General features: G+C 44.4%; 96 protein-coding genes (2 of these 96 running past the window's edge). 33 read left to right on the forward strand and 63 right to left on the reverse strand.

The window, feature by feature from the left end:
• The 6 genes from BK026_RS09570 to BK026_RS09595 all read right to left on the reverse strand — a co-directional run.
• Nucleotides 1-106, reverse strand: the 5' end (the start) of a protein-coding gene (locus tag BK026_RS09570) for a YdiY family protein (RefSeq protein WP_071815658.1). Its footprint begins 653 nt before the window's first position; only the first 106 of its 759 coding nucleotides appear in the window; the start codon lies at nt 104-106; the stop codon falls past the left edge of the window.
• A gap of 278 nt (nt 107-384) precedes the next feature.
• Nucleotides 385-1188 carry a YdiY family protein gene (locus tag BK026_RS09575; protein ID WP_071815659.1) on the reverse strand — a complete coding sequence of 268 codons (804 nt, stop codon included), beginning with the start codon at nt 1186-1188 and terminating at the stop codon, nt 385-387.
• 130 nt (nt 1189-1318) lie between these two features.
• Nucleotides 1319-2143, reverse strand: a complete 825-nt coding sequence (locus BK026_RS09580; protein ID WP_071815660.1) for an HDOD domain-containing protein — start codon at nt 2141-2143, stop codon at nt 1319-1321.
• Between the two features lie 40 nt (nt 2144-2183).
• Complete coding sequence (locus BK026_RS09585; RefSeq protein WP_071815661.1) at nt 2184-2462, reverse strand: DUF1289 domain-containing protein; 279 nt, start codon at nt 2460-2462, stop codon at nt 2184-2186.
• Nucleotides 2463-2726: 264 nt separating this feature from the next.
• Nucleotides 2727-5849, reverse strand: a complete 3123-nt coding sequence (locus BK026_RS09590) for an efflux RND transporter permease subunit (protein ID WP_071815662.1) — start codon at nt 5847-5849, stop codon at nt 2727-2729.
• Complete coding sequence (locus BK026_RS09595) at nt 5849-7126, reverse strand: efflux RND transporter periplasmic adaptor subunit (protein WP_071815663.1); 1278 nt, start codon at nt 7124-7126, stop codon at nt 5849-5851. Before BK026_RS09595 ends, BK026_RS09590 begins: the two co-directional genes overlap by 1 nt.
• Nucleotides 7127-7510: 384 nt before the next feature.
• Here BK026_RS09595 and BK026_RS09600 point away from each other — a divergent pair, with 384 nt between their 5' ends.
• The gene (locus tag BK026_RS09600) at nt 7511-8581 is read left to right on the forward strand and encodes a LysR family transcriptional regulator (RefSeq protein WP_071815664.1); all 1071 of its coding nucleotides are present in this window, start codon (nt 7511-7513) and stop codon (nt 8579-8581) included.
• 7 nt (nt 8582-8588) lie between these two features.
• Here the strand turns inward: BK026_RS09600 and BK026_RS19805 are convergent, their stop codons facing one another.
• The 7 genes from BK026_RS19805 to ampD all read right to left on the reverse strand — a co-directional run bounded on the left by BK026_RS19805 (nt 8589) and on the right by ampD (nt 18261).
• A complete protein-coding gene (locus tag BK026_RS19805; RefSeq protein ID WP_256253750.1) occupies nt 8589-9026 on the reverse strand; it encodes a hypothetical protein in 438 nt (145 codons plus the stop codon).
• Between the two features lie 143 nt (nt 9027-9169).
• Complete coding sequence (gene lpdA / locus BK026_RS09615; protein WP_039218578.1) at nt 9170-10591, reverse strand: dihydrolipoyl dehydrogenase; 1422 nt, start codon at nt 10589-10591, stop codon at nt 9170-9172.
• Nucleotides 10592-10723: 132 nt separating this feature from the next.
• On the reverse strand, nt 10724-12757 hold the full coding sequence (aceF, locus tag BK026_RS09620; RefSeq protein ID WP_071815666.1) for a pyruvate dehydrogenase complex dihydrolipoyllysine-residue acetyltransferase: 2034 nt from the start codon (nt 12755-12757) through the stop codon (nt 10724-10726).
• Nucleotides 12758-12778: 21 nt separating this feature from the next.
• Nucleotides 12779-15454: a pyruvate dehydrogenase (acetyl-transferring), homodimeric type gene (gene aceE, locus BK026_RS09625; protein ID WP_071815667.1), complete on the reverse strand. Its 2676-nt coding sequence runs from the start codon at nt 15452-15454 to the stop codon at nt 12779-12781.
• Between the two features lie 211 nt (nt 15455-15665).
• Nucleotides 15666-16412, reverse strand: a complete 747-nt coding sequence (gene pdhR, locus BK026_RS09630; RefSeq protein WP_071815668.1) for a pyruvate dehydrogenase complex transcriptional repressor PdhR — start codon at nt 16410-16412, stop codon at nt 15666-15668.
• Between the two features lie 365 nt (nt 16413-16777).
• A complete protein-coding gene (gene ampE / locus BK026_RS09635) occupies nt 16778-17680 on the reverse strand; it encodes a beta-lactamase regulator AmpE (protein WP_071815669.1) in 903 nt (300 codons plus the stop codon).
• A 47-nt stretch (nt 17681-17727) separates the two neighbouring features.
• Nucleotides 17728-18261 (reverse strand): 1,6-anhydro-N-acetylmuramyl-L-alanine amidase AmpD, encoded by a 534-nt coding sequence (gene ampD, locus BK026_RS09640; RefSeq protein WP_071815670.1) that lies wholly within the window; start codon nt 18259-18261, stop codon nt 17728-17730.
• Nucleotides 18262-18455: 194 nt separating this feature from the next.
• On the opposite strand from ampD, the gene BK026_RS09645 reads away from it, so the two are divergent.
• The 11 genes from BK026_RS09645 to BK026_RS09695 all read left to right on the forward strand — a co-directional run bounded on the left by BK026_RS09645 (nt 18456) and on the right by BK026_RS09695 (nt 28915).
• Nucleotides 18456-18974 (forward strand): TIGR02281 family clan AA aspartic protease, encoded by a 519-nt coding sequence (locus BK026_RS09645; protein ID WP_071815671.1) that lies wholly within the window; start codon nt 18456-18458, stop codon nt 18972-18974.
• A 26-nt stretch (nt 18975-19000) separates the two neighbouring features.
• Nucleotides 19001-19861 (forward strand): carboxylating nicotinate-nucleotide diphosphorylase, encoded by an 861-nt coding sequence (nadC, locus tag BK026_RS09650; RefSeq protein ID WP_071815672.1) that lies wholly within the window; start codon nt 19001-19003, stop codon nt 19859-19861.
• A 347-nt stretch (nt 19862-20208) separates the two neighbouring features.
• Complete coding sequence (locus tag BK026_RS09655; RefSeq protein WP_071815673.1) at nt 20209-20628, forward strand: prepilin-type N-terminal cleavage/methylation domain-containing protein; 420 nt, start codon at nt 20209-20211, stop codon at nt 20626-20628.
• A gap of 62 nt (nt 20629-20690) precedes the next feature.
• On the forward strand, nt 20691-21899 hold the full coding sequence (locus tag BK026_RS09660; RefSeq protein ID WP_071815674.1) for a type II secretion system F family protein: 1209 nt from the start codon (nt 20691-20693) through the stop codon (nt 21897-21899).
• A gap of 118 nt (nt 21900-22017) precedes the next feature.
• Complete coding sequence (locus BK026_RS09665) at nt 22018-22941, forward strand: A24 family peptidase (protein ID WP_071815675.1); 924 nt, start codon at nt 22018-22020, stop codon at nt 22939-22941.
• Nucleotides 22942-22981: 40 nt separating this feature from the next.
• Nucleotides 22982-23611 carry a dephospho-CoA kinase gene (gene coaE, locus BK026_RS09670; protein WP_071815676.1) on the forward strand — a complete coding sequence of 210 codons (630 nt, stop codon included), beginning with the start codon at nt 22982-22984 and terminating at the stop codon, nt 23609-23611.
• 176 nt (nt 23612-23787) lie between these two features.
• On the forward strand, nt 23788-24540 hold the full coding sequence (zapD, locus tag BK026_RS09675; RefSeq protein ID WP_071815677.1) for a cell division protein ZapD: 753 nt from the start codon (nt 23788-23790) through the stop codon (nt 24538-24540).
• 35 nt (nt 24541-24575) lie between these two features.
• Complete coding sequence (gene yacG / locus BK026_RS09680) at nt 24576-24803, forward strand: DNA gyrase inhibitor YacG (protein ID WP_071815678.1); 228 nt, start codon at nt 24576-24578, stop codon at nt 24801-24803.
• 424 nt (nt 24804-25227) lie between these two features.
• Nucleotides 25228-26469 carry an NADH:flavin oxidoreductase/NADH oxidase family protein gene (locus BK026_RS09685; protein WP_071815679.1) on the forward strand — a complete coding sequence of 414 codons (1242 nt, stop codon included), beginning with the start codon at nt 25228-25230 and terminating at the stop codon, nt 26467-26469.
• 144 nt (nt 26470-26613) lie between these two features.
• Nucleotides 26614-27486 (forward strand): aspartoacylase, encoded by an 873-nt coding sequence (locus tag BK026_RS09690; protein ID WP_071815680.1) that lies wholly within the window; start codon nt 26614-26616, stop codon nt 27484-27486.
• 277 nt (nt 27487-27763) lie between these two features.
• The gene (locus BK026_RS09695) at nt 27764-28915 is read left to right on the forward strand and encodes a glycosyltransferase family 2 protein (RefSeq protein WP_083575159.1); all 1152 of its coding nucleotides are present in this window, start codon (nt 27764-27766) and stop codon (nt 28913-28915) included.
• A gap of 6 nt (nt 28916-28921) precedes the next feature.
• On the opposite strand, the gene BK026_RS09700 is transcribed toward BK026_RS09695, so the two are convergent.
• The gene (locus tag BK026_RS09700; RefSeq protein WP_071815682.1) at nt 28922-29620 is read right to left on the reverse strand and encodes a class I SAM-dependent methyltransferase; all 699 of its coding nucleotides are present in this window, start codon (nt 29618-29620) and stop codon (nt 28922-28924) included.
• A gap of 615 nt (nt 29621-30235) precedes the next feature.
• Here BK026_RS09700 and BK026_RS09710 point away from each other — a divergent pair.
• The gene (locus BK026_RS09710) at nt 30236-32146 is read left to right on the forward strand and encodes a hypothetical protein (RefSeq protein ID WP_071815684.1); all 1911 of its coding nucleotides are present in this window, start codon (nt 30236-30238) and stop codon (nt 32144-32146) included.
• Between the two features lie 211 nt (nt 32147-32357).
• Here the strand turns inward: BK026_RS09710 and BK026_RS09715 are convergent, their stop codons facing one another.
• The 31 genes from BK026_RS09715 to BK026_RS09865 all read right to left on the reverse strand — a co-directional run bounded on the left by BK026_RS09715 (nt 32358) and on the right by BK026_RS09865 (nt 68424).
• Nucleotides 32358-33647, reverse strand: coding sequence for a methyl-accepting chemotaxis protein (locus BK026_RS09715; protein ID WP_071815685.1), 1290 nt, complete (start codon nt 33645-33647; stop codon nt 32358-32360).
• Nucleotides 33648-33656: 9 nt separating this feature from the next.
• Complete coding sequence (locus tag BK026_RS09720) at nt 33657-34025, reverse strand: response regulator (RefSeq protein ID WP_071815686.1); 369 nt, start codon at nt 34023-34025, stop codon at nt 33657-33659.
• Nucleotides 34022-34777 carry a ParA family protein gene (locus BK026_RS09725; RefSeq protein WP_071815687.1) on the reverse strand — a complete coding sequence of 252 codons (756 nt, stop codon included), beginning with the start codon at nt 34775-34777 and terminating at the stop codon, nt 34022-34024. The genes BK026_RS09720 and BK026_RS09725 overlap by 4 nt, the downstream gene beginning before the upstream one ends.
• The gene (locus BK026_RS09730) at nt 34774-35031 is read right to left on the reverse strand and encodes a hypothetical protein (RefSeq protein ID WP_071815688.1); all 258 of its coding nucleotides are present in this window, start codon (nt 35029-35031) and stop codon (nt 34774-34776) included. The genes BK026_RS09725 and BK026_RS09730 overlap by 4 nt, the downstream gene beginning before the upstream one ends.
• Entirely contained in the window at nt 35022-37565 is a 2544-nt protein-coding gene (locus BK026_RS09735) for a chemotaxis protein CheA (protein ID WP_071815689.1), read from the reverse strand. The genes BK026_RS09730 and BK026_RS09735 overlap by 10 nt, the downstream gene beginning before the upstream one ends.
• Nucleotides 37565-37933: a response regulator gene (locus BK026_RS09740; RefSeq protein WP_071815690.1), complete on the reverse strand. Its 369-nt coding sequence runs from the start codon at nt 37931-37933 to the stop codon at nt 37565-37567. Before BK026_RS09740 ends, BK026_RS09735 begins: the two co-directional genes overlap by 1 nt.
• Nucleotide 37934: 1 nt before the next feature.
• A complete protein-coding gene (locus BK026_RS09745; protein ID WP_071815691.1) occupies nt 37935-38789 on the reverse strand; it encodes a protein-glutamate O-methyltransferase CheR in 855 nt (284 codons plus the stop codon).
• Nucleotides 38789-39424: a HEAT repeat domain-containing protein gene (locus tag BK026_RS09750; protein ID WP_071815692.1), complete on the reverse strand. Its 636-nt coding sequence runs from the start codon at nt 39422-39424 to the stop codon at nt 38789-38791. The genes BK026_RS09745 and BK026_RS09750 overlap by 1 nt, the downstream gene beginning before the upstream one ends.
• A 14-nt stretch (nt 39425-39438) precedes the next feature.
• On the reverse strand, nt 39439-40476 hold the full coding sequence (gene cheB, locus BK026_RS09755; RefSeq protein ID WP_071815693.1) for a chemotaxis-specific protein-glutamate methyltransferase CheB: 1038 nt from the start codon (nt 40474-40476) through the stop codon (nt 39439-39441).
• Nucleotides 40477-40517: 41 nt separating this feature from the next.
• A complete protein-coding gene (locus BK026_RS09760; RefSeq protein WP_071815694.1) occupies nt 40518-42065 on the reverse strand; it encodes a chemotaxis protein CheW in 1548 nt (515 codons plus the stop codon).
• 29 nt (nt 42066-42094) lie between these two features.
• Nucleotides 42095-44002, reverse strand: a complete 1908-nt coding sequence (locus BK026_RS09765) for a methyl-accepting chemotaxis protein (RefSeq protein WP_071815695.1) — start codon at nt 44000-44002, stop codon at nt 42095-42097.
• 368 nt (nt 44003-44370) lie between these two features.
• Nucleotides 44371-44757: an 8-oxo-dGTP diphosphatase MutT gene (gene mutT, locus BK026_RS09770; protein WP_071815696.1), complete on the reverse strand. Its 387-nt coding sequence runs from the start codon at nt 44755-44757 to the stop codon at nt 44371-44373.
• Complete coding sequence (gene secA, locus BK026_RS09775; RefSeq protein ID WP_071815697.1) at nt 44757-47465, reverse strand: preprotein translocase subunit SecA; 2709 nt, start codon at nt 47463-47465, stop codon at nt 44757-44759. Before secA ends, mutT begins: the two co-directional genes overlap by 1 nt.
• Nucleotides 47466-47644: 179 nt before the next feature.
• Nucleotides 47645-48523, reverse strand: coding sequence for a M23 family metallopeptidase (locus BK026_RS09780; protein WP_071815698.1), 879 nt, complete (start codon nt 48521-48523; stop codon nt 47645-47647).
• Nucleotides 48524-48732: 209 nt separating this feature from the next.
• Nucleotides 48733-49644, reverse strand: a complete 912-nt coding sequence (gene lpxC / locus BK026_RS09785; protein ID WP_014950423.1) for a UDP-3-O-acyl-N-acetylglucosamine deacetylase — start codon at nt 49642-49644, stop codon at nt 48733-48735.
• A gap of 213 nt (nt 49645-49857) precedes the next feature.
• A complete protein-coding gene (ftsZ, locus tag BK026_RS09790) occupies nt 49858-51024 on the reverse strand; it encodes a cell division protein FtsZ (RefSeq protein ID WP_014977222.1) in 1167 nt (388 codons plus the stop codon).
• A gap of 109 nt (nt 51025-51133) precedes the next feature.
• Entirely contained in the window at nt 51134-52363 is a 1230-nt protein-coding gene (gene ftsA / locus BK026_RS09795; RefSeq protein WP_071815699.1) for a cell division protein FtsA, read from the reverse strand.
• A 7-nt stretch (nt 52364-52370) separates the two neighbouring features.
• Nucleotides 52371-53141 carry a cell division protein FtsQ/DivIB gene (locus BK026_RS09800; protein ID WP_071815700.1) on the reverse strand — a complete coding sequence of 257 codons (771 nt, stop codon included), beginning with the start codon at nt 53139-53141 and terminating at the stop codon, nt 52371-52373.
• A gap of 2 nt (nt 53142-53143) precedes the next feature.
• The gene (locus BK026_RS09805; RefSeq protein WP_071815701.1) at nt 53144-54127 is read right to left on the reverse strand and encodes a D-alanine--D-alanine ligase; all 984 of its coding nucleotides are present in this window, start codon (nt 54125-54127) and stop codon (nt 53144-53146) included.
• Between the two features lies 1 nt (nt 54128).
• The gene (gene murC, locus BK026_RS09810) at nt 54129-55574 is read right to left on the reverse strand and encodes a UDP-N-acetylmuramate--L-alanine ligase (protein WP_071815702.1); all 1446 of its coding nucleotides are present in this window, start codon (nt 55572-55574) and stop codon (nt 54129-54131) included.
• Nucleotides 55574-56716 carry an undecaprenyldiphospho-muramoylpentapeptide beta-N-acetylglucosaminyltransferase gene (gene murG, locus BK026_RS09815; protein WP_071815703.1) on the reverse strand — a complete coding sequence of 381 codons (1143 nt, stop codon included), beginning with the start codon at nt 56714-56716 and terminating at the stop codon, nt 55574-55576. Before murG ends, murC begins: the two co-directional genes overlap by 1 nt.
• Complete coding sequence (ftsW, locus tag BK026_RS09820) at nt 56709-58133, reverse strand: cell division protein FtsW (RefSeq protein ID WP_083575062.1); 1425 nt, start codon at nt 58131-58133, stop codon at nt 56709-56711. Before ftsW ends, murG begins: the two co-directional genes overlap by 8 nt.
• The gene (murD, locus tag BK026_RS09825; RefSeq protein WP_071815705.1) at nt 58130-59662 is read right to left on the reverse strand and encodes a UDP-N-acetylmuramoyl-L-alanine--D-glutamate ligase; all 1533 of its coding nucleotides are present in this window, start codon (nt 59660-59662) and stop codon (nt 58130-58132) included. The genes ftsW and murD overlap by 4 nt, the downstream gene beginning before the upstream one ends.
• 21 nt (nt 59663-59683) lie before the next feature.
• Nucleotides 59684-60766: a phospho-N-acetylmuramoyl-pentapeptide-transferase gene (mraY, locus tag BK026_RS09830; RefSeq protein WP_071815706.1), complete on the reverse strand. Its 1083-nt coding sequence runs from the start codon at nt 60764-60766 to the stop codon at nt 59684-59686.
• Nucleotides 60760-62163 carry a UDP-N-acetylmuramoyl-tripeptide--D-alanyl-D-alanine ligase gene (gene murF / locus BK026_RS09835; protein ID WP_071815707.1) on the reverse strand — a complete coding sequence of 468 codons (1404 nt, stop codon included), beginning with the start codon at nt 62161-62163 and terminating at the stop codon, nt 60760-60762. Before murF ends, mraY begins: the two co-directional genes overlap by 7 nt.
• Nucleotides 62160-63725, reverse strand: coding sequence for a UDP-N-acetylmuramoyl-L-alanyl-D-glutamate--2,6-diaminopimelate ligase (locus BK026_RS09840; RefSeq protein WP_071815708.1), 1566 nt, complete (start codon nt 63723-63725; stop codon nt 62160-62162). The genes murF and BK026_RS09840 overlap by 4 nt, the downstream gene beginning before the upstream one ends.
• Nucleotides 63715-65511 carry a penicillin-binding protein 2 gene (locus BK026_RS09845; protein ID WP_071815709.1) on the reverse strand — a complete coding sequence of 599 codons (1797 nt, stop codon included), beginning with the start codon at nt 65509-65511 and terminating at the stop codon, nt 63715-63717. The genes BK026_RS09840 and BK026_RS09845 overlap by 11 nt, the downstream gene beginning before the upstream one ends.
• Nucleotides 65508-65843, reverse strand: coding sequence for a cell division protein FtsL (ftsL, locus tag BK026_RS09850; protein WP_071815710.1), 336 nt, complete (start codon nt 65841-65843; stop codon nt 65508-65510). The genes BK026_RS09845 and ftsL overlap by 4 nt, the downstream gene beginning before the upstream one ends.
• Nucleotides 65840-66781, reverse strand: a complete 942-nt coding sequence (rsmH, locus tag BK026_RS09855; protein WP_071815711.1) for a 16S rRNA (cytosine(1402)-N(4))-methyltransferase RsmH — start codon at nt 66779-66781, stop codon at nt 65840-65842. Before rsmH ends, ftsL begins: the two co-directional genes overlap by 4 nt.
• Nucleotides 66778-67236, reverse strand: coding sequence for a division/cell wall cluster transcriptional repressor MraZ (gene mraZ / locus BK026_RS09860; protein ID WP_012519465.1), 459 nt, complete (start codon nt 67234-67236; stop codon nt 66778-66780). Before mraZ ends, rsmH begins: the two co-directional genes overlap by 4 nt.
• A 369-nt stretch (nt 67237-67605) precedes the next feature.
• Entirely contained in the window at nt 67606-68424 is an 819-nt protein-coding gene (locus BK026_RS09865) for a hypothetical protein (protein ID WP_071815712.1), read from the reverse strand.
• A gap of 202 nt (nt 68425-68626) precedes the next feature.
• Here BK026_RS09865 and BK026_RS09870 point away from each other — a divergent pair, with 202 nt between their 5' ends.
• A complete protein-coding gene (locus BK026_RS09870; protein ID WP_071817512.1) occupies nt 68627-69127 on the forward strand; it encodes a transposase in 501 nt (166 codons plus the stop codon).
• Nucleotides 69037-69969 (forward strand): IS3 family transposase, encoded by a 933-nt coding sequence (locus BK026_RS09875; RefSeq protein WP_143142090.1) that lies wholly within the window; start codon nt 69037-69039, stop codon nt 69967-69969. Before BK026_RS09870 ends, BK026_RS09875 begins: the two co-directional genes overlap by 91 nt.
• A gap of 61 nt (nt 69970-70030) precedes the next feature.
• On the opposite strand, the gene BK026_RS09880 is transcribed toward BK026_RS09875, so the two are convergent.
• Nucleotides 70031-70804 carry a SapC family protein gene (locus BK026_RS09880; protein ID WP_071815713.1) on the reverse strand — a complete coding sequence of 258 codons (774 nt, stop codon included), beginning with the start codon at nt 70802-70804 and terminating at the stop codon, nt 70031-70033.
• A 486-nt stretch (nt 70805-71290) separates the two neighbouring features.
• On the opposite strand from BK026_RS09880, the gene BK026_RS09885 reads away from it, so the two are divergent.
• Nucleotides 71291-72514, forward strand: coding sequence for a dipeptidase (locus BK026_RS09885; protein WP_071815714.1), 1224 nt, complete (start codon nt 71291-71293; stop codon nt 72512-72514).
• An 80-nt stretch (nt 72515-72594) separates the two neighbouring features.
• On the opposite strand, the gene BK026_RS09890 is transcribed toward BK026_RS09885, so the two are convergent.
• The 6 genes from BK026_RS09890 to BK026_RS09915 all read right to left on the reverse strand — a co-directional run bounded on the left by BK026_RS09890 (nt 72595) and on the right by BK026_RS09915 (nt 81468).
• The gene (locus BK026_RS09890) at nt 72595-75732 is read right to left on the reverse strand and encodes an efflux RND transporter permease subunit (RefSeq protein ID WP_071815715.1); all 3138 of its coding nucleotides are present in this window, start codon (nt 75730-75732) and stop codon (nt 72595-72597) included.
• Complete coding sequence (locus BK026_RS09895) at nt 75725-77308, reverse strand: efflux RND transporter periplasmic adaptor subunit (RefSeq protein WP_083575063.1); 1584 nt, start codon at nt 77306-77308, stop codon at nt 75725-75727. Before BK026_RS09895 ends, BK026_RS09890 begins: the two co-directional genes overlap by 8 nt.
• Nucleotides 77305-78663: a TolC family protein gene (locus BK026_RS09900; protein ID WP_071815716.1), complete on the reverse strand. Its 1359-nt coding sequence runs from the start codon at nt 78661-78663 to the stop codon at nt 77305-77307. Before BK026_RS09900 ends, BK026_RS09895 begins: the two co-directional genes overlap by 4 nt.
• Before the next feature lie 271 nt (nt 78664-78934).
• The gene (locus tag BK026_RS09905) at nt 78935-79381 is read right to left on the reverse strand and encodes a hypothetical protein (protein ID WP_143142111.1); all 447 of its coding nucleotides are present in this window, start codon (nt 79379-79381) and stop codon (nt 78935-78937) included.
• A gap of 157 nt (nt 79382-79538) precedes the next feature.
• A complete protein-coding gene (locus BK026_RS09910) occupies nt 79539-80633 on the reverse strand; it encodes a carboxylesterase (protein WP_256253753.1) in 1095 nt (364 codons plus the stop codon).
• Between the two features lie 94 nt (nt 80634-80727).
• Nucleotides 80728-81468, reverse strand: a complete 741-nt coding sequence (locus BK026_RS09915; RefSeq protein WP_071817585.1) for a glutathione peroxidase — start codon at nt 81466-81468, stop codon at nt 80728-80730.
• A gap of 283 nt (nt 81469-81751) precedes the next feature.
• Here BK026_RS09915 and BK026_RS09920 point away from each other — a divergent pair, with 283 nt between their 5' ends.
• The 4 genes from BK026_RS09920 (at nt 81752) to BK026_RS19510 (ending at nt 85333) form a co-directional block, all read left to right on the forward strand.
• On the forward strand, nt 81752-82447 hold the full coding sequence (locus BK026_RS09920; RefSeq protein ID WP_071815718.1) for an AAA family ATPase: 696 nt from the start codon (nt 81752-81754) through the stop codon (nt 82445-82447).
• Nucleotides 82407-82733 carry a replication protein RepA gene (locus tag BK026_RS09925; protein ID WP_071815719.1) on the forward strand — a complete coding sequence of 109 codons (327 nt, stop codon included), beginning with the start codon at nt 82407-82409 and terminating at the stop codon, nt 82731-82733. Before BK026_RS09920 ends, BK026_RS09925 begins: the two co-directional genes overlap by 41 nt.
• A gap of 145 nt (nt 82734-82878) precedes the next feature.
• The gene (locus BK026_RS09930; RefSeq protein WP_071815720.1) at nt 82879-85026 is read left to right on the forward strand and encodes a diguanylate cyclase; all 2148 of its coding nucleotides are present in this window, start codon (nt 82879-82881) and stop codon (nt 85024-85026) included.
• On the forward strand, nt 85019-85333 hold the full coding sequence (locus tag BK026_RS19510; protein WP_071815721.1) for a hypothetical protein: 315 nt from the start codon (nt 85019-85021) through the stop codon (nt 85331-85333). The genes BK026_RS09930 and BK026_RS19510 overlap by 8 nt, the downstream gene beginning before the upstream one ends.
• A gap of 48 nt (nt 85334-85381) precedes the next feature.
• Here the strand turns inward: BK026_RS19510 and prsR are convergent, their stop codons facing one another.
• From prsR to BK026_RS09950, 3 genes are all read right to left on the reverse strand, one after another.
• Nucleotides 85382-86743, reverse strand: a complete 1362-nt coding sequence (gene prsR, locus BK026_RS09940) for a PEP-CTERM-box response regulator transcription factor (protein WP_071815722.1) — start codon at nt 86741-86743, stop codon at nt 85382-85384.
• Between the two features lie 74 nt (nt 86744-86817).
• On the reverse strand, nt 86818-88845 hold the full coding sequence (gene prsK, locus BK026_RS09945) for an XrtA/PEP-CTERM system histidine kinase PrsK (protein ID WP_071815723.1): 2028 nt from the start codon (nt 88843-88845) through the stop codon (nt 86818-86820).
• A gap of 40 nt (nt 88846-88885) precedes the next feature.
• Complete coding sequence (locus tag BK026_RS09950; protein ID WP_071815724.1) at nt 88886-90010, reverse strand: beta-ketoacyl-ACP synthase III; 1125 nt, start codon at nt 90008-90010, stop codon at nt 88886-88888.
• Nucleotides 90011-90634: 624 nt separating this feature from the next.
• Here BK026_RS09950 and BK026_RS09955 point away from each other — a divergent pair.
• From BK026_RS09955 to BK026_RS09970, 4 genes are all read left to right on the forward strand, one after another.
• Nucleotides 90635-91513 (forward strand): NAD(P)-dependent oxidoreductase, encoded by an 879-nt coding sequence (locus BK026_RS09955; RefSeq protein ID WP_071815725.1) that lies wholly within the window; start codon nt 90635-90637, stop codon nt 91511-91513.
• A 52-nt stretch (nt 91514-91565) separates the two neighbouring features.
• Nucleotides 91566-92876 carry an MFS transporter gene (locus tag BK026_RS09960; protein WP_071815726.1) on the forward strand — a complete coding sequence of 437 codons (1311 nt, stop codon included), beginning with the start codon at nt 91566-91568 and terminating at the stop codon, nt 92874-92876.
• 296 nt (nt 92877-93172) lie between these two features.
• A complete protein-coding gene (locus BK026_RS09965; RefSeq protein ID WP_071815727.1) occupies nt 93173-95887 on the forward strand; it encodes a poly(beta-D-mannuronate) lyase in 2715 nt (904 codons plus the stop codon).
• 91 nt (nt 95888-95978) lie between these two features.
• Nucleotides 95979-99005 (forward strand): TonB-dependent receptor, encoded by a 3027-nt coding sequence (locus BK026_RS09970; RefSeq protein ID WP_071817586.1) that lies wholly within the window; start codon nt 95979-95981, stop codon nt 99003-99005.
• Between the two features lie 107 nt (nt 99006-99112).
• On the opposite strand, the gene BK026_RS09975 is transcribed toward BK026_RS09970, so the two are convergent.
• On the reverse strand, nt 99113-100897 hold the full coding sequence (locus BK026_RS09975; RefSeq protein WP_071815728.1) for a choice-of-anchor I family protein: 1785 nt from the start codon (nt 100895-100897) through the stop codon (nt 99113-99115).
• Between the two features lie 361 nt (nt 100898-101258).
• Between BK026_RS09975 and BK026_RS09980 the strand changes: the two genes are divergently transcribed.
• Nucleotides 101259-102053, forward strand: coding sequence for a M48 family metallopeptidase (locus BK026_RS09980; protein WP_071815729.1), 795 nt, complete (start codon nt 101259-101261; stop codon nt 102051-102053).
• 59 nt (nt 102054-102112) lie between these two features.
• Here the strand turns inward: BK026_RS09980 and BK026_RS09985 are convergent, their stop codons facing one another.
• The gene (locus BK026_RS09985; RefSeq protein ID WP_071815730.1) at nt 102113-102955 is read right to left on the reverse strand and encodes a mechanosensitive ion channel family protein; all 843 of its coding nucleotides are present in this window, start codon (nt 102953-102955) and stop codon (nt 102113-102115) included.
• A gap of 712 nt (nt 102956-103667) precedes the next feature.
• Between BK026_RS09985 and BK026_RS09990 the strand changes: the two genes are divergently transcribed.
• Complete coding sequence (locus BK026_RS09990) at nt 103668-104396, forward strand: 16S rRNA (uracil(1498)-N(3))-methyltransferase (protein ID WP_071815731.1); 729 nt, start codon at nt 103668-103670, stop codon at nt 104394-104396.
• Between the two features lie 127 nt (nt 104397-104523).
• Nucleotides 104524-105477, forward strand: coding sequence for a glutathione synthase (gshB, locus tag BK026_RS09995; protein WP_071815732.1), 954 nt, complete (start codon nt 104524-104526; stop codon nt 105475-105477).
• Nucleotides 105478-105510: 33 nt separating this feature from the next.
• On the opposite strand, the gene BK026_RS10000 is transcribed toward gshB, so the two are convergent.
• A complete protein-coding gene (locus BK026_RS10000) occupies nt 105511-106527 on the reverse strand; it encodes a GGDEF domain-containing protein (RefSeq protein WP_071815733.1) in 1017 nt (338 codons plus the stop codon).
• A gap of 341 nt (nt 106528-106868) precedes the next feature.
• On the opposite strand from BK026_RS10000, the gene BK026_RS10005 reads away from it, so the two are divergent.
• Both BK026_RS10005 and ruvX read left to right on the forward strand, forming a co-directional pair.
• Nucleotides 106869-107435 (forward strand): YqgE/AlgH family protein, encoded by a 567-nt coding sequence (locus tag BK026_RS10005; RefSeq protein ID WP_071815734.1) that lies wholly within the window; start codon nt 106869-106871, stop codon nt 107433-107435.
• Nucleotides 107428-107859 (forward strand): Holliday junction resolvase RuvX, encoded by a 432-nt coding sequence (ruvX, locus tag BK026_RS10010; RefSeq protein ID WP_071815735.1) that lies wholly within the window; start codon nt 107428-107430, stop codon nt 107857-107859. Before BK026_RS10005 ends, ruvX begins: the two co-directional genes overlap by 8 nt.
• Nucleotides 107860-107861: 2 nt before the next feature.
• On the opposite strand, the gene BK026_RS10015 is transcribed toward ruvX, so the two are convergent.
• Genes BK026_RS10015 through BK026_RS10025 form a run of 3 tightly spaced genes read right to left on the reverse strand, consistent with a single transcriptional unit; the run spans nt 107862 to nt 110393 of the window.
• Nucleotides 107862-108203 carry a DUF2007 domain-containing protein gene (locus BK026_RS10015; RefSeq protein WP_071815736.1) on the reverse strand — a complete coding sequence of 114 codons (342 nt, stop codon included), beginning with the start codon at nt 108201-108203 and terminating at the stop codon, nt 107862-107864.
• 25 nt (nt 108204-108228) lie between these two features.
• A complete protein-coding gene (locus BK026_RS10020; protein ID WP_071815737.1) occupies nt 108229-109341 on the reverse strand; it encodes a PilT/PilU family type 4a pilus ATPase in 1113 nt (370 codons plus the stop codon).
• An 8-nt stretch (nt 109342-109349) separates the two neighbouring features.
• Nucleotides 109350-110393 (reverse strand): type IV pilus twitching motility protein PilT, encoded by a 1044-nt coding sequence (locus tag BK026_RS10025; RefSeq protein ID WP_071815738.1) that lies wholly within the window; start codon nt 110391-110393, stop codon nt 109350-109352.
• 27 nt (nt 110394-110420) lie between these two features.
• Here BK026_RS10025 and BK026_RS10030 point away from each other — a divergent pair, with 27 nt between their 5' ends.
• The 4 genes from BK026_RS10030 (at nt 110421) to BK026_RS10045 (ending at nt 113087) form a co-directional block, all read left to right on the forward strand.
• Nucleotides 110421-111107 (forward strand): YggS family pyridoxal phosphate-dependent enzyme, encoded by a 687-nt coding sequence (locus BK026_RS10030; RefSeq protein WP_071815739.1) that lies wholly within the window; start codon nt 110421-110423, stop codon nt 111105-111107.
• 72 nt (nt 111108-111179) lie between these two features.
• Complete coding sequence (gene proC, locus BK026_RS10035) at nt 111180-112001, forward strand: pyrroline-5-carboxylate reductase (RefSeq protein ID WP_071815740.1); 822 nt, start codon at nt 111180-111182, stop codon at nt 111999-112001.
• A 19-nt stretch (nt 112002-112020) separates the two neighbouring features.
• Nucleotides 112021-112557, forward strand: coding sequence for a YggT family protein (locus tag BK026_RS10040; protein ID WP_071815741.1), 537 nt, complete (start codon nt 112021-112023; stop codon nt 112555-112557).
• A gap of 83 nt (nt 112558-112640) precedes the next feature.
• Nucleotides 112641-113087 carry a DUF4426 domain-containing protein gene (locus BK026_RS10045; protein WP_071815742.1) on the forward strand — a complete coding sequence of 149 codons (447 nt, stop codon included), beginning with the start codon at nt 112641-112643 and terminating at the stop codon, nt 113085-113087.
• 182 nt (nt 113088-113269) lie between these two features.
• On the opposite strand, the gene BK026_RS10050 is transcribed toward BK026_RS10045, so the two are convergent.
• Nucleotides 113270-115138 (reverse strand): CocE/NonD family hydrolase, encoded by a 1869-nt coding sequence (locus BK026_RS10050; protein WP_071815743.1) that lies wholly within the window; start codon nt 115136-115138, stop codon nt 113270-113272.
• 17 nt (nt 115139-115155) lie between these two features.
• A protein-coding gene (locus tag BK026_RS10055) for an FAD-binding and (Fe-S)-binding domain-containing protein (protein ID WP_071815744.1) crosses the window boundary here: on the reverse strand, nt 115156-115343 show its 3' end. Its footprint extends 2878 nt past the window's final position; only the last 188 of its 3066 coding nucleotides appear in the window; its start codon lies off the right edge, out of view; its stop codon occupies nt 115156-115158.

Consider the following 115343-nt stretch of genomic DNA (forward strand, 5'->3'; position numbering starts at 1 on the left):
ATCCTAACTCACCTTCCATAGTAAAAGGTTTTACGTCTTCATCTTGTGCAAAGGCAGCGGGAGAGAGAGATAATGCTACTAGAGACGCGAGCAGTTGCTTTTTCATTAAACAATCCTATTAGTTGTCTTTCCATTTGTTATGCAGAAACCCATAAGAACGACAGGGGCGCACAACGCGAATACTGTAAAATTTGGCTTGCACCGAACTGCTCAGTTCTTGAGCGCCGGCAGTGATGTTGCGCAGTGTACCGATTTCACTCAGTCAGTCAATGAAACCAAGGTGTAATCAGCACTTTTTCGAGACAATTTACACTAATTGCCTAGTGGTGACATGATATGGGCCATGGGATAAAGCGCTTTGAACCTTTATGAACGCATTCATTTTTAAAAAAACTGATAAACCAACGCTACTGAAGTCTCTGTACTCAAAGAATCTACATCTTCTGGTGTATCTGACTCATAATTTAAAATAAACGACAGCTTCATTGCTAGTGAACCAAATACATTCGCCGACAACGAGGTTTCTGAACGTGACTTGGTGTTTTCCTCTCCAGCTTCTGTACTGAGAAATTGGCGTAATTTAGCCCCTGAACTCCAATGGTATTTATATTCTGCAGATGCACGAACGATAATACCGTCGTTAACAAGATTATCGTTGTTTTCCTCTGCTTCAATAAAGCTATATCCTGGTCCAATACTATATCGAAACTCACTGTCTTCATTGCGCCAAAGGCGTTGTGACCATCCCGCAGCTAACGACGCTCGGTGGTCGTAGCCATTAAACTGATCGTCTTCATAGTCACCGTACATAAACAAACGACGCCCTGGACTTAGCAACTTGTAATCAAACTGAGCACTACCGAAAAAGCGCTGCGCACTAACTTCTCGTTGCGACGTGGGGCTACCGCTTTCTTTATACAAAAGCTCAGCGAAATAAATACTACTCCAATTCTCTGTTTCATAGTCAGAGTTAACAGCCGCCTTTACACTCGCTGCTGAGGTGTTTCCGGTGTTAATAAGTACACCTAACTCACCATCGAGTCGAAACCGAGGGATCTCGTCGTCGGTGTCAGGTGTAAAATCAGCGTGGTATAACGTTCTGATGAGATCTTTTGCTTGCAAGGGGGCACATACACCAGCGCAAAGTGTACATATTGCAACTACAGAAAGGAGGAGCTTGTTAAACATAATCTTATTTTTCGTTTAGCTTATTATTTTCAGATTACGTCTTAGTTCGACGTTTGCTTGCGACTACTCCCAATGGGAGCGTGATTTCAGGTAAGAGTCTTACCTTATTTTATGGATGATATGCACGCACCTAGTGAATCAATGAAACAATTTTTGCCGTTTCTTGTTCAGCATAATCAATAGCATTACCAATCATTTCCATATCTAAATCAACTATATTGGCTATATTTGGCGAGAAAAGTTCAATATCGGCATAACGTTCGTCGTCTACTTGGCTCAACGTAATACGATGAGCTAATGCCAACAGCGCTATGTCAATGTCTAAGTGTTGTTTATCGACATCATTCATATGACTGACAGGATAAAACAGCACTAAAGGTAACAACCATCGCTCCAAGATGATACCGCTGCATTGCGCAAACGTAAAACCAAAATAGGCGTGTTGGTTCATGCATGGAAGTTCAGTATTTTCAATAGACGTATATGCTTGATAGCGTTTAGGGTCCCGTTTTGCCACTACCAACTCGCTGAGGTTGTGCAAAATACCCATTACAAAAAAGCGTTCTGCCCCTCTAATATTCAGACGCATGGCTAGACTTTTTGCAACCATCCCGCAAAAAACGGAGCCGTACCAATGTTTGTCTAAATCGATGTGCTGATTGTCAAAACATTTAAAGGCACTGTTTGCTGTTTCGGCTATAACCAAGTTGTATAGCGCTTCACCACCAATCACATTTACTGCTTTTGCCACAGATTCTATTTGTGACGGAAACCGAAAAAGAGAACTGTTTGCCAATCTTAAGACTTTGGCCGTTAGCGAGGGGTCGATGCTAATTAAACTTCCTATATCTTCAGCGCTAGAGCGAGGATCATCCAACGTTTCGCGAATACGCACGCAGACTTCAGGCATGGTAAATGATTTTGTGGCGAACGCTACGTATTTATCTAACGACATCTTATACTCTCATCACTGGCTGTTATGCTAACAGTTCGTTTCATTCACCTTCAAAGAAATCAAATTGCTGACTATCTTGCTTCGGTTGTTGCATGTTCTCTCTTCTCTGCCTTGCTAAAAATGCGCGTTTTCTCTTTACACAGACATTGATTATTTGTCGTTTAGTGGCATCGTCCACCTTGAGCCAATACAAACGCTCGTCACGGCTTCTAAAGCACCCCTTACAAAATCCTTTCGGCCCAGACTCACATACCCCAATACATGGGCTTGGAATTTCGAAAAATTCTAACTGCATCGACGGTGAGCTTTGTTCTGCCATGCTTCTGGCCTAAATAAAGGTTTAAGGCTTACTTCATTATAAAGTTAAACGTAACTTGCTGATTTTAACCACTAGACATTAGCAGCAAATTATACATTTATGCGCGAGGTATACCAATGTTATGCCACTTCATTGCAATCTGCACCCTAGCATTTTTATTTAATACCGGTTTTGATAGGACAGGTTACTGGCATAAAAAAAGGCCACTCAAATGAGTGGCCTAAAGAGCCCCTTAAGAGGGCAACGCTTGGGTAGACGGGAGAGTTAACCTTTACGCTGTATGAGGTAGTAAAATACTGGGGTTAAGATAAGGCCAAATACGGTAACACCAATCATGCCTGAGAATACTGCCACCCCCATGGCTTGACGCATTTCAGAGCCAGCACCGGTTGACACCGCCATTGGCAGCACACCCATGATGAAAGCAATGGATGTCATGAGTATGGGGCGAAGACGTAAGCGGCTTGCTTCTTTTATGGCTGAAAGCGCGTCCATTCCTTTGTCTTGAAGTTCTTTCGCAAACTCAACAATAAGAATGGCATTTTTGGTAGCAAGGCCAACCAAGACAATCAAGCCTATTTGGGTGAAAATATTGTTGTCGCCGCCGTAAACTTGCACACCAATAAGCGCGCTCAGCAAAGTCATGGGAACAATCAATATGATTGCCAGTGGCAAACGCAGGCTTTCGTATTGCGCAGCCAGCACTAAGAACACTAAAAGCACAACTAATGGGAATACAAACGCTGATGCATTGCCCGCTAATATTTGCTGATAAGTAATCTCAGTCCACTCGTAAGTCATGCCAAGGGGTAAGGTTTCAGCCAATATTTCTTCAATAGCCGCCTTCGCTTGGTCAGACGAATAGCCTGGCGCTGCTGCACCGTTTATTTCAGCGGTGACGTATCCGTTATAGTGCATAACACGGTCTGGGCCTGCACTGTGCTCAATGTTCAAGAATGAGCCAAGCGGGATCATCTCACCTTGTGCATTACGCACTTTAAACTGCGTAATGTTCTCAATATCCTGACGGTATTGGGCATCAGCTTGTACATTTACTTGGTAAGTTCTACCGAACAAGTTGAAGTCGTTCACGTATAACGAACCTAAGTAGCCCTGCATGGTGGTAAACAAGGTATCGATGTTTACACCTTGGCTTACCGCTTTTTCACGGTCTACATCTACATCTAGCTGAGGTACAGCAACAGTGAAGCTAGTGAACGCATCGGTAAGCGCTGGGTGTGCCCACGCTTTGCCAATCACTTCTTGCGTTACACGCTCAAGTTCTTCAAAGCCTAGGTTTCCTCTGTCTTCAACCTGCAAACGGAAACCACCAATCGTGCCTAACCCCATTACTGGTGGCGGCGGGAATATCGCCACAAAGGCACCTTTTATAGACCCAAAGTTTTGGTTAAGCTGGGCAGCAATAGCACCACCCGATAGGTCAGGCGTCGTTCTTTTATCAAAGTCAGTCAGGGTTGCAAACAGCACGCCTGAGCTTGGGCTATTAGTGAACCCGTTAATGTTCAAGCCAGGGAATGCAATTGCATCTTCAACACCAGGGTGTTCCATCGCGATACGAGACATTTCACGGATCACTTCTTCAGTTCTGTCTAAGCTTGCTGCATTAGGCAATTGAGCAAAGGCGACCAAATACTGCTTATCCTGCGGCGGAACATAGCCCGTTGGTGTATTGGCAAACTGGAAGTAAGTGAGCCCTAGCAAACCTGCGTAAAGCACCATAATGATACTGCTCTTACGGATAAGTCCACCCACAGCACCAGTGTAGCGCTTTGAGTTACGGTCAAAGAAACGGTTAAACGGTGCAAACACAAAACGGCCAAACACTTTATCCATCAATCGGGTTAGCCAGTCATTCGCTTTACCGTGAGGTTTCAACAGTAATGCAGATAATGCAGGGCTTAGCGTTAACGAGTTAATTGCAGAAATTACTGTAGAAATAGTGATAGTAAGTGCAAACTGCTTATAGAACTGCCCGGTAAGGCCGCTCATGAAAGCGGTAGGTACAAATACCGCAGCGAGCACCAGTGTTGTGGCAATAATAGGACCGGTTACTTCTTTCATTGCTTGTACGGTGGCATCAAAAGGTGCCTTGCCTTCAGAAATATTACGCTCTACGTTTTCGACAACAACGATAGCGTCGTCCACAACAATACCGATTGCTAATACAAGCCCAAACAGGGACAGTGCATTCAGCGAGAAGCCCATCAGCTGCATAAAAGCGAACGTTCCCACAAGTGAAATAGGTACCGCAACGAGTGGAATAATAGACGCACGCCATGTTTGTAAAAACAGTACAACAACCAGTACAACTAACAATACCGCTTCAAGAAGTGTACTAATTACCGCTTCAATCGAACCGCGAACAAATACAGTTGGGTCGTAGGCTATTTCGTATTCAAGGCCTTCAGGGAACGCCTTTGACAGTTCCGACATACGAGCGCGAACGTCGTCTGAAATTTGAATTGCGTTAGAGCCTGGAGCTTGGAAAACCGGCACCGCTGCCGCAGGGTTATTGTTAATAAGTGAACGCAATGCATAAAACTCTGAACCTAGTTCGATACGCGCAACATCTTTAAGACGGGTTATTTCGCCATTCTCACCCGACTTAACGATAATATTCTCAAATTCGGCTTCATCTTTTAAACGGCCGCGTACGTTAATAAGCAACTGAAATTCGCTGGTACCCGTAGGCTGTGCGCCTAGGCTACCTGCCGCCGCTTGCTGGTTTTGGTCGGCGATAGCTGCTGCCACATCGCCAGGGTTTAACTGGAGCGCAGCCAGTTTGTTAGGGTCTAACCACACGCGCATGCTGAACTCACCAGCACCGAACAGGCGCACTTGCCCAACACCATTAATTCGCGCTAGTTCATCTTTAACAAACTGATCAGCATAGTTTGAAAGATAAAGCATGTCATAACGCTTATCAGGCGACGTTAAATGCACCACCATGGTTAAGTCTGGTGACGATTTTTCGGTTACCACACCTAGGCGCTGCACTTCTTGAGGTAAACGCGGTGTCGCGCGGTTTACACGGTTTTGTACCAGCGTTGTAGCTTCATCTGGATCAGTGCCAATGGCAAACGTGATTGTTAACGTCATACGGCCATCACTGGTAGCCTGTGACGACATATATAACATGTTTTCAACACCGTTAATTTCTTGCTCTAGCGGTGTTGCAACGGTTTCGGCAATCACTTCTGGGTTTGCACCGGGATAATTCGCAGTTACCACAACGGTAGGCGGCACGACTTCTGGATATTCAGTGATAGGGAGTTGCCAAACAGCAATTGCACCACCGATAAAAATAAGTAGAGAAAGCACGCCCGCAAAAATCGGGCGGCTAATGAAAAACTGCGAGATATTCATTACTTAAGACCTGCTCTTGCTGTACCTGAGGTAAATGAACCACCAGATAAAACGTCTTCAACCTGCGCCATGTTTTGGGTTAGTTGTGTTGCGTTATCAACGCGTGACTGCCAGCTAGATAAGTTAGCCAGTGCATCTTCATCACCCATAGACACTTCGTTTGCGGCAACTTGGGCACCAGGGCGAACGCGCTGTAAGCCATCAACCACAATGGTGTCGTTTACATTCAAGCCGCTTGTGATAATGCGCATGCTGCCCACTTTGTCACCTAGCTTAACCGCGCGGTATTCCACTTTACTTTCGTCGTTTACAACCAGTACAAACTTGTTATTGAGATCTGTGCCGATAGCTTTTTCTTTAATAAGAATGCCCTGTTCATCGGTATCACCTGCTAACTTTAGGTGTGCAAATAAGCCAGGAATCAAACGCCCTTCTTCGTTATTAAACACAGCGCGAACGCGAAGTGTGCCGGTGCTACCGTTAACCTGGTTGTCAATAAAGTCGATTTGGCCCCAGTGGTTGTAATCAGACTCATTGGCGAGGCGCATAGCCACTGGCTGTTCATTGACTGCGGTAGACGCGTTGTTATCGCTACCTACGTAGTTCAGATACGTCTGCTCATCAATATCGAAATACGCATACAATCGGTCGGTGGAAACGATGCGGGTGAGTTCAGTTTGTCCTGCGGTCACAAAGTTACCCTCTGTGATGTTGGCACGCGATACTCGTCCAGAAATAGGCGCTTCAACACGAGCAAAACCGCGATTTAAGCGCGCGACTTCCAAAGCAGCCTGAGTTTGATTCAGACTTGCTAATGCCTGATTTTTTTCCGCTAGACGGGCATCAAGTACTTCCTCAGATACTGCTTGAGTTTTACGCAATTTAAATGCGCGATTGTAGTTTTGTTCGGCCAGTTGAACTCGGCTTTTTGCTTCTTCAAGCTGAGCGGTAAGGCGGTCAACTTCCGCTTTAAACGTGCGGTTATCAATCAGAAACAACGTTTGCCCTTGCTCAACATATTCGCCCTCGTCAAACGCTACAAAGTCGATATAGCCCGATACGCGGGGGCGAAGCGCAACAATGTGTGGCGACTCTAAGCGACCGGTGAAGTTATCCCATTCGGTTAACCGTTGTGATACTACCGTTGCAACATCCACAGGAACGCCTGCATTTGCGTTAGCGCTCATTGATTGACTTGGATCCTGCTCGTCACCACCGCATGCAGCGACTAGCGCAGTTAGGCTTACAATTGCCAATAAACGGGAAAAAGTTTTCATTGCAAGATTCTCTTAAAAATTAAACTAAAGTTTGATGCCGCGCATTATGCACACCCTCAAACAATAAAAATAATTATCTTTTTATATGCAACACATCACATGATGTTATATATTGAGAATAGCTCCCGAAGGAAAGGGCTTTTTTTTAAATTAAGAAGCGTTTTGCTACAGAGCAAACCAAAAAATCTATAGGAAAAGCCGAAACTTAAGTAAATAGTGGGCTGCGGCGTTGAAATGTATCAGTGTCGCTCGTCTCATTCATATGGAAAGTAAATACTTTTCGCTATAACCTATAACTAAACTATGTCAGTTGAATTACATACAAAATTACTATTGATTGATAAATCAGTAGATGAACGTACCTAATAGACAGTAGAGAAAACAATGCGCCCACATGATTTAAATTTGTTGATGATTTTTGATGCCATCATGACCGAGGGTGCCATTACCCGCGCGGCTGATAGGTTATCAATGACGCAGCCGGCGGTGTCTAACGCACTATCTCGCATGCGAGTCGCTTGGAATGACGAGCTGTTTGTTAAGGACGGACGAGGTATTCAACCAACATCGTTTGCTAAAAACTTGTGGAGCCAAATTCAAGGGCCATTAGGTGAGCTTGAAGTTGCCGTTAACCCCACAGACTTCAACCCTGCGACGGCTAAGCGCACTTTTCGTATAGCCGCAACTGACAGTATTGTTTCCATGGTATGGGGGCCGCTTCGCAAAGTTATTGAAAATGAAGCGCCAGGTATTAATATCCATGCCATTCCTAATTACGACATGGAAACCGATAAAATACTCAAAGATGCCGAAGCCGAATTGACATTTTCTAAATACCAGGAGCCTGGTTCGGTTATTCGCGCTGAGCATGTTCTCGACCCTAGTTGGGTGGTAGTAATGCGCCCCGATCATCCGCTTGCAAAATCACAACTAACGTTAGAAGACTTTGTCGCGGCTGACCATCTTCTGGTTTCCGTTACCGGCGATGTGACTGGCCCTACAGATCAGGTGCTAGCGAATTTAGGCCTTAAGCGCCGCGTGGCGATGTCAGTAAATCAATTTTATAACGCCACCCCGCTATTAAAAGAGAGTAATCTGATTTGTGTTGCCCCTTCTTTGGTAATGGAAAAAGAAATATTTTCCGGCGAACTAGCGGTATTTGAGACACCAGTGGAGATTATAAGCTCGCCACTGTCGGTTATGTGGCATAAACGGCAAGACCAAGATGCTGGATTGCAGTGGCTTAGAGGGTTGGTTGTTAAATTTATTCGCGAGCGTGTACAGCGCCACGAAATGCTGCTTTCTCAATGCTGCAGGAAAGCATACTGTGCAGAGACCGTTAAACGTTTTATGGATCAGCGTAATATGGATTGTGAAGCGTTCACGCCCGCGCACTTACAAACACCAAGTAACGATGAAGAAACAAAAGTCATAGCTGGCAAACAAACCGCTTAAGTCGTTATTACTCTTTATCTAGAGAGCAACCAAGTGCCGCTAGCCATGCAAGCGCATCATTTTCAGAATCGCTAAAATAGCATTCTAGCTTGGCGGCCGCATATACGCGTTCAAACTGACTTTTAACTAGAGCAGGTATATCCGCTTTTTTGGTAACAAAAGCACAAGCTTGCATACCGTATTGCTTTCTAAGACGCACAGATTCAATTAGCGCTTGTTCCGCATCTGGCGTTAAAATTCCGACGCCCTGCACAAAAATTAAAAAGCCCCAGGGTTGTCCGCCTAAGGGCAAAGCGAGTTTTTTGATATCTTCGTGATAGTGTTGAAAAAGCGCTTTTGTTACGACTCCCTTTCCATCTAGGCGAATAATGTTTCCTTGAAGTTCAACACGGTATTCCCCAAACTTCGTCTGTACTTTTAATGGGTCTTTAATCTTTGTTGGCATCTATCACCACTTAATATTTCCTTTGCCTAACATGCTTGTTCACAATGGTATGAGGTTTGAAATACATTTGCTTGAAATAAAAGTGTAGTACAAAAAAACCCGCTTAAAAGCGGGTTTTTAAAGTAGTCTTAAAAGAAGCTAATTTACTTCTTTTTCTTCGCTTTTGGGTTTGGCAGGTCAGTAATGCTTCCTTCGAAGATTTCAGACGCAAGGCCAATTGATTCGTTAAGCGTTGGGTGAGCATGGATAGTTAATGCTACGTCTTCAGCGTCAGCACCCATCTCAATAGCTAGGCCAATTTCGCCAAGCATTTCGCCTGCGTTTGTACCAACCATTGCACCACCGATAACACGGCCCGTGTCTTTATCGAAGATCATCTTGGTCATACCGTTAGTAGCATCAGATGCAATTGCACGGCCTGAAGCTGCCCACGGGAAGGTTGCAGTTTCGTAGCTTACGCCCTGCTCTTTCGCTTCTTTTTCAGTTAGACCAACCCAAGCAACTTCTGGCTCAGTGTACGCTACTGAAGGAATAGCACGTGGGTCGAAGTAGTGCTTCTGTCCAGCAATAACTTCTGCTGCAACGTGACCTTCGTGAACCGCTTTGTGCGCAAGCATTGGCTGACCTACAAGGTCGCCGATTGCGAAGATGTGGTCAACGTTAGTACGCATTTGCTTATCAACATTGATGAAGCCACGCTCGTCAACGTTTACGCCTGCAGCTTCAGCGCCTACTAGCTTGCCATTTGGCTTACGACCAACAGCAACAAGTACTTTGTCGTAGCGCACTGGCTCAGCAGGTGCGTTCTTACCTTCAAATGTTACGTACAAGCCATCGTCTTTTGCTTCAACCGCAGTCACTTTGGTTTCAAGCATAATGTTAAACTTGTCTTTGTAGTCCTTCATGAATACTTTCATGATGTCTTTGTCAGCTGCTGGAATTAGCTGGTCTAAGAATTCAACTACATCGATTTTTGAGCCAAGTGCTTCGTACACAGTACCCATTTCTAGACCGATGATACCACCGCCTAGTACTAGCATTTTTTCTGGAATGTCTTTCATTTCCAAAGCGCCAGTTGAGTCGATTACACGATCATCTTCTGGGATGAACGGTAGACTTACTGGCTCAGAACCCGCAGCGATAATCGCTTTTTCAAAAGTAATAGTAGTAACGTCGTCACCATTTTTTACTTCTAGGGTGTTTGCGCCTGTAAATTTGCCGAAGCCTTGTACATGCTTGGTTTTACGCATTTTAGACATACCGCTAAGACCGTTTGTTAACTGCTTAACAACGCCGTCTTTGTATTCGCGGATTTTGTCTAAATCGATGGTAGGCTCGCCAAACGATACACCGTGGCTAGCAAGGTGTTTCGCTTCTTTCATTACTTTTGCAACGTGAAGAAGGGCTTTTGAAGGGATACAGCCAACGTTTAGACAAACACCACCAAGCGTGTCGCGTGAGTCTACGATAACTGTTTCAATACCTAAGTCAGCCGCACGGAATGCTGCTGAATAACCGCCAGGGCCGCCGCCCAGTACCACCAATTGCGTTTTAATTTCGCTCATTGTGAACCTCAATCCTGTTCTTGTAGGGTCATGCTATTACTTTTGTGTAATAGCATAACCTAAATGCCACCAAATGGGCTTATAAAATCGTCGAAAATGTTACTGATATTGTAAACTTTTTCGAGCTTTTATTTAAAGTATGATTCTGCGTAAGTCAGTTAGGTTTGCAGCAACCTCAGTAGAGAATCTTGCCCCTACCGCACCATCGATTACTCGGTGGTCGTACGACAAGCTTAGCGGCACCATTAAGCGCGGCTCAAACTCTTTACCATTCCACTTAGGCTTCATCTCAGACTTAGACACACCTAATATGGCGACTTCTGGTGCATTTACAATAGGCGTAAACGCCGTGCCACCAATACCACCTAAACTAGAGATGGTGAACGTTCCACCCTGCATGTCAGCCGCTTTAAGCTTGCCTTCACGTGCCTTTTGAGAAGTTTCAATAAGCTCACGAGACAACTGCTCAATACCTTTCTTATTCACGTCACGAATAACAGGTACAACAAGGCCTCCCGGTGTTTCAACCGCAATACCAATGTTGATAAATTTCTTAATGATTAAGCTTTCACCATCGTCAGACAGTGATGAGTTAAATACTTCGTATTTTTCAAGGGCTTTCGCTACCGCTTTCATGACGAATACGAGTGGCGTGATCTTAAGACCAGACTTAATTTTCGCGTGGTAAGCGTTTTGCTCTTTACGGAATTCTTCAACCTCAGTGATATCTGCTTCGTCGAACTGCGTAACGTGAGGAATAGTTGCCCAGTTACGGTGTAGGAACGGACCGGAAATCTTCTGAATACGAGATAACGGCTGCTCTTCAATTTCACCAAACTTGCTGTGATCAACAGGCTTAACCGGCACGATTTGCAGTACGTTGTCGCCCACAGGTGCGCTGCCAGAAGCGGCTGCTGTGCGAGGTTTCGCAAGCTCAGCTTTCACGTAAGCTTGAACGTCTTCTTTCAAGATACGGTTTTTAGGGCCAGAGCCGCTAACTTGAGTCAGGTCTACACCGAACTCGCGAGCAATACGGCGAACCGAAGGTGAAGCATGTGCTTTACCTGTATTCTTAGCTTCTGGCGCTGGCGGCACAGGAGAACGGCCTTGAGAGGCTTCTTGCTGTGACGCTTGTTTAGGTGCTTCTTGCTTAGGCGCTTCAGCAGGCTTTTCTGCTTTAGTTGCAGATGGTGCCTGTTCAGATGAGCCACCGCTAGTTTCTAGCTTAACAACTAATGTGCCTTGCTTAACTTTATCGCCTGTTTTGATAAAGACTTCTTTAATGGTACCTGCGTGCGTTGAAGGTACATCCATGGTGGCTTTATCAGTTTCTAGCGTAATTAGGCCGTCTTCTTTTTCAACGGTATCGCCTACCGATACAAGCACGTCGATAACGTCAACTTCACCGTCTTCACCAATGTCAGGCACGGCTACTTCAATGGTTTCGCTACTTGCAGACGCCGCTGGCGCTGATTCTTGCTTTTCACTCTCTTGTGCAGCCGGAGCAGATGCTTCTGAAGACTCACTTGACGCCGATTCACTTGAAGATGAGCCTGAGCCCGCTACTTCAAGCTTAATAACAACTGTGCCTTCTTTCACTTTATCGCCAGTACTGATGAATACTTCCTTCACCGTACCTGCGTGCGTTGAAGGAACGTCCATGGTTGCTTTATCGGTCTCAAGAGTAATTAGCCCATCTTCTTTTTCAATGGTGTCGCCCACTGAAACCAACACATCAATTACGTCAACTTCGTCGTCAGAACCGATATCCGGTACTGCAACTTCAATCACTTCGCTGCCGCCAGACGTAGCAGGTGCTGCCTCTGACTTGCTTTCTGCTTTTGGTGCTTCTTCTTGCTTAGGTACATCTTTAGAAGATTCATCTGAAGCGTTTTCTTCAGACGCGCCTTCACCGGCACTGTCACCACCTGCAACTTTCATTTCACCAATCACATCGCCTTCTTTGATTTTATCGCCTACTGATACAGACAGGCTTACAATCTCACCTTCAAACGGTGCTGGGATGTCCATTGACGCCTTGTCACTTTCTACAGTAACAACGCCTTCATCCGCCTCAATGTTGTCGCCTACGGCAACACATAGCTCGATAACTTCAACTTCGTCACCGCCTACATCGGGTACGATAATCTTTTGAATATCTGACATATGTAAAATACCTTATTTGGCTTACGCGTAAAGTGGGTTAAGTTTTTCAGCGTTAATTTCAAAACGCTTAATGGCTTCTGCTACCACTTTCTTCTCAACGTCGCCGCGCTGAGCTAGTTCGTAAAGTGATGCCACTACGATATATGACGCATTAACTTCAAAGTGAGTACGCAAGTTTTCGCGGCTATCGCTTCGACCAAAACCGTCTGTACCTAGGCAACGGTACTCTGTATCAATAAACGCGCGAACTTGGTCTGAGTAGTTCTTCACATAGTCGGTGGCTGAAATCGCAGGACCTGCGTCTTTCGTAATTACCTGACCAATGTAAGGTACTTTTTGCTCAGCTTCTGGATTTAACATGTTCCAGCGTGCTACGTCTTGACCTTCACGAGCAAGCTCGTTGAACGAGGTCACTGAGTAAACGTCAGAAGATACGTTGTAGTCTTCGCATAGTATCTGGGCCGCCTTACGTACTTCGTTCAAGATAGTACCTGAGCCCATTAGCTGTACGTTAAGCTTAGACTTGTCGTTTTCAACACGCTCAAGCTTGTAGATACCTTTAATGATCTGCTCAGCAACATCATCACCTTCTGGCATTGCAGGGTGCTGATAGTTCTCATTCATCAATGTTAGGTAATAGAAGATATTTTCATTGTTACCGTACATGCGACGCAGACCGTCTTGAACGATGACTGCTACTTCGTAACCATACGTTGGGTCGTAAGTAATACAGTTAGGAATAAGGTTCGCCTGAACGTGTGAATGACCGTCTTGGTGCTGTAGACCTTCACCGTTAAGCGTAGTTCTACCTGCTGTTGCGCCTAATAGGAATCCACGCGCTTGGCTATCACCCGCCGCCCATGCAAGGTCACCAACTCGTTGGAAACCAAACATTGAGTAGTAGATGTAGAACGGAATAGTGGTAGCGTTACACGTTGAATAAGACGTGCCTGACGCTACCCACGATGCCATTGCACCTAGCTCGTTAATACCTTCTTGCAACACCTGACCTTTCTTATCTTCGCGATAGTAAGCGACTTGGTCGGCATCTTGCGGTACGTATTTCTGGCCTTCGTTGGCGTAAATACCTACCTGACGGAACAAGCCTTCCATACCGAATGTACGGGCCTCATCAGGAATAATTGGCACAATACGCTTACCAATTTTCTTATCTTTCAATAGCGCGTTAAGTACGCGTACAAACGTCATGGTTGACGATACTTGACGATCACCTGAACCTTTTAAGATAGCGTCGAATGCGCTTAGCTCAGGAATTTCAAGCTGCTCTTCAGCCTGTTCACGGCGAGAAGGCAAGTAACCGCCTAGTGCTTCACGACGTGCACGAAGGTACTTCATTTCTTCGCTGTCTTCGTCGAACTTGAAGTAAGGCAGGTCAGCAATTTTCTCGTCTGCTACAGGAATATTGAAACGGTCACGGAACGCTTTGATTGAATCAACGTCCATCTTCTTAACGTTGTGCGCTACGTTTTGCGCTTCACCTGATGCACCAAGACCGAAACCTTTAACCGTTTTAGCAAGGATTACCGTTGGGCGACCTTTTGTATCAATAGCTTTTTGGTAAGCCGCGAATACTTTCACTGGGTCGTGACCACCACGGTTCAAACGCCAAATATCATCATCAGACATGTTAGCTACAAGTGCCGCTGTTTCAGGGTACTTGTTGAAGAAGTTCTCACGAGTGTACTTGCCGCCTTTGGCTTTACAGTTCTGGTATTCACCGTCTACCGTTTCACCCATAAGCTGAATTAGCTTGCCAGATTTATCACGAGCCAGTAGCTCATCCCAGTAGCTACCCCAAATAACTTTCACTACTTCCCAGCCAGCGCCGCGGAACGTACCTTCAAGTTCTTGGATAATTTTGCCGTTACCACGTACCGGGCCGTCTAGGCGCTGAAGGTTACAGTTGATAACAAACGTTAAGTTGTCTAGGCCTTCGCGAGACGCAAGACCAATTGCACCCAAGCTCTCTGGCTCATCACACTCACCATCACCCATGTAGCAATATACGCGCTGACCTGAACAGTCTTTAATACCACGGTTAGTTAGGTACTTTAGGAAGCGTGCTGTATAGATAGCTTGAAGTGGGCCTAGACCCATCGATACCGTTGGGAACTGCCAGTAGTCTTTCATCAAGTGAGGGTGTGGGTAAGACGACAAACCGTCGCCAGCACACTCTTGGCGGAAATTGTTTAACTGCTCTTCAGTTAAGTTGCCTTCCATATATGAACGCGCATAAATACCTGGAGAAATATGGCCCTGAGCGAAAATAAAGTCGCCGCCTTGATTCTCATTAGGCGCTTTGAAGAAGTGGTTAAAGCCCACATCGTAAAGCATAGCCGATGATGCGAAGCTACCAATGTGGCCACCAAGCTCTAGGTCTTTTTTAGATGCACGCAATACAATCATCAATGCGTTCCAACGAATCGCCGCACGAATGCGCGCTTCGATGGTCAAGTCACCAGGCATTTTTGGCTCTTGCGCTGCTGGGATAGTATTGATGTAGGCGGTGGTTGCGTCATACGGTAAATGCGCGCCGCTGCGACGTGCTTTATCAATGAGTTTTTCGAGTAAATAGTGGGCGCGTTCTACGCCTTCCTCTTCTAAAACCGACTCAAGCGCATCAATCCACTCTTTAGTTTCTTGAGGATCTACATCTTGGTGCATCATATCAGACATGGTGCCATCCTATTTTTTGCTTATATAGAAAATCCTCCCTTAGCACTGCCTTTTTCTTTCAGGCGCTAAAAGAAGGAAAACTAAATTACGTTGTACTCACAGTGACCCAATCTGGCTCACCTGCTTTTGCAGTGGCACAGGAAAAACCTGACCAGCCTCTGCGAATGAATAGCTATCTCGCCCTTTTACTAAATAATCCAAGGCGAAAAAACTAAATCTCTAATCGCCGCAATGCGCGCTGTACACGGGTATCGCGTTGATTAATGGTTAATAGCGTTTTTTCAATAAACGCCAAATGCGTGTTACATGCCTGGCGTGCAGCTTCGGGGTCGCGAGAAGCAATAGCGTCTACAATTTCACGACGCTGCTTAGCAATGTCTTCTACTGCTTCTGGATGCGCTGCCAACATGTCAAAGTTTCGTTCGATATTGTCCACCAGCATGCTTTGCATGGTGCTCATCACGTGTAGCAGCACCATATTGTGTGATGCTCTTGCCATAATGATATAAAACTGCCCTAGCGCTTCAGCTTGGGCGCGTTTACTTTCATGCGCTTCGGGAGTAGGAACATCACTTAATGCTTGCTTTAACGCTTCGTAGTCTTCTGGCTGACCGCGAAGTGCCGCGTAATACGCTGCCATTCCCTCAAGAGCATGACGAAACTCAAGCAAATCGAATTGGGTTTCAGGGCGCTGGCTGACTAAATCCATAAGCGGATCTTTCATAGCAGAGTTAAGATTGCGATTAACAAATGTCCCCCCACCTTGTTTCCGCTCAACCAGCCCGCGTGCCTGCAGATTACCAATGGCTTCCCTAAGTGAAGGACGTGACACATCGAACTCAAGCGCAAGTTCTCTTTCTGGCGGTAACTTTTGGCCAGCCAATAGCGTACCGTCGAGTATCATCGACTCGAGTTGCTCGGTAATCACATCAGAGAGTTTTTTTCGCTGCTGACGCATGCGCTAAACGTATCCTATTATTTGTACCATGCTCTATAACAATAACGACGTTATAACAGCTGTGAATGTAAAAAATAATCAAGGGAAATTTAAACACAAACACAATTGGTAATACCATTTTACCTATCTAGTTTAAGGCAGATCGATTTCGAGGTAAATACTCCCAAGCATAGCAAAGCCTATGCAATTTGCTGGGTGTTAAGCTTTATTGTTGAATTTGTTAAGAAAAACCATCCGCCATCAACTGGTCTGATGAGGGAGGATAGATTTGTAAATACGGGGGAAGCGTCTGATCTACATACAATTAATAAATAGACCAAACGCCTTTCTATGTCAGGTAGCATAGTAAATGTTAAAAATAATGGTTATGCCAGCGTGCCAACCAACGTAAGTGCTGACGTTATGACGAGAAGAAAAATAACATTGCGTTTCGCTAACTTTACGAGCACCTTCGGCTCTACTGCTGCATTTTCAGCCTGCAACGTTTGTTCTTCAGGAGTTAGCGCCTCGGCTTTAGATGAAATATGGGTAAGTACATCGTAAGCGGGCACATCGAAGCGAAGCGCATATTTTAACCATTCAGGTAACGCCCGTGAAAAATGTCCCATCATCAGCATGCCAAAAGCGGTTATGCGCACAGGAATGTAATCCAGAGCAAACATCAGTCCTCCGGCAGCCCCTTTTAAAGGATGATTAGCGCTACATAGCGCCTCGGTAGTACTTCGACTGAAGCTGTAAAACAATGCACCCGGTGCGCCAAATGCAATAAACCACAGCATGACAGCAGCATAGTGCTGATAGTTAAGCCAAGTAAGATGCTGGCCAAAACTTTTACCTTCAGAACCCGCACTGCCATCGCTTTCTGTTTGACTTGCACAATGACCCAGCTGATCGGTATACATACTACAAGCTTGAAGGTCACCTCGGTCGGCGGCATTTAAAAAACTTTTGTAGATATTTCTTAATACCGGACAGCCAATGCAAATGAAAAGCACTAGACTTTGCTCTATAAAGGTAAGGAATGTGCCTAGCACCCAGTATTCAATGGCTCCCAGCAGCGCAGCAGGCAGTAAAAGGTAGAAATAAAATGCGATGGATGAGGCTTTTTCACTGTCTTTCCCATCTTCATTTCCCTCTTGAAACTTAAATAACCCGTTCTTTTGAAGAAAAGCGCGGTACTGAGCGGCATACTTTTCAACATGCCAATTAGGTGTTTTTATTATCAACCGCTCAAGGCTGAGAACTAATAGCAAGCTCATTAACATCATAGATATTGTGTTTCCCTTTTCCAGCGACCTAGATTGACCAGAAAACTTCAATCCAGCATGCGCGTTCTGTATCTCGCCCAATCAAAAGCTGCACCAGGATCAGTTTTTCGCCCCGGTGCTATATCATTATGACCTACGATACGCCCTAAAGTGATCCGAGGATAGTATCTCATAATAAATTCAGTGAGTTCGCCAAGGGCTTTGTACTGTGCATCGGTGTAAGGCAAGGTGTCAGTACCTTCAAGTTCAATGCCGATAGCATAGTCGTTACAGCGGCTGCGTCCTTGAAATGAAGACAGGCCCGCGTGCCATGCCCGCTGCTCAAAAGGTACAAATTGTTCTATTTCGCCTGTTCGATAAATTACACAATGAGCAGAGACCCGTAACCCAGCAATTTCCCTATAAAAAGGATGTTCATTAGGATTGAGGGTGCCGGTAAACAATTGGCGTATGCCAGGCGTACCAAACTGTGAAGGAGGAAGTGAAATATTGTGTATCACTAACAGGCTAATGTCTGTGCTGTCAGGACGAGCATCAAAATGCGGACTTGCTGTGTACTTTGCTTCGCTGTAAAGCACCATAGTATTTGCTTCGGTAATTGATTTTCTGCGTTATAGCCTACATTGTATACGGGTATAAGTGTATAGGGCTATTGGTTGTGATCTATTACTTGATTGAGCACTTTAGCCCCGTGCTCAATCAATTATTGAAAGATTACACTGGGTAATAAGCCACACAAAAATTAGTGCACCACTATCATAAGAAAGGTAAAAGCATGAATGAACAACAAGACCCGACAGCGTCAACGGGCAAGTGGATGGTTGCCCTTGCCTGGATTTGCGGTTTTGGTCTTCTGGTTTTTGTTTTCTCAGATCTTCTAGAAAAACAAATTAATCCTAACAGCGAGCCCACATCAGAGCGTATCGGTTCACAAACCGAAGTTCGACTTAAGCAAAATCGTCAAGGGCATTATGTGACCACAGGGTATATCAACGGTGAGGAAGTTGTGTTTCTCGTTGATACGGGGGCCACTGATGTAGCAGTCCCCGCACACTTAGCGAATAGACTTAAACTAAAAGCCGGACGTGAGGGTTTAGCCAGCACTGCCAATGGCGTGGTGAGGGTTGCCGAGTCAACAATTGATACCTTGCGCATTGGTGAAATAGTAGTGCGTAATGTAGACGCAAACTTGAACCCCGGTATGCAAGATGACCATATACTGCTTGGAATGAGTGTTCTTCGCCAATTAGAGTTTACTCAGCGCGGAGATTGGTTAATATTGCGTACCCTCTAGATACATAAAAAGTACAGAAAACAGCGATGAAGACAACATCACCAGACATGCAAGCGATCCGAGAGCAAGTATCAAACGCGCTTGTAGAAGATCTTGGCGGCGAATTAAATGCTGCAAACGATATTACCGCAAACCTGATAGATGAGAGCGTTACTGCAAAAGCGACTATTATTACTCGCGAGCCTTGCGTTGTTTGCGGAATTGCATGGGCGACTCAAGCGTTTGCGCTTATTGACGAGTCGGTATTGCTAACCTGGCACGTAAAAGACGGCGAAAAGGTTGAAGCGGATACCGTGTTGGTAAGTTTAGAAGGTTCTGCTCGCGCTATTTTAACAGCCGAACGAACGGCGCTTAATTTTTTGCAAACCCTTTCTGCAACCGCAACCGTAACGGCTTCCTACGCCAAATATTTAGCTGGCACTTCTACAAAAATTCTAGACACCCGCAAAACCCTGCCTGGTATGCGCTATGCGCAGAAATACGCGGTGCGTTGTGGTGGCGGACAAAATCACCGCGTTGGATTGTTTGATGCATTCTTAATTAAAGAAAACCACATCTTTTCTTGTGGAAATATTGGAAAAGCGATTGGCAGAGCAAAAGCAATGATGCCGGGCAAGCCCGTTGAGGTTGAAGTTGAAAACCTTGACGAGTTGAAACAAGCGCTAAGTGCCAGCGCCGATATTGTCATGCTGGATAATTTTACTAACGAACAGATCCAACAGGCAGTAGCGATGAATAAGGGGCAGTGTAAACTAGAAGTATCAGGAAATATTACCGATGAAAGGCTAGCGAGTTTAAGTCAACTTGGTGTAGATTACATTTCATCAGGCGCGCTTACCAAGCACATACAGGCCGTTGATTTATCCTTGCGAATATCACTTCAGTAGCGGTCGCCTTAACATTGTTGGCGGTTAATTCGATGATGGAAGGTAAACACAGCAACCTTGCTTATTTGTACCTTCCTTTCGATAATTTTCCTGTGTATGATAGCGAATACGTTTATAAGTATTTAACTTTTATACCAAAGTTCAAGCAGCAAGTACTCCTCAGGCCTTTAGGAACGTGGCATACTTGTTAAGTCAAACGTAGGTATACATCTAGATACTTGTCAGCGACAGAGAAAATTCTATACTAATTCTCGAGTACCAGGGGCGTTTTAAGGACGACTCGGGTATAAACGTAAATTTGAATTTGTTTTTAACTTAACGTGATATACACGTCCCGGAGCAAAACCATGATGAACATGAAAAATAAAAACCAAAAGGGCTTCACCCTTATCGAACTAATGATTGTTATTGCAATCATCGGTATTCTTGCTGCAATCGCATTGCCTGCTTACCAGACTTACACTAAGAAATCTAAGTTTACCGAAGTTGTTATGGCGACAACGGCTTTCAAAACCGCATTTGAAGTAGCAGCGCAAACTGGTGATGTTACAGCCTTATCAGGTGCAAACGCTGGTACTAACGGACTTCCAGCTGCGATATCTACGGTATCAGGCGTGGTTCAAAGTGTAACAATTGCAAACGGTGTAATTACAGCTACGGGCACGTCAGACGTTGACGGCGCGACATACACGCTAACACCAAGTGGTGTAACGCCTCCAATCACATGGTCAAAAGGCGGTACATGTACAACCACTGGCTTGTGCTGAAAGAATTAATATGATTAGGAGGTGCATTATGCACCTCCTTTTTTAGTTTAAGGAGCAACACCGTGAAAGCTGCAGCAGTTTTTGAATGGCAGGGAAAAGACAGCCGAGGATCAAGTCGAAAAGGCGAGATTTCTGCGCAGAACCTTTCTGAAGCAAGGACAATGCTTCGCAAACAAGGTATTTCAGTTAAAAAGGTTAAGAAACAGCAGAAGTCGATACTTAGCCGAGGTCAAAAAATTGTACCTGCCGATATATCGGTAGTCTCTCGTCAAATTGCCACCATGCTTGCCGCAGGCGTAACGTTAATACAATCGTTAGAGATGATTGGGCAAGGCCATTCAAAAGCGCCTATGCGTAACTTGCTAATGGAAATAACCAACGAAGTAAAGTCCGGCAACCCCTTATCTTCTGCACTACGTAAACATCCGCAACATTTTGACAGCTTATACTGCGACCTTGTTTATACAGGCGAGCAATCTGGTGCTTTAGAAGTTATTTATGAGCGAATAGCTACATATAAAGAAAAAGCCGAAGCACTAAAATCTAAAATTAAAAAAGCGATGTTTTACCCCATTGCTGTTCTTGTGGTTGCGTTTATCGTTACTACCATTCTGTTAGTTTTCGTTGTACCGCAATTTGAAGAAATTTTTTCTGGATTTGGTGCTGAATTACCTGCATTCACGCAGTTTGTACTCGGCATATCGCGCTTCGTGCAAGACTATGGTGTTTTTATCGCGCTGGGAATGGGCATAGCGGGCTTTTTATTTGCTCGAACATATAAAAGAAGCTTGGCGCTTCGGGACAAATGCGACAAACTTTCGTTAAAAATCCCGGTAATTGGCGACATTCTTAAGAAAGCGAGTATTGCCCGATTCACACGTACTTTATCTACGACCTTTGCTGCAGGCGTTCCGCTTATAGGGGCGCTAGATTCAGCAGCGGGGGCCTCTGGTAATGCCGTATACCGTGACGCTATTTTATTTGTAAAGAAAGAAGTAGCTGGCGGCATACCTATGCACGTTGCCATGCGTGCAACTAACGTTTTCCCAGACATGGTTACCCAAATGATATCAATCGGTGAAGAATCTGGCTCTGTTGACGAGATGCTAAGCAAAGTTGCTGCCATTTACGAGGCCGAAGTAGATGATATGGTAGATGGCCTTACCAGCCTTCTTGAGCCCATGATAATGGTGGTTTTGGGGGTGGTAGTTGGCGGCCTCATTATTGCCATGTATTTACCCATATTCCAGATGGGTAATGTGGTGGGGTAAACCTCACTTCACCCTTCTGCGATTTACCTAAACGCTTTTCAAGCAACGCAATCGGCCTTAACTAACAATAAGCTTTTTGCGTTGCCTGAAAGGTCGCTAACAAGAAGTTCTTTTGTTTATGGACGCTTTAATTACGCTTTGTCACACACACCCTGCACTGTTTTATTGTTTAGTATTTACCGTTAGCTTAATGGTTGGCAGCTTTTTAAACGTGGTGATTTACCGCTTACCCATTATGATGGAGCGAAGTTGGCAGCAGGAATATCAATCTTATTTTGAAGTGGAAAATACTGACGCTGCATCAAATACAGCAAATTCTATTAACGGCGCCGCTTCGTCATCATCTCATGAGCATGCAACGTTTAATTTAATAAAGCCAGACAGCACCTGTCCCTCTTGCGGCCACAAAATTAGGGCATGGGAAAATATTCCTGTAGTCAGCTATATGCTGTTAAAAGGCAAATGTGCTGGTTGCAAAGCGCCAATTTCTATTCGATACCCTATGGTAGAACTATTCACCGCTTTAGTGTGCACTTTTACCGCGTTTCAGTTTGGCCCTACGCCGCAGGCACTCTGGGCGATACTGTTCACTTTTATTCTGGTAGCGCTATTATTCATTGATTTAGACAAAATGCTTTTACCAGACCAATTAACACTGCCTTTAATGTGGGTGGGCTTGTTACTTAGCACGCAGTCAGTATTCGTCAATACCACAGACGCAATACTAGGCGCAGCGTTTGGCTATTTAAGTTTGTGGTCAGTTTATTGGTTATTTAAGCTGGCGACAGGAAAGGAAGGTATGGGTTATGGAGACTTTAAACTGCTTGCTGCACTTGGCGCGTTTACGGGTTGGCAAGGCCTACCTGTTATTATTTTGCTCTCATCTTTCGTTGGTGCCGTTGCAGGTATTGCCATTATGTTTTTGCAAAACAAAGGTAAATCGCTAGCCATTCCCTTTGGACCTTATTTAGCGGTTGCCGGCTGGCTGACTTTGCTTTTTAAAGATCAAATTATTTCTACCTATCTAGATGCGGTGCTGTAGTATTGCTTCAATTGAAATACATAGCGAGGAGTAACGCTTTTTGCAAAACGTAGACGCTTCCCCTAAAAAACGTTTCGTCGTTGGCTTAACTGGGGGCATAGGAAGCGGCAAGTCTGCCGCGACGTGCGAGTTCGAAAGGCTCGGTATCGATATTGTTGATGCCGATGTCGTTGCTCGCGACGTTGTAGATGTAGGCACACAAGGGCTATCAGAAATTGAAATGTATTTTGGTAAGGGCATTTTGTTAGATGACGGCACGCTTAACAGGGCCGCACTACGCGACCGAGTATTTTCAAACAGCGACGCAAAAGAATGGCTGAATAACCTGTTGCATCCGCTGATAAGAGCGCGCATGCAGCACTTGATTGAACTGTCGACGAGTCAATATTGTATTTTGTCTGTGCCTTTGTTGGTTGAGAATAAGTTAACGACACTTTGCGATAAGGTGGTAGTGGTTGACTGTCCAACCTCCACACAGCTAGAGCGAGCAATGCTTCGCGACGGAAGTAGTGAGAAAACAATTAAGAGCATTATGGCGTCGCAAGCGAGCAGAGAAACACGTTTAAACGCAGCCGACTATGTCTTGCACAATAACACGACACTCTCGGCGCTCGCTGACCAAGTAAATACGCTTCATGCCACATTGCTAACCCTAAGTGCTAATGATTGAGCTATTCTTCATTACTGTAAAACGCCGTACATGAATGGATGATGGGATCCCAACCCAATTTACACCTTTTTATGCAAAAAACGTCCATTTGTCTTAATTGATGCAACTGTGCGCTTGGCTTATAGGCATTCATGCATTAGGCTTGTCAGATAAGTCTATGTGTTTAAAGGATATCCATGAGCAACGCTGTTTTCGAATTTCCCTTAAAGGAAAAAGTGCGCAACTACCTGCGTGTAGAGCAGCTACTTGGACAGCTTAAAATCACGGCAAAATCAGAACACACTCATCTACAGCTTGTGTTTTTCGAGCAGCTTTTCGAACTTTTAGATTTGATAGAGCGGCTAGATCTTCGCGCTGATCTAACGAAAGATTTAGAGGCGCATGAAAAGAACCTCGTGTATTGGTCTAAACACCCTCAAATAGATGGTACTGCGTTAGAGCAAGCCCTTAAAACTGTTTTAACCCTTAAACAGAAATTAAAAACCGACAGAAAAATGGGAAGCGCTCTTAAGGAAGATAAATTACTTAGCGCAATACGCCAGCGCTTTGCTATCCCAGGCGGGGCTTGTAGTTTTGATTTACCCAATCTGCATTTTTGGCTGCAACAACCATTAACAACACGATTAGAAGAAATAAACGCTTGGTTAGACACCCTTTCCCTATTAGATGATGCAATTACTGTCATCTTATCGTTCATTCGCGAAAGAGGGCAATTTAGACCGGTAGAGGCCGAAAATGGTTTTTATCAGGGTGTTGCTGAAGATAGAAACGAGCTTATTCGTGTTAAATGTAGAGTAGACGAGGGCTACTACCCGACGTTAAGTGGCAACAAATATCGCTATGCACTGCGTTTTATGACATTTGCTCCTGAGGCGGGTCAGCCTCCTGGGGTAGACAGACATATTCAATTTCAACTTGCAGCCTGCTAAAATTACTCTCCTGTATCCAGCGAGTGGAGAAATGAATGAAAGTACAATGCCCAATATGCGCCAAACAAGTGATATGGTCACCTGAAAGCGCATACCGCCCATTTTGTAGTAAAAAGTGCCAGCTTATCGATTTAGGAGAATGGGCTGCAGAAGACCGAAAAATTGCGGGAAAACCCGCTGAAGACACCACACCAAAACACATTGATATTGAAGAAATAGAGGCAATGATAGCGCAGCAAGAAGACGACTTTTTCAAGCACTAAGCGTGTGTCACTTTACTTTAAAAAATCCATCGAAATAAAAAATATAACGCCCCTTTTGTTAATACCGTTGCACTAAAAAAACGTCACCTACTTATAATTTCCACAATAGTGGCTACGTTAAGTGACCCCCTCTAGCAAGCTATCAAATTCATTAGGGCCCATATTTTCTTAGCCCTTGAAGTGCGATTTGCCATACGAAATACGCCTTTTTGCTCGCAAAAATGAGGAGTATTCGATGGAAAGTTTATTGCTTTTACCGCTTCCCTAACACTCATTAAACCAACCCGCATAGGTATTTGCTCACTGAGTCTGTAATGATCTATGCGGATTAGTATTATGCAGTTCTCTTGATTGAAATTACTTGACCATAAAGTTGGCTTTGCGTTTATAGTGTTCGCAACACATTTTATTAACAGGTGATATTGTGACTACGAGCGTATTTACGCCATTTACATTACCCAATGGCAATGTAATAAAAAATAGATTGGTAAAAGCGGCCATGGAGGAAAATATGGCTATTGCCAATCAGCTGCCTGGTGATGGCCTTTTCAATTTGTACAGCACATGGGCAAATGGAGGTGTAGGGCTTATTATTACAGGGAACGTAATGGTAGATCATCTCGCAATGACCGGTCCGGGCGGACTAGCACTTGAATACGATACACCCATAGCGCCATTTAAAACACTCGCAGAAAAGGGCAAGACGAATAACACTCGACTTTGGATGCAAATAAACCACCCAGGTCGTCAAGTCTTTAAGAAAATGGGAGGAAAAGTACTTTCGCCTTCAAATATTGCCTTGGATATGGGCAAACACTCTTCTTTGTTTACGCAACCCAAAGCAATGCAACAGCATGAGATTGATGATGTTATAGCGCGGTTTGTGATTACCGCCACAAAGGCACAAGAAGCCGGTTTTCACGGCGTTCAAGTGCATGCTGCGCATGGCTATTTGTTAGCACAGTTTTTATCGCCTCTTACGAATAAACGAACTGATGAATGGGGAGGCGCAATTGAAAATAGAGCGCGATTGCTAGTAGAAATAGTGAAGCAGATACGTCTTGCCTGTGGTGCCCATTTTGATATCTCCGTTAAGCTCAACTCTGCAGACTTTCAGCGCGGAGGATTTGACGTTGACGATGCACTCTTGGTGGTCAAAATGCTAGAGCGTTTGCACGTGGACTTAGTCGAATTATCAGGGGGAAGTTACGAGGCGCCTGCGATGCAAGGTAGAACTGCCGACGACAGAACACTTGCTAGAGAAGCCTATTTTTTGACGTTCGCTACGCAAATTGCCAATGAAACCGCCGTGCCAATTATGACAACCGGCGGAATACGTCGGCTCGCTATTGCGGAAAATGTACTTCAAAACAACATTCAAATGGTGGGGGTTGCCTCTGCTCTGGCACTTACGCCTAATTTACCTAACCTTTGGAGCACGTCGCCTTTGTTTGAAGGCGTGACGCCAGTTGTTAACTGGAAGGATAAAACGCTAGCGGGGCTTGCCACAATGGCACAAGTAAAGCGACAGCTGCACAGGTTGGGCAAAAATAAAAAGACGAAGGTTGACGCTAACCCCGTTATATCTCTCATTCTAGATCAGTTAAGAGCAGCAAAGTTAACGAAACGCTACCGTCGTCAATATACCAACGACCTAAACCTCTAGAGCAATAAATATTACTCAATAGTTATTTTCGCATTGTGCTGACTCATGTAGTATCTGTTTTCTTCACAGTCTAGTGCTAGTTTTTACTGACTTGAAGAAAACGGCGCGAAGCCAGTGCAATAACGTAATTTACAAGGAATACTTATGTTTAATTCAATTGCTCTTGTTGGGGGCACTCATGGCAACGAGACCAGCGGTATTCAGCTGATTAACAATTGGAAAAAACAAGGTATTCCTCAGCGATTCAATGCGCTTAATGTTGCACTAACTATTGCCAATGAGGCTGCTCTTGAGGCCAACGTCCGCTTTATTGATGAAGATTTAAATCGTCAGTTTACTATGGATGCGTTGAATACCCCCCGGGCATCTAAAGAAGCGCTACTGGCGCAATCCATTAATAACAAATTTGGCCCTAAGGGCAACGCAAAAACTGATTTTGTTATTGATATCCATAACACAACAAGTGAGATGGGCGCTACGCTAATTATTCTCGAAGCAGATGAGTTTCACATACAGTTGGCACGTTTCGTAAAACAGCAAATGCCTGAAGCCAACATTTTAGTAGAAGACGAAAAGCCCTATCTAGAGCATGGTTACTTGTGTACTACCGGAAAAAAAGGCGTAATGATTGAAGTGGGCGGTCAGCCCCAAGGCGTGTTAAGAGAAGATGTATACCTACTAACGCAAACGATGGCGGAAGCCATTTTAGATTTCTGTATTGCATATAATAATCAGCAAATAGAAACAGATGCCCTGCCCGCATGTGAAGCGTTTCGCCTTGGTAAAAATATCGGCTTTCCTTTAGATGAAAAGGGTAAGCGTATCGCTATGGTCCATCATGCATTGCAAGACAATGACTTTAAGCCATTGCTGCCTGGCTCTCCCATGTTTAGAACTTTCGACGGGAAAGATATTCTTTGGCAGGGTGAGAAAGAAACGTATCCTCACTTCATTAATGAAGCAGCCTATTTCAAACTAGACGTAGCATTTGCCACGTCTGAACGCATCATGCTTTAAGCCTATAACCAGGGTACGCTCATTAGTGGACTGCGCGTTCAAATCTCAAACTAGCAACGTCAGTTTTTCTAGCGACAATAGAAAAATCAGTGATTCAAGCGACTTAGAATAACAAATCGATAATAGTGGATACGTTGCACATAAGATGAAGCGATATTATTCTCTTCAAACACGAAATGAACATATCTAATAAATCGTGTTCGCGAGTTTTTATACTAGGATGTAGCTGTTAATTCTTTAATAAGAGAATTAACACATTACAAGAAAGGTGACACCTTTGGAATTAAGTTTTGTTATTCCATGTTTAAATGAAGAAAAAACGCTGGCCACGTGCATTAGGAAAGCTAAAAAATTTATCGAGCGTGAAGGGATAATCGCTGAAATAATCATTGCTGATAATGGTTCAACAGACGCTTCAAAAGAAATTGCGCTTGCAGAGGGGGCCAAAGTTGTAGACGTTAACCGAAAAGGCTATGGCGCAGCAATCTCTGGCGGTATTAAAGCCGCTCAGGGAAAATATGTAATCATGGGCGATGCTGATGATAGTTATGATTTTGAAAATTTAGATGCATTTTTAAAAGAGCTTCGATCCGGCGCCGAATTAGTTATGGGAAATAGGTTCGCGGGAGGAATAGGACGCAAAGCAATGCCGTTCTTGCATCGCTATCTAGGCAACCCAGTACTGAGTTTTCTTGGTAGATTGTTTTTTTCGTCTTCAATTAGAGATTTTCACTGTGGCCTAAGAGGGTTTAACCGTAATTCAATCATCAAACTCAATTTGACGTGTCCGGGCATGGAGTTTGCGAGTGAAATGGTAGTAAAAGCATCTTTACAAGGGCTAAAAATAAACGAAGTCCCGACAACACTTAAGAAGGATGGAAGGGACAGACCTCCCCATTTGAATACATGGAGAGACGGTTGGCGCCATCTAAAGTTTTTATTGATTTATAGCCCCAAATGGCTGTTTTTTTATCCCGGCGTTTTGTTATTACTCATCGGCATTGCTGGCATTAGTACACTCTCGTTAGGGGGAATTTCGATAGGTAATTTGAATTTAGACTACCATACCATGCTTTATTCTTCGGCATTCGCAGTAAGCGGTGTCCAGATGATCTCGTTTGCTTTTATTAGTAAAACGATGGGAAAAGTGATGAATCTATGGAAGTCGAGTGACGCGATGTTGAAAGCAGTAGACATTTTTATTCGAGAAAAAGCGCTTTTCTTTTTTTTCGCCTTGCTGCTGTCAGGCATATGCTTAGGTATTACGACTATAGGCAAATGGAGCGACATAGACTATGGCCCGATTACCGACTTTAGTATCTTACGTTTATCTATAATATCGATAACCCTCATTATTGTCGCAGGTCAAGGAGTTCTTTCTTGGTTTTTTCTAAATTCTCTTCTTATGTTTCATGAGAAAGAAAAGTGAACCACATCAATCAGATGAATTGAACTTAGGGGCGTAGGCAATGATGTTGCTGGGCCAACCGCAAAGGGAAAGAGTAAGCACATTAGGTTCTGATTGAGTCGATTTCTGCATTATCCGCTTTACGTCCTTAGGAGCAAGTAGGTTGAGGTTTTCTTCTTTAGAAAAGAAAGAATAGGAAGTCCGACTCAAAATAGAACGGAAAACTGGCTTTGGTAGCCAATGCAAGACGGGCAATACGGTATGAAACTCTATTGGAAACCACCGATTTGGAGTAGTGATAAATACCCCCTTTCTGGCAACTCTATATAATTCTTCAATAAACCTGTGCTGGTTGTCTTCACTACCTACATGTTCAAGTACTGCTGAAGAATGAACGTAATCAAATGAATTGTCTTCAAAGGGTAAGTCGAGACCATTTGCTTGAATAAACTTCATACCTTCATACACAGTTTCTAAAAACGAGGCATCATCAAGCCCCACGGCAGTAATCTTACTTTTGTGCGGATACCAGGCTTCCAGATAATTTGATGCCTCATAGGTTTGATCGCCAGTAACCCCTACGTCAAGAATAGACTCAGTACGTGAAACACATGTCAATTCTATGAACAAGTCATACATTTTTCTTCGCTGGTACGCTGCTACTCTTACAGGTAAGCTTTTTGGTGCTGCAACATTGTATTGTTCATTTACTTTTTTTGGAGACACTCCACCAACCTTCTTTAAAAAATATTGTGAGGCCGCAAACTATATCAAAGATGTTGGTTTATTCTAGCGCTTAAAATTAGGGCATCCTATAAGTAAGATTAAGTGATTGAATTCTATTCCTTGATGGCGAACTTAAGTCGGTTTAGTATCCGAGTACTTCAGTTTATTCATATCGAATGATTGTTTATTGTGAATTCCGACTCTTTTTTATCAAAATTTTCTAGGTTTTGCGTTAGCGGAACTGCCATGGCGATGGCCTGTGCCATTTTAGTAGGTATAGCCTCTCAGAGTATTAGCAATAACGTCGTATTTTTTTTTGTTTGTATTCTAATGCACTTCTTTTTAAGTGTTATTAACTACCTTTTACAATCCTGTTGGGTATTTAGGGGCCAGGGAAGCTTTCTTATTTATATTCTTTACAGCATTATCTGTGCTGGAGTCTTCGGCTTGGTGAATACATTGGTTCTATATTTTTTTAATAGTAGAAACCTAACCGTCGTGACTTTTGCTTATATCCTCTCAGTGGGTGTAGTCGTGCCTTTATCGTATTTTTTAAATAGTCGCCTTTTCAAAAATAAAATTGAGGCCAAATCGTAGTTTTTAAAAGGATGTAGTATGTTTTTTTACGGAAAAAACAAAACGAAATTTTTTTTGGCAATTTTGCCAATCATATGTTGCGTGATATGGCAATTTATTGCTGGAAAGGATCTAAATTGGGATGCTAATAATTATCACCTTTATGCAGGGTTTTCAGCAATAAATGATCGTTTCTCACAAGATTTTTTTGCTGCTGGCCCACAAAGCTACCTAAACCCTTATGCGTATACTCTTTTCTATCTTCTCGTTACTTACTCTTCAAATGCATTGTTGGTGGGCTTGTTACTTGCAATCAGCCAAAGTGCTGTAATCTATTTAACATGGGGAATTGCAAAGTCTGTGCTGAAGCAGACCGCTCCTTCAACGAGTTTTTTAATTCTCACTACAATACTGAGCGTGTCAACTACCGTAGTCTGGCACCAAATAGGTTCATCTTTTATTGATATCTATGTAACAATATTTGTGTTGGCGGGTGTTTATTCTCTTTTAAAGTATGATGTTTCTCCTACTGCTACACGTGCGTTTCTATCGGCTTTCGTTTTAGGCTTTGCTGTAGGAATTAAACTTACATCAGGGATGTTCGCATTGGCCGGCGCCTGTTGCGCCCTCTACTTGATGTGTATTAAACACAAAAAGTATAAACACTTTATATGGTTTTCTGTTGCTGGTGTTGTTGGTGCACTTCTTGTAGAAGGTTGGTGGGCTTACAGGGTATTTCAAGAAACCGGAAACCCGTTTTTTCCTTTTTTTAATAGTGTATTCTGCTCACCGTATACTATTTGTGAGTCAATTAAACACCACAGGTTTATTCCATCCTCTTTGTCAGAAGCCCTGGTTTTGCCCTTTGAAATGCTTCTTCCTTCGCCATGGCTTTACATTGAACTATTATCACCTGACGCTCGATTCGCCTTTTTGTTTATCGCTATTCCAATATTTGTATATTTGCAAAGACGTAGCAAGGACGTTGCGACCCCATTTAAAGTAGTAATTGGTTTCTGGTTAATTTGTTACTTTATATGGCTGTACGCAACTGCAAACGGTCGCTATGGTATGCCACTGTTTATTTTGGTAGGAATAATCATAGGCTATATCATCGCTAAATCATTAAACGCAAAACGCGCTCAGATATATATGCTCTTATTAGTCACATTTCAGGCGTTTCTTTTGGTATTTGGCGGAGGTTTGAGGTGGAATTCACAAGAATGGACTTCTCCTTATTTTGAATATCAACTGCCTGAAAAATTAACGAATTCTCCGGCTTTATATATATCCGCAACACGGCAGTCTAATAGTTTCTTGATCCCACAATATCACCCTGATTCATCGTTTATAAACGTGTCAGGTCAGATGCCCTTAGATGGAAAAAGTGCGTTGGGTAAAATTGAACAACTATCAAAACTTCATAACGGTAGAGTTCGTTTCTTTGCCGAAGTAGAAGTTCTGGAAGGCAAGCAAATAGCCGATGTAAATTGGCCCCAAAATTTTAATAGTAAGATTGAGCGGTTTGGTTGGAAAATTGTTAAGGACCAATGTGAATACGTTGAAAACAACGTTAACAAAGGGACAATTGGGCTACGCTATATTGCGGACTGCCCTATTGAAGAAGACGCAGCGTTAGCAACTCGCTTTCAACGTTCTGTCGTAGAGATTGATACAATATTTAGTAATATAGAAAAGCATTGCCCACAACTATTCAGTCCTTCAACAGGGGTAACAGAAAAATTCGGCGGCGCTTGGTCACGCGAATATATTGGTACCGATACGTCCATTTTTATTACAGATATCAGTGTCATTAAAGTAACCAGTAATGAAGTGGAGGCTACGGTATTAGGCACTAGAGAAGAATGGTCGAAAAACCCTGCTTCTGCGGCTAAAGGCTGTTTCACAAACGGTCAGAAACGGTCAAAGTCGATGACATTTGACCTATAAAAAGCATTCCCCATGGTAAAAAAAGGTTAAAAAAAGAGATGTGGCAATGTAATCATTCTCAAAAGAAAAACATGGAAAGTATGCAAACGTGTTTGCTACTACAAATAGTGGTTACTCTCAAAAATGTTTAGCGCACCTCCTTGCTAACCTTGAACACAATGCCAGTGAGTTTTCATCACTGGCATTTATTTGCCCCCGCTAGATATCTACATTAAAAGAGTTCTATCTTAGGCTCTCGTGCCTCTTCAAACTCACTTTTTTCTTCAGGTGATGATTCATTGATATCAAAATGGATTTTACGCTGATCTTCCATTACATATTTTTCAAACATTTCTTTGGTGCTTAAGTTAAACGACTCATCAAAATGCTCGCGGTTATTGATGTAAGACGAAAACTGTCCGAACAAACTAACGATCGCGTCTTGCTCTAGTTTCACATGCTCAGTACGCTGGCGAATAATGTCTTGGAACTGAATTTTCGCGATGGCACCGCTTACTTTTACCGCAACGTCGGTGGCGCTTTGCGAGAAGCACGCCAGCATTTTGGGATTGAGTTCTTCAAGCACGCGATAGTGTGTCGTTATGTTTTCTAACGACTCAGAAAAACCCGTCAACAATTCACATGTGTCATTTGCGCGCGTAGAGCTCAGCATTTTCTCACCTTGCAAATGCGCAGCGTCGAGCGCTGATTTTATGCCCGACTCTATTTTTTCGGCCGCTTCTGAAGACTGTGATGATAGGATACGAACCTGTTCGGCCACTACCGCAAACCCTCGGCCATATTCGCCTGCGCGGGCAGCTTCAATTGCTGCATTAAGCGCTAATAAATTAGTTTGTGAAGCAATATTTTTTACAAGCTCTGTCAGTTCTTTCAGGTTTTCAACTTCACGCATGACCCCTTGAATTGCCTCAGTGTCTGCAATTTGCTGCTCTCTTTGCGTACTGATCATCGCTTTTATACTGGATAAGCGCTCAGCTGCTTTAGTGAACTCGTCAGCACTTTTTTCCTTACAACTAAGAGCATTTTTCTGTCCTAATTCAACGTTGTCTATACTGTCTTGTATGCTGCTTTCAATTTCGTACAGTGCCTTCATCAGCTCCATAGAAGCATCTTCAGTTATTGCACTTATGCCATCCATCTGCCCTTTTAATATGGCGACATAATCATTAACTTGAGAGTGAGTTTCACTTAATTGTGTTGAGGTTTCCCGCAAATAACTTTCTTGCTCGTGTAGTTTGGCTGCATAAATGCGATTTTGTCTACTTGCATACCAAGGCATAAAGCAAAACATGCTAACAATAGTGATTATCACTCCCGCATGCACGCCTATTACCGACGAGGACGTTGTCAACGACCCTCCAATTCCAAGTGATGCCACAATAACTAATCCGCCCCACAGTAAAAGCGAATCCTGCATACTACCTGTCTTGTCCTTAAGCACTTTTAATTTCTCAGCGAGCACTGTCTCGTAATACTGCTTTGCTTTTTCAAGTACTTTCATGTTTTTACCTTATGCAGTTGGTACCAACTGCTTTACTACACCTAATAATTGCTCTGGTTCGACGGGTTTGACGAGCCAGCCTGTAGCACCAGCAGATTTGGCCTCCTCACGACGGCTTTGCTGAGACTCAGTGGTTAACATCAACATGGGGGTAAATCTAAATTTAGACTGCTGTTTTAATGTTTTTATTAGCTCTATACCATTCATACCTGGCATATTTAAGTCAGTAATAATCAACTTGGGCGATATGGATTCAAGCGCAACCATAGCTGCTTCTGCACTTTCTGACTTTGTTACCGTATAGCCTGCCCGCTTTAATAGCATTTCCATGCTCATCAACATCGTTGCTGAATCATCTACTAAGTGTATTGCGCTCATTGCATTACCTCTTGTTTATAGCCGATTAACTGTTTACACAACTCAGTATAGTCTCGAGCTCCTCGACTGTGAGGCGCATAGGCAGTTACCGGCTTATTTTCTGCGAATGCCTCGGCTAAAGTTATGTTTTTATGTATTGGACTAAGCACTTTGTTTCGACCATAGCGGCCGTACCAGTTACTCAATTCTTGGCGATGTAACTTTAAGTTTTGCTCTACCATTACCGGTAAAATGGTTAGGTTTGTCGCTCTAAACTTGCGCTCTGCCATGGCCTTCCGACACGCATTTAACAGCTTTTGAACACCGTCGCTTGCAAGTGGCATGGGCGTAGCAGGTATAATGATATCTGTGGCGGCGGACAGTGCTGCCATTAGCTGTGAGCTTAACGTTGGCGGCGTGTCGATAATAACGATATCGAAATGCGTTGATACTTCGTCGCTATCACACCAAAGGCGAATAGCGTCTAACGCAATGTCGTCGTTAGTGTTTGCGCGTGTAGTGTCAACACTAGTGGCATAAATTTTTTCACTACATTTAACGATTGAGGTGAAAAAGTCTTTGAGTGGCATGGTCTTTATGGTGCTTTGTGGCTCAGTTCCAAGCGCCGTCAAGCCTTGCATAACGTGGCCTTGATTATCCAAATCAAGTACTAAAACACGGTTGCCATGTTGTGCAAAGCCAAAAGCGAGATTGACCACTGTGGTAGTCTTTGCTGTCCCGCCTTTGCGATTTGCAACCGTGATCACTCTCATTCACACCACACTTTATTGTTGTCTGATTGAAGCATCTCTACTATCCAATATAGTTCTGATGATTCAGGCTGTACACTAACCTTTGGTCGTAAGCACAAAAGCACTTGGAAAACCGCGGTATGTGCGGTTTTTAACGTTTTTAGATTAAGCTGCCGTGAGGCGTCCTCTGTCAGCCAACTAAACAAGGTTTCAGCCTCTTCAATTTCACAATGTCCGGCAAGCACTGCTACTTTTTTCTTGAACGTTACAGGCATGTGGATATGACCTCCTGCACATTGATAATGAGTAATACCCTTCCATCTCCAAGTAATGCTGTACCTGAGAAGTGGGAATAGCCAGCAAGGACGCCTTCAAGGGGTTTTTGAATAACGTCAATACCTTCATGAAACTTATCAATAATAAGCCCAAACTCGCCCTGCGGCGTTGACACAACTAATACCGAGTGTTCCTCTTTACTGTCGTCAGGTTCGAACCCCAGCGCATCTCGCAAATTACAAAGCGGTATTAACTTATCCCGTATCACCAACACGTTTTCATTGCGTATTCGCTGAATGTCCTGCGTAGGAACTTTCACGGTTTCTACTACCGCGTCCATACTTACGCCAAACATCTGATCGTTTACTTCAAACATCATGACGCGATTTACTGACATTGTCTGAGGAAGAAGCAGCTTGAACGTAGAGCCCACGCCAACCTCACTCTGCATTTCTATAGTACCGCCTGCCTGACTTACCATGGTTTTTACTGCATCCATGCCCACTCCACGACCGGACAAATCCGACACTTGTTCACTGGTGGAAAACCCTGCGGCGAAAATCAGCTGAAGTGCCTCATTATCGTCTATGCTCTCAAGCTGAGACTCTGTTATTACGCCTTTCTGAAAAGCGAGAAGCTTAATTTTATGGGGGTCAATGCCCTTGCCATCGTCACGTATTTCGATAATGACGCTGTCATCAAGGGGGGTAGCAATCAAGTCAATACGCCCAGTTTCAGGCTTGCCCGCCTCTATTCTGTCTTCGGGCGATTCGATACCATGGTCAATACTATTGCGCAGTAAATGGATGAGGGGCTCTGATAACGATTCAATTAAGTTTTTATCAAACTCGGTGTCTTCACCTTGCATACACAGTTCAATTTTCTTATCGAGCTTTCTCGATAAATCTCTAACCAACCTTGGATAACGCTGAAAAACATGTGAAACCGGCACCATTCGTATCTGCAGTACCGCGCTTTGTAATGACTCGGTTAAACGGTTAACAATTGAAAAGTGCGCTTTTATCTGCTTGCTTAGTTTCTTGCTTCCACCTTCTTCTTCAGCTTGCTTAGCCAAGTAAGGAAGTGAGTTTTTTGCAACCGTTAGTTCGCCAACTATGTCCATTAAATAATCAATTTTAGTTTGGTCAACCTTCAGCATTTTGACCGCTTGTCGCTCAGCTTTAGCCGGTTGAGATGCATCGTCTTCTGCTGTTTGCGTCTCTGATTCGTTTGTTGCGTTGGTGGTTTCAACAACATCCCGTATTTCAGGTATGTCATTTTGCACGTCTTCTAACGCCGCGTTAATTGCACTTATTAGTTCTGCTTCATTGCTGAATGTTTGCTTTAATACATTGCCAACAAGCATGGATATTGAGGGAAACATAAACTCTGCGTTATAGCCCTCAGAGCTTATCAGTGCTAATTGTTGCGTTAATAACTCTTTTTCATGTGGTAACAAACCTTCTTTACTCAGTTCCGCGGCTAAACTGTCTGATTCACCCGCAAGGTCGTCTGACTCGTCAGCTGTTATAACTTCATCCAGAAAAGTAAGATCGTTATCAGATGATAAAAATGACAACACCGCTCTTATTGGCATAGCGTGTGTTTGCGACGCCAGCAAAAGCCCAGCGGTCGACTGCAACATATTGTTATCACCAGCCTCACGAGCGGTTTTTAAAGCGTCATTTAACGCTTCATCATTCAGCTGCGCTACGCTGTCGAGGATCTTGTCTTTACATCGATATTTAAGTGCCTGCTGAGTAAGCTTATGTAGTTTATACTGGCCTTCATAATAGGCCATATGTGTCACGACAGCGTCTTCGCTTGCTTCGCCAAGGGCAGTTATTTTTAAGACGCATTGATAAACATCTGCATCAGCGGCCATCGCGGGCGCGTTGATTTCAAAAGCGCGTAAACCCGGCAGCGCCAGTGCGACATTCACTGGGTCCTCACCGCGAAAAAAGCAACCTTCATCAGGAGTATATTCAATTACATACAGATCCGATGACGCGCTTTTAGACAATAACGCAATATCCGCATTGTCATCGAACGCATCAAGCGCAGTAGCTACTGAATCAACGATTTCGTTGGTGCTGCTATCAGCCTGAGCGGCAGGTGTTTGTTCAGTGGTATTGGCACCAGCTTGAGACGGGTCAATGAAGGCTCGAAGCTGCGCACTTAAATCGGTAGAGATGGGTTGCCATTCAGCGAGACTTTGAGTTCCGTTTTCCAGCTCATCAAACCACATAGATATCTGATCTAATGCTTCAAGAAGCAGGTCACCAATCTCGTCGTTGTAATCAACCTCTTTCGCTCGCACGCTGTCTAATAAATCTTCCGCAGCATGAGCCAAACGCGTCAATGGTTTTATATCGAATAAGTCTGACGAACCTTTGATCGTGTGTAAATCTCTGAAGATTTTGTCCACTTTGTCCGACGATGGGCCTGAAGCTTGAATCTCAATAAGCTCTTGACTTGCAGACTCTAGGTTCTCGCGAGACTCACCGATAAAGACGTCGAGTAGTTCACTCATTAGCTACCTCCCAAAACCGCACTGACCACAGACTTAAGTGCATCTGCGTCAACAGGCTTAGTCATGTAGAAGTTTGCACCACATTGATAGGCCCGCTGCGCGTCCTGGGTTGCAGACTCTGTGCTTATCATGATAATGGGAACAGCGCGCAGTAGCTCGTTTTGCCTGATTTCTTTACAGAGTCGGTAACCGTCCATTTTAGGCATATTTACATCGACCAAAAACAAATCGATAGGAGTGCCGATGGCTTTCTCCAGCGCTTCCACACCATTTTCAGCTTCTTCCACGACACGGTCGTCAGAAGATACCAACATTTTATGAAACATTCTGACTGTAGACGCGTCGTCGACTATCATTACTGTTTTCATGTTACGCCCCTCCTGCAAGTGGCTTTTGGTAGGCAATAACATCACCGAACTTACGCACTTTAAACATAGACGATATCCGGCTCATCGACTCACTATGCCCTAGAAAGATGTATCCACCTGGTTTCATCGCATCAAACAATACATGTGCTGCTTTTTTGCGCGACTCATCGTCAAAATAAATGAGCAAGTTTCGGCAGAATACCAAGTCAAAGTGTCGAAACCCCTTCATGTTTGCACCTGATAGAATGTTGGCTAGTGAAAATGAAACCGACTCTCGTATATCGTCACATAGCTGAAACTGACCGTTGGTCTCTATGAAATACTTTTTCACCAACGCGGTTGGAATGTTCTGCACCGAGCGCTTTGAATAAAGCCCTTTTTTAGCAGACGCTAGAACATTGCTGTCAATATCTGAAGACGCTATCTCTACATCTCGATGCGCTAGCCCTTTCCAGTTTTCGATAAGATGAATAGCAATCGAGTAAGGCTCCTCGCCCGTGCTTGAAGGCACAGACCAAATTCGTAGGTCCTCCCCCGGTGCACGATAGCTATCGAGTTCATCCATGATATAACGTGTCATTGCGTCAAATTGGTATTCTTCGCGGAAGAAGTAGGTTTCATTCACTGTCATCGCGTTGACGAGGTTTTGGAACTCTTCCCCCGACGCTTGGAACCGCATGTATGTGAAATAGCTTTTGAAGTTTGTGTGCCCCGTAGCCTTCATCCGCTCGTGTAATCGTTTATCAACGAAATAACGCTTTGAGTCTTCAAAATGGATCCCCGTTTTTCGGTAGAACATCGACCGAAAGCGCTCGAAATCAGCCGCGGCGATTTTTTCCAACGTTGCTGTAGTCATTATGCGCTCCCTAATTGATTTCGAATTAGGCTTATGACAAAGGCAATGTAGGCATGGTTGGGAAAGCGGCTCTCAACAGTTTGCAAAATGTCATAGGTAGAACTATCTGACACCTCTGCAAGCTTGTCTAAAGCTGTACCAACAACGTTCTCATTGTCATCATTGAGTGCAATGTGATGCAACCAATTCAACGCATCGGGATGTGCCACTGCGCCAATAATGTCAACACAAAAAATACGCGTATCAGGGTCATCGTCTTGCATCAGTTTATGCACGTTGTGTGCGAACAAGTCAGGGTTTTGCTGCATAAGTTCTATTGCACCGTTACGCAACTGCACTTGTTCACTTTTCAACATGCCTATCAGTTGAGATGCATCGGCATCCGTCATATTGTGTTCAAGCGCACTAAATAATGCTTCGATAACTGTTGGGTCGTTTTCCGCTGGGAGTCGCTCTAAAAAAACCTTGTGCGCGTTCTCTTCACCACTTAAGTCACGTACGGCCCAGCGTCTTACACTGCTGTCTGGGGAGGCTAGATCGGCTACTAACTGCTCTGGCGTTCGTTCAGCACTGCGCTTTTCTTCTTGTTGAATTACTGTGTCGTCACTGGCATTTGATTTCTTTTTTAAACCCATAACACTTGCTCCTGTTATCGACAAAGTGCATTCAACTTTGACACTATTTTAGGACTGTCTAATACATGACTGGCGCAGCCGGCCTCAATTAGTTCTTTTGGCATACCAAATACAACAGATGTTGCTTCACTCTCAGCAATCGTTGTAGCACCTCCTTTGTATGCTTTGCTCATTGCAGCTACGCCATCGCTGCCCATTCCAGTTAGCTGTACACACAGCATGGCGAGTGGTTCATAGCAATTCAGTGCACTATCTACCATACGATCGACACTGGGATGCCACAAAAAACTTGGGCTCGCTGGTACAGGTCGAACGTGAATATCAGCACCCGTTTTTGCAAAAGCTAAGTCAGCATCGCCCTTCGCCAAGTAGATTTTGCCCGCTTCAAGAACCATTCTTGAGTCAACTTCGACAACATTTAGTGGGCTTAATCCATCTAATCGCTTAGCCAATGCTTGGGTAAACGAAGCAGGCATATGCTGTGAAATAACGATGGGTGCTGGAAATGTGGGTGAAATATTGGTTACCAAGTGTTCAAGCTTCCGCGGTCCCCCGGTCGAAACCCCTATCATGACAATTTCAAAAGGCGTGCTTTTATTATTTCTCACCACACGCTGCTTCACGACGGGGGGCGGTTTGATAGTGGGCCGCTGTGCCCTTCCCGTCTTTGCTAACGCATTTATTTTGTTGATTAACGGCGTTTCTATATCAGAAATGTCTCGGCTTACAGTGCCCCCTGTTTTCAGTACAAAGTCGCTGGCGCCTAATGCTAATGCTTCAAGAGTAATAGCCGCACCTTTTTGCGTTAGCGAAGAAACCATAATAGTAGGACATGGATACAATTTTCTTAATAAAGCCAAACAGGTCATACCGTCCATCACAGGCATGTTAATATCAAGCGTGATACAGTCGGGTTTAAATTCGACCGCTTTAGAAAGCGCTTCTTCACCGTTTCTTGCAACCTGGACAGTGAACCCCTCTCTTTCAAACAATTGAGTAAAGAGTTTGCGCATTAGCGCAGAGTCATCCACTGCAAGCACTTTTACCGACATAGCATCTCCCATTAATCAACCAAGTAAGCTAGCCTACTTAACTAGAACTGCGTTTGTGCTTGAGCCACCGCGTTGTCATTTAGCAAAACATTGGGCTCTATAATTTGAATAATGCGCTTTTCGTCGTTTAATTTTATTAATCGACTTAAAAATTCAGACTGCATTTCTGACAACGAAGGCGCTGTTTCAATGGTTTGTTTAACCACAGTTTTTACTTCTGCAACGCCATCAACAATAAAGCCTGTGCGCTGCTTATCTTTCGTTAGCACAACAATTCGCTGTCGTTCAGATGATTCACTGCTTGGTATGCCAAGGCGACATCTTAAGTCGATAACGGGCAGCACCGTGCCGCGCAGATTTACAATCCCTTTTAAATAATCAGGGGTACTTGGAATGCTCTCTAACTTTTCTGGTACACGGGTTATTTCTTGGGTGTCATCAATGCTTACCCCATATTCCTGACCATTAATCCAGAAAATGACGTACTGCTCGCAATCATCTTCGTTGATGGCGGCATCGTTATTCTCGTTCATCTGCGACTCCTGCTTTATGTCTTCATCTATTGAACTCAATGCTGTCATGAGCGCTCGACTGTAGACATTAGTTAGATTTATTATCGACACAAGACGCTTTCCACCGTCGCTTCTATATACCGCTTCGAGCAGCCCTGACTCCGCGCCGTCGTTGCAAACCGATGGCACAGCTTCAAGTTCACTTTCAGAGATTGAAACAACGTTACTCACTTTAGCGACCACAAATCCAACGCTGCCGAACTCGCTGTTTTGCGCTATGACAATACGAGAGGCTTCGTTAATATCGGTATGGACCATGCCAATGCAGTTTGCCAAATCGACAATGGGTATAATGCGGCCTCGTAAATTCACTAGTCCTAACACTGATGGTGCACTTTCTGGAAGCTGAGAAATTTCGCTGGGTACACGAACAATTTCTTCCACGTCCTGTAGGTGAAATGCGAACTCTTGATCTTCAAGAGAGAAGCAAACCAGTTGCTGTAGATTATGGTCATCTGATTCAGTAATCTCGTCGTCGCTGTCAATATGATGCATACCCGACAGCTGCATCGTATTACCATCCTGCTTTGTTACGGCTTGTGCTCTGGCTAAAGACGATACATCGAGTATTTGTTCTACGGGTTGGTCATCTTGCTTGATAATGCCCTGCATGTATTCATAGGCGATAGATTCGGTCATCGACTTTTTATCAATTACCGTTTCATTAGGCACTCCAAATACTTTCAGCACCCTGTCAACCATAAAGCCGACGCTACCGAGTTCCGATTCTACAACTACCACGCGAGTCACATCGGTAATTCGTGAGCTGACACCCAGCAAAATCATGCTTAGATCATAGACAGGTAAAACATTGCCTCTTAAGTTGGCTAATCCAATCATTTGAGCAGGTCCGAGTGGCACCGATACCACAGTAGGGACACGTATGATTTCGCCTACAGAATGCATCGGAAATGTGAATCGCTCCTCGTTTACAAGAAAGGAAACGAATTGCTGTTCACCGTCACCCGTGTCGTCCTGAAGATTTTCAGCACTTTCTATATTTGAAACATCAGTCATAAGAAAGACTCCTCTGACAAGGTGGATAATTAACCGTTTTGCATTTCGTCTGCCACTGATGCAATTTCTTCAATCGATTTTGCAAGGATCTCCATGCCTTTGCTCTGTTGCTCAGCAGCATTAAGCGCTTGCTGGCAGTTGCTGCTTGCCTGCTCGTTGGCGGCTGCAATCTGCTCAAGGCCTTTCTGCGCTTGTGTAACACCTGCGGCAATTTCCTCACCCCGGTCTTTCATGGCTTGGTTGTACTCCACCACCTCAGAGATATCGGCTGCTATCTTTTCAACGTCTTTGGTTGTTTGTACCGCCTTCATCACTTCTCGTGATGCGCTCTCGGCTACGTTGGTAAGGTCAGTTTTAACACTCACTGTTTGATCTTGAATGGCTTTGATGAGGTCTTTTATTTGTTCCACATTTTCAGCTGCTTCGTCAGCTAAGCTTTGAATGTCAGCTGAAACAACCGCAAAACCTTTACCATATTCACCCGCTCTTGCCGCTTCGACTGCGCCATTTACCGCAAGCATGCTAGTTTTAACTGAAACGGTTGTAATGGTGTCGATGACCTTGTCGATTTGACGTGTCATGGTTTCCATCTCATTAATGGCACTTACGTTCTCTTTACTCGTTTCAAGTGCCAAGTTAATGCCACTTACCATGCCTTCTATAAGGGCGCGGTTCTCTTTCAAGAGTGCCGTTATTGCACTACCTTTTTCTAGTGCCACATCGCACTGAGATGACGCCTTATCAACGCCCTCTCGCAATAAGTCAATATTACCGACGGCTTGATCTACCGAACTCGCAGCTTGTTGTGACCCATTGTTCACCTGAGTTAGCGCTGTCATAATCTCGCCAGACGAGCGATTAATCTCTTCTAGGGTTGCCGATAATTCCTCAGCCGAAGATGCGACTTCTTCGGCACTTTTATTGATATCAGTGCTATTTTTCAACTCTTCAGTGATAAGCTCTAGCGATTGTGCAGCTTGTTCCGCCTGCGATAAGGCAACGCTCTGTTCAGATACGTTGGAAGATACTTCTTGCGCTGCTGTAGATTGTTCATCTGCTGCGCAAGAGATGGCTTCCGAACCCTGCTGGATCTCTTTAGCGGCGCCATCCATCGATTTAACTTGCGATTGTAATTCATCTGCACCATCTGCAATCGACTTCATATCATCTTTAATAGTGACTAACTGCTCGGTAACGGCCTCACCTTTTGTTACTTCTTCTAGTGCGGCTTCGGAAGACGCTTTAACTGCATCGGATACCTGATTAGATTGCTCCTGAATTTTTTCGATTTGCTTGGCAATATCAGCGGCACTTTTGTCAGACACCTCCGCAAGGGCACGAACCGTGTCAGCCACTACAGCAAAGCCTTTACCATGCTTGCCGGCACGACCGGCTTCGATAGCAGCATTAAGGGCGAGGAGGTTGGTTTGATCAGCAATACGTGTGACTTGTTTGACAGCCTCGCCAATGTTAGATGCCTGTTGTTCTAACTCGCTCATCATCACTACGGAACGTGATTGATGTTCTGAAGCCGTTTTAACGCTGGTCATCATGGTGCCTAGATCTCCGACCACACGTTCTAAGTACGTTTGGAGCTCATTGGTTTTATCCATGGTTGCGCCCGCAAGCTCAAGCTGCGCAACTAAGCCCCCTGATATCTGCGTGACAGCCGCTAAGCTTTCTTGACTGGCGCTACTTGATTCTTCGGCACCCGCTGCAATTTCATTGACAGCCGTAGATAGTTGGTCTGTTGCGCTAGAGGCTTGATTCACACCGCTGACTAGTTCAGTCGTTGCGGATGCCACACGCTCGGCAGCTTGTTGCTGCCTTGCCAGCGTTCGTGCTTTTCGGCGCTGCTCTTCAGCTTCTTTTCTCATTTTCGCATCCACTTGAACGGTGGGTGCAGCGACTGGGTCTGATGTTTTTTTGAGCGCCATAGTTAACCTCGATATGTAGATGGCAGTAAATCACCTGTTAAATATCGGTTAAAATTCAGCCCAAAAGAGTATAAATCCACATACTTTTATATGAAGTTAAATACCCAAAACTCTTGCTAACACACGCAGCCCCTAAAATGTCACTATTGTCACAAATGACACAAATAAATAATTGCCGTATAAAAACAAAAGCTTATATATAAGATAATACACAAGGTGAGAATGACAATTTTGTCAAAGTACAAAAGTCTAACAGCCTAATTAAAGGAATATTTTTTTTATAAAGAAAATATTTGGAAATGAAGAACTTATACTTAGGTATAATAAAAAACGGCCGAGTAGGCCGCTTAGTTGATTTGCTACGTTGGTTACAATGACTGAAGTGCAGTTATGATCGGGACGTTAGCTTCTGGAAAGTCTGCTGCATGAAGTGCCTTCACGTTAACCCACCTAGACTGCTGTCCCTCATTACCATGAGGTTCTCCAGCAAAGTCATAGACGCGATGAACGTCTAGTTTAACTTGCTTGTCGCCGTAATCATGGGTTATCACTATTACCGGCTCGCTGCGGTTTACAATAATCCCCACTTCTTCAGCAAGCTCTCGCTTCAGCGCCTGTAGAACGGTCTCACCTTCTTCTACTTTGCCGCCAGGGAACTCCCATTTTCCGCCCTGATGAACATTGTCAGGGCGAAGAGTAATGAATATTTCATCGCCGCGAGCGATAACGCCCACAGCAACATGTACTACTTTCATTACTTAAGCTTGCCGTGACACTGCTTATACTTTTTACCAGAGCCACATGGACATGGGTCGTTACGGCCTACTTTCGCACCTTCGCGCACTTGCGTACGTACTTTGTCACTTGCCTCTTCTGGCGTCGCGTTCGCTTCTTCGTGCTCGAAGTTCTTAGGCACATCGTCAGCTTGACGACGTTGCTCTTCTACTTTCTGCACGTCTTCTTCAGCTTGTACTTTTACACGCGCAAGAATAGTGATCACTTCAACTTTAAGCGCTTCTAGCATTTGAGAGAACAAGGCAAACGACTCACGCTTGTATTCTTGCTTAGGATTCTTCTGCGCATAGCCACGCAGGTGAATACCTTGGCGTAGGTGATCCATTGCTGCCAAATGCTCTTTCCAATGGCTGTCTAGGTTTTGAAGCATTACCGCTTTTTCAAACTGGCGCAGTACCTGCTCGCCCACTACCGCTTCTTTCTGCTTATAAGCATCCACGACTTCACCTAGAATGCGCTCGCGAAGCTTCTCTTCGTAGAGCTTGTCGTCATTTTCAAGCCAGGTTTTGATTGGCAAGTCTACGGCGAAATCGGCTCGCATGCGCTCTTCAAGTCCGCTCACATCCCACATTTCTTCAAGAGACTGTGGCGGAATGTATTCATCGACAACGCTTGAAATAACATCTTCACGAATAGCTGCGATAGTCTCGCTAATATCACCTTCATCAAGAAGCTCATTACGCTGTTCGTAAATAACTTTACGCTGATCGTTGGCCACATCATCGTATTCAAGCAATTGTTTACGAATGTCAAAGTTGCGGCCTTCAACTTTACGCTGTGCATTTTCAATCGCACGCGTTACCCACGGGTGCTCAATGGCTTCGCCGCGCTCCATGCCTAAACGCTTCATCATGTTGCCCATTTTTTCAGAGGCAAAGATACGCATTAGGGCGTCGTCTAATGAAAGGTAGAAACGGCTTGAACCTGGGTCACCCTGACGGCCCGAACGACCGCGAAGCTGGTTATCAATACGGCGAGACTCGTGACGCTCTGTACCAATGATATGTAAACCACCAGATTCAAGTACTGCGTCGTGGCTCTTCTTCCACTCAGCTTTGATCTTTTCGATTTGCGCTTCAGTTGGATTTTCAATCTTCTCAACTTCCGCTTGCCAGTTACCACCTAACACGATATCGGTACCACGACCTGCCATGTTAGTTGCAATCGTAACCGCGCCTGGCTTACCAGCTTGTGCAACGATATCAGCTTCGTGTTCGTGGAACTTTGCGTTTAGTACCTTATGAGGAATTTTCGACTTTTTAAGAATACGAGAAATCAGCTCTGAGTTCTCGATAGACACCGTACCCACAAGCGTAGGCTGACCGCGTTTAACGCACTCTTTAATGTCTTCAACAATAGCTTCGTATTTTTCTTCTGCCGTTAGGTAGATAAGGTCAGCCATATCTTTACGCTGCATCGGACGGTTTGTCGGGATAACTACCGTTTCTAAGCCGTAAATATGGTTAAATTCGAAGGCTTCTGTATCGGCAGTACCTGTCATACCTGCAAGCTTGTTATACAAGCGGAAGTAATTCTGGAAGGTAATTGAAGCAAGGGTTTGGTTTTCGTTTTGAATACGAACACCTTCTTTCGCTTCTACAGCCTGATGCAAACCTTCAGACCAGCGACGTCCTTCCATAGTACGACCGGTGTGCTCGTCTACAATAACGATTTGGTCTTCTTTAACAATGTAGTCTACGTCTTTCGCGAACAGCTTGTGCGCGCGAAGGGCCGCGTTAATATGGTGCAGTAATGAGATATTACCTGCAGCGAACAGCGACTCACCTTCAGGCAACAAGCCTTCTTCGTGAAGGATCTCTTCAACGTGTAATTGACCGCGCTCGGTAAGGTGTATTTGTTTTGCTTTAAGGTCGATAGTGTAATCACCATCGCCTTCTTGGCCTTCTTCATCTTCTTTTTCTTGCTGAACAAGCTTAGGAATGATGACGTTGATACGGCGATATAACTCTGAGCTATCTTCAGCCTGGCCAGAGATAATAAGTGGCGTACGGGCTTCGTCGATAAGGATTGAGTCAACTTCATCCACTACCGCATAGTTAAGCGGGCGCTGTACACGGTCTTGTGGGCTAAATGCCATATTGTCGCGCAGGTAATCAAAACCAAACTCGTTGTTGGTTCCATAGGTAACATCTGCTTGGTAAGCGTCACGCTTTTGCTCAGGTGACATACCCGGAACGTTGCAACCTACACGCATACCTAAAAACATGAATAATTGATTACTCCACTCAGCATCACGACGTGCAAGGTAGTCATTCACGGTAACAACGTGAACACCTTTGCCGGATAGGGCATTAAGGTAAGTTGGTAAAGTAGCCGTAAGGGTTTTACCTTCACCGGTACGCATTTCCGAAATTTTGCCTTCGTGAAGTACTTGACCGCCTAGCATCTGAACGTCGAAGTGACGCATGCCGTATACGCGTTTACTTGCTTCACGCACAGTAGCGAAGGCTTCTACAAGAATATCGTCAAGGGTTTCACCCTTTTCAATACGCGCTTTAAATTCGTCTGTCTTAGCCTTTAGCGCCTCATCGGAAAGCTTTTCAAATTCTGCTTCCAGTGCATTAATGGCATCTACGTTTTTGCGTAATTTTTTTAATAATCGGTCGTTTCTACTACCGAATACTTTTCGAAGGATGCTTGAAAACATTAGCTTTTATATTCCACTACTTGTCGAGGCGCCGCGCATCGTGCACAGCTAAATTAAACGTATAAAACACAACGTTAACCACATTGTGTTTTGCGATGTTCTTAAATTATGCTTCTTCGCTTCAAATGAACTTAACTAATAAGGCATTATCAACGAGAATTACCTGGCTGCTACCTTGTCTACTTTTTGTAAACGAAAGGCAGAGGATCGATTGGTTTTCCGTTTCTTATTACTTCGTAGTGGACATGAACGCCAGTTGAGCGCCCTGTATTGCCCATTTTCGCAATTGGCTCCCCTTTGGTCACCACATCACCTATTGAAACAGTAAGGGTGTCGTTGTGCCCATAGCGGGTAACAAAGCCATCACCGTGATCAATTTCTACTAGTTGGCCATAGCCGTAGCGCTCACCCGCCCAGGTCACAATACCTGCGGCAGTTGCTACTACGTTTTCCCCTGCTTTACCCGCGAAGTCTAGCCCTTTGTGCATGGTAGGTTCGCCAGTAAACGGGTCGGCCCGCATACCATAATAAGAAGACAACCACCCTGACTCTATCGGACGACCAGATAATTGGCTCTGTTCGTTGATATGGTGACCCCTTACCAAACTTTCAAGCATAGACAACTGTTGAGACTTTAAATCAAGAGATTGCTCTAGTTTGGCTATTTCATGAAGGACGGGGTCGTCTTGGAGGTTTGCCGGTATCGATACCGGTACGAAAGCGTCCAGGTCAGCCGCTGACATACCTAATTCTGTTGCGATTTGCTTGCCCTTCTCGTCAAGTAGCGAGGCCTGTGCAGACAATTCGGCTACATGAGAAAGTAAAGCTTTTAGTTTTATCGTAGTTTGTTGCTTTAGCGCTTCAACGTCTTTTTGTCGTTCATTGACTTCTGTTTGCGCTAAACGAACCCGTGCTACATCTTCCGACACAGATTCAGTAGAACGGCTCGACACTAGCATAAAAATAGACGAGAGCACTGTCGCGCTCACGAGCGTACGGACACTAATGCTGTGCCTGTAGCGTTTGTTTTTACCTGCTAATGTGATTGTTAATTTCATACCACGAAGAAAATTGCTGTTTCACGCCATTCTTTTTCATACTACTTCATAACGCTATGAATGTGTTTTAAGCCAAAGGCGACAATCTAAAACGTATAGTTTTTTTGTCGAATGGGTGAAATTTATATTAATTATTCGGCTACTGTATCATTTATTACAGCAATTGCCATATGAAAAAAAGCCGCCCGTTAGGCGGCTTTTCTAAATTTTTACGCTAACGCCGGTTGAGCGTAACGAATTGGTGCTGTTTCCTGCGAGTCGTAGGTCACAAACTCCCAACACTCTTTTTGTGCTAAAACGGCATTTAAGAGCTTGTTGTTAAGGCCGTGCCCAGTTTTATAAGCACGCAGCTCACCAATTAAACTATGACCGCCAAGGTATAAATCACCGATAGCGTCCAAGATCTTATGCTTCAAGAATTCATCATCGTAGCGCAACCCTTCAGGGTTAAGCACGCGGAACTCATCTAGCGCTACAGCATTTTCCATGCTACCACCTAACGCTAGGTTATTAGCGTTCATATACTCTAAGTCACGCATAAAGCCGAAGGTACGCGCACGACTTACTTCATTCACATACGAGCATGAATCAAAATCCATCACCATATGCTGACGAGTTTGACTGATCACAGGATGATCAAAGTCAATTTGGAAATCAACGCGGAAACCGTCGTAAGGCACTAATTCGGCCCACTTATCGCCATCTTCTACACGAACTGGCTTTTTAATGCGAATAAATTGCTTAGGCGCGTTTAGCTCTTCGATACCGGCAGATTGAAGCAAGAATACGAACGGGCTAGCACTTCCGTCCATAATTGGCAGCTCGTTACTGTCTACTTCAACAATAATATTATCGATACCTAAACCTGCAAGCGCAGACGCTAAGTGCTCTACCGTTTGGATAGTTACACCGTCTTCGTTGTTCAGGCACGTACACAGCATGGTATTACCTACCGCGTTCGCACGCGAAGGTATGTCAACATGTGGTTCAAGGTCAACACGCCTAAACACGATACCCGTGTTTGCTGGCGCAGGTCGGAGAGTCATTGTGACCTTTTCCCCTTTATGAAGCCCAATTCCGGTCTCTTGTACCGATTGCTTGATTGTACGTTGTCTAATCATCTACTTAAGCTTTTACCTATTAAAAAAGCGGGCGCGAATTATAGTGAGTTATTACTCACATGTCAAAAAACACCCGATCTGACGGATTTAACCCTGTCAGATTACGTATTCAATCAACCTATCCACGCGAAATTTTTCACGTTGTGTAAATACACCTTACTAGGTAAGACATCACAAACGTAAAATAATTCCCTTCCGTTTCAGGCAGCTAAATTAGTCTGCCTGCTTACGAAGAAACGCAGGAATATCTAAGTATTCCAAATCGTTGTCTGGCTGCGCACTATCATCTGCTTTTAGCGCCTGGTTGCCCTCTGTACCGCCTACTGCAGAACGTGGCTCGCTTGATTGCGTGCTACCATATTCTTTTGCAGGCTGAGTTAGACGAGAACCTTCTGAGCTAACTAGCGAAATGTCAGGCTTGCGCTCTGCGCCAATACCGGTTGCAACAACCGTAACGCGAAGCTCATCTGTCATTTCCATATCGATAACCGTACCAACAACCACTGTGGCATTTTCTGAAGCAAATGCTTTAACGGCGTTACCTACAGTCTCAAACTCGTCAATAGCGAAATCTGGACCAGCCGTAATATTCACAAGAATACCGCGCGCACCTGACAAATCGATATCTTCAAGAAGCGGGCTAGCAATCGCTGCTTCAGCAGCTTCTTCTGCACGATCAGGACCGCTTGCAGCACCACTACCCATCATGGCTTTACCCATTTCAGACATAACAGTACGTACGTCTGCAAAGTCAACGTTGATTAGACCAGGGCGAGTGATAAGCTCGGCAATACCTTGAACTGCACCGCGTAATACGTCATTTGCTGCGCTAAACGCTTGAAGAAGCGGCGTGCCCGGACCCATTACTTTAAGTAGTTTTTCGTTTGGAATAGTAATTAAAGAGTCAACGTTGTTAGACAGTTCGACAATACCCTGCTCAGCAAACGAAGTACGCTTTTTACCTTCAAATGGGAATGGCTTAGTTACCACAGCTACCGTAAGAATACCCATTTCACGTGCAATCTTCGCCACTTCTGGCGCTGCACCCGTACCTGTACCACCACCCATACCGGCAGTGATGAAAACCATATCTGCACCGTCTAGCGCCTGACGAATGGTTTCTCTGTCTTCTTGTGCTGCTTCACGACCAATGTTCGGATCAGCACCCGCACCTAACCCTTTCGTTACACTTGAACCAATTTGAAGTGTAACGTCTGCACTTGAGCTACGAAGCACCTGTGCATCGGTGTTAACTGCAATAAATTCTACGCCTTCAATGCTTTGAGATACCATGTGCTCAACGGCATTGCCGCCGCCGCCACCGACACCGATGACTTTGATTACGGCTTCTTCGCCGTGACTATCCATTAATTCGAACATACTTACTCTCCGGTTGTACGTCTTTTTAAACACTACGCCAGGTCATTCCCTTAGGCTAATTGCTTCCTGCTAGCCTTAATGCCGTAGCTATAGCGCCCCCAAAATAAAATTAAAATTCACCTTTAAACCAGCTTTGCACTCGATGAAATAAACTTTCACCGGTCTTCTGCGTACTGGACTTCTTATTATCAGATTGTACTTTGCCATATTGCAGCAGTCCTACGACTGTCGCAAAGCCAGCATCATCAACATATTCGGACAAGCCTTTTACGTTGATGGGTTTGCCCACGCGCACGGGCATCTGGAAAAGTTCTTCGGCAAATTCCACAGCACCTTCCATCTTAGCGGTACCGCCAGTAAGTACAAGACCTGCTGCGATTTGCTCTTCCAGACCGCTGGCACGAATTTCATCATGTACCAGCTCAAAAAGCTCTTGATAGCGAGGTTCTATAACCTCAGCTAACGTATGGCGAGACATCACTCTAGCCGGGCGTCCACCCACGCTAGGTACTTCAATGCTGTCTTCCATACTCACCATATCTTTCAATGCACAGGCGTAATTCACCTTAATTTCTTCTGCATTGCTAATAGGCGTTCTAAATATTTTAGCAATGTCGCTGGTAATTTGATTACCCGCAACCGGTATAACTGCCGTGTGGCGAATGGCACCATCTGTGAATATAACCATATCCATAGTACCGCCACCGATATCAACCACACATACGCCAAGCTCGCGCTCGTCGTCAGTCAGTACCGCATAACTCGATGCCAATGCTGAGAAGATCAGCTGATCGGCATTAAGTTCACAACGCTCAACACATTTCACCATGTTTTTCGCCATATCGTCGGCACAGGTAATAATGTGAGCATCCGCTTCCATTCTTACTCCCGACATGCCAATAGGGTTCTTAATCCCTTCCTGCACATCAATAGTAAATTCTTGTGGTAACACGTGTAGTAGACGACGTTCCGCTGCAATTGGCACACTGCGCGCTGCATGAATAACGTTATCTACGTCTTCTTGTGTTACTTCCTGATTGTTAATCGGTACCATGCCATTTTCATTTTGGCACTTAACGTGTCGTCCCGAGATAGACATGAAAACTGAAGACACACGGCAATCTGCCATTAGCTCCATCTCGTTTACTGCACGCTGGACCGATTTCACCACCAGGTTCAAATCGTTAACGCCGCCCTTATCCATGCCTTTCGATGCATGGGTGCCCACGCCAACAATACTGATTTGATCATCTTCTAGTAATTCACCCACCACAGCTTTTACTTGGCTGGTGCCGATATCTAGCCCTACAATCAAATTGCGTTCAGCAGGTTTTGACATGGTTTCCTTAACTCTCTTCATCTGTGGCGCTGTCGTCTTTCCATCCGACTGCTACGCCCGTGTCATAGCGAAGGTCGACGTATTTCACCGCCTTCTCTTGTTGCGCCAGAAGTGGATAAACATCAATAAAGCGTTGTAGCCTATCGATAAACTCCTGACGTCCTAAATTCAATTTAATGCCGTTTTTCAACTGCACTTGCCATGCAAATCGCTCGCTTAAAGATAACTCTTCTAACGTCATATCCGTTGTCGCGATTAGCGCGTGCATGGCGTTGTAGCCCTCAAGGGCCGTTTTTTCACTGCCGCCCGGCCCGTAAAGGCGTGGTAAATCTAATTTCACGCCCTCGTCGTTAAACGTATCGCCATAAGGGTTTAACAACAAATCTTCATTCCATTGCGCAACGGGCTGCTGCTCAACCAAATAAATTTTCAACGTATTTGGCCATTTCTTTCTAACTGACGCGCGATAAACCCAAGGCTGCGCTTCAACAAGCTCAAATACTTCGTTGACATCAAGCGCAAAAAAGCTTCCAGGCTGCGCCTTGCGTATTAATCGCTCTAGCTTGGTAATATCGATGTGCTGATAATCACCAGAAAAATCGATAACCTGTACCGGCATTTGCTGTTCATCCTGCAAATACTGGTTTGCTTTAAGCCCACCAAACACTAATCCTGCAATAACAAACAGTAAGAAAGCGACGCCGCCCCACACTGCCGTTTTACTTTTGCCGCCCTTTTCAGAAGCAGGCTTATTTTGATTAGTATTGGTATCAGCCACGTTTACGCCTTGTTTGCAACGTCATCAAAACTGGTAGAAAGAATACTTAATACCAGTTCGTCAAATGTTAATCCTGCAACTTTGGCTGCCTTAGGCACCAAACTTTTTTCTGTCATGCCAGGCACTGTGTTCGCCTCCAGCAAATAAAATTGCCTTTGGTTGTCCTGCATAACGTCAATTCTACCCCAGCCGCTGCCAGAAATAGCATCAAAAGCACGGGATGCTAGTTTTGCTAGCTGTGCTTCTTGCTCTTCAGACAAGCCGCTCGGGCAATAGTATTCTGTTGTATTATCCTGATATTTCGCAGCATAATCATAGAATGTATGTGGAGTAGACATGCGAATAGACGGCAACGCCTGTCCCTGCAATACAGAAACAGTGAATTCAGGGCCATCTATATACTGTTCTAACAGGACTTGATTATCGTATTTAAAGGCGTCCTGAATGGCAGTTTCGAGCTGTTTAGCGCTTGTCACTCTCGCCATGCCAATACTCGACCCTTCTCTGGCCGGTTTTACCATGACTTCATTCCCCAATTTATCCATTATAGCGCTGCACTTACCAGCTTCAAAGTGCCTTTTATCAGCAATTTCATATTTTGCAGTGGGTAAGCCTAAACTTTGCCACACTTGCTTAGTATGAATTTTGTCCATTGCCAGTGCAGAACCTAAAACTCGACTTCCGGTATAGGGGATTTTCAGTAGCTGAAGCGCTCCTTGCATAGAGCCATCTTCACCACCACGACCGTGCAGCATAATTAGTGCTCTATCAACGTTTAGGTCGAGAAGATCGGTAAGCGGTCGCTCTGCTGGGTCAAACGCAAACGCATCCACCCCTTGTCTCAACAGCGCGTTTAGCACCGCATTCCCAGAATTTAGCGATACTTCGCGCTCAGCAGAATCGCCGCCAAGCAGTACAGCAACTTTTCCATACTCGTTCGGCGAGTGGGTTTTCTGTGAGTGAATACTTACTGAAGGTTTAGACATCTTATTCCCCTTCCTTTGCAAGCGATGTTGCTTCTAATTCGTGACGGGCAAGAAGCTTAGCAATCTGTCCGATATTTCCCGCGCCTTGTGTCATGACAATGTCGCCATCTTGCATGATATTCGCCAAAATAGCTGGTAAGGCGTCTTTGTCACCTACGTATACAGGCTCGATTTGACCACGCTGACGAATGGAACGGCATAGCGCTTTACTGTCAGCGCCTTCAATAGGTTGTTCACTGGCTGCGTAAACATCCAGAAGCAACAAGGCATCAACACTCGACAGTACTTCAACAAAGTCTTCGTAAAGGTCGCGGGTTCGCGTAAAGCGATGTGGTTGATAAACCATAACCAAGCGCTTATCAGGCCAGTTTGCACGAGCCGCAGCGATAGTCGCCCTTACTTCCGTTGGATGGTGACCATAATCATCCACCAAACACACCTCACCTTTGCTGGTATTAAACGTACCTAGCTGCTCGAAACGACGACCTATTCCACCAAAGCTGGCTAGTGCGCGAATGATAGCGTCGTCGTCTACACTTTCGTCGGTTGCGACAGCGATAGCAGCAAGGGCATTTAGCACATTGTGGTTACCGGTGAGGTTCAGCGTAATATCTAACGGTTCGCGTTCTGGGCGAATAACCGTGAAATTCGCTTTACCGAATGACAGAGAAACATTTTCTGCGCGATAGTCGTTATGTGATTCAAAACCATAGGTAAGAATGCTTCGACCTATACGAGGGCGAATTTCTTGGATATTTGCATCGTCACCGCATACGATTGCCTGCCCGTAAAACGGTAGGTTCGACAAGAAATCAACAAAGGTATCTTTCACCTTTGAGAAGTCGCCCCCATAAGTATCCATATGGTCTGCTTCTATATTGGTCACCACAGAAACCATCGGCTGCAAATGAAGGAACGACGCATCGCTCTCATCGGCCTCTGCGATTAGATAACGGCTTTTACCCAAACGCGCATTCGTACCAGCACTGTTAAGCAAACCGCCGATAACAAACGTAGGGTCATACTCCGCTTCTGCGAAAATCGTTGAAATTAAACTGGTTGTGGTAGTTTTGCCGTGGGTACCCGCCACCGCAATACCGTGGCGGAATCGCATCAATTCTGCCAGCATTTCTGCACGGCGAATGATCGGAATGCGCTTTTCACGAGCAACGATAATCTCTGGATTTTGCTCATTGATAGCGCTAGACACCACAATAACGTCCATGCCTTCAACATTTTCCGCACGGTGGCCTATTTTCACATCAGCACCTAATTCGCTTAAGCGCTGTGTCATTGGCCCTTCTTGAATGTCAGAGCCAGCAATAGCATAACCTTCGTTTAGTAATACTTCGGCAATACCACCCATACCGGCACCGCCGATACCAATAAAGAATATATTTTTCACCCTGCGCATTTGCGGGCTTTCAAATGGGGTTTTAAAAACCATTAGTCCCCTACTCCTACCACGCTTTTAACGTGGCTTACTACATTTTCCGTGGCATGAGTGCTTGCACATGTTTTCGCAACAGCACCCATCTTTAAGCAGCCTTCAGGGTGTTGTAACCACTGACGTACCACCTGCCCTAAATTTTCTTTCAATACAGATTGAGCAATCATTAGTGCCGCATTTTGCCTCACTAGCGACTGCGCATTTTTTGTTTGGTGATCGTCAACCGCAAAAGGTAGCGGTACGAAAATCGCCGCGCGTCCGGCTGCTGCGACTTCACTTACCGTAAGCGCACCGGCTCTACAGACAATAAAGTCTGCCCATTCATAAGCTGCGGCCATGTCATCAATAAAATCACTGACATCGATTTTCGACATATCTGCGCCCACCGACGTGTAGGCTTTAATGACACCTTCACTGTTGCCCTTTCCACATTGGTGTTTGATTGATAAACCTTCTAGCACCCCGCAAGTCTCCGGCACGGTTTCATTGAGAATTTGTGCACCTAAACTGCCGCCAACTACAAGCATATTTAAACCTTGCTTGTGCTCACTAGTGTTTTCAAAACGGCTTTCAAGAGTGTTTGCACGAACGTCTGCGTCAATGTCTACAGACTTGGGCTTCACCTGCCAAATTTCGTCTCGAACAGGATTGCCCACAGTATGCACCTTAATAGCGCCACCTGAAAATTGTTCTTTCGCATCCTCAAAGCCCAGAAGCACCCGACTTGCGATTTTACTGAGAAGCTTATTGGTCATGCCTGCCGCGGCATTTTGCTCATGCACAATAACGGGAATGCCTAAACTTTTTGCGGCTACCCCGCCCGGGCCGCTTGCGTAACCGCCAAATCCGACCACGATATCAGGTTGAAGACGCTTTATAATTCGTCTTGCTGAAAATAAGCTTTTAACTAAAGCAATGGCGCCTTCAAAGCGTGCCGCTATACCTTTACCACGAAGCCCTTTTACCGGAATAAAATGAATGGGAATATCGTGCTTTGGCACAACTTGCGCTTCCATCCGCTCGGCGGTGCCTAGCCAATGAATGTCCCAACCTTCATTTCGAAGCGCGTTTGCCACTGCAAGACCAGGGAAAACATGCCCGCCTGTACCACCAGCCATAATCAAGCAACGCTTAGCCATTATCAGCCTCCTGCGCCACGCGCGCGAGTATAGCTTTAATGCCAGCTTTTCCTTCATCTTCTGCGCTTGATGTTTTGGCGCTAGGTTTAGCTTCAACCGTCGCAGTAGAAAAATCAGCTTCATAAACCTTGCTCTCTACGCTCGCATCACCTTCAATATGCGATGCTTTAGATTTGGACGCGCTTGTTGGTATCGGCTTTTTACGGCGGGCCTTACTCTTACCTGATTTGCTATCGCCTCGGCCGATCGCCTGTACGCCATCAACCCGTAATTCAAAATCGATACGAAGTAATATGGCTACTGCTACTGACATGATGATAAGTGACGAGCCGCCGTAGCTAACTAACGGCAGCGTTAACCCTTTTGTTGGCAGAATACCGGCGCTTGCACCAATATTTACCGCCGTTTGAAAGCTGAACCAGATGCCTATGCTGTAAGCCATGTACCCATCAAACGCTCGCCCTTTTTCTAGTGCCTTATTTCCAATGCTCAGCGCACGCAACACCATCCATAAAATAAGACCAAGTACTGCAAGCACACCAACAAAGCCTAGCTCTTCCGCTAAGATGGCCATAACAAAGTCAGTGTGTGCTTCGGGTAAGAATTCCAGTTTTTGCAAACTATTGCCTAGGCCTTGCCCAAACCAGTTACCGCGACCATAGGCCATCAAAGACTGGGTTAGCTGATAACCAGCGCCAAACGGATCGGCCCAAGGGTCTAAAAAGGAGGTAACCCGTTTCATTCGGTATTCTTCAAACACGATAAGCGCTACAACGGCTAATATGCCTGCAAACACCAGTGCGAAGAACTGCCACAGTCGTGCACCCGCTAAAAACAACAGGCCAATTGTGGTTGCAAACATCACGACTACTGTACCTAAGTCGGGCTGAAGCAAAAGCAACATTGCAAGTGCAAAGAACACCACAAGGGGTTTTATGAAGCCTTTTAGGTTCTCGGTAACCTCTTCGTAGCGGCGAACCAGATACCCCGCTAAATACGCAAAGAAAAAGAGCTTTGCCGGCTCAGCGGCTTGAATGGTTATAGGGCCAATCGCCAACCAACGGGTGCTCCCGTTTACGGTTCTTCCCACTACCAGTACTGCTAGCAATAACGCTATAGCCGCAAGCAGAAGGTAGGGATTTGTCATGCGCCAAAACTGCATGGGTAAATTCAGTACCACCATAGCGGCGACGATCGCCCCAACAATATAAATACCGTGGCGAATAGCAAAATAGAACGGATTGTCGTGCAGCCTATCGGCCACCGGCATCGACGCGGAAGTTACAATTACAACCCCAATGCTCATTAGCGCGAGCGCAATTAATATCAGCGTCACGTCATAGGGTTGCGTTGCCGAGGGCTGCCCATCGTGTTTCGCAGCAAATAGTGCGCTAAGTTTGGTAGAGGCAGCCATCATGATGCGGCCCCCACAGCGCCGTTGTTCTCACTGTGTAAATTGTGGAGATCGTGCACGTCTTGTTTAAACACGTCACCGCGATGCATGTAATTCTTAAACATATCTAAACTTGCACACGCAGGCGAAAGCAGCACTACATCACCAGGTGCAGCTAGTCTTGTTGCTGCTTTTACGGCCTCTTTCATGGTTGATACACAAGAAGTGTGGGCAAAATTCTTTTCAAACAAATGCGCGTCTTTGCCCAAGGCAAACACGTGCGATACGTATTTAGTTAGATAAGGCGAGAGGCTGGCTATATCAGCGCCTTTAGCGTCACCACCTGCAATAAGAATGAGCTTCCCTTGTATAGTCGGAGCTAACCCTTCAAGGGCAGCTACCGTGGCGCCAATGTTGGTTGCTTTGGAATCGTCGATATAGCGGATGTCGTTTACGCGGGCTATTTCCACACAGCGATGTGGTGCAGCTTTGAAACTGTGTAGATGTTTAACCGCGAGCTCTGGCGAAACACCTAGCTGAAGGCAGATACCCAATGCAGCCATGATGTTTAGTACGTTATGCATGCCCGCCAAATGAATATCGCTAAGGGCAATGAGCTTTTCGCCATTAAACGTTATATATAGACTTTGTTCATCGTCACGAGCACTATCGTCACCGTCAAAAGACGCAATCGCAAACCCTGTGGTCGACTCTCCCAGTCCATATTCAACGATATTTTTTGACGCTAGCGACTCTTCATTAGACGCGGCATTAGATACGCCATCAGATACTGAATTTGATGCACCAATCCCCTTAGCATCGGTAATAAGCTGCTCGTAAGGTGCTACAAACTCACCGTCTCGCCACACAACCGCAGATTTCGCATTATCAAAAATGCGATGCTTGGCATCGATATAGGCTTCAAGGGTACCGTGACGGTCTAGGTGGTCATCGGAAATATTAAGCACAGTAGCAGCTTCAAGCTCCAGGCTAGACGTAGTTTCAAGTTGAAAACTTGATAGCTCCATCACCACTACATCTGCATCACTTTGAAGCGCTTCAAGCACAGGGCGACCTACGTTACCCGCTTCAATGCTTTTTACGCCGCAGCTTTTGAGCAGATGGTTCACTAATAAAGTAACCGTGGTTTTACCGTTAGAGCCGGTTATACCTACTACGCGCTTAGCTGGCGTAGCACTACTCGTTAAGGCATTTAAACGGGCGAACAATTCCACGTCGCCGATCACCTCAACACCACACTTTTGCGCTAAAGTCACTTGTTCAATATTCAAAGCAAGACCCGGACTTAACACCAAAGTGTCTACACCATCAAAGTAATCTTCGCTTAGAGCGGTGCAAGTGACCTTCTCTGCCATAAACGCTTGCATGTCAGTATCAAGATCAGAATCAGGGTCGGTAACTAGAGTAAAATTAGCACGGGTATCAAACGCTTTAACCGTTGCCTTCTGTTGCAACAAAAAGCGCACGCAAGCCTGACCTGTAACACCCAGGCCACCGACCACATAACTATGCTCACGTACGTTATACGACATTAATGCTTATCTCTTTACCGCTTATCTAAGTTTAAGGGTAGCTAAACCCACTAAAACCAAAATGATTGAAATGATCCAAAAACGCACTATTACGCGCGGCTCTGGCCAGCCCTTCAATTCATAGTGATGGTGAATGGGCGCCATACGGAAAATACGCTGGCCACGCAGTTTGTAAGAACCTACCTGAAGGATGACCGACAGGGTTTCTATAACAAAAACACCACCCATGATGATTAACACGAGTTCTTGGCGCACTAATACAGCCAGCACGCCTAATGTGCCGCCTAACGCTAATGAACCAACGTCGCCCATAAATACTTGTGCCGGATACGTGTTAAACCATAAAAATCCTAAGCCTGCACCAACCATGGCGGTGCACACAATCACCAGTTCACTGGTGAGCGGAATATGAGGAATATTCAGGTATTCGGCAAAGTTCGCATTACCTGTTACATAAGCAAATATGGCAAATGCGCCCGCAACCAATATAGTGGGCACAATGGCAAGTCCATCCAAGCCATCGGTAAGGTTTACCGCATTACTGGTGCCTACAATGGCAAAGTAAGTAATGATGATGAAGAACGCCCCTAACTGCGGAAACACTTCTTTGAAAAAAGGCACCAGTAGTGAGGTTTCAGCGCTTATTGTTGCACTGCTGTATAGATAGAATGCGACGCCTAACGCAACCACCGATTGCCAGAAATATTTCCAACGGGCGATGAGCCCTTTCGAGTCTTTGCGGATCACTTTTCTGTAGTCGTCAACAAACCCGATAATACCGTAGGCCACAACCACGGTTAGTGTTACCAATACATAACGATTAGTAAGGTCAGCCCAAAGCAGGCCGCTTACTACAATTGCTGCGAGTATAAGTAACCCGCCCATAGTGGGTGTACCTGATTTTGACAAATGGCTTTGCGGGCCATCGTCTCGTACCGTTTGACCAATTTGCATACGCTGCAAATAACGAATCATCTTAGGGCCAATAAGAATGGCAATAAGTAACGCGGTCAGCGTGCTTAAAATTGCGCGAAGGGTAAGGTATGAAAATACGTTAAACCCTGCATCGAATTGTGTCAGCCAGTCGGCTAGCCAAATTAACATGCTATTCGCTCCCGACGGCTATCGTGCTTTCCCAGCGCAGAGGCCTCGACCGCCTCTACCACACGTTCCATTTTGGAACTGCGTGAACCTTTAACTAAAATTGAAATATCGCGCTGCTGCACTAACAAATCACTCTCCATTGCGGCCAACAAACTTTCAACATCGCTGAAATGGCCACCGTTTTCATTAAACACAGCACTGGCTGATTGACTCAAAACACCCATGGTATACAGGTAATTAATTCCTTTTTGTTTAGCGTATTCCCCCACCTGCTCGTGGTAATAACGCGCTTTTTCGCCCAACTCTTTCATGTCGCCTAGAACAAGAACGCGAATGCCTGAAAAGCTACTTAGCGTATCAATTGCCGCATTTACAGACGCTACGTTGGCGTTGTAGGTATCGTCTAACAGGCGAACCTGTTCGGTAAGTTGTTTTACATTCAAACGGCCGCTAACTTGCTTCATGGCAAGTAAACCGTCGCGCACGTTCTCTAGCGTGGCGCCTACTTGCAGCGTTAAGGCCGCAGCAACAAGGGCATTCCCCACGTTGTGAATGCCTGGAATGGTAAGTTGAATAGACATATCACCTTGCGGGCAAACCAAGTGGAATGCGGCGCAGCCATCTAGCCCAATGGTGATATCTTCCGCTCTAAAGTCGGCATTATTTTTCTGCTGCGAAAACGTAAGCGTTTTAGTCTGTTTAAGTTTGCCTTGCCAGAATTCGGCAAACTGACTATCCACATTAACTACCGCCACACCATCACTGCCTAAGCCTTTAAAAATTTCACTTTTGGCGCGCGCTACACCTAGTAAGCTTCCAAAACCTTCAAGATGAGAAGCGGCGGCATTTACGATAGTGGCTACGTCCGGCTTAACAAGATTCGTGGTATAGGCGATTTCACCCATGTGATTTGCGCCTAACTCCATCACTGCATATTCATGCTGAGGTTCAAGGCGTAGAAGGGTTAGCGGCACACCAATATCATTGTTGAAGTTACCGTTTGTGGCTAACACATTGCCTCTTCGCGCCAAAATAGCGGCACACATTTCCTTTACGGTGGTTTTGCCACTGCTTCCGGTAATCGCAATCGTTTTGGGGGCCACGTATGATTTTACCGCGGCACCTAATAGACCAAGCGCGTCTTTGGTATTTTCAACCGTGATGACAGGTAGCGAGGTAGCTACGTCTTCACTGGCGATAACCGCGCTCGCTCCCGCTTTTTCGGCCGTAGAGATAAAATCGTGGCCGTTAAAATTTGGACCTTTCAAGGCCAGATAAACTGCGCCATCTTCAAGGGTGCGGGTATCGGTACTTACTGCTGATACTTCGATGTCAGCAGCGCCTTTTAATTTTCCATTAACCTTTTCGGCTATCCATGACAGCGTTGTTGTTATCATTTGCTGTACTCCTGTTGCAGTCGCGCCACAACTGCACGTTCGTTATAGTTAGTCTTTTTGTCACCGATAATTTGGTAATCTTCATGGCCTTTTCCGGCCACAATGATGATGTCGCTTTCATGCGCATGCTCAAGGCAATGACGAATAGCTTGCTCGCGATCAGGTATAGACACTGCCAGCTCACGGTTCTTCAAACCCGCAATGATGTCCTTGGCAATAGACTCAGGGCTTTCGCTTCTGCTGTTGTCGGTAGTGATCACAATAGCGTCAGCGCCTGACTCAGCAGCTTGGCCCATTAGCGGTCGCTTACCTTTGTCTCTGTCCCCGCCACAGCCAAACACACACCACACTTTGCCCGTTGTATGGAATTTGGCGCTTAACAGCACTTTCTCCAGCGCGTCTGGCGTATGCGCGTAGTCCACCACTAAGTTAGCCGCCCCCGTTACCGGGAAGACCTCCATTCGCCCGGGTACAGGCGTGATTGCATTTACCGCGTTAACCACGTCATCAAAACGCTCACCTTCAGCGAGTAATGTACCTATAGCGCTAAGTACATTGCTGATATTGAATTTTCCGAATAGTGGCAGCGAAATAGCAGCGTTTCCCCACGAACTCACCAGTTCAAAGCTACATCCACCTGCATGATAAGAAGCATTTGTGGCGAAACAATGGCTACTTTGAGGATTGTTATGCGCTCGTAAGTACTCACTTTCACCGCTTCCATCCAGACCAGTTTCGTCTATACCTGTCCAGACGCGTGTAATCGACTTATCTGCTGCGTCATCCCACTTCTTACTTTCATCATCATTAGCGTTTAATACCACAGCCTTTAAACCTGGCTGCTGAAGCAGCAAGCGCTTGGCTTTGCCGTACTCTTCCATGGTGCCGTGATAATCGAGATGATCTCGAGTAAGGTTGGTGAAAACAGCGATATCGGTTTTTACTGTACCAAGCCGCCCTTGAACCAATGCGTGCGAGCTTGCTTCAAAAGCCGTATGGCGCACTTCGCTTTGCACAAAGTCTGCCAACAAATATTGCATACGTATGGCATCCGGCGTAGTGTTTGCTGCCGGCGTGTTCGACCATTGGGTTTCATCGCCTTCAAACACGCTGCTACCTAAAGTTCCGATACTTGCGCTACGCGTACCTAGTGCGTCCTTGAGCTGGGTAAGCAGTTGAACTGTAGAGGTTTTTCCGTTTGTCCCTGTTACTGCTACTGTCGTCATTTTCTGAGCAGGGTAGTCGTAAAATGCAGCAGCTAATGCAGAGAGCATTTGTGGCAATTCATACAAGGAGATAATGACGCTGTGGTCACGCATTTCCATCTGACCATGGGCACTACTGTCTTCAGTTTGCGCCAGAATTACACGGGCCCCTAAACTTATTGCCTGGGGTATAAAATCTCGACCATCGCGTTCGTGACCCTTAATCGCCAAAAAAGCCAAGCGTGTATTCACTTCTCGGCTGTCTAGCGTTAAACCTTCAATACGGATATCTGGGGCGTCTACACCAAATTTCTCCAACAAGGCTTTGATACTTTGAATAAAGGCACTAACTACCACTTTGACCTCCTTTCAATAAGCGGCTAGATGTAACCTGCTTGTCATCGGGCGTAACGTTTAGCATGTGCAGCGCGCCACCCATAATTGATGAAAAGACAGGTGCAGCGGTATCACCCGCGTGATACAAATCACCGCCAGGTTCGTTGATCAACACAATGGTTACTAGCCTTGGGTCAGACACAGGTGCTATACCGGCAAAAATATTGACATACTCTTCACCGTAGCCGCCGGCTACTGCTTTTCGGCTGGTTCCTGTTTTCCCAGCGACTCGATAGCCCGGAATGGCCGCTTTGGTTGCCGTGCCGCCCCGCTGGGTTACGCTTTCCATCATTTGAACAATCGCTCTTGCGTTTTCTTCGCTGATCACCCGTTCTGATTGAGCTTGCCACGATGGTTGTTCCGGTGACTTGATGATATTAAGTGGTGTTTTTATACCGCCGTTTGCCAACGTTGCGTAGAGACGCCCTAGCTGTGCAGTAGTTACAGAGATGCCGTACCCAAACGACAGCGTAGCTAGCTCAAATTCAGACCAACGACTGCGCTCGTGGAAAATACCGCTACTTTCACCTGCCATATTAAGCCCAGTATCGCTCATTAAGCCCATGTTGTAGTAGGTATCAAGCAGGAACTGTTTAGGCACTGACAGCGCAAGTTTAGAGGTGCCCATGTTCGAGGAATGCTGAATAATTTCTTCTAGCGTTAACTCGCCATAGTTGCGTGAGTCTTTTACTAGACTGCCACCCAAACGCATCCAACCAGGATAGGTATCGACCGAGTCATCTGGACCTACCTCACCAAATTCAAGCGCAGTAAGTACTGCAAGTGGTTTTAATGAAGAGCCGGGTTCAAACGCATCAGTAATTACGCGATTACGCATTCTATGCGGAGATATATTGCTTCTATCATTTGGGTTAAATGATGGTGCGTTCACCATGGCCAAAACATCGCCGCTTTTCACGTCTATAACAATGGCGGAAGCCGAACTTGATTGATAGTAAATCATGGCTTCTTTGATTTCTTTGTAAGCAAGTGCCTGAATGCGCTGATCAATAGTTAGCTGCAGGTCGCCGGCTTTTTCACCAGATTTTGTTTCTAATATTTCAACCTGGCGCCCTTTCGCATCGCGGCGTATTTTACGAGAGCCTGGTGTGCCCGTTAGCCACTCGTTATACATGCGTTCTAAGCCTTCAACGCCCGTATCATCAACATCGGTAACGCCAATTAACTGTGCTGATACCTCGCCCGTAGGGTAGTAACGACGGCTTTCACGACGAAGGTAAATACCTGGAATGTCCAGCTTGTCTACGTACTCAGCCATTGCAGGCGACACCTGACGCTGCAAGTACACAAAACGACGTTTTGGGTTAGCCACTTTCTCTTTTAGCTCTTTAACATCTTGGCGCAATACATCTGCAAGCGCTTCCCAACGGCGTTCTTCTTCAAAACCATTGTTTTCATGAATGATTTTCGGGTCGGCATAGATGGCGCGGACAGGAACACTTACTGCCAGTTCTACACCATTTCTGTCGGTAATAAGCCCACGATAGGTTGGCATATCTCGGGTTCTAAGTGTGCGGTTGTCCCCCTGCTGAATAAGTTCATCTGGCTCGATTACCTGAATATAGGCGGCGCGCGCCGCGAGTACCCCAAACACAGCCATAATGACAACTAAAACAACGATAAATCGCCAATGAACCAGACTTGGCGTGACATTCTGTTTTGCCCCAAGACTTTTGCGTGTGCGCGTGGTTTTAGATGAAGCGCGATGTAATGAAGTCCCGTTCATTTCAGCCTCACTACTACTTCGTCATCGGCGGTTGGGCGGTACATATCAAGCTGTTTCTCAACCAAGGTTTCAATGCGATTGTGTTCCGTTAGCGCCCGCTGCTCTAGCACTAAATTGCGCCACTCTACATCAAGCTCATCTTTCTCTTGCATAAGGTCTTCAAGGGCAATGACCTGCTGTCTATTGTGATGACTGCTAAGGGTTACCGCCATGGCACTTGTGATAACCATTAAATACAACAAAACCCGCAACTTGTTGCGGGTCAAATCAGATACAATGATTAGCAGTAATTTAAAATTAGTGCTGGCCTTGTCTGGCGCGGCTTTGGTCATAACTTTTCAGCCACCCGTAATACCGAACTGCGAGAGCGAACGTTGTTCGCAATCTCCTGTTCTGAAGGTTTTATCGCTTTACCCAAGGCTTTGAGCACTTTATCTGCATCTATTTCAGCCTGAGTAATCGGCAAGTTGTGCGGTACTGATTTCCCTTTACTTTGATCCTTAATGAAGCGCTTTACCAAGCGGTCTTCTAACGAGTGAAATGATATAACGGCCAGGCGCCCTTCTTTCGCTAATACCTGTGTGGCCGCTTTAAGTCCCACGCGAAGTTGCTCAAGTTCCGCATTGATATAAATGCGAATTCCTTGGAATGCGCGAGTTGCAGGATGCTTAAATTTGTCTTTTACAGGTACGGCTTCGTCGATAATTTTGGCAAGCTGAGCGGTGCGCGTAATAGGCGTTTCTTTGCGTGTGTTTACAATGGCGTGAGCAATGCGCTTGCCGAACTTTTCTTCGCCAAACTCTTTAATAACCTGCGTAATGTCTTGTTCTTCTGCGTTGGCCAGCCAGTCGGCTGCACTTTGTCCACGTGAGGTGTCCATGCGCATATCAAGGGGGCCGTCACGCAGAAAGCTAAAGCCACGCTCGGCATCGTCTAGCTGGGGAGAAGACACACCTAAATCCATTAGCACGCCGTCAATCTTGCCGGTTAGTCCTAGCGCTTCGATTTCTTCTGCCATATCACCAAACGGTGAGTGGATAATGCTAAAGCGCTTATCTTCGGCGAAGCGTTCTGCCGCTTTGATTGCTTGCGGGTCGCGGTCAAAGGCGATAAGACGCCCGTGTTCACCCAATGCATCTAGAATACGCGCTGAGTGCCCACCGCGGCCGAAAGTGGCATCAATATAAATACCGCTTGGTTTAATCGCCAGGGCTTCAATGCATTCATCAAGCAATACTGAAATATGTTTAAATTCGCTAGGCTGCGTCATAGAGAAAAGTCCTGTAATCGTTCGGTAAGTTCAAATTCGCCTTTGCGTTCGGTGTCTATATCAGCTTCAACTTGTTGTGCCCAAATATCGGCATCCCAAATTTCGAATTTGTTTAACTGACCAACTAACATGACTTCTTTTGAGAGTTTTGCGAAACTTCGCAGTGGAGTAGGAACAAGAATGCGCCCGCTTTTATCCATCTCACCTTCTGAAGCATAACCTAGTAGCAATCGCTGCAAGCGACGCTCGGCAGGGATCATGCTTGATAGTTTAGAGAGTTTAAGCTCAATCTCTTCCCATTCGGGAAGTGGGTAAAGCAGCAAACAACTTTGTTGTGTATCGACGGTGCAGACCAGTTGTCCCTGACAATCATCCAGCAGCGACTGACGATACTTCGTCGGTATAGCCAGTCTGCCTTTTGTATCCAGATTGATTGCGTTAGCGCCGCGGAACATTCCCCTAGCCTTTTATTATTTGCTCTTGGTTTTCTTGTTTTTTGAGTACTAATCTGCAAAGTGATGATGATTTGATCCACAATTCGCCACATTTACCCACTGAGATACAGTTTAGGTATCAATGATCCCCACTGTCAAGTAGAAAAAAGGCGTGAAAGCCGCGTATTCATTGGCTTTAAACTGTCTATATATACAGCAAAATGAGGAAGTGTATGATTAGGCGTATAAAAAAGTGCAAAAAATAAACGGAATAATATTGGTAGTGCGGGAAATATTCGACGAATAGCTGAAAAAGGGCCTCATAAAGACAATCAAAAGGCGCAATTAGCAAGCACATTGCTGTTGCGCCCTATTTAAACAACGGTTTTGTTAGAATCGATATGAAGCGCGCAGCATAGTTACGTCTGAATCTATATCGCTATCAACGTCAAATTCATGAGCAAGCTTTAATGCAAACTTATCACTCATCCAATAATCGACCTCAACGCCAACGACTTTCTCATCATCAACGCCATCTGGCGCGTTAACATAACTATAGGTGCCAGCAACGCTGAGACCAGGAGAGAAAAAGTAGCGAGCTGAAATGTCAAGGTTATCCACATCATCAGCTATGTACTGAGCCATCAAATCCCACCCCGTTCCATATTTGCTTAGCAAGGTATAACGGGTGAATGCTATTGGAGATGTGTCACTTTCGCTATCGCTGATTGCAACGTCATTGCCAATTGAGTCATAACTTGCACGTTGATAAACCAAACCTGCGCCAATTTGCCACTGCCTTGATAAGTTAAACCCGCCCCTAACATCAACAACCGTCAAATCAGAATTGTCAAAGTTATCGTTAAATTCCGCATGGCTTCCCTCAACTGACAGCATCCACTTTTCGTCAAGATAAAACGTGCCTCCCAGGTTATAAATGTCGCTATTGTCGATGTTATAGTACCCGCCTGTAACACTAGACACGCGTTGCAAATACGGGTTGATGAGGTATGCGCCCTCTTTGTTATTTATTGATTCAAAGTAGCGAATGTAATTCGCGCCAAATAAAGCGTCATCAACATCTTCAATATCCACGGCAACAGCTTGAACCTCATTTTGTGTATCAGCTTGAGCCGCATGCACAGTTAAAAGCGCACCACAGGCCATAAAGACAAGAGAAGATGTAAGAGCATTTGTTTTGAAACCCATTTGTTTATCCTTAAAGTAAATTGTGTTGGGAACAAAACAAAGATAAGCGCTAAAAACTTAATGAATTATGAATCGAACTTAAACAAAAGTTTAATCTAACACCAACTCTCATGGATAATTAGGAGACAGTTTTCATAAAAAAAGGCCCGCTAGTTGAAGTGACCCCCAATAGTTGGACAATCCAATTACTGGGGGTCTTTTTATGTCCAAATATCACAAAGCATTTAAGTTAAAACTAGCGCGACTAGCGCAAGAAGAGAGTTCAGGGACCTTAGGCCCAAAGTTTGAAGTACGGCCTAACCTTATTCGTTATTGGTCTCAAGTTTATCGCATCAATGGCGCTGAGAGTTTTACTCACAAGCAACGTCCTTACTCTTTCGAATTTAAAATTCATGTGCTTAAAACTATGTCAGTGCATAATTGGTCTCTTACTTATACCAGTGCCTATTTCGACTTATCATCCCCTGGTATTTTATTTCAATGGCAAAAGCTTTATGCTCACGAAGGTATAACCCGTCTAAAACCACAAAAAATAGGTAGGCCTCGCGTGATTAATCATTCTTCTACTCCTAAACCGTCATCTGAGATGACTGAAAAAGAACTCAGAGAAGAATTGGATTATCTACGTGCAGAGAACGCAGTCTTAAAAAAGTTAGAAGCCTTGGCTCAAGCCAGAAAGAAAAAAACAAAGACAAAACGATAGTTGTCGAAGAGCTCAAGGCAAAATACAGCTTACAACACTTATTAAAGGTCACAGGGCTTCCCAAGAGCGTTTATTACTACCATCGTAATACACTGAATCGGCCTTGTTCCAATGCTGACTTACGCGTAAAAATACGTGATATCTATCACAAGCATAAAGGGCGATACGGCTATCGTAGGATTACTTGTGCGCTAAGAGGTGCGGGCTTAGTGGTTAACCATAAGCGTGTACAGCGCTTGATGGGCGAGCTTGGTTTGAAATCAAAAGTCAGACCTAAACGCTACAAGTCTTACACAGGTGAAGTCGGTAGAATCGCTGAAAATGTTCTTCAACGTGAATTTACGGCAAAGAAGCCTAATCAAAAATGGGTGACCGATGTCACTGAATTTAAGGTCAATGGCCAGAAGGTATATCTGTCGCCGATAATAGACCTGTTTAACCAAGAAGTGGTCAGCTATGAGGTACGGACATCTGTAACGTTACCTTTAGTCACTGATATGCTTAAAGCCGCAACAGCAAAGCTACTGAAGCATGAGAGACCGCTCATACACTCCGACCAAGGTTGGCAATATCAAAACAAACGATACCAACAGCATATTAAAGAACATGGACTGCTTCAGAGTATGTCCAGAAAAGGAAACTGCTTAGACAATGCCGTTGCCGAGAACTTCTTCGGCATATTAAAAACTGAGATGTATCACAATGAGACGTTCAAGGACGCAAATGAACTCATTGAAAACATCAAAGAATACATCGACTATTACAACAATGAACGTATTAAGCTGAAACTAAAAGGCCTGAGTCCGATACAGTATCGAAATCAGGCCTTAGTTGCTGCTTAGAAATGAGTCCAACTTTATGGGGTCACTTCAAGTTGCGGGCCTTTTGGTATGAAAGAAAGCGTTAAGCGCTTGGCGCCTCTTCTTTTGCATCGTTTTGTGCTGGCTGCACTGGAGAAAGCTGCATGCTTTGAATTGGGTTCTCAGTATCGTTTGATAGCTCAACCAAACGGTTTAACTGACCAACAGACATCATGATAGCGTAGATTGCGCCTAGGAAGCCCTGCTTATGAAGCTCAAGTACTTGCTCATCAGGCAGTTCAAGCAATTTCTTTTCATTTATGCTCATCATGCCGGTTACGTTACGCTGTGAGCCGTCTTTGTACGCAAGACGAATTTGAATAGGGTCCAGAAGCTCAAGCTCTACTACTTTGTTCACAAAGCGCTGTGTTAGCATCTCGCTGTTTGCCAAGTCAGCTAAGAACGTCTGACGGGCTTCAAGAAACTCGGTTGGTTCGCCTTTGTCATTGAATAGCGCCTGCCCTTCGTCTGAGATCAAATCTGAGTTTTCGTCAATGAAAACACCTAATTTGTCGCCATCAGGTCTTACATCAAAAGGATAGCGCACTATATTCATAGGTACGTGCGGTCCCTTCCACTTATCACCGGCTAAAAACAAGTTTTGACCTTGTTCCATACCTAGCATCGTTACTACGTGATGACGCTTTGATGTTGGATCTTCAATGAAAACCAACGGCATAGTTGCTGCAAGCTGTGCAAACTCACGGATCGTTGCAGAAGCTAAGTGAGTATTTTTCGCAAAACTGAAAGAAGTGTTTACCGCAACCTTTAGGTCTTTGTGTTTTTCTTTATCTAGCGGTACAAAATTAATAGCCATATTTATTTCTCATACTTGTTATCTGTGATCTCGGCTGATTGTCTGAGAAGAGCGAGTATCACTTAAAATTACGTTGGCCGCACAGATGAATCTCTATCATCGAATAGTGGCGGAGCGCTCGAGAGTATCCCGTATTCGCGCAATGAAGTCACGCAATCTTCACCATAACAAGTTTTAAATTTTTATTGCAATGTAAAATTTAGGTGAACAGGGTCGTTCGCTTTAAAAATAGTCAAATTCGCGCTTACGCAGCTTTATTGGTTCGAGTTTTAGGTTTAAAAGAAATGCTCTGCTGCGTGAAACCCCGCAACACTACTGATACGAAAATAATTTGGGATAGAGCACTGATAGCATGATGATGTATATCCATTGCCGCTTTGATGAATTTACTTTAGAGTCTGACAGGGTAAATCGTGGGCAACCACATAAAAAGCCCACTACAGCATACTATTTTTATCTCACCCATATCGTTAAGGAAATGATGTTATGAAGGGGCGCCACCCACGACCAGTACTCGCACTAAGTATTACAGCCTTGTTTGGCATGTTTGCAGCCTCGGTGGAAGCAAAAGACTACACCGCATCAGAAAAAGCGATAAGACTTGCTAAAGAAAATATCATTGTTGATGGGCACATTGATGTTCCCTATCGCGTAAAAGAGAAGTGGGTTGATGTCACTCAGGCAACTGACGGTGGCGACTTTGACTATCCCCGTGCCGTTGAAGGAGGGCTCAATGCGCCTTTTATGAGCATTTATGTACCGGCAAGTCTGGATAACTCACCAGAGTCAACGCAACTTGCCCACGAACTCATTGATTCTGTAGAAGCTATTGTTGCCCGCGCTCCCGACAAGTTTGCCATTGCAAGAAGTACTAAGGATGTAAGATCACAGTTCGCACAAGGCCTTATTTCTCTTCCAATGGGGATGGAAAATGGCTCACCTATTCAAGGCGACCTAAACAATTTGAGCGCTTTCTACGCGCGCGGTATACGGTATATAACGTTAGCCCATAGCCAATCTAACCACATCTCTGATTCCTCATATGATTTGCGCCGAAAATGGAAAGGTTTAAGCCCGTTTGGAAAAACCTTGGTCAAAGAGATGAACAATATGGGCATTATGATTGATATTTCTCATGTTTCCGATGACGCTTTTTATCAAGTCATTGCATTAACCAAAACGCCAGTGATTGCATCTCATTCTTCATTGCGCAGGTTTACGCCTGGGTTCGAACGCAATATGGATGACGATATGATTAAAAAGTTGGGCGAGAATGGAGGGGTTATTATGATCAACTTCGGCTCAAGTTTTGTCTCTAAAGAAGCTGGAGCATGGCGAACCGGCTTGTCACAGGCGAGAAAAGCACTTATTGAAAAAGAAGGGGAAGAAAGTCCAAAACTTGCGAACTTCGAAGAAAGCTACAGGGAAGAAGTGCCCTACCCCTACTCAACGCTTGATGAAGTTCTCGACCATATTGACCATGTTGTACAGCTCATTGGTGTTGAACACGTAGGTATTGGCTCAGATTACGATGGTGTTGGCGACTCATTACCCATTGGATTAAAAGATGTTGCAGCCTTTCCTAACTTGGTTCAAGGTCTGCTTGACCGTGGTTACAGTGAAAGTGATATAAGTAAAATACTCAGCGGAAACCTGCTCAGAGTGTGGCAGTCTGTTGAGGACTATGCCAGTTCATATACCGACAATTAACTAAGGCCTGCTCGTCAAATTTTCTGTTCCAAGCAGACCTTGTATATTAGTAAATAAAGAGGAGCCTTAAACGGCTCTTCTTACTTCGTTTTGCTTTTGACTGTTAAATAAAACGCCGCGGGCAAAACAAACAAAGTAAGCATGAGTGCACTCGTCATCCCCCCTACCATTGGCGCAGCTATACGCTGCATGACCTCACTTCCTGTGCCAGACGCATAGAGCACGGGCAGTAAACCAATAATGATTGACAAAGATGTCATCATGACAGGCCTTAGGCGCGCACTTGCAGCGTTAACAATAGCTGTAATTACGTCGTTTTCACATGTTATAGATGAGTGGTCAGCATCGTCATCGACACTTTGCTTTAGGTAGACCAGCATGATCACTCCAATTTCAACAGCTACCCCAGCCAGTGCGATAAACCCGACCCCAACAGCAACCGATAGATTAAAGTTAAGCAGGTAAAGCAGCCAGACACTCCCCGCTAAAGCCAGTGGCAACGTAACTAAAATAAGCACAACGTCACGAAATCGATTAAAGGCCAAATATAACAACAGACAAATTATAAGCAGTGTGGCCGGAATAACTATTGAAAGTTTTGCCTTTGCCCTTTCTAAGTAAGCAAATTGACCCGCCCATGAAATGGCATAGCCCTCCGGTAACGCCAGATGTTGAGCCAGATACGCTTCAGCTTCCTCAACATAGCGGCCCAGGTCAATGTTTCGCCCATCAGCCATATCAATGTCAATATACACCCAGCCATTTAACCTTGCATTTTCGCTTTTAATTCCCGCAGGCCCCTCTTCAATAGCAATATCCGCGAGGTCTCCAAGTGTCGCAAACGCCCCCGAAGGGGTCACTATGGGAAGCGAAGAGAGTTTCTCTGGCGAGTCACGATACTGCTGTTCAAAACGTAAACTCACGGGATAACGCTCTCTCCCTTCTATCGACTGCGTCACAACTTTGCCTCCTACAGACGTCGCAAGCAGGTTTTGCACATCATTTACGGTCATACCGTAACGCGCGGCGGCTTTTGCATTTACGCGAATATTAATATAGCGCCCGCCCACTACCCGCTCTGCATAAACCGATGCTGTATTGGGTAGTTCAGACAGCAAGCTTTCTATTTGTCTGCCAATTTCCTCAATCCCGTCTAATTCAGGCCCCGCTATTTTTATGCCAACGGGTGTTTTGATGCCTGTCGCTAACATGTCTATGCGCGTTTTTATGGGCATTACCCACGCATTCGTGAGGCCAGGAAATTGAATACGCTCATTTAATGTTTGCTTAATCTTTTCCGTCGTCATACCGTCGCGCCATTCAGACCTGGGCTTTAATTGAATGAACGTTTCAATCATAGTGAGTGGTGCAGGATCCGTGGCGGTATCGGCGCGTCCAACTTTACCGAACGCCGACTTGACCTCTGGTAAAGTCATGATCAACTTATTTGTTTGCTGTAAAATTTCACGTGCTTTTCCCACCGACACGCTAGGATACGTTGTCGGCATGTACATTAGGTCGCCTTCATCTATTTCAGGCATAAATTCACTCCCTAGCTGGCTTAGTGGCCAAAACATTGAGAACAAAACCAATAAAGCAACACATATTGTGATAATGGGAAAAGCTAATACTTTCTTTAGCAATGGTTTATAAATACTGAGAAGCCATTTATTTATCGGGTTTTCATTTTCAGCTTTAAGCCTACCTTTAACAAAATATCCGGCAAGTATTGGCACAAGGGTGATGGACAGCGCTGCGGCCCCAGCCATTGCGTAAGTTTTGGTAAAGGCAAGAGGCGAAAACAACCTGCCTTCTTGAGCTTCTAACGCAAAGACCGGTATAAAAGAAACCGTAATTATCAACAGAGAAAAAAACAGAGCTGGCCCTACTTCCGTTGTTGATTTAACAACGAGCTGCCATCGCTCTTTAGCACTAATGTTTGTTCTATTTCGATGAAGATGCTTATGTAAGTTTTCTACCACAACTATTGCGCCATCAACCATCGCCCCCATGGCAATCGCAATACCGCCAAGAGACATGATATTGGCGTTAAGCCCTTGCAGCTTCATCACAACAAAAGCACTCAAAACACCTATCGGAAGGCTAACCATTGCCACCAGCGAAGACCGCACGTGCAGCAAAAACATGAAACAAACTAAGCTCACTACAATGAGCTCTTCAACTAATTTATCGAACAGCGTATTCACCGCACCATCAATCAATGTAGTGCGGTCGTAAACCGGCACAATGTTAACGCCATCGGGCAAGCTGGCGCGCAGTGATTTGAGCTTATGCTTCACTGCCTCTATGGTTTTTTTCGCATTTTCACCATAACGCATGACGACGATGCCGCCTACGACCTCTCCATTTCCATTGAAATCAGCAACACCTCTACGCATCAATGGGCTCTCATTCACCTCAGCTACATCACCAATGGTAACTGGAGTACCATTTTCAATCACACCCGTGGGGATCGTTTTGATATCGTTTATCGACTGGATGTAACGCTCTGCGCTGACCATATACTCAGCTTCAGCCATCTCAATAACTGAAGCACCAATAGCCTGATTCCCCCTTACGAGCGCGCGCTCAATCTGAGAGGGCATTATATTGTAAGCTTGCAGTTTTTTCGGATTTAAGCTGACTTGATATTGCTTCGTCATCCCTCCAATCGGTGCTACTTCTGCTACACCCTCTACGGATTGAAGCTCGTATTTTAAAAACCAATCTTGTAATGATCTGAGTTCGGCCAGATCCGTCGACGTTTCATTATTGAATTCATTGACAAGTGCATAAATAAATACCCAGCCAACGCCGGTGGCATCTGGGCCTAGTTGCGGCGTTACCCCTTCAGGTAATTGAGCAGCAACTTGGCTTAAATATTCGAGAACGCGACTTCTCGCCCAATAAATATCCGTGCTGTCGTCGAAAATTACATATACATAAGCATCACCAAAAAACGAATAACCTCTCACTGTCTTTGCACCGGGCACTGACATTAAAGCCGAGGTCAATACGTACGTAACCTGATCTTCAACCACCTGAGGTGCTTGTCCTGGGTAACTTGCTTTAACGATAACCTGAACATCTGAAAGGTCTGGAATAGCGTCAACGGGTGTGTTTTTAACTGACCAGATACCACCTATTAGAAGCATTAAACTGCATATCAAGACAACGATGCGGTTAGCAACAGACCAACGAATAATTGATTCAATCATGGTTCATGTGCTCCCCATGAGAATGCTTTTTACTGTGCCCGGTGCTAGACGATCCCTGAGGATGTTGCCTATCATTTTCAGAGAGGCTAGTTTTGTGCTTTATATCAATAACAGTAAATGCATCACCGGTAATAAACGTAAACGTAATAGGATCTCCAACAGCATAGTGCGAAAGGTCGATGTGAGGTGAGACATCAAATGTCATAGTTGCAGGCCCTCGTCCCCACTTTTCAATCGGGCCACGCGCTATGGTCAGCCGCTGTTCACCTTTATCAATCGCAAGAATTTCTCCATAAGTAGAAGCTTGATTACTGGGCGCTTGCATACGCAGAAAGTCACTATTTTTTGATGACTCTGAGTCAATGAGGAACTGACCAGATACGACAATTTTATCGTTGGGCATGATGCCGTCTAATACTTCAAAAAAATCGTCATCGCTGTCACCTAACACTACCGCTACTGACTTGAAGTGTTCAGCACCATCGCTTATTACTACTCTATTTTGAGCAGCTGTTCTGATAATTGCGGATTTAGGCACAAGTAATGATAAGCCAGATTCCGTTAGCGACAAGGCTACATCTGCGAACATATTTGGACGCAACGCCCCCCTGTCGTTGTCTAGGGTGATGCGTACTTTTATTGACCGGGTAGTTAACGACAAAGAAGGATAGATATAATCTATTTGTCCTAGCCGAGTATTAGTTCCTGTACCTGCAAAAGACACCTGCGCTTTATTCCCTACTTTCACTCGTTCAAAATAACGCTCCGGCACATCGGCAATGACCCACACCTTTTGAAGATTAGCAATGCTCATAAGCGTATTTCCTGGCTGTACAAAAAAGCCTTCACGTATTGATAATGCCTCGACAACACCGCTTTGAGGAGCACTGAACGTTACTGTTTGAAATACTCTCTGTTGGTCGCGTATTTTCTCAATGAAGCTTGACGTTACCCCAAGCGATATGAGTCTGGCTTTTGCGCCTTCCATCAGCGTTTTATCGCGCCTTTTAACGGCAAGTAGATACTGCTCCTGAGCACTAACCAATTCGGGTGAATAAAGGGTATAGAGCGGCTGCCCTTTTTCTACCGAGTCACCTTGAGATTTAATAAAAAGATCGTCAATCCACCCTTCTACTCGAGGATGAATATGTACAATGCTATCTTCATCAAAAAACGTACTTCCGGTTACGGACAACCTTGACTGCAAACGTCCTATTGTCACTTCGGCGAGTTTAACCCCCATATTTTGTTGAACAGCAGGAGAAATCATCACTTCCCCCGTACTGTGACTAGCTACTGAATTTTCCCCCGATGTACTGTAAACAGGTACTAAGTCCATCCCCATAGGAGACTTGCCTGGCTTATCGCGACGGTAGCTATCATCCATCGGTGCGACCCAATATAATGGTTGTTTTTGGTCTTTTGAGGCGTGGTCGCCTTTTTCTGACTCAGACAGGCTGAACCACCAAATGAACACACTAGAGATAACCCCAATAACTATTCCGATGAGCGTTGGCCTATAATTACTGCGTTTTGCACTTTTTGAATCACTAACACGAATGTTCGACGTTTTCATCGTGACGCTCCTACGGTACTTTGTGCATATGAAGAGACTGGAAGGTATAAGTAAGCCAACATGATTAGCGTTTCCATTTTTTGCACGTCAATTGAAAGTAGTGTCTCTTCTATCTCAACTTGTCGAAGTTGGGCCCTAACAACGTCTTCAATACTTGCCTCATCCGAGGCATAAGCGGAAAGTATGCTTGCAGCTAATTGTTCAACCTCTTGTTTGAGTCCATTCAGATAGAGTACTTCTCGCTCAGACAGCGACGTCAATCGGTTACGCAGGACTTCAGCTTGAGAGGCAAGCGCGTTTACTTTCAGTCGAAATTCTGTCTCTTTGGCGTGCATGCGTGACGCTGCCGCACCAATTAATGCGTTTTGTTTAGCCCTATTAAAAAAAGGCAAGTCAACGTTTACTCCAATAGATACAAAATCAGCGCGACTCGCGCCATTCTCTGCATCTTGACGGTATCCATAGCTCGCATCTACCGTCCATTGTGCTTTAGTTTGTTCTTTTTCAATTGCTAATTCAGCCGCTTTAACGCGGGTTTGCAGTTTTAACGCTTGCGCTTCCGGGTGATATTGAAACAGCGTAAATGGTTCACTTTGGTCGATTAACCGTGAAAGCTGCTTAGAACTCATTTCATAACCAAGTAATATGGATTTATCGCTTGGCGCATCGGGCTTAGTGCTTACTATTGGTGCACCAAACCATTTCGATAAACGCGCTTTAGCTTCCTCAACGAGCTGATGTGTTTGAGTTGCTTTATCTTCCAAAGCCAGTTGTGCTATCCGCACTTGTAATATGTCTTGCTGACTAGCACCATCAATTGCTTGCGTGTAATGTGACTGGGTAAATTCGAGTAATTTCTCAAGTAGCTTACGCTCTTGGTCTACCAAAACCTCGCGTTGACTCGCGTAATACCAGTTAAGCCAATCTACACTTGCCTCACGTTTCAACCACAGCGCTCTGCTTACACTCTCAGCGGACACTACCTTGCTTTTTGCGGCATATTTTTGTTGCTTGAGAGTGTTCACATCTCCTCTAGGTAACGCTTGTTTAATACCTACTTTAAACTGGGTCATTGGCTCTTGGTTTAACGAAAAGCCATTAGTGGGAAGATTCTGTATTGATGAGGATAGCTGAGGATTAGACCAGTAATCGGCAGCCATTTTTTCGTTTTCCAACGCTTTTTTACGATAGTTGCTTCCCTCAAGAAACGGGTCATTTGCAACAACGTGTTGCTGTGTTTGCGATAGCGACAACGCAGCAGAATGTGTGCACATGGAGAAAAAAACACTTACCGAAATAATGGCATAAGGCAGTGTTAAGCGCAGCCGACAGATACTCGATATTAAAGACTTCATAGTTGTGTTCACTTAATTTAGCCCGCATAAATATTTGCGCACTCAGACGCCTATGACACCTTCCCAAAGGTTGTATTTAAAATGCCCATATTTTCGTTGTGTCACCGTGATGAAGAACTACTACACCTGCGGTAACACACCACGAACAGGACCATTTTAAGCCTCGCTGAGTGGGTTACTGTTTATACTGACCGGTTTAATTTGTACAGCGGCTGTATTGTTGCTTGATAGCTCCAGACACGCCATAAACGTAAAATTAGATAGATCTAGGTTAAGAGAAAGTTCTGGGGGGGCGATATTGTTTAAAATGTCGCTTTGACACTTGGCCAAACGATGATGCGAAGGACACTGTTGGATAGAGAAGTAGGTCTAAATGCGAAACGATGGGTAGCATTGCTAATGTGCTGCCAAAGCAGTGTTGAATACTGCATGTGCAATCATCACCACAGCAGTTCTCACCTTGTTCCGGCAAAATGTTAGGTTCAATTTGACTCGTACTGTGGCAGTGAGACGCGTTTTCCTTCACGCTCTTTTTTGACGGTAAGTCTATAGTACTGCTGTCTCGAAGGCTAGCATGCGCTTTGTCTACGCCACGTGAAGCGACATGAGTTTTCGGTGCATTATTGTGCACAGCGCCATGGTCTACTGGCGTTGCATGAGACCACCCCTGAACAAGCAACATGCCGACAAAAAGCGTGAGCAAAATATATACGCCCACGCGAACTCTTGCATCAAACTGATACCGCCACTGGGTGTTATAAATATGATTGCTATTAACAGAAAAATATCGCATCACTTTTGATAATAACGTTAATCAAAATTTCAGTAAACACTCAGGTTACACAACATACCCACACATTGCGTGGGTAATAAAGCTAATTGACAAATGCTCTTAACATAAACGCCATTGTCGAGAAAAGAGGGTTACTTTTTGGTATTGCGCAATCTTCTTGCTGTGTAAGCATACTTTCATTGAAGTTCATGGCGTTAAGTAGCTTGTCATTGACGACTAAGTCTGCATGGCATAGTTCATAAGACTCATCAACAACGAAAAAGGTATTGCTCGCGTTACTGTGCGCTAATAAATGTTCAACGCCTGAAATAGGGGTAGTTGCATCGTCTTTGGAATGTGCAACAAAGAGCGGAACTTGAATCTGACTTCCCTCATCAATTTTTTCACGAATGGCGTTAATTATGTCCATAAGCTCTAATCCCGCCAACCCTGCAACATTAGGGTATTTATAGGGATTAGGACCATGAGTTTGATAAGTGCCATCAATGATTCGAGCTAAGAGTTTAATACCCCAAATACGTGACATTCCTTCTGCATTTTCTGATAATGCCAATGCCCCTGAAAACAACATCAACCCATCGATATTGTTAGCCGAATTGAGATAGTGCTCCACCGCAAGCGCCCCGCCCGTGGAAAAACCACCGACAATGAGTTCGTCACCCATTTCATCAGCAAGAGCAATAACTTCAGCAACATGAGCCTGCCAGCGTTCAGCAAGATCCCAGTCGGACATATCAGAGGTCGCATCTCGTTTTCCGTGACCCGGGAGCAGAGGAACAATCACGGTATACCCTTCATCAAAAAGAATATCAGCAATTTCACGCATAAAAAAAGGTGAATCGCTAAGCCCGTGGAATAGCACGGCTACTTTACTTACGCCGCCTTCAACAGGACCACGGCTCAGCATGAAAGGCGCATTCCCTTCATTTCTTAATACGTTACTGCAAACGCCGAACTTATGTAATGAGGTTTCTCGGCAGGGCTGAGTTTGCCCCCACTCTCGAGTGTAAAATGATTTAAACTTTTCGCGGATCTCTTGTTTTGATATTTGTGATACGCCAGTGTTGTTACTCTCTGAACGCTTAGCTGAACTGACGTCATCATTAGCCACAACCAATGACGCGCTACACAAGAGCACCAATGCGCCAAAGAGACACATTATTCGCTGTACAAACACTCGCTTTCTCCACATAAATAAAACACATAAAAAAGGAGCATCATAACATGCTCCTGTTGGGGTAAGGCAGTTTAATGCAATACTGTCTTAGTCATTAGCTAAGGAAAGCCTCAAGATCATCAGACCCACCGATATGCTTCCCACCAATAAAGACCTGCGGTACTGTTTCTCGGCCGCTTATCGCCATTAAGCTTGTCAGTGTAGCCTCTTTACCTAGCGTCAACTCTTCAAACTCATACCCTTTGTCATCAAGCAATTTCTTAGCCTTTGCACAATATGGACAGCCTGGTTTGGTAATAATAGATACGGGAACATTCGTTTGTTCTTCTGGCGCAATATACGCAAGCATGGTGTCTGCGTCTGACACTTCAAATGGATCGCCTGGAACATCCGGCTCAATAAACATTTTATCGACCACACCATCTTTGACCAACATGGAATAACGCCAGCTACGCTTTCCAAAACCCAGTTCGGATTTATCCACAAGCATACCCATGCCCTCGGTAAATTCTCCGTTCCCATCGGGTATAACGGTAATATTAGACGCTTCTTGATCTGCGGCCCACGCGTTCATAACAAACGTGTCGTTAACTGATATACATACGATATCATCAACGCCATGCTTGGCAAATTTCTTTGCTAGTGCGTTATATCGCGGAAGGTGGGTTGATGAGCACGTAGGCGTAAAAGCACCAGGTAGTGAAAATACGACTACATTTTTGCCAGAAAACAATGTATCTGTCGTCTTCGTAACCCAATTTTCACCCTCTCTACATTGAAAAGACACGCTTGGTATCTTTTGACCCTCTTTAGATTCAAATCGACTGTCTGACATAGCAACCTCATAGTTAATAGCAGCGATGTACTGCAAATTCACCTACAGCACCGCGAGTTATTAAAAGACTAGATTGGGATAATACACAAATCAATAGGTATTGCCGCACATTCCTAAATATTAATTTCAATGCTGAATACTTTGTGATAGCTGCCTATGATTTGTTGCAAATATGTACAGCATGTCATCGTTCGACACCCTCTTGTACGAGAATTTGCTGTAGTCGCGTGATTTAGTTGCTTACTGACAACATTGCACAATTGAATAAACAAAGGATAAAGCCATGATTATACTTGTTGGCGGAGAGAAAGGCGGTAGCGGCAAAAGCTGCTTAGCACAAAACATTGCCGTGTACTTGCGCACTGAAAAAGGGGCAAAAGTGTTGATGGTAGATTGTGATCCTCAGCGCACGACGTCTGACTGGATCCAAGAGAGGAAAGCGAATCCGAGACTAGCAGAAATAAACTGCGTTCAGTTATACGGAAAAATACGCAACGAATTACTCAGCTTAAGGCAACACTACGATTATGTCGTTATTGATTGCGGGGGACAGGATAATCTCGCATTACGTTCTTCAATGGCGGTGGCTGATCACATACTTATCCCACTTCGCCCTAAGCGTCGCGACTTAAAAACGGTGCCGCACATGGAAGATATCCTTTCAACATGTAAGATGGTCAACCCTAAAATGAATGCGGCGTTCGTAATTACACAATGTCCATCACTTCCAAGCTTGAGCAACAGAATTTTGGAAGCAAAAGAAGTGTGCCGATCTTTTGGAATACCTGTATTAAATTCTGTAACATTTAGCCGTAACATGTATGATGACTCGGAAGAATCGGGACAGTCAGTAATAGAAAGCGAGCCTGAAGGTAAAGCAGCAACCGAAATAAGAACGCTTTTTGAAGAGTTACTGGCCGGAAAGTTGGAGGACGCGTATGAGTTTGCTCAGCCTCAAAAAGTCGAAGCCTATAGCTAAGTCGTCACACAAAACTGTTGAAGATTTTATTGATGATGCATTGCTATATGCACAAGGCCGAGGCGCTTCAAAAAGTAAATCAGAAGTAAAACCGGCGAGTGACTTGCACTTTTCAAATAATATCCTGTTGATGGAGAAGCCGAAAAAAAGTGAAGGTATGAAACATGCTACGTTTACGCTTACGCCAGAATGTATTGCAATGTTAGCTGAAATAGCACTAGATGAAGACAAAGCTAAATCAGCCTTAATAAGAGAATGGATTAAACGTCACTACGACAAACGTTAATGGGGAACGCAGTCAGAAGCGTAATCTGACGCGCTGCCTCATTGAGGTGTTTTAGTGACATACATGGATGCGCTCGGCGATAGTCGTGATTATTACGTAAATAGTGAAATCCCGTTTCCAACGAGCAAATAGAGAGTAATTATCGATGAGCCGTATTGGATTCGGCATCACAGAACCGCTTTTCGTTATGCTGGTGCTGGTGTGCGGACTTAACACACCAACGGTTAGCGGAAGCAGTGTGATAAGCAATGAAGTTGATGTAATAAAGGCGCTTTTAACATCACGCAACTACGATGAAGCCGACTACAAAGCGATGGTGTATCTTGAGCAAGCCCTTCAAGCCTCTACACCTGCTGCTGGTGCATTATCAGAACTGGGCGGAATACTTCAACAAAACGCCCGATTCGAGGCTTCTAAGGCGTTGTTTAATGCAGCGCTCTCTCGTTATACGGACGAGCGGGCATTAACAGATGTCGCAAATACGTTAGAAAAGCTTGCCGTTGCCGAACGCAACCTCGCGAACTTTGATGCGGCGTTCACTTATCTCCAAAGAGCCATGTCAATTGCGCATGTAAATAGCGATCTGCAACTGACTGCAAAATTAAATTTAGAGCTCGCATTATGGTATCAAGATCAAGGTCAAGCAGTAGCGGCACTCACACCGCTTAAACAATCTCTTTCCTACTTCAGAAGCAGAAATCAACGAAAAGAAGCGAGCGAATGTCTACTTCTCATTGGCGATTTATACCGTCACTTGAACGACACACCCGAAGCGAGAAAGTACTATACGGATGCACTTGACAACTTAAGCGGCATCACTGACAGCAGACTTCATGGGCTTGCGCTAATAAAGATTGGAGCACTTGAGCTAAAGTATGGAGAACATAGCGTTGCCAATACAAATATCGAAAGAGGACTCGCACTTTTAGAACTGACTCAAGATGTTGCCTCTATCGCAGAAGCACGTCTGATGATGGGGCGATCTTTCATAGAGCAAGGACGACTTCAAGAAGCCAGACAACTCATTAACGCGTCAATGATGTTTGCCACATCCTCTGGACTCAAAAAGCTTGTGAAAGAGTCCAGAGAAGCGTTGGCCCAAGCTTTCATGAAAGAACAAAATTTTGAAAGGGCGCTGCTCGAGGCTAAAGAAGGCACTGTTTCAGCGAGAAACGCCCGGGATTTACACTGGCAGGTGCGTTTTCTATCGATACAATTAAGCGCACTGGTATCACTTGGTGAATTTAAAAAAGCATTAGATGTTCAGTCAGTTATACAGCAGCTACGCCAAGCTTTAGCAGACTCTGAAAATCAAAATGCCATTAAAGGGCTTCAAGCTGAGATTGAACTCATACGACAATCTCGAGACCTAGAAAAGCTCGAAGAATCAAAACACATTGCATTGGCGCAGTTAGAAAGAGAAAAATTAGAATCTACGCTTATTTGGAGCCTATTTCTCGCGACCTTGCTTATGATGTTTCTCATTTGGAGTCGATTCAAACAGAGACAGCAAACGATAACATTGCGCCGTGAAGTCCGGCTTCAAACCCTCAAACTACAAGAAAAGAATGAAGAACTTGAAAACGCGTATAAAACACTCGAAGAAGTAAGCTTACGCGATCCACTCACCGGCCTCTACAATCGACATTATTTAGAATCTCAATTGCCCGGAGAAATAAAACGAAGTCAATTTAACGCGAACACGGCCGAGCAAAATAAAACCCAAACTGACTTGCTATGCCTTCTCATTGATATAGACCACTTCAAACGAATTAATGATGACTATGGTCACATGGCAGGAGATAAAATACTGACTGCTTTTGCAGGCGTGTTAAGAAAAGTATTTAGACAAACCGACCTTATTATTCGCTGGGGAGGTGAAGAATTTTTAGTCGTATGTCGACAGTCTAATAGAGAGGAATTGCCAGAGTTAGCAGAGCGATGTCGCGAACTGGTTAATACAACGCCATTTGACATTGGCTTAGCACAACCCATTCATATCAGTTGTAGCATAGGGTTTTCACTCCTCCCTCTCGATGAAAAACAAAGCTTCGACGCCGCTTGGGACCTCACATTTTCTGTGATTGACTACACCCTTTATGCCGCAAAATTATCTGGTCGAAACGGCTGGGTAGGTATCATTGAAACCTTTGAAGATAAGCCACACTCAACCAGTTTACCTACCCCTTTTGATCTCAAGTTTAGCTTTCCAAGCTCAAGAATAGCCACGTCATTCAATAACGTGGCTAGTATAATCTGGCCGACAAGCCACGAGGAGGCACCTAATGTATAGAGGAAGTTGTGACTGTAAAGAAGTACAGTTTGAAATAGATACGTTAGCGAGAAGTAATGTGAAAAACGCTGACTCTGAAACCGAGGGTAAACTGAGTATCGTTATTCCAAAATCGCAGTTGCTATTTAACTGCGCTCCTTCATCGATAGCTATACTTCACGAAGCAAATGGAGACTCCCACTGCCTTTGTAAAATTTGTGGGAGCATACTCTATATACAAAAAGGAAACAGAGAAGAATGTACTGCTGAAGTCGATTTTGAGGGCCATGACGTCCTCAGTGATACATGCAGTCCAACGTTTCTGTAGTGCTAATTACCTTTGCTATTAAAAGCATTTAGCAAAAACCAATGCAACTTAGTCACTACTCTTAATATCTTCGAGATGATACTTGTCTATTAAAGAATACAGAGTAGGTCTTGTTACACCGAGCAACTCAGCAGTTCTAGACATATTGCCCTCTGCTTTTTGGTGTGCTCTTCTGATTGCGCGACTCTCGGCAATTTCACGGACTTCTCGTAAGTTCAGAGTTTCAGGTTCATCGTCTGCGTCTACAGCCATCAAGCCCAAGTCATCAGGCTGGATAACCGTGCCCTCAGCCATAATTACAGCTGATTTCAGTTTATTTTGCATTTCACGGATGTTACCCGGCCATTGATGTGCCATCATTGCATTAACCGCGGATTCTGAGAAACTCTTCGCTTTTGCTTTAAATTCTTCTCGGTACATATTAAGAAACGTTCGCGCGAGCAGGATCACATCTTGATCTCGTTCCCTTAGCGGCGGGATCACAATTGGCATTTCACCAACGCGATAATAAAGATCTTCTCTGAACGTTTCCTCAGCAACCATATTTTGCAAGTTTCTGTGCGTAGCGCAGATTACTCTGATATCTACAGGGATTTCACTTCGTCCGCCAACACGCTCTATAACCCTTTCTTGCAAAAAGCGTAACATTTTTGCCTGTAAACCAATTGGCATATCGCCAATCTCATCCAGAAACAGTGTCCCACCTTGCGCTGTTTCAATTTTACCAACCGTCGTTTTATTTGCGCCAGTAAATGCACCTTTCTCATAACCAAACAACTCACTTTCTAGTAAATTTTCAGGTATCGATGCACAATTAATAGCTACAAAAGGCTTATCTCTGCGTGAGCTGTTCTCGTGAATACTGCGGGCAAACACTTCCTTTCCCGTTCCACTTTCACCTAAAAGCAGCGTACTAATATCGGTATTAGCAATTTTCTCAGCACGACGAACAACCTTTTGAATTGCTTCGCTATTTCCAATGATCCTAGACATGCCGGTTCGAGTGCGCGCAAGAATGCTATTTTCTAACTCAAGCTTCGCTAGGTTAATCGCTCGGTGTACTAGAAGTTTTATCGTGTCAGAATCGATAGGCTTTTGATAAAAATCATAAGCACCGAAATCGATTGCTTTTAGCGCGTTTTGTTTGTCATTGTTGCCTGTTACGACAATAACTTTTGTACGAGGTGCTAGAGATATTATATCGTGAAGAATACGCAACCCTTCGGATGCATTTGCTGGGTCGGGTGGAAGACCAAGATCTAGCGTGACCACTTTGGGCTCAAATCGACGAAGCTGTGCAATCGCTGAAGCATGATCACCAGCAAAGACGACATTATAATCAGTCAAACTCCATTTTAACTGTTTTTGAATGCCTATGTCGTCGTCCACAACGAGTATCGTGTCAGTCATTTCATCATCCTATTAAATTGCGCCTTCCTTTGCAGTTACACGCGTGTACTTTACTTTGATAATTAGCGTTGTTATTAGTTTATCGGAAAATAAAGAGTAAAACAGCTACCTTTACCCACCTCACTTTGAACAGTCAGTTTGCCGCCAATAGATTCGATGTAGGTTTTAGCATCGTAGGCACCTATTCCCATGCCTGCATTTCCTTTTGTAGTGTCAAAAGGCTTGAATAACCTTTCATCAACAAAAGTCTGCTCCATACCCACGCCAGTATCTTCGATTAACACAAGTTGAAACTGAGCATCAGCATCAACCGTTATCACAATATCAACGTGCCCTGTTTCTGGTGTTGCTTGCTGCGCGTTACTGATTAAGTGGAACAAAACATTCCCCACTTTCTCCTTGTCTAAATCAACTGACTTTTCGGAAACAAAATGGACTTTAGGTATTGGCAATATGGAAGAACAGCGCTTTTCAACAACATTGTCGATAATTTCTGAAAGAAGAAAGTTTGAATTCACTCCCTCTTCAACGGCTTTCTTATCTGTTAATTGCTTGAGCATCTTCTCCATGCGAGATTTCGTATGCTCTAGTGTTTCAAATGTATCGTTAATAAAGTCTGGATTGTGTTTATGCTGTTGGGCATTGGCAAGTATTAAATCAACCTGCGCCAGCACATTCTTTAAGTCATGTAAAACAAACGCCGACATTCTATTGAAGGCAGCAAACTGCGCGTTTTCAGCTACTACTTGCGCCGCTTCATGATGTTGAATAAACGTACCTACTTGTTCAGAGACGGCCTTCAAATAGTCTTTTACTTCCCAATTCAGGTTGACTTTTCTTTCTTCACTTGACGCAAGAACAGCGAACCCCCATAGCCCACCATCTTTCAGTAACGGTACAAAAAGTTGATACCCCCATTCTTTCAACGCCTCTCTGTTGAGTTTGAGCCCCTGATAATCAAAAGGCTTGACTGAGTACGCGTCTGTATCAATTATCCACCCGTTTTTACCGCTGTATTCAACAAGTTCTGATATGATTTCGCCTGCCCGTTTACTGTTTTGTCTAGGAGCCGCGGCTGCGATGGGCTCGTATCCATCTTTTGTGATCTTGTAAAGTAACCCTGAATCGTACTGTATCGCGTTTAACAAGCCAGTTAGACCGGCGTAATGAACGTCAGCAGAGGAGTTTCCTGCTTTTGTCAGCCACTTAGTCAGCTTTACCCATTCCACGCGATAATCAAATTGATTAGCAAAAAAGTGTTTAGTGATAAAAACTTTTATTTTTGTCCGAAAAGCATTGGACAAGAGTACGGTGGCTAACAATGCAAAAGAGAGCACGACAAGGATGATTTGGACCGTTGCTCCCCAATTGCCCCCCATGTAATTAATGACGTAGCCAATTACTGCCATGACAAACAGGTAGCCGCCCGCAACGAGCAGTAGTGAACTGTGCAATACAACATCACGAGAGATAAAGATATCAATGCCCCAATGATGAATTCTACGTATAGACACAACGAGCAAAGGCATGAGCGCGAAATAAATGTAGCCTCTCGCAGCGATATAACCTACCTCTATTTGATTTACCATGGTTGCGTTTGCATAAGTAACAAACTCAAACAAATTGGTTGCGCCCAAGTAAATAACCAAAGGTTTGAACGCCCACTGCTCACTGCCCGCTTGTCGGTAAACCACTTCTAATAGCACTAACACTTCTAACGACAATATGATGAGTACTAAAAAACTCCACGACGGATTTACGGACAGTAGAAAAGGAGCGATTAGCGCAAATAGTGGCGGCCCAATAATGACCAACGTTATTGGGCGCTTTATAACATCAGAGAAGTTCGAAAAATTTGTTTGCAAACACCCCGATAAAAACAATAGCCATGCTAGTTGCTTAAGTACGTCTGCATTCAACAACGATGTTAACGAGACCGGTCCAAACAAAAAAGTAACAAGGCTGGAAGACCATGCGAACGTGGCTGCAGTCGCAAACACAAGAAGGTGCTTTGCAACGCCGGGGTTTCGGACAGTTAACAACAATAATAACAGCGCAAGATGCGCTAGGCTGCTTAGCGCATAGCCTACGTCTGAAATCATTAATACCTGCCCACCCTGTTAAAATCTTACGCTAGCTAGTTTATCGTTTTCGAACCACGAGAGAACCAATCGAATACCCGGCACCAAAAGAGCACAAAACGCCCACGTCGCCAGCAACAAGGTCTTTATGGTTTAATCCGAACGCGATAACGGAACCTGCCGATGCAGTATTTGCATATTCATCCAACACAATTGGCGCTTCTTCTCGACTCGCATCTCTACCAAGTAAACGCTTGCAGATCAGCGTATTCATATTGATGTTTGCCTGATGAAGCCACCAGCGTTTCACACCCTCAGGCGTAATATCGTGGTGAGCCAAATGTGACTCAATGTGGGCTGCTGCAAGTGGGCACACCTCTTTGAATACTTTTCTGCCAGCTTGATGGAATAACTTGTCAGGTCCGTAGGGATCAACATCTTCCGCACGTGTCATATAACCAAAGTTCGATCGAATGTTGTTGGAAAATTTTGTCAGGGCCTTTGTGCTGAGCACGTCGTACACGTGCTCGCCTTTCGCAGTATCAGACAGCTCAATCACAGTTGCTGTAGCAACATCTCCAAATATGAAATGACTGTCGCGATCCGCATAGTTAATTTGAGGTGATACCAATTCAGGATTTATCACCAACACACGTTTTGCATTTCCCGCTAGCAACATTTCATAAGCGCGATGCATTCCGAACGTAGCGGCGGAGCAAGCAACTAACATATCAAAGCCAAACCCCTCAATATTCAGCGCTTCCTGAACTTCAATGGCAATAGCAGGATAAGCTCTTTGTGTATAAGCACACGAAACGATTACCGCATCAATGTCTTCGCTGGTAACGCTTGCCGATGCTAAAGCCAGCTTTGCCGCTTCTACTGCGATTTCAGCTTGGTGTGAAAGTTCATCGTCTCTACGTGGTGCGATTTTGGGCTTCATTCGCGAAATATCTAACGCACCTTCCTTTTTGTAAATATACCGGCTTTTTATCCCTGAGGCTTTTTCAATAAACTCGGCACTAGAATAAGGCAGTTCAACAGCATCACCGGCTTTAATTTTATCTTTATTTTCAGCATTATGAGCGTCTACATAGGCGTTGTAGCTGCTTACCAGTTCTTCGTTTGTAATTTTTTCTTCTGGGTGCCAAACACCCACACCGCTTATCACTACTTGTTGAGACATAAGTATTCTCTTTTAATTAATCCGTCATCATCATGTGATGAAAATACCTCTATCAGTGTGTCCAAGTATTTTCTATCAACTTCGGTAATAGCCCAAAATGTAAAATTAAGTGCGCGCTTTCTTCAAGGGCCGTGTGTACGACGAACAACTAGCGCTTAACTATTGAGCGTATTCCAACATATTGCAAATAGCTTACCTCAATAGACGTAGTATGTAACTATTGAGACGCGAATGCCAAAGCACTTCGATAGCATAATTCAAAATCGTCCTTACCAATATTTTTCACTCGATGATCTCGTACTCGACGAGCTCTTCAATAGGCTTAACTTTCAAAAAATAGCTCACCACATAAAAAATACTGCTAACACATTGTATTAATTGATTTTAAAGCCGTAAGAACAGTGCAAACGTTCTCATTCAAAAGCTAATCCAGAGTGAATCTCAATTACATAAGATTTACAAAATAATCACCTTTTAATCATTACTGGTTGACAAATTGGCAAGATAGAAATAGGGTTTACCCAATCAATTGGTAATAACAATTACGTATTTTATAAGCGTCGCTAGATACAAATTCTCTATTAAGTATTTAGGTGGCCTTATTTTTCAGAAGAGGTAAAGAGAATGTCAAAACCAAAAATTGGTTTCATAGGTCTAGGTCTTATGGGCGGAAATATGGTTGAAAACCTTTTGAATAAGGGGTTTCCAGTCACCGTAATGGACTTAAATTCAGACGCAGTTAACATGTGTGTAGATAAAGGCGCAAAAACAGCCTCATCTGGCAAGACGCTGGCAGAGAACGTTGATATTGTTATGCTGTGTTTAACCACTTCGGACATTGTCGAATCTGTCATGTATGCCAACGATGGCGTAATTGCTGGGCTGCAAGAAGGCAGTGTTGTTATCGATTTTGGTACGTCTATTCCTTCATCAACGCGAAAGATAGGCGCCGACTTGAGCGCGAAGGGCGTTGATATGATAGACGCGCCGCTTGGTCGTACACCTGCTCATGCAAAGGACGGTCTTCTTAATATCATGGCATCAGGAGACAAGACTGTTTTCGAGCGGATCAAGCCAGTGTTAGACGAACAAGGTGAAAATGTATTTTATCTTGGAGAGCTTGGCGCGGGCCACACCACAAAGCTTATCAATAATTTTATGGGTATGACGACGGTTTGCGCAATGTCTCAAGCGTTTGCCATTGCTGAAAAAGCAGGGGTAGATCGCCAGCAATTGTTCGATATCATGTCTGCAGGCCCCTCAAATTCACCTTTTATGCAGTTCTGCAAAAACTATGCAGTAGACAACAATAGTGATTTGGGTTTTTCTATCGCAAATGCAAACAAAGACTTGGGCTATTTCCTCAAAATGGTTGATGATTTAGGTACACAATCCAAAATTGCTGAAGGCTCTTCTGCGAATTTACAAGCGGCCTTCGACGCTGGAATGGGCGCAGGTAATGTACCGGAAATTTACGACTACTTTTTATCTTTATCCAAATAACAAAAAAGAAAAATCGTAACGTCCAATCGCAACCAACAAGAGAAGTAATGCTGTGAATATTAAAGGTTTACGTTGGTGGGTAATTACCTTAATTGCTCTAGCAACAATAATTAATTACATAGATAGACAAGCACTGAGCGTGCTTTGGCCTGCTATTGTCGAAGATTTGTTTCCAGATGAATCTGCCCTAGAGCGTAAACAGATATACGCCAATATTTCGATTGTTTTCGTATTTTCATATGCATTTGGTCAAGCCATTTTCGGCAAGATTTTTGATTGGATAGGCACACGAATAGGCTTCGTGTTGTCCATCGGTGTATGGTCACTTGCCACTATTGCACATGCCTTCGCACAAGGAATGCTAAGCTTCAGTATCTTCAGAGGTATCTTGGGCATAGCGGAAGCAGGCAATTGGCCAGGGGCCACGAAAGGCAACGCAGAATGGTTCCCGACAAAGGAACGGGCGCTGGCGCAGGGAATATTCAATTCAGGAGCGGCAATTGGCGGTATTATTGCCTTTCCTATCATCGGATATCTTACCGTCCATTTTAACTGGCAAGCAGTTTTCATTATTGTGGGTGTTATGGGTCTATTGTGGCTGCTTCCCTGGTTAATTATAGTGAAAGCGCCGCCTGCAATGCACGCATGGATAACAGACGAAGAAAAAGAATACATTCTGTCAGGGCAGCGAGAAACCGCAGAAACAGACGGCAATGAGAGCCTTAAAACGCTTGACGAATATAATCCAACAACAAAAGAAATATTATCTAGAAAACAAAGCTGGGGCGTTATTGTCGCGTCAGCCGCGATAGATCCTATTTGGTGGCTTTTTGTGTTTTGGATCCCTATTTATTTAAATGAAGTTTACGGCATGAACGTGACCGAAATAGGTATCTACGGCTGGGTTCCTTACGTAGGGGCTATGCTTGGTGCGTGGTTCGGGGGCCTTCTAGCGCAAAATAGAATTTCCGCGGGATGGAGCACAGACAAAACTCGGAAATTAGTAATCACTCTAGGTTGCTTAATCATGCTACCCGCTTTGCTTGCCATGTCTAATCCAGGCGGCCCAACTGTCGCAGTATTAATTATGGCTGTCATACTGTTTGGTTTTCAAACCGCGATAGGAAACGTGCAGACATTACCTAGTGACCTTTTTGGTAAAAAAGCAGTGGGCACGCTATCTGGTTTTGCAGGTATGGCGGCAAAACTGGGGGCTGTAGGACTGACGTCTTTAGTACCTTGGTTAACTGCTGATGGCAACTATACACCCGCTTTTGTTATCGGAGCTTCACTCGCTATCATTGCAATCGCCTCAATTTGGTTCCTCATTCCAAAAATAGAGCGATTAAAGTCCATCCATTAATTTGTCTGCGAAAAGAGGAGGCACTCGCCTTTCTCTTTTCGCTTTTCTCTAAACGCCCAACCTGTCTTACCAATTCAACAACTTCGATTAACCTGCTTTTTACATAAAAACTCACAAATATCAGGGAAATCTCTCAATAATTAGATAAAAAATGCTTTTTATGTAGAAAATGTTAAAAATTTGTGTTCTTATTATCATTATTACCAATTTGGTAAAAACAAATAAACATATTGGTAACACCAAAATAGAATAAAAATTTTACCACCCTATCATTAAACTCGGAGCACGAAGCCAACATGAAGAGTAAAGCGTTTGCACTTTGCGCAATAGCCGCAGCCATCACGGGATGTAATGTAGATTCTGATAATAATCCCAACAGTTTAGGCAGTATTACGTTGTCTGGAACACCCACTTCCGGTGAAACGTTAACAGCCTCGGTAAGCGACCCGGATGGAATTGACGCTGCAGTTAGCTATTTTTGGTATGCAGATAACCAACTTATTGCAGATGCAAGCGGCGAGAGCTTTACACTTACAGATGATCAAATTGGTGCGGCTATTACCGTGCAGGGTACTTATACCGACAACGGCGGTACCAACGAGTCTCATATCAGTGAGCCGACTGACGATGTAATGGCCATTGCATTTGACGCAAGTATTACTGTTTCCGGCGATGTAGTAGTAGGGAACACCATTACAGCGGTCGTCGCAGATGAGAATGGTTTTGAGCCATCAAGCATTGTTTATGTGTGGTTTGCTGATGACGTAGTGATTGAAAATGAGGTGACCTCAACACTAACGCTTTCTGAAAATGAATTTGGCAAGATCATCACTGTTTCAGCCACCTTCACTGATAGCCGAGGGTTCGATGAAGCACCCTTATCACTCCCCACGGCCCCTGTTAGCAGAGAAAATTCAGAGGGGGCTATTACCATTATTGGAACGCCCACTGTAGGCAATACGCTTACCTCAGAAATTGATGATGAAGATGGTGCTAACGGTGATATTACGTATCAATGGTATGCCGACGAAAGCGCGATAGCCGGTGCAAGTCAAAGTACCTACATGGTTGAATCAAACCTTGTCGGACAAGTAATAACCGTCGAAGCATCTTACACTGACGATAACGGTTTTGCAGAGGTGATTACGTCAGCGCCTACGATACCTGTTAATCAACAAGCCGTCGACGAAGCAGGTTCAATTGAGATCACAGGCACAGCTCCGTACCTTGTGAACAGTGTTCTAACTGCGACGCTAACCGACAACAATGGCTTTGACGAAACTAACGTTGACTACACTTGGTTTGCTGATGATGTAGCAATTCCAAATAGCAACAGCCGTTTCTTCACCCCAACTGCCAACGCAGGGGCAATCATCTCTGTTGAAGCGACCTATACCGATAATGACGGTTTTACCGGCTCAGCATCAGATGCGGTAGATACCATAGTATATACCGCTGTTGTTAACGATAAAGCAAGCCTAGAGAATGCGCTAAATAGCGGACTTTCAGATGGAGATGTATTGGGACTTAATACAAATGTTTATGCTGATTTAGCGCCAATTATGCTAACCAGTGCTGTGACGTTGACCGCAGTAGAAAGTGAAACTCCTGTTATCTCTGGTGAAGCATGCGTAAATATTGCCAGTACGGTTAATGGGGCATCAATAAAAGGCATTCGATTTGAAAACATTGATACGGCACTAGGTTCATATTGTGAAAACGAGGCCGCTGCAGTTATCTATTCAGAAGGCAATAATTTCACTTTCACACACAATACAATGAACGGAGACCAAACCTCTTTAAATGAAGAAACCCACCATTGGCTTGTGGTTAACGGCGAAGACGCTTTAATTGAGCGCAATACATTTAGTAATAGAAACAATGCAGTAAAAGGCTCTGTTATAAAGCTTTCCTCATCTGGTCTTAATCATACTATTCAGTACAACTTGTTTGAAAATGCTGATAACGAAAACTTCAATCAGTCAAGCCTACTGCTTCTTAACTTGGGCAGCACCACTGGTGCAGATGCTGCTGTAAACGCTAATTTTGTTGTCCAATATAATCGTATTGATAATTTCATATCAGGTCGCCGTTTAATGCGCGTGCAAACCTCTGGCGCCACGATAAAGGGAAACACTATTATTGACGCGACAGGCGGTATTTCTCTGGAAGACGGCGGCTTTAATACTGTTGCCGATAACATCATCATTAGAACAACAGATATATCAGGGTCTGACGAGCGACCTAGTGGTGTATTGATAACGCCTCTTGGACATACTGTCACAAATAATTACATTACGGGTATCCGATCTGGAAACAAAGAAGCCGGCGGCTTAGTCTTTACCGCGAACCCATTCTCGCAAGCCGATGGTGGTGTCCCTAATGCAGGTAACCAAGCAGTACTTGACGGCAGTGGAGACTTAACGCTAACGGTTTCTCAAAATACCATCTTAAATTCAGTGCAACCTATAGTGTTTAGTACAGAAATTGGCAGCAAAGCCCCCGTAGGCGATTGTGATGAATTAACTGCAGAGAACGCGCCTACCCTCTATGCACTAACTAAGAACTTTTTTGTTATTGATTTTGACGCAAACGCCATTGCGAACGGTTTTAACGATGACGATAGGCTAACAACTTGGGGCTTGCCATTCGATTCCGAAGCAATAAGCAGCGACCATGCGTTTGAATACGACTGTGATCTCATCAATCACAATGAATCATTCTTTTCCAACAACTTCGGCTTCACTGATAGCTATGCGTCTGGCGATGTTGAAGATGAGTCTTGGGTAGATATTCGCAACCTTAACGGAAATGGTAAATTCGACACCGATGGCGCTATCGACCAAAACCCCGCTGATAACGGGAAAGAAGCGCCTGAATTCATCACTGCACCTAATGGACTTATTGAGACTGACCCTAACGGTGCGCAAGCTATCGCCGGTGCAAAGGGACTCTACTACATTCAGGCTAACGATGTAGGAGCTGGCTCTACATGGACTGTAGATAACTAAACACAAAATCAAACACAAAACATACACCCTACATAAGTCACAGCGCCTTTATTGGCGCTTGTGCATGGAAAAACACAACGGAGAATTTGTAATGTCGTTGAAAAAAAGCACAACCTTCACCCTAAACCCCGTAGCGCGTTGGGTAAACGTGGCCTTTCTTGCTAGTGCAGCCAGTACCGCTGCGTTCTCAATTCAAGCGCAAGAAGCACAAGACCAAGCATCGGCAGAAGACGTAGAAATCATAGATGTTGTTGGGACACGTCGTACTATTCAAGATCAAATTTCAATAAAACGCGAATCGACCACGGTCGTGGATGGATTATCAGCAGAAGATATTGGAGACCTTCCTGCGCTTTCAATTGGTGAAGCGTTAGAGTCAATAACCGGGGCAGCGTCACACCGTGAAAATGGCGGTGCTACTGAGATAACGATTCGGGGCCTTGGTCCATTCTTAAGTGCGACGCACATAAACGGTCGTGAGGCAACTAACGGTAGTGGTGACCGTTCGGTGAACTTCTCTCAGTTTCCCAGTGAGCTTGTTAAGAAAGTTGCCATATATAAAACGCAAGATGCTTCAATGATCGAAGGTGGAGTAGCGGGTGTTATTACGCTAGAAACGGTTGCCCCTCTCGATTATGGAAAACAGCGTATTCAGGGTGAAATAAAAGGTAATTACAACCCTGACGAAGGTAACGTTGATAACTCGTTGCACAGCGATCTTGGCTTTCGCGGCACAATTAGCTATGTGGACCAATTTGAATTTAGTAATGGCTCAGCATTAGGTATTTCTGTGGGGGCACAACGTCAGGATATTACTCAGCCGGAAGCGGAGTATAGAAGTTCAAGCCCAACAGGTTCTTCTTTGTGGGCGTGTTTAAACGACCCTACTAACACGAACGAAGGCTTTTTCCGCAGTAGCGCAGGCGACTGTGAAGATCAAGTAAGCGGTAGCTCAAACCAAGGCTACAACACAGAAATCGACCCCGAAACTGGCGAAGCGATTAGCGCAGGTTCACCTTATGCTTGGACAGGAAGTTCGCGCAGCTATCGTCAAAATGAAACGTCTGACGAACGTGATGCTTTTTTCTTAGCGCTGCAGTTCCAGCCAAATGAAGCATGGGATATCAATACCGACTTTCAATATTCTAACCGCTTACAGCAAGAGGCTAGGCATGACTTAATCTTCCTTCAAAAGCGCGCAATCCCCGGCTTGACAGGCCCTACCCTGGTAACGAATGACGTAGGCGGTATTCTGCACTGGGAAGGTCAGGATCGTATTGAGAGTTCTGGTGAACAATTCTCGCGCGACGAAACCTACCATGGCTTTGGCATAAACGTTGAACACTTCGCTACTGACGCATTAACGCTAAGCTTTGACTTAGCTTACTCGAAAACTGAACGCGAAGAGCTTCAAATTTCAAACCGCGCACGAACCGAAGACAGACAGTTCTTTTCTTGGGACATGGGGGATAACATTCCTCATTTCACCGTCCAAAACTTAGATGTTACCGACATAACAAATTTTTATGACAGTTTGCGTACGAGAGCTGATAGAGAAAACGCTCGAGAAAACGAAATAAAATCGGCCAAAGTTGATTTTAGCTACATTCTTGATCACGACGTATTCGTAAGTATTGAGGGTGGTCTGCGCGCTTCTGAAATGACTTTTGTTCAACTTGGTGGCTCTCAAGGCAATGGTTCTCGAAATCAGTGGACATTTTCACCCACTGACGGCGCTTCTGACGATGAAGAGATAGCACAGGCAATCGCGTTAATGGAAAGCTGTCAAATTGCATTTCCAGAAAGTGGGTTTCTATCTACCGTATCCGACGGCGCTATTATTACGCACGTAGACAGCGATGGTAATGTTGTAGAGAGCGGCACTGGCTCTTCGTGGGCGACCTATGACAACAATTGTTTTGCACAAGCCGTGGCCGCGTCAAATGGTGATAATTTTGCGTATCCCGAATTAGAGTATGAGAACGCCGGAACCATTGACGTGACGGAGCGTACTTACGCAGGTTATCTAATGGCCAACTATGACACAGAAATGTGGGGCAAGTTTGTTCGAGGAAACGTGGGTGTGCGAGTGGTCAATACTGAGGTGACATCTATAGGTTTTAGAAGCGCTTTTGAAATTATTGAAGGCGAACTGGGTACCTTAACACTCGTAGAAGATGACTCAGTACTTGACCGCATTGAAGGCGGTGGTAGCTACACGGAAGTGTTGCCTAGCGCCAACTTTGTGATGGACTACAGTGACGACATCTTATTGAGAGCAGGCATTTATCGCGGTATGTCTCGTGCAGACCCATCAGATTTGGGGTATAGCCGTGAATTCGATCGAGATGATGAAGTTGCTCCAACGACTATTTCAGATTTGATTGTAGGCGTGAACGGATCCGGAAACCCGGATACCAAGCCACTCATGTCATGGAACCTCGACCTCGCAGTTGAGTGGTATCCTAATGAGGACTCAATTTTTGCTTTCGGAGTCTATTACAAAAAGTTCAATGGAGGATTCCAACAACGAACTGTTTTAGAAACCTTCGAAATTGAGGGCGACAACTATGACTTGCCGATTACAAACTCTGTAACGACGGATGACAGTAGCACACTGAAGGGGATTGAAACATCTATTGCTTATCGTTGGGATAATGGGGTTGGTGTTAAGTTTGGTTACAACTTTGCAGACACCGATTACGAGTTCGAAGACAGTAATTATGGTGATACATTCATTACTGATCTAGAAGGGAATACTTCACAACTTACGCAAGGCATTATACCTCCTGGTGCTGTCCCTGGTTTCTCTGAACATGTATTTAGCGGCCAAATTTACTATCAAATTGGTGATTTAGATACCGCACTTATCTACAAGTATCGAAGCGAATATTTTCAGCCTTATACCAGCAATGGTACACGTTTGCGCTACGTAGATGAGGTGGGCGTTTGGGAAGCTCGCGCATCGTACAAAGTCAATGATCATGTACGTGTTAAAGTTGAAGCAATAAACTTGTTCAGCGCGCCTAAATCTCAAGATTACTACGTTCAAGGAAACCTTGGCGAAGTCAATGATTACGGCCCTCGTCTGTTTGCTGGTGTCACTGTGAAGTATTAATTGAGTAAGTAACACCACTCGATAAGTAAACGTTAAAGGAGATATTTACCGCTCCTTCATTAAAAAACCCGCTTATAAAGCGGGTTTTCTTATCTCATTACGATAAATCATCGTTGCTTTATTTGCCACACAGTAACGGTACCGCTTACTTCGTTACCCACTACAAGGAGAGGTACACCGCTTGGGCTGTCTTCAGCACTTACAAACACCAGGCTTTCTGGTGCAAGGTCGCCAATAACGTTATCGCTTGTTAATCCTTCTGTAAGATCTCGGTTAATGACATACTCTGCAAATTTTACGTCATATGGATTAGTAACATCGTAAACAAGAATACCGCCCATACGCTCGGTACCAATAAAAGCGTAAGTACGTTCGCCTACCTGCCCCACTGTTAATGCTTCAGGCTCAGGCCCCTTATTCTCTGAGCGCGAATCCCCCGCATTTTCATCGTCACCGTTATTAAACTGTGCGCCATGCACCGAAGCAGTAATACGCTCAAAATCATCACCAGAGTCATAAACCACTAGGCCATTTTGATCCCAGATAGTAAACGAGCGTGCACCGTATGCGTACGCAGCATCATACTCTCCATCCCCATCATTATCTCCCATGGCTATCGTGACACGTAAATCATCGGCTTCACCGGTAGCTTGTAGCATTGCCAATTCAGAATTTGCTAAAGCAGTTAAATCTTCTACTTTAACCTCATCTGAATAAGCGAGGCACCCATCATCTTCATCATAATCAACACCACCTGCAGCGGTGCAGGCTGCCTCGTCAGCTACGTCAAAGAAATACTCTCGCGCATCGCCTTCATTAGCGGTAACAATAAAAGTTGCGTCTTTCCAAGTAAAATGTGCAACAGTATCAGGCTGATAAACGCCATAAAGCCCCTGATATTGACCAAAGCTAACCGCATCATTTTCTTGAATGTCGATGTTAAGTCCAGCCCATGACTTAGTACCAAGACCAATAACGTCAATGGATAAATCTTCAAGGTCTAAAATTGCCAGGCCGTTGTTTTCCTGCAGGCTGATATAAGCCAAATCATTGGTCGTCGTAATGTATTCAGGTTCAAGGTCCTGCGCTACCGTCGTAACAATTACGTTGCCATTAATTGTTCGTCCTGATGGATTTGGAAACATCATCCCCTGTGCAACCAAAGCGGCTTTGCTATCATTAAATGCACTAAAACCAACTGTTGTCGCGGTGTCATCGGGCTCGCCAGTTTCTAGAATGGCAATAACGCTTACCGAACCCTGTGGGTCAACCGCGTAATCATCAGAAGGCTCGCCCTCATTTGCTACTAGTACCTTACTGCCGTCAGGCGTAAAAGTAACCATATCTGGCAATGCGCCGACTTCAACTGCATTTAAGAAAGTGGGAGTACTACTATTTAAACCGTTAAAGAATAATACGAAACCGTTATTTGTTTTTGTTGAAGCCGGCATGGCAACGGCCATTAAATCATCTTTTATCGCAATACTTGTAACGCTTCCAAGCTCAACATTCTCAATATTTTCAGGCAGGGTTATCGCCGTTGGCGTCAGCGTAACCGTGCCAATTGGATCAGGTAACGTGCCGGTTGTAACCGATGATGCTGGAATACTTGCTATTGTGTTCGTCTCACTATTCGTTGCATAAATAGTGGCCGTTTCTGCGTGATATTGAACAATCTCCGCGGCTGACTGATTCCCCAAAAATGCTCTACCCACAATGTCCATTGAAACACCGATGGACGCATCGGTACCAGGATTACCTTGCTCTCCTTGGGGACCTTGAGCTCCTGTGTCTCCTTGTTCCCCGTCATCCCCATCTAGACCACACCCCATAAGCGCTGACGAGACAATAAGCGAGAGTATTCCGTATTTTAACGTAAGTCGAATTGCCATTAACTTTCCTTATTTTTATACCCTGATCATTACGAAACAGATATTGACTTGTAGATACAATAAAACTAACAAATGATCATGCGTGAATTTGGTGAGGAAGCGCTGTAAGCTTTACTTCCGTGTACAAACTAAAACCAGTTTATGACACTCGTATTAATATGGCAAAATACATGACAACCGCTAGTTTGAACAAGAACTGTTCTATATAAGTACTTATTATTGGCACGCTTCTACAGCAAATGCATCATAGCGTAATAACAGTTATTAATGACGACGTAGGAACGATGACGGCAACCTGTTTAGAATATTGCTCGAGTTCACACTTCTTCACCGGATATAGAACGTTTGAAAGGATGAAAAAATGAAATTGAAACTTGCAGTCACCGCAATCGTGACAGCGTTAGCCCTCTCAAGTTGTGCAACGTCGCCTACGGGAAGAAATCAGGTATTATTGTATTCAGAAGGTCAGCTTGCGCAAATGGGCGATCAGGCTTTTACCGGTATGAAGGAAGAGCTCAAAATTTCAAATAAACCGGTACAAAATTCCTACGTTGAATGTGTTGCCAAAGCTATTACTGCCCAAGTACCCGCCTCAGTATTCGATGGTGTATGGGAGGTTGTCGTTTTTGATGATGAACAAGTCAATGCGTTCGCTCTTCCTGGGGGTAAAATCGGCGTCTACACGGGCTTGCTGAATGTGGCACAAAACCAAGATCAACTCGCTGCTGTCATTGGTCATGAGGTGGGCCATGTTATTGCTGAACACGGCAACGAGCGCATGTCACAATCAACGCTAATAAACATTGGCACACAAGCCGTAGGACAAGTTCTTGCTGCTAATGAAGTTTCCCAATCAGGTCCAATTATGGCGGCAATCGGATTAGGCGTGCAGGTTGGTGTTCAGTTGCCTTTTAGCCGTACTCATGAGTCAGAGGCTGATCTTATAGGGCTTCAATTAATGGCGAGATCAGGGTTTGATCCGCGACAGTCTGTTGATCTTTGGCAAAATATGGAAGCGGCAAGTAGCGGTAATCGTCCTATGGAATTATTATCGACTCACCCTGCACCGCAAACAAGAATAGAGAACCTGAAAGCCAACATGTCGAGCGCCTTCACAGATTTCCAATCTTCTTCATCAAGGCCACGATGTAGCTAAACGGCGCGATATACAAAAAACGCTGCGAATGCAGCGTTTTTTCTTAGAAGGAGTTTGTTCTACTCAGCATCTGTTTTGTGAAGATGAACATCCATTTGAGGGAACGGAATTGATATGCCTTCTTGGTCGAAGCGAAGTTTGACTTTCTCAGTAAAATCAAACTTAACACCCCAGAAGTCTCCCGATTTCACCCAAGGACGAACAACGAAGTTCACGCTACTATCCGCTAATTCAGATACCGCAATGGTTGGCGCAGGCTCAGCGAGAATACGCTCGTCTGCAGCGACCATTTCTTGGAGTATCTTTTTAGCCTTAAGCAAATCTGCGTCGTAACCAATTCCAACAACCATATCTACACGACGGGTGTCCTTTGCAGAATAGTTAGTAATGTTACCACTGTAGATATTGCCATTTGGCACAATAATTTCTTTGTTATCAGGTGTATTCATCGTGGTAGTAAAAATACCAATCTTCTTTATTGAACCTGCTGTACCAGCCGCTTCAACGAAGTCACCCGCTTTAAACGGTTTAAATACAAGCAGCATTACGCCCGCTGCGAAGTTTTTCAATGAATCTTGAAGCGACAAACCTATTGCAAGGCCGGCTGCACCAAGAATAGCTACCAGCGACGTTGTATCCACACCTAGTTGGTCTAACGAGGCTACAATCACGAACAACATAAGGATAGCGCTTAGAATAGATTCTAAGAAATCCACCAGCATGTCATCGTATTTTGATTTAGACATTAAGCGTCTAAATACAGAAAGAAGGAATCCTACTACGATCCTACCAATGACATAAATGGCTATAGCCATCGCTATATTTATTCCCCACGGAATGGCGTAGTCATTTATATATCGTTCGACATCGCTTGCAGAAAAAAGCGAAAGTTTCTCTTCCATAATAAAGTCCTTGTCATGAATATTAAAAAAGCGTAATCACGGTAGCAGTAAATTACTTTTACACCAACCACAAAACAGAGAAAACCAAAAAAATAGCTCTAAAGTCTATATAGAACGAGGCTTACAGAGCATTTCACCTTAGCCAAAAGTAGCAATAATGTGCAGACTGTTATTAGCAAGACAATAACATGTCATCAGAATGTCACCATCAATTTATAGGCTACTTAAATTGCTTTACGTATTCGCGGGTTAGCTATAACTGACATTGATTTCCGATGATTTCTCAAAATAAACTGATGATTTTTTAGTCAATTTAAACTAAAGTATATGAAAGGTGCGCGGGTGCGAAATCAGCCATCTTTATTTGATAATTTAGTGAACAATATAAATTAAAGGATTAAGACATGTTGCTTCTCATAATACTCTTTTCTCTTGTTTTGTGTTTGTTGGTTTACTCTTTGAGTGCCGACAGAGGAAAAAATACAAGATATGCAAGAGAAGATTATCATTCTGTGATGAGTCAGCCAATACCATCAGAGCCAATTAAACCCTCTTCAGACAGCTCGTCTCCTCACGTTGCCTAAAAAGCGATAAAAAGCATGCTGCTGTTCAAATTTATACCCTTGGGTAACTCGAAGTAGTCGGCAGCATTGCAACCTATAGCGCGTCCCCCTTATCATATACGCTGACGTTTATAATCTGGCAATTCGAAATGCGTATACCACGAGTTTACTACCCAAACCCTATTCCTTTAGAACGAGAATTTGAATTAACTGATGACGCTAGTCACCACGTTGCGACCGTACTGCGACTAAAACCTAACCGGCCTCTTGTCTTGTTCAATGGAGATGGCAATGAATATAGCGCGCAAATTATCAGTATTCAGCGTAAAAAAGTTATCGTAGAAGCTGATGCACGTTTATCTCTTAGTAAAGAGTCGCCACTTTGTCTACACCTTGGGCAAGGCGTTTCTAAAGGCGATCGCATGGATACCGTTTTACAAAAAAGCGTTGAACTTGGTGTAACTGAAATTACCCCCATCATTACACAGAGATGCACCGTAAAGCTCGATGAATCACGATGGGAGAAAAAAGTACTGCAGTGGCGAAAAATAATCGTTGGCGCTTGCGAGCAAAGCGGCAGAAATGTTGTGCCTGAGCTTCATAGTCCCATTACCTTGAATCAATGGTTAGCGTCATCAACAACAAGTACAAGACTGGTACTGGCACCCGGCGCTGAGCAACAAATGGTAAAACAACCGTACAATATGCATGGATACCGTTTACTCATAGGCCCAGAAGGCGGACTTTCAGAGCAAGAGATTCATAGCGCTGTAGAGAATGGGTATCAGTCCGTTAGCGTGGGGCCTCGGATATTGCGGACAGAGACAGCAGCTATTGCAAGTTTAAGTATTCTTCAAGCAATTCACGGCGACCTCTAAAATGAAATTCGATGGGTAAATGACAGATTTTCATCAAGCGCTCGAGCCGTGCTTGAAGATACTCACATAAGACCCATATATGAGCAATTAGTCTATAAATTACTATTTTAAAAAAAGGCAGAATGTCATGCACTATACCGTTGGCGTAATCATGGACCCAATCGAGAGCATCAAACCGCATAAAGACACAAGTTTTGCGATGATGTTAGAAGCACAGCGTCGTGGTGCCAAAGTCGTTTATTTTGAGCTAAAAGATTTGTTTTTAGAAAACGGCAAGCCCATGGGCATAGCCAAAACGGTGACTGTTGAAGATCGGGCAACTGACTTTTATAAAGTAATAGATGAAGAAACTGTGCACCTAGGTGATGTTGATGTCTTACTGATGCGAAAGGATCCGCCTTTTGACAGTGAGTTTCTGTACGCTACACAAATGCTCTCTCTCGCACAAGACGCCGGTGCGCTGGTTGTTAATAACCCCCAGGCCTTGAGAGACTTCAATGAAAAACTGTTCACGTCTTATTTTCCAGAGCATATTCCCCATACACTGGTGTCTAACAATCAGACATTAATTCGCGCGTTCCACGCTAAACACCAAGATATTATTTGTAAGCCCCTCGACGGTATGGGAGGCGCGTCTATTTTTCGTGTAAAACCCGATGGCAATAATTTGGGTGTGATCATAGAAACACTGACCAAATTAGGCGCGCGCTATATGATGGTACAAGAGTACCTGCCTGAAATAAAAGATGGAGACAAGCGTGTGTTGATTGTCGATGGCGAAGTGATGCCTTATTGTTTAGCTCGTCTTCCGACGAAAGGTGAAACAAGGGGCAACCTTGCCGCCGGAGGAACGGGTAGACCGCAACCCATTTCGGCGTCGGATAGAGCGTTAGCTGACGCAATATCTCCAATCTTAAAAGACAACAACATATTGTTTGTAGGGTTAGATGTCATAGGAAGCAAAATTACAGAAATAAACATAACAAGCCCTACTTGCGTGCGAGAAATAGAGGCGGCTTATGATGTTAATATTATGGGGGCACTGTTTGATGCCATTGAAAAACGTCTAACAAAAAATTAGTGTAAACACACAAGCGAGAGGTCGCTGCCAGCCTTATACATACACAACCGTATTTCTTCCTTGAGATTTCGCTTTGTATAAGGCTTCATCCACCACCTTCAAAATATCGGTTAACTCGGCGTCTGGTGAAATCGCTTTATATCCACCGCTAAGCGTTATGTTCAAGGCTTCTCCATTGTAATGAAAATTCATGTGCTGAACCTTATTACGAATGACTTCGGCTAACGATTTGCAGGCTTCACTATCTCCTTCTAATACCAGTAAAAATTCCTCACCACCGATACGAAACACCTGTTTTTCACCGAGTACGCCAATAAATACCTTTGATAGGGCTTTCAACACCTGGTCGCCCGCTTCGTGGCCATAACAATCGTTTATGCGCTTAAAATGATCGATGTCAATTAGCATTAGCGCAGTATGTCGCTGTGCAGATTGTAGCGTGGGATAAAGAGATTTAAGTGCTAACCGGTTATAGCATTTGGTTAACGCATCAGTAAGCGCAAATTCGCTTAGCTCCCATTCATTTTGAATACGTACTTTTTCATAGGCATTGGCTAGTGCCATTATCACACTATAGGGCAGCACAATATTGATAAGGCTGCTATTCCACACTTTATTTGGTTCGCCCAGATTGTAGTTGATTTGCAAATAAATAAAGAGTGCGAGAACGCAAAGAGATATTACAAAACCATGGCGTCGGGAGAAAATAAAATAGCTAACAACAGGGACGGAAAAGAACCACATTGACACACTTTGATGGACGCCAAAAATGACCACAGCAAAAGCGATCAGAGCAATATAAGCATAAACAACGGTCCAATTAAACCAAGGCTTAGCTCTGTTTTTAAGAAGGCGTAGGCTTGTATACGCGAAGAATATCGCCATTGAAATTTGTGAAGCTGCTACCCAATGCGCAAACCTACCATCGGAAAAAATGTTATGAAATCCAGTCACTAAACAAGAACAAAGTATCATCATACTCAAGGTCAACAACACCTTGTTTTTCAAATGGTGATTACCTAAATCAATTTCGGGTTTATTTGCTGACATAACTCACATTAATCAGTCATTTTTTGGTTGGCAATGCTACCACATTTCTCTTTATCTGAAGAAAATATAAATGTCACTTATTGTGTAATGTAAACATTTGTGCGTTTAAAAAATTAAGCTATCTAAGATAATTGTATTTCGCTAAAACGTCCCCACTTTGCTTTTGGTGACGCTGCAGGCAAGCGAATTATTTGAAAATAGCGTAAACTTACCTACTTGGCATTGGGTGTACATGCGCTTCATCTAATACAGACACACCTGCTACATACTGGTACGTCGCTTGAAAAACGGTTAACGGATAGAAAATTCAAACACTATCGCAAAATGAAAGACACGATAATATGACGGAATTAAAAAGCTTACAGAATCACTTTTTAGTCGCTATGCCTAGCTTAGACGACCCGTATTTTTCACGATCTCTCATCTACATTTGCGAACACAACGCCGATGGCGCCATGGGCATAGTGGTAAACCAACCTTCTACAATGAATGTTAAGCAACTGCTTGAACAAACAGATAAGGAGCTCACCGTCTCTGATGACAAAGCAGATCAAATTGTTTTAGCAGGCGGCCCTGTTAATCAAGAAAGGGGTTTTGTGCTGCACTCATCCCAGAAAAAGTGGGCATCAAGTTTGAATTTGGCCCCCGGCATTACGGTCACAACCTCTAAAGATATTCTGACAGCTATCGCTAACGACGAAGGCCCAACCGATGTACTTATTGCACTAGGTTATGCCGGTTGGACAGCTGGGCAGTTAGAAACAGAAATGCAGGAAAATGCTTGGCTAACCATAGAAGCTGATACCGATATTTTATTTAACACTCCGATGCACAAAAAGTGGCAGGCAACGGTTAATAAACTGGGTGTAGATGTCTGGCAACTTGCTCCAGGGGCAGGCCATGCCTGAGCAGGGAAATCGTACAGTTCTCACATTTGACTTCGGAACCAAAAGCATTGGCGTAGCAATAGGCCAAGAAGTGACCGGCACAGCATCGCCTCTTTCTGCCTTAAAAGCCCGCGATGGCATTCCAGATTGGATACTTATTCAGAAACTGATTGACGAGTGGCAGCCGCAACTCTTGGTGGTGGGTTTACCGCTTAATATGGACGGTACAGAGCAAGACATGACGCAACGCGCCAAAAAGTTTGCCAATAGATTACACGGCCGTTTTCGCGTAAATGTAGAAACGTGCGACGAGCGGCTTAGTACAGCCGACGCTAAATCTATGCTGTTTGAACTTGGTGGATATAAAAAGCTGACAAAAGACAAAATCGATAGCGTTTCTGCCTGTGTCATTTTTGCAAGCTGGAATGAATCGCAGTACGACTGAGTTTACGATTCTCCCGAGGGCCTTTTACCTTCGCTACAAAACCAACAGATGTCAAAAGCCTCACCATTTTCTTCACCGCAGTCATCGCACACCCAATCATGCCTTGGATTTGAAATTCCCGTTGAATCTTTTGTTAAAAGCCGTTCTATGACGAGCGAAGCTCTTGCATACCATGAATCATCAACCAACCATAGTTCCGGCTGTGCATCCTGCCATGGTAATTCGCCTATGGCGCCAGCGGCGTACTCATTTTTAACCATATAAGGAATAGACAGTGCATCAAGTTCACTGCGCACTGCCTGTATTTCAAACACATCTTGAGACGTAAAAAGCTTCTTCAACATTTACCCCGCTGATGTTTCATTTGACTTACTCATCCATATCGATGGAAACGTTTGATAACGTACCTAGACTTGACCCGTCTTTCGTATCTAGCTTAATCATTAAACGAAGATCGTTCGGAGAGTCAGCATGATGTATGGCCTGATCCATATCAATTCGACCTTCTTTATATAAATCATATAACGCCATATCAAAGGTCTGCATTCCCTGCTCCTTACCCTTTCGCATCGCTTCTTTGAGTGAGCCTATCTCATTTCTCTGGATGAGATCTCTTACAAGGGGCGAGTTAAGAAGGATCTCTATGGCTGCAACACGGCCTTTACCATCTGGTGTGGGAACAAGCTGTTGTGCAACAATGGCGCGAATGTTTAAGCTTAAATCGAAACGCAATTTATCGTGCATGTCTTTTGGCGCCAAATGCATAATACGTTCAATTGCTTGGTTCGCGTTGTTGGCGTGAAGTGTTGCAACACACAAATGCCCAGTATCAGCAAACGACATTGCATACTCCATGGTTTCCATGGAACGTATTTCACCAATGAGAATAACATCCGGAGCTTGGCGCAGAGAACTCTTGAGCGCATCGTCAAAAGACTGCGTATCTATTCCCACTTCTCGTTGGGTAATAACACAATTATTGTGCTCGTGAACAAATTCAACAGGATCCTCAATAGTAAGGATATGCCCATGTGAATTTTCATTTCTATGGCCAATCAGCGCGGCTAGAGAGGTCGACTTACCCGTACCCGTTCCACCTACAAACAATACAAGACCGCGTTTTGACATGATAATTTCTTTCAAAACCCGAGGTAGTCCTAAGTCTTCTGCTTTTGGGATCTGCGTAACTATACGCCTTACCACCATGCCTGCCTGGTCTCGTTGCCAAAAAGCAGAGCAGCGAAATCTACCTATACCCTCTCGAACAATGGCGAAATTACACTCCTTCGAAGAAGCGAACTCGTCTTTTTGTTTTTCAGTCATTGCCTCGTGTACAAGCGCCAGCGAAGCATCTTCTCTGATTGGTAAGTCTGTAATAGGCGTTAACTTACCATTTATTTTCGCGCTAACGGGAAAGTCAGCCGTGATGAACAAATCAGAGGCATTGGAATCAACCATCTTTTGCAAAAAAGAATCTAACATGCTGACCTCTAGAATGTGCTGGAAGACTGTTTATCGACTGACTTTGCAGCGGCGTCTTGCTTTGATATGACGCCCATAGCTACAAGTCGTTGCAGACACTGATCCATCGTTTGCATACCGTGTGCCTGACCAGTTTGAATGACTGAGTACATTTGCGGCACTTTATCTTCCCTTATCAAATTTCGAATGGCGGGAATACCAACCATAATTTCATGCGCGGCGACCCTGCCACCTCCAATTTTCTTAAGGAGTGTTTGTGATATTACAGCGCGCAGCGATTCGGATAACATAGACCGAACCATGGCTTTCTCCTCTGCGGGGAAGACGTCGATAATACGGTCAATTGTTTTAGGCGCTGAGTTCGTGTGCAGCGTTCCAAATACCAAGTGTCCTGTTTCAGCAGCAGAAATTGCAAGACGAATAGTTTCAAGGTCTCGAAGCTCACCAACCAGTATAACGTCAGGATCCTCACGCAGTGCCGAACGCAGCGCATTATTAAATGAGTGAGTATCTCTGTGTACCTCACGCTGGTTCACTAGGCAAAGTTTGTTTTCGTGAACAAATTCTATGGGGTCTTCGATAGTAAGTATATGCTCACGTTTATGCGTGTTTATGTGGTCTATCATCGCTGCTAATGTTGTACTTTTACCCGAACCCGTAGCACCTGTAACCAACACGATACCCGTAGGTTGATTAATTATTTCCTTGAAGATTTCAGGGGCGCCCAGATCGTCTAGGGTTAGCACTTTACTTGGAATAGTACGCAACACTGCCGCTGCGCCACGATTTTGAACAAATGCGTTTACACGAAAACGCGACAGGCCTTTTACTTCAAATGAGAAGTCTGTTTCGAGGTTTTCCTCGTATTCTTTACGCTGCATGTCGTTCATGATTTCGTAAACCAAGCCATGAACTTGCTTGTGATCGAGTGCAGGTACATTCAGTTTTCGCATTTCCCCGTCAACACGAATAAGGGGCGGTAAACCCGCTGACAAATGTAAATCTGAAGCGTTATTCTTAACACTGAAAGCCAAAAGTTCGGTAATATCCACAACCACATCTCCATAACAAGGTGAATAATGCAAACAATAGCAGAAAGACTAAATTCCGCACGAAAAGGAATAGACCAAGCCGCTAATAGTGCCCATCGTCCACCAAATTCGATAAAATTGCTAGCGGTTAGCAAAACAAAACCCGTATCCGATATCATGGAAGCGTATGAAGCGGGACAACGATTGTTCGGTGAAAACTATGTTCAGGAAGGCGTTGAAAAGGTTCAAGAACTTTCTCATTTAAAGGATATAGAGTGGCATATGATTGGGCCCATTCAATCAAATAAAACCAAAGTGGTTGCTGAACACTTTGCTTGGGTTCAGTCAGTAGACAGGGAAAAAGTTGCACGTCGCTTGAACGAGCAACGTCCTGAATCGATGCCGCCCTTGAACGTATGTATTCAGGTCAATATTGACAGCGAAGACAGTAAGTCTGGTGTAGCCATGGACGAATTAGACGCCCTTGTTATGTTTATTAAAACGCAAGAGCGCCTTTCTCTTCGAGGGTTGATGGCTATTCCTAACGCTAACCCAAGTGAAAAACAGCAGCGCGAAACATTAAGCAAGCTGAAAGAATTATATGACCACTACCATACATCACTGAGCAATTTTGATACCCTGTCCGTAGGAATGAGCAGTGATATGACAGAAGCTATTAAACATGGGTCGACCATGGTACGCATCGGTACCGCTATTTTTGGTAAACGAAGCTAGCGTTTGTTTTAGCAAACGGTTGCCTTTTGACGTACAGCTTAATCTTAAACGAAACCAACAATTAGGACTTACATGCAACAGAAAAAATTAGCATTTATTGGCGCGGGTAACATGAGTCGCAGCATCATCAGTGGTCTTATCAAATCTGGGTATGCAAAAGAAAATATTCTTGCAGCGAACCCTTCCACACCTAAATTAGACGGCCTCAAAGCCGAATTTGGTATTCATACCACACAATCTAATGATGAAGCCTGTCAATTCGCCGATGCTATTGTGCTTGCGGTAAAACCACAAATTATGGGAAGTATGTGCGGCGAATTACAAAAGAATAACGATTTGTCGAACAAGTTATTTTTAAGTATCGCTGCAGGTCTTCCAGTCGCTAGGCTGCAAGAAATGCTAGGCGGAGCATACCCCGTTGTTCGCATTATGCCAAACACACCAAGTCTTTTAGGCAAAGGCATGTCGGGGATGTATGCCGACGACACGGTTTCTGAGTCAGACAGGCAATATGTTGACGATGTGATGAACAGCGTTGGCGAAACGGTATGGGTAGATAAAGAAGAGGGTATTAACGGCGTTATCGCTGCGGCCGGCAGCAGCCCTGCTTATTTCTTCTTATTCTTACAAAATATGCAGGAAGAAGCCATGAACATGGGCTTTGATAAAGCGCAATCTCGCCTAATGGTTCAACAAGCGATGTTAGGCGCAGCCGAAATGGTTTGTAACAACCCAGACCTTGAATTAAGCGAGCTTCGTGCCCAAGTTACGTCTAAGGGCGGTACTACCGCTGAAGCCGTTAACACTTTCATTAGTGAAGGTTTAAAAGATATTGTTAGCAAGTCGATGCGCGCCGCCGTAGCACGTGCTGAAGAAATGGCAAAACAGCTATAACGTTTAGGAAAAAATCAACATGAACGCAACGGTATTTTTGGTTGATACCATATTTAGCCTTTATTTGATGGTGGTTATTCTGCGCCTTTGGTTACAAATGGTTCAAGCAGACTTTTATAATCCACTCAGTCAATTTGTAGTAAAAGCAACCCACCCTATCGTGGGGCCGTTGCGTCGAGTGATCCCCTCCATTGGTAGGTTTGATACCGCTACATTTGTCTTGGCCATAGCGGTTTGTGCACTCAAATTTATCACGCTTGCCTTGATGTTTGGCGGAAGCATTAACCCATTAGGTATCGTAATAGTCTCTGTTATGGGTGTTATTAAAGAAACCCTCTCTTTGATGTTTTGGGTGTTGTTATTACGCGCTATTTTAAGCTGGGTGTCTCAAGGGCAATCTCCCGTTGATTACGTGCTTTATCAGCTAACAGAGCCGTTTCTAGCGCCAATACGTAAAGTTATACCGCCTTTGGGCGGATTGGACCTGTCGGTGTTAATTGCCATCATTGGATTACAGTTTTTACAGCTATTGATCCAAGACTTTTTACCATTGTAACCATGTAATGTAGCCAAAAGAGGTAACCTCGCGGCCACGTACAGATACGTTAACCGAAAAATGACAGCAAAATACAGGTGGGCATGACAACAATGTTAAGGCATTCACTTTTTACGCGCTTTGTGGTTGGCGCCTTAGCCATATTAGCCTTTAGCGCTAATGCGGAGCAGAAGAAAACACTCGGAAATTGGGACGTTCACTACATGGTGGTGGGTACCCCCTTCTTAACGCCCGACGTAGCGGCTAATTACGGGATAGTAAGAAGTAAGTTTAATGCGCTTATTAACATTTCAGTTTTAGACAGCAAAACGGGAACGGCGCAACGGGCTGATGTTACGGGCGTTGCTAAAAATCTCATTGGAAATAGTAAGAAGCTAACTTTCAAAAAAGTAGAAGAGGGGAATGCTATCTACTACTTAGCAGTGTTCCCTTTTCGAGATCAAGAAACGTTTAGGTTTGAAATTGACGTAAGAAAAGGTTCAAACCAGCAAACATTAAAGTTCCAACAAAAAATGTATGTTGATAATTAGGCTACCCTTAGTTAGACCGAAGGCCCTTATATCATTGTAGAAATATCTACAAAATACACTACAAAACAATGTGACGCACCAATGGCGGTGACTTAGCGCCTCACTGATCTGAGCCGCTGATGATAAATATTGATAAAGCCCTGTCGAGTTAACGTCAGGGCTTTTTATTAAGACAGATAGAACTACAGCGTATTAAAACGAATAGCACTTTGATGGTTCTTATCGTGGTAAATCGTGTGAACCGCTTTAGTGAAGTCGCTTTCTTTTGCCTCAAATATATTTTCTACATAGTTTTGAGGGTTCATATCGATAAACGGAAACATACTGCTTTGAATTTGAATCTGTAGCTTATGCCCACGTTTAAACGTATGTAAAAGGTCGTATAATTCAAATTCAACCTTTGTAGGTGAATTAGGTGTGAAAGCTTTAGGCTCACTCATACTTTCCCTAAAACGCCCACGCAAGACACCCCAGCGAACGAGCTCATGGCGATTTCCTCGAGCCATATCCACTTTGTTGTTGTTTTCATCGATAGAAGGAAAAACATCAACAACCTTTACAACAATGTCTGCGGCCGATTTATTGGTAGAAAACCACAGGTCGAGATCAATAGCACCCGCAATGGTCAAATCACTTTCAAGTACATCGGTTTCAAAAACTAAAACATCTGGTCTTCGGGCAGCAAAGCGTTGATCTTCTACCATATAGGGTCTATCCCAACCTCGGCCTATTTTAGCTGAATGGGGAACCGGCTTTTTGGGATCGCTTATATATTCACTACTTCCACTGTCACTTTTGCTCGTAACAAGTTTTTCGTTCGCTGCTAAGTACATAGTTTGCTGTGACACTGTCTTTGGCGGCCATACATCAAACTTACGCCAGCGATTGCTGCCTGTTTCAAACATGGTTGCGGTTGCTACCTCCGCCTCTTTTGTCCCTTTTAAGTGCGTTTTGAAAAACGGCAGCAACACATCTTTTTGAAACCAAGCACTGGTGTCAAAGCCAAACTTTGCCTCGCCCAGTTCGGCACCACCTTTGTCACTTTGCCACTGGCCGTGATACCACGGACCCATAACGAGTTTAACATGGTCTTTTTTGTTGTTTTTAGACATAGTCTGATAGGTGTACAGCGGGCCGTATAGGTCTTCTGTATCGTACCATCCGCCGACAACCAAGGTAGCAGGTTTGGTATTTTCTAAATGCTGTAATACATTGCGTTCTTGCCAATAGTCGTCGTAATTTGGGTGCTGGATAATTTCATTCCAAAACGGACGCTCGCCATGAAAATACTTGTCATTAACGTTGGTGAGCGGACCTAAATTTCTAAAGAACTGGTAGCCATCCGGCGTTTCTGACTTCATTCCTTCAGGCCAATAAGAAAATGTTCCCTCTCGCTGTTTATCAAACCTATCAAAAAAGATAAACGCCATCGGTGTTACAAAAGCACCGTTTCTGTGAAAGTCATCGAAGAACCAGTCAGCAATAGGAGCTTGTGGTGAAATCGCTTTCAGCGCAGGGTGACTATTAATAGAGGCAACTGACGTATAATAGCCTGGGTAGGATGTGCCCCACATCCCTACTTTACCGTTGTTTCCTTCAATATTCTTTATGAGCCAATCGATAGTATCGTACGTGTCTGTCGCATCGTCCGTCGCTTTTTTTCCGCGTTTATAAGCATCCTGCGGGCGCATATTGACGAATTCACCTTCGGAGCGAAATTTCCCTCGCACATCTTGAAATACGAAAATAAACCCTTCCTTTTCGAATGCTTCGCTAGGCCCTAATTTAGCTTTATATTTGTCTGCTCCATAAGGCGCAACGCGATAAGGCGTTCGCTGCATCATAATTGGGTACTTTTTAGAATCGTCGATGGGAAGATAAACTGACGTAAACAGCTTTACGCCATCACGCATCGGAATTTGGTACTCATACTTGGTGTAGTTAGCCCGTATATATGCCTCCCTAGGGTTTTCACTTTTTTGTTCGGCATAGGCGTTATTAACCGTGAATAAAACCATCAGCAGCATCACGCTGCGTATTACCATTTTCATTGTCTGTCCTTTTGTTATTAGATTAATTCGTTAACCACTTCTATTGGGTGTCGTGGCTTTTTTCCTTCGAAACGCGCTACTTGGCTGCGACAGGAAAATCCGGTTACAAGCACTTCATTAGGCGTTGCATTTTTCGCGTGAGCAAAAACAGGTGCCCAACTTAGCGCAAAAAGTGCTTTAGAGTTTTTTACATGTATTGCTTCAT

This window comes from Alteromonas sp. V450 (genome assembly GCF_001885075.1).
Lineage (GTDB): Bacteria > Pseudomonadota > Gammaproteobacteria > Enterobacterales > Alteromonadaceae > Alteromonas.

What these genes read in the sequence shown, in the direction of transcription:
- BK026_RS09600 (WP_071815664.1), top strand. Translation starts at nt 7,511, where the DNA reads ATGCGCCCACATGATTTAAATTTGTTGATGATTTTTGATGCCATCATG.
- ampE (WP_071815669.1), bottom strand. Translation starts at nt 17,680, where the DNA reads ATGATGTTAATGAGCTTGCTATTAGTTCTCAGCCTTGAGCGGTTGATA.
- BK026_RS09765 (WP_071815695.1), bottom strand. Translation starts at nt 44,002, where the DNA reads ATGGCGCTCAAAAAAACATCAGACCCAGTCGCTGCACCCACCGTTCAA.
- BK026_RS10030 (WP_071815739.1), top strand. Translation starts at nt 110,421, where the DNA reads ATGCAAACAATAGCAGAAAGACTAAATTCCGCACGAAAAGGAATAGAC.
- BK026_RS10015 (WP_071815736.1), bottom strand. Translation starts at nt 108,203, where the DNA reads ATGTTGAAGAAGCTTTTTACGTCTCAAGATGTGTTTGAAATACAGGCA.
- BK026_RS09760 (WP_071815694.1), bottom strand. Translation starts at nt 42,065, where the DNA reads ATGACTGATGTTTCAAATATAGAAAGTGCTGAAAATCTTCAGGACGAC.
- prsK (WP_071815723.1), bottom strand. Translation starts at nt 88,845, where the DNA reads ATGATTTCAGACGTAGGCTATGCGCTAAGCAGCCTAGCGCATCTTGCG.
- BK026_RS09865 (WP_071815712.1), bottom strand. Translation starts at nt 68,424, where the DNA reads ATGGGTTTCAAAACAAATGCTCTTACATCTTCTCTTGTCTTTATGGCC.
- ampD (WP_071815670.1), bottom strand. Translation starts at nt 18,261, where the DNA reads ATGGTGCTTTACAGCGAAGCAAAGTACACAGCAAGTCCGCATTTTGAT.
- BK026_RS09745 (WP_071815691.1), bottom strand. Translation starts at nt 38,789, where the DNA reads ATGACTACAGCAACGTTGGAAAAAATCGCCGCGGCTGATTTCGAGCGC.
- mutT (WP_071815696.1), bottom strand. Translation starts at nt 44,757, where the DNA reads ATGAAAGTAGTACATGTTGCTGTGGGCGTTATCGCTCGCGGCGATGAA.
- BK026_RS09780 (WP_071815698.1), bottom strand. Translation starts at nt 48,523, where the DNA reads ATGAAATTAACAATCACATTAGCAGGTAAAAACAAACGCTACAGGCAC.
- BK026_RS09925 (WP_071815719.1), top strand. Translation starts at nt 82,407, where the DNA reads ATGAGTTTGCTCAGCCTCAAAAAGTCGAAGCCTATAGCTAAGTCGTCA.
- BK026_RS09645 (WP_071815671.1), top strand. Translation starts at nt 18,456, where the DNA reads ATGAATGAACAACAAGACCCGACAGCGTCAACGGGCAAGTGGATGGTT.
- BK026_RS10005 (WP_071815734.1), top strand. Translation starts at nt 106,869, where the DNA reads ATGACGGAATTAAAAAGCTTACAGAATCACTTTTTAGTCGCTATGCCT.
- BK026_RS10020 (WP_071815737.1), bottom strand. Translation starts at nt 109,341, where the DNA reads ATGTTAGATTCTTTTTTGCAAAAGATGGTTGATTCCAATGCCTCTGAT.
- rsmH (WP_071815711.1), bottom strand. Translation starts at nt 66,781, where the DNA reads ATGACGCAGCCTAGCGAATTTAAACATATTTCAGTATTGCTTGATGAA.
- murF (WP_071815707.1), bottom strand. Translation starts at nt 62,163, where the DNA reads ATGATAACAACAACGCTGTCATGGATAGCCGAAAAGGTTAATGGAAAA.
- gshB (WP_071815732.1), top strand. Translation starts at nt 104,524, where the DNA reads ATGCACTATACCGTTGGCGTAATCATGGACCCAATCGAGAGCATCAAA.
- zapD (WP_071815677.1), top strand. Translation starts at nt 23,788, where the DNA reads ATGAGCAACGCTGTTTTCGAATTTCCCTTAAAGGAAAAAGTGCGCAAC.
- proC (WP_071815740.1), top strand. Translation starts at nt 111,180, where the DNA reads ATGCAACAGAAAAAATTAGCATTTATTGGCGCGGGTAACATGAGTCGC.
- BK026_RS09900 (WP_071815716.1), bottom strand. Translation starts at nt 78,663, where the DNA reads ATGAAGTCTTTAATATCGAGTATCTGTCGGCTGCGCTTAACACTGCCT.
- BK026_RS09970 (WP_071817586.1), top strand. Translation starts at nt 95,979, where the DNA reads ATGTCGTTGAAAAAAAGCACAACCTTCACCCTAAACCCCGTAGCGCGT.
- BK026_RS09730 (WP_071815688.1), bottom strand. Translation starts at nt 35,031, where the DNA reads ATGCCTGTAACGTTCAAGAAAAAAGTAGCAGTGCTTGCCGGACATTGT.
- BK026_RS10045 (WP_071815742.1), top strand. Translation starts at nt 112,641, where the DNA reads ATGACAACAATGTTAAGGCATTCACTTTTTACGCGCTTTGTGGTTGGC.
- BK026_RS09955 (WP_071815725.1), top strand. Translation starts at nt 90,635, where the DNA reads ATGTCAAAACCAAAAATTGGTTTCATAGGTCTAGGTCTTATGGGCGGA.
- ruvX (WP_071815735.1), top strand. Translation starts at nt 107,428, where the DNA reads ATGCCTGAGCAGGGAAATCGTACAGTTCTCACATTTGACTTCGGAACC.
- nadC (WP_071815672.1), top strand. Translation starts at nt 19,001, where the DNA reads ATGAAGACAACATCACCAGACATGCAAGCGATCCGAGAGCAAGTATCA.
- BK026_RS09720 (WP_071815686.1), bottom strand. Translation starts at nt 34,025, where the DNA reads ATGAGCGCAATACACTTAGTAGATGATTCAGCAACGATGTTGATGAGC.
- BK026_RS09920 (WP_071815718.1), top strand. Translation starts at nt 81,752, where the DNA reads ATGATTATACTTGTTGGCGGAGAGAAAGGCGGTAGCGGCAAAAGCTGC.
- mraY (WP_071815706.1), bottom strand. Translation starts at nt 60,766, where the DNA reads ATGTTAATTTGGCTAGCCGACTGGCTGACACAATTCGATGCAGGGTTT.
- BK026_RS09665 (WP_071815675.1), top strand. Translation starts at nt 22,018, where the DNA reads ATGGACGCTTTAATTACGCTTTGTCACACACACCCTGCACTGTTTTAT.
- BK026_RS09985 (WP_071815730.1), bottom strand. Translation starts at nt 102,955, where the DNA reads ATGGAAGAGAAACTTTCGCTTTTTTCTGCAAGCGATGTCGAACGATAT.
- BK026_RS09885 (WP_071815714.1), top strand. Translation starts at nt 71,291, where the DNA reads ATGAAGGGGCGCCACCCACGACCAGTACTCGCACTAAGTATTACAGCC.
- BK026_RS09930 (WP_071815720.1), top strand. Translation starts at nt 82,879, where the DNA reads ATGAGCCGTATTGGATTCGGCATCACAGAACCGCTTTTCGTTATGCTG.
- cheB (WP_071815693.1), bottom strand. Translation starts at nt 40,476, where the DNA reads ATGTCGGTAAAAGTGCTTGCAGTGGATGACTCTGCGCTAATGCGCAAA.
- BK026_RS19510 (WP_071815721.1), top strand. Translation starts at nt 85,019, where the DNA reads ATGTATAGAGGAAGTTGTGACTGTAAAGAAGTACAGTTTGAAATAGAT.
- aceE (WP_071815667.1), bottom strand. Translation starts at nt 15,454, where the DNA reads ATGTCTGATATGATGCACCAAGATGTAGATCCTCAAGAAACTAAAGAG.
- BK026_RS09845 (WP_071815709.1), bottom strand. Translation starts at nt 65,511, where the DNA reads ATGAACGGGACTTCATTACATCGCGCTTCATCTAAAACCACGCGCACA.
- BK026_RS09690 (WP_071815680.1), top strand. Translation starts at nt 26,614, where the DNA reads ATGTTTAATTCAATTGCTCTTGTTGGGGGCACTCATGGCAACGAGACC.
- aceF (WP_071815666.1), bottom strand. Translation starts at nt 12,757, where the DNA reads ATGTCAGATATTCAAAAGATTATCGTACCCGATGTAGGCGGTGACGAA.
- BK026_RS09590 (WP_071815662.1), bottom strand. Translation starts at nt 5,849, where the DNA reads ATGAATATCTCGCAGTTTTTCATTAGCCGCCCGATTTTTGCGGGCGTG.
- BK026_RS09710 (WP_071815684.1), top strand. Translation starts at nt 30,236, where the DNA reads ATGTTTTTTTACGGAAAAAACAAAACGAAATTTTTTTTGGCAATTTTG.
- mraZ (WP_012519465.1), bottom strand. Translation starts at nt 67,236, where the DNA reads ATGTTCCGCGGCGCTAACGCAATCAATCTGGATACAAAAGGCAGACTG.
- BK026_RS09750 (WP_071815692.1), bottom strand. Translation starts at nt 39,424, where the DNA reads ATGGGTTTAAAAAAGAAATCAAATGCCAGTGACGACACAGTAATTCAA.
- ftsW (WP_083575062.1), bottom strand. Translation starts at nt 58,133, where the DNA reads ATGATGGCTGCCTCTACCAAACTTAGCGCACTATTTGCTGCGAAACAC.
- secA (WP_071815697.1), bottom strand. Translation starts at nt 47,465, where the DNA reads ATGTTTTCAAGCATCCTTCGAAAAGTATTCGGTAGTAGAAACGACCGA.
- BK026_RS09990 (WP_071815731.1), top strand. Translation starts at nt 103,668, where the DNA reads ATGCGTATACCACGAGTTTACTACCCAAACCCTATTCCTTTAGAACGA.
- BK026_RS09805 (WP_071815701.1), bottom strand. Translation starts at nt 54,127, where the DNA reads ATGTCTAAACCTTCAGTAAGTATTCACTCACAGAAAACCCACTCGCCG.
- BK026_RS09575 (WP_071815659.1), bottom strand. Translation starts at nt 1,188, where the DNA reads ATGTTTAACAAGCTCCTCCTTTCTGTAGTTGCAATATGTACACTTTGC.
- BK026_RS09895 (WP_083575063.1), bottom strand. Translation starts at nt 77,308, where the DNA reads ATGAAAACGTCGAACATTCGTGTTAGTGATTCAAAAAGTGCAAAACGC.
- ftsL (WP_071815710.1), bottom strand. Translation starts at nt 65,843, where the DNA reads ATGACCAAAGCCGCGCCAGACAAGGCCAGCACTAATTTTAAATTACTG.
- BK026_RS09915 (WP_071817585.1), bottom strand. Translation starts at nt 81,468, where the DNA reads ATGTCAGACAGTCGATTTGAATCTAAAGAGGGTCAAAAGATACCAAGC.
- BK026_RS09585 (WP_071815661.1), bottom strand. Translation starts at nt 2,462, where the DNA reads ATGGCAGAACAAAGCTCACCGTCGATGCAGTTAGAATTTTTCGAAATT.
- lpdA (WP_039218578.1), bottom strand. Translation starts at nt 10,591, where the DNA reads ATGAGCGAAATTAAAACGCAATTGGTGGTACTGGGCGGCGGCCCTGGC.
- BK026_RS10000 (WP_071815733.1), bottom strand. Translation starts at nt 106,527, where the DNA reads ATGTCAGCAAATAAACCCGAAATTGATTTAGGTAATCACCATTTGAAA.
- BK026_RS09950 (WP_071815724.1), bottom strand. Translation starts at nt 90,010, where the DNA reads ATGTCTCAACAAGTAGTGATAAGCGGTGTGGGTGTTTGGCACCCAGAA.
- BK026_RS09725 (WP_071815687.1), bottom strand. Translation starts at nt 34,777, where the DNA reads ATGAGAGTGATCACGGTTGCAAATCGCAAAGGCGGGACAGCAAAGACT.
- yacG (WP_071815678.1), top strand. Translation starts at nt 24,576, where the DNA reads ATGAAAGTACAATGCCCAATATGCGCCAAACAAGTGATATGGTCACCT.
- BK026_RS09715 (WP_071815685.1), bottom strand. Translation starts at nt 33,647, where the DNA reads ATGAAAGTACTTGAAAAAGCAAAGCAGTATTACGAGACAGTGCTCGCT.
- BK026_RS10040 (WP_071815741.1), top strand. Translation starts at nt 112,021, where the DNA reads ATGAACGCAACGGTATTTTTGGTTGATACCATATTTAGCCTTTATTTG.
- BK026_RS09735 (WP_071815689.1), bottom strand. Translation starts at nt 37,565, where the DNA reads ATGAGTGAACTACTCGACGTCTTTATCGGTGAGTCTCGCGAGAACCTA.
- BK026_RS09870 (WP_071817512.1), top strand. Translation starts at nt 68,627, where the DNA reads ATGTCCAAATATCACAAAGCATTTAAGTTAAAACTAGCGCGACTAGCG.
- pdhR (WP_071815668.1), bottom strand. Translation starts at nt 16,412, where the DNA reads ATGCGTCAGCAGCGAAAAAAACTCTCTGATGTGATTACCGAGCAACTC.
- murD (WP_071815705.1), bottom strand. Translation starts at nt 59,662, where the DNA reads ATGTCGTATAACGTACGTGAGCATAGTTATGTGGTCGGTGGCCTGGGT.
- murG (WP_071815703.1), bottom strand. Translation starts at nt 56,716, where the DNA reads ATGGCTAAGCGTTGCTTGATTATGGCTGGTGGTACAGGCGGGCATGTT.
- BK026_RS09890 (WP_071815715.1), bottom strand. Translation starts at nt 75,732, where the DNA reads ATGATTGAATCAATTATTCGTTGGTCTGTTGCTAACCGCATCGTTGTC.
- BK026_RS19805 (WP_256253750.1), bottom strand. Translation starts at nt 9,026, where the DNA reads ATGCCAACAAAGATTAAAGACCCATTAAAAGTACAGACGAAGTTTGGG.
- BK026_RS09975 (WP_071815728.1), bottom strand. Translation starts at nt 100,897, where the DNA reads ATGGCAATTCGACTTACGTTAAAATACGGAATACTCTCGCTTATTGTC.
- BK026_RS09740 (WP_071815690.1), bottom strand. Translation starts at nt 37,933, where the DNA reads ATGAAAACAGTAATGATAGTCGACGACGCGTCTACAGTCAGAATGTTT.
- murC (WP_071815702.1), bottom strand. Translation starts at nt 55,574, where the DNA reads ATGGTTTTTAAAACCCCATTTGAAAGCCCGCAAATGCGCAGGGTGAAA.
- BK026_RS09880 (WP_071815713.1), bottom strand. Translation starts at nt 70,804, where the DNA reads ATGGCTATTAATTTTGTACCGCTAGATAAAGAAAAACACAAAGACCTA.
- BK026_RS09595 (WP_071815663.1), bottom strand. Translation starts at nt 7,126, where the DNA reads ATGAAAACTTTTTCCCGTTTATTGGCAATTGTAAGCCTAACTGCGCTA.
- prsR (WP_071815722.1), bottom strand. Translation starts at nt 86,743, where the DNA reads ATGACTGACACGATACTCGTTGTGGACGACGACATAGGCATTCAAAAA.
- BK026_RS09655 (WP_071815673.1), top strand. Translation starts at nt 20,209, where the DNA reads ATGATGAACATGAAAAATAAAAACCAAAAGGGCTTCACCCTTATCGAA.
- BK026_RS10050 (WP_071815743.1), bottom strand. Translation starts at nt 115,138, where the DNA reads ATGAAAATGGTAATACGCAGCGTGATGCTGCTGATGGTTTTATTCACG.
- BK026_RS09580 (WP_071815660.1), bottom strand. Translation starts at nt 2,143, where the DNA reads ATGTCGTTAGATAAATACGTAGCGTTCGCCACAAAATCATTTACCATG.
- BK026_RS09980 (WP_071815729.1), top strand. Translation starts at nt 101,259, where the DNA reads ATGAAATTGAAACTTGCAGTCACCGCAATCGTGACAGCGTTAGCCCTC.
- BK026_RS09965 (WP_071815727.1), top strand. Translation starts at nt 93,173, where the DNA reads ATGAAGAGTAAAGCGTTTGCACTTTGCGCAATAGCCGCAGCCATCACG.
- ftsA (WP_071815699.1), bottom strand. Translation starts at nt 52,363, where the DNA reads ATGTCAAAACCTGCTGAACGCAATTTGATTGTAGGGCTAGATATCGGC.
- ftsZ (WP_014977222.1), bottom strand. Translation starts at nt 51,024, where the DNA reads ATGTTCGAATTAATGGATAGTCACGGCGAAGAAGCCGTAATCAAAGTC.
- lpxC (WP_014950423.1), bottom strand. Translation starts at nt 49,644, where the DNA reads ATGATTAGACAACGTACAATCAAGCAATCGGTACAAGAGACCGGAATT.